This is a genomic window from Pantoea sp. X-Soil-TKNS-1207 (genome assembly GCF_059730485.1).
Genome location: NZ_AP035959.1, coordinates 629,457 through 729,323, shown reverse-complemented (window position 1 = coordinate 729,323; position 99,867 = coordinate 629,457). Strand labels below are relative to the sequence as shown.

The 99,867-nt window shown below is 58.4% G+C and carries 98 protein-coding genes (1 of these 98 cut by a window edge); 50 read left to right on the top strand and 48 right to left on the bottom strand.

Annotation, left to right across the window (positions count from 1 at the left end; genetic code table 11):
• Positions 1-433 precede the first annotated feature (433 nt).
• Positions 434-1,810, top strand: coding sequence for an aldehyde dehydrogenase family protein (locus AC6I8V_RS23525; RefSeq protein ID WP_497846236.1), 1,377 nt, complete (start codon positions 434-436; stop codon positions 1,808-1,810).
• Positions 1,811-1,912: 102 nt separating this feature from the next.
• Here the strand turns inward: AC6I8V_RS23525 and AC6I8V_RS23520 are convergent, their stop codons facing one another.
• The 5 genes from AC6I8V_RS23520 to AC6I8V_RS23500 form a co-directional block, all read right to left on the bottom strand.
• Positions 1,913-2,404 (bottom strand): GNAT family N-acetyltransferase, encoded by a 492-nt coding sequence (locus tag AC6I8V_RS23520; RefSeq protein ID WP_497846235.1) that lies wholly within the window; start codon positions 2,402-2,404, stop codon positions 1,913-1,915.
• Positions 2,405-2,514: 110 nt separating this feature from the next.
• Positions 2,515-2,700, bottom strand: coding sequence for a tautomerase family protein (locus AC6I8V_RS23515; RefSeq protein WP_497846234.1), 186 nt, complete (start codon positions 2,698-2,700; stop codon positions 2,515-2,517).
• 93 nt (positions 2,701-2,793) lie between these two features.
• Positions 2,794-4,011: a zinc metallochaperone GTPase ZigA gene (gene zigA / locus AC6I8V_RS23510; RefSeq protein WP_497846233.1), complete on the bottom strand. Its 1,218-nt coding sequence runs from the start codon at positions 4,009-4,011 to the stop codon at positions 2,794-2,796.
• Positions 4,012-4,103: 92 nt separating this feature from the next.
• Positions 4,104-4,739 carry a GntR family transcriptional regulator gene (locus AC6I8V_RS23505; protein WP_497846232.1) on the bottom strand — a complete coding sequence of 212 codons (636 nt, stop codon included), beginning with the start codon at positions 4,737-4,739 and terminating at the stop codon, positions 4,104-4,106.
• Between the two features lie 128 nt (positions 4,740-4,867).
• Positions 4,868-5,665: an SGNH/GDSL hydrolase family protein gene (locus AC6I8V_RS23500; RefSeq protein ID WP_497846231.1), complete on the bottom strand. Its 798-nt coding sequence runs from the start codon at positions 5,663-5,665 to the stop codon at positions 4,868-4,870.
• A gap of 572 nt (positions 5,666-6,237) precedes the next feature.
• Here AC6I8V_RS23500 and AC6I8V_RS23495 point away from each other — a divergent pair.
• Positions 6,238-7,365: an acyltransferase family protein gene (locus AC6I8V_RS23495; protein ID WP_497846230.1), complete on the top strand. Its 1,128-nt coding sequence runs from the start codon at positions 6,238-6,240 to the stop codon at positions 7,363-7,365.
• A 60-nt stretch (positions 7,366-7,425) separates the two neighbouring features.
• On the opposite strand, the gene AC6I8V_RS23490 is transcribed toward AC6I8V_RS23495, so the two are convergent.
• A complete protein-coding gene (locus AC6I8V_RS23490) occupies positions 7,426-7,974 on the bottom strand; it encodes a helix-turn-helix domain-containing protein (protein WP_497846229.1) in 549 nt (182 codons plus the stop codon).
• 101 nt (positions 7,975-8,075) lie between these two features.
• On the opposite strand from AC6I8V_RS23490, the gene AC6I8V_RS23485 reads away from it, so the two are divergent.
• Together AC6I8V_RS23485 and AC6I8V_RS23480 are read left to right on the top strand one after the other, a co-directional pair.
• Positions 8,076-8,741 carry an AzlC family ABC transporter permease gene (locus AC6I8V_RS23485; RefSeq protein ID WP_497846228.1) on the top strand — a complete coding sequence of 222 codons (666 nt, stop codon included), beginning with the start codon at positions 8,076-8,078 and terminating at the stop codon, positions 8,739-8,741.
• On the top strand, positions 8,741-9,061 hold the full coding sequence (locus AC6I8V_RS23480) for an AzlD domain-containing protein (protein WP_497846227.1): 321 nt from the start codon (positions 8,741-8,743) through the stop codon (positions 9,059-9,061). The genes AC6I8V_RS23485 and AC6I8V_RS23480 overlap by 1 nt, the downstream gene beginning before the upstream one ends.
• Here AC6I8V_RS23480 and AC6I8V_RS23475 read toward each other — a convergent pair.
• Positions 9,043-9,585, bottom strand: coding sequence for a GNAT family N-acetyltransferase (locus tag AC6I8V_RS23475; protein ID WP_497846226.1), 543 nt, complete (start codon positions 9,583-9,585; stop codon positions 9,043-9,045). The two genes, AC6I8V_RS23480 and AC6I8V_RS23475, sit on opposite strands and share 19 nt — an antisense overlap.
• A gap of 72 nt (positions 9,586-9,657) precedes the next feature.
• Between AC6I8V_RS23475 and AC6I8V_RS23470 the strand changes: the two genes are divergently transcribed.
• Together AC6I8V_RS23470 and corA are read left to right on the top strand one after the other, a co-directional pair.
• Positions 9,658-10,128, top strand: coding sequence for a GNAT family N-acetyltransferase (locus AC6I8V_RS23470; protein ID WP_497846225.1), 471 nt, complete (start codon positions 9,658-9,660; stop codon positions 10,126-10,128).
• Positions 10,129-10,171: 43 nt separating this feature from the next.
• Positions 10,172-11,140, top strand: coding sequence for a magnesium/cobalt transporter CorA (gene corA, locus AC6I8V_RS23465; protein ID WP_497846224.1), 969 nt, complete (start codon positions 10,172-10,174; stop codon positions 11,138-11,140).
• A 99-nt stretch (positions 11,141-11,239) separates the two neighbouring features.
• Here corA and AC6I8V_RS23460 read toward each other — a convergent pair whose 3' ends face one another.
• Together AC6I8V_RS23460 and AC6I8V_RS23455 are read right to left on the bottom strand one after the other, a co-directional pair.
• Positions 11,240-11,563 (bottom strand): helix-turn-helix domain-containing protein, encoded by a 324-nt coding sequence (locus AC6I8V_RS23460; RefSeq protein ID WP_497846223.1) that lies wholly within the window; start codon positions 11,561-11,563, stop codon positions 11,240-11,242.
• Positions 11,556-11,969, bottom strand: a complete 414-nt coding sequence (locus tag AC6I8V_RS23455; protein ID WP_497846222.1) for a type II toxin-antitoxin system RelE/ParE family toxin — start codon at positions 11,967-11,969, stop codon at positions 11,556-11,558. Before AC6I8V_RS23455 ends, AC6I8V_RS23460 begins: the two co-directional genes overlap by 8 nt.
• A 136-nt stretch (positions 11,970-12,105) precedes the next feature.
• On the opposite strand from AC6I8V_RS23455, the gene AC6I8V_RS23450 reads away from it, so the two are divergent.
• Positions 12,106-12,801: a DJ-1/PfpI family protein gene (locus AC6I8V_RS23450; RefSeq protein ID WP_497846221.1), complete on the top strand. Its 696-nt coding sequence runs from the start codon at positions 12,106-12,108 to the stop codon at positions 12,799-12,801.
• Here the strand turns inward: AC6I8V_RS23450 and AC6I8V_RS23445 are convergent.
• The 4 genes from AC6I8V_RS23445 to AC6I8V_RS23430 are packed head-to-tail and all read right to left on the bottom strand — an operon-like array spanning position 12,798 to position 19,352.
• A complete protein-coding gene (locus AC6I8V_RS23445; RefSeq protein WP_497846220.1) occupies positions 12,798-14,375 on the bottom strand; it encodes a cyclic peptide export ABC transporter in 1,578 nt (525 codons plus the stop codon). The genes AC6I8V_RS23450 and AC6I8V_RS23445 overlap by 4 nt on opposite strands.
• Positions 14,376-14,383: 8 nt before the next feature.
• Positions 14,384-16,366, bottom strand: coding sequence for a Fe(3+)-hydroxamate ABC transporter permease FhuB (gene fhuB / locus AC6I8V_RS23440; RefSeq protein WP_497846219.1), 1,983 nt, complete (start codon positions 16,364-16,366; stop codon positions 14,384-14,386).
• Complete coding sequence (locus AC6I8V_RS23435; protein ID WP_497846218.1) at positions 16,363-17,232, bottom strand: ABC transporter substrate-binding protein; 870 nt, start codon at positions 17,230-17,232, stop codon at positions 16,363-16,365. The genes fhuB and AC6I8V_RS23435 overlap by 4 nt, the downstream gene beginning before the upstream one ends.
• Positions 17,226-19,352, bottom strand: coding sequence for a TonB-dependent siderophore receptor (locus AC6I8V_RS23430; RefSeq protein ID WP_497846217.1), 2,127 nt, complete (start codon positions 19,350-19,352; stop codon positions 17,226-17,228). Before AC6I8V_RS23430 ends, AC6I8V_RS23435 begins: the two co-directional genes overlap by 7 nt.
• Before the next feature lie 155 nt (positions 19,353-19,507).
• On the opposite strand from AC6I8V_RS23430, the gene AC6I8V_RS23425 reads away from it, so the two are divergent.
• Positions 19,508-20,293: an AraC family transcriptional regulator gene (locus tag AC6I8V_RS23425; protein ID WP_497846216.1), complete on the top strand. Its 786-nt coding sequence runs from the start codon at positions 19,508-19,510 to the stop codon at positions 20,291-20,293.
• Positions 20,294-20,406: 113 nt separating this feature from the next.
• Here the strand turns inward: AC6I8V_RS23425 and AC6I8V_RS23420 are convergent, their stop codons facing one another.
• Positions 20,407-21,111, bottom strand: a complete 705-nt coding sequence (locus tag AC6I8V_RS23420; RefSeq protein ID WP_497846215.1) for an SDR family oxidoreductase — start codon at positions 21,109-21,111, stop codon at positions 20,407-20,409.
• A 106-nt stretch (positions 21,112-21,217) separates the two neighbouring features.
• Here AC6I8V_RS23420 and AC6I8V_RS23415 point away from each other — a divergent pair, with 106 nt between their 5' ends.
• From AC6I8V_RS23415 to AC6I8V_RS23385, 7 genes are all read left to right on the top strand, one after another.
• Complete coding sequence (locus AC6I8V_RS23415) at positions 21,218-22,126, top strand: LysR substrate-binding domain-containing protein (RefSeq protein ID WP_497846214.1); 909 nt, start codon at positions 21,218-21,220, stop codon at positions 22,124-22,126.
• Positions 22,127-22,393: 267 nt separating this feature from the next.
• Positions 22,394-23,590, top strand: coding sequence for a M20 metallopeptidase family protein (locus AC6I8V_RS23410; protein WP_497846213.1), 1,197 nt, complete (start codon positions 22,394-22,396; stop codon positions 23,588-23,590).
• Between the two features lie 16 nt (positions 23,591-23,606).
• Positions 23,607-24,455 carry a transporter substrate-binding domain-containing protein gene (locus AC6I8V_RS23405; protein WP_497846212.1) on the top strand — a complete coding sequence of 283 codons (849 nt, stop codon included), beginning with the start codon at positions 23,607-23,609 and terminating at the stop codon, positions 24,453-24,455.
• Between the two features lie 12 nt (positions 24,456-24,467).
• Positions 24,468-25,187 (top strand): ABC transporter permease, encoded by a 720-nt coding sequence (locus AC6I8V_RS23400; protein WP_497846210.1) that lies wholly within the window; start codon positions 24,468-24,470, stop codon positions 25,185-25,187.
• Between the two features lie 9 nt (positions 25,188-25,196).
• On the top strand, positions 25,197-25,880 hold the full coding sequence (locus AC6I8V_RS23395) for an ABC transporter permease (protein WP_497846209.1): 684 nt from the start codon (positions 25,197-25,199) through the stop codon (positions 25,878-25,880).
• The gene (locus AC6I8V_RS23390) at positions 25,880-26,665 is read left to right on the top strand and encodes an ATP-binding cassette domain-containing protein (RefSeq protein WP_497846208.1); all 786 of its coding nucleotides are present in this window, start codon (positions 25,880-25,882) and stop codon (positions 26,663-26,665) included. The genes AC6I8V_RS23395 and AC6I8V_RS23390 overlap by 1 nt, the downstream gene beginning before the upstream one ends.
• Positions 26,666-26,690: 25 nt before the next feature.
• Positions 26,691-27,290: a response regulator transcription factor gene (locus AC6I8V_RS23385; protein ID WP_497846207.1), complete on the top strand. Its 600-nt coding sequence runs from the start codon at positions 26,691-26,693 to the stop codon at positions 27,288-27,290.
• Here the strand turns inward: AC6I8V_RS23385 and AC6I8V_RS23380 are convergent, their stop codons facing one another.
• The 3 genes from AC6I8V_RS23380 to AC6I8V_RS23370 form a co-directional block, all read right to left on the bottom strand.
• Positions 27,291-28,070, bottom strand: a complete 780-nt coding sequence (locus AC6I8V_RS23380; protein WP_497846206.1) for a molybdate ABC transporter permease subunit — start codon at positions 28,068-28,070, stop codon at positions 27,291-27,293.
• Positions 28,067-28,993, bottom strand: coding sequence for an extracellular solute-binding protein (locus tag AC6I8V_RS23375; protein ID WP_497846205.1), 927 nt, complete (start codon positions 28,991-28,993; stop codon positions 28,067-28,069). The genes AC6I8V_RS23380 and AC6I8V_RS23375 overlap by 4 nt, the downstream gene beginning before the upstream one ends.
• Positions 28,994-29,109: 116 nt before the next feature.
• Entirely contained in the window at positions 29,110-29,670 is a 561-nt protein-coding gene (locus AC6I8V_RS23370) for a DsbA family protein (protein ID WP_497846204.1), read from the bottom strand.
• A gap of 291 nt (positions 29,671-29,961) precedes the next feature.
• Between AC6I8V_RS23370 and AC6I8V_RS23365 the strand changes: the two genes are divergently transcribed.
• Positions 29,962-30,231, top strand: a complete 270-nt coding sequence (locus AC6I8V_RS23365; RefSeq protein ID WP_497846203.1) for a hypothetical protein — start codon at positions 29,962-29,964, stop codon at positions 30,229-30,231.
• 121 nt (positions 30,232-30,352) lie between these two features.
• On the top strand, positions 30,353-31,369 hold the full coding sequence (gene ahr / locus AC6I8V_RS23360; protein WP_497846202.1) for an NADPH-dependent aldehyde reductase Ahr: 1,017 nt from the start codon (positions 30,353-30,355) through the stop codon (positions 31,367-31,369).
• Positions 31,370-31,408: 39 nt separating this feature from the next.
• Here ahr and AC6I8V_RS23355 read toward each other — a convergent pair whose 3' ends face one another.
• Together AC6I8V_RS23355 and AC6I8V_RS23350 are read right to left on the bottom strand one after the other, a co-directional pair.
• The gene (locus AC6I8V_RS23355) at positions 31,409-33,151 is read right to left on the bottom strand and encodes a DUF2534 family protein (protein ID WP_497846201.1); all 1,743 of its coding nucleotides are present in this window, start codon (positions 33,149-33,151) and stop codon (positions 31,409-31,411) included.
• Between the two features lie 70 nt (positions 33,152-33,221).
• Positions 33,222-33,638: a DUF2946 domain-containing protein gene (locus tag AC6I8V_RS23350; protein WP_497846200.1), complete on the bottom strand. Its 417-nt coding sequence runs from the start codon at positions 33,636-33,638 to the stop codon at positions 33,222-33,224.
• Positions 33,639-33,826: 188 nt separating this feature from the next.
• Between AC6I8V_RS23350 and AC6I8V_RS23345 the strand changes: the two genes are divergently transcribed.
• Positions 33,827-34,768, top strand: a complete 942-nt coding sequence (locus tag AC6I8V_RS23345; protein WP_497846199.1) for a D-2-hydroxyacid dehydrogenase — start codon at positions 33,827-33,829, stop codon at positions 34,766-34,768.
• On the opposite strand, the gene glsB is transcribed toward AC6I8V_RS23345, so the two are convergent.
• Positions 34,769-35,692 (bottom strand): glutaminase B, encoded by a 924-nt coding sequence (glsB, locus tag AC6I8V_RS23340; protein ID WP_497846198.1) that lies wholly within the window; start codon positions 35,690-35,692, stop codon positions 34,769-34,771.
• A 130-nt stretch (positions 35,693-35,822) separates the two neighbouring features.
• On the opposite strand from glsB, the gene AC6I8V_RS23335 reads away from it, so the two are divergent.
• Both AC6I8V_RS23335 and clcA read left to right on the top strand, forming a co-directional pair.
• The gene (locus tag AC6I8V_RS23335; protein WP_497846197.1) at positions 35,823-36,173 is read left to right on the top strand and encodes a cupin domain-containing protein; all 351 of its coding nucleotides are present in this window, start codon (positions 35,823-35,825) and stop codon (positions 36,171-36,173) included.
• 110 nt (positions 36,174-36,283) lie between these two features.
• A complete protein-coding gene (gene clcA / locus AC6I8V_RS23330; RefSeq protein WP_497846196.1) occupies positions 36,284-37,678 on the top strand; it encodes a H(+)/Cl(-) exchange transporter ClcA in 1,395 nt (464 codons plus the stop codon).
• A 120-nt stretch (positions 37,679-37,798) separates the two neighbouring features.
• Here clcA and AC6I8V_RS23325 read toward each other — a convergent pair whose 3' ends face one another.
• The gene (locus AC6I8V_RS23325; protein ID WP_497846195.1) at positions 37,799-38,992 is read right to left on the bottom strand and encodes an L-talarate/galactarate dehydratase; all 1,194 of its coding nucleotides are present in this window, start codon (positions 38,990-38,992) and stop codon (positions 37,799-37,801) included.
• A 189-nt stretch (positions 38,993-39,181) separates the two neighbouring features.
• Between AC6I8V_RS23325 and AC6I8V_RS23320 the strand changes: the two genes are divergently transcribed.
• The 4 genes from AC6I8V_RS23320 (at position 39,182) to sfnG (ending at position 42,526) form a co-directional block, all read left to right on the top strand.
• A complete protein-coding gene (locus AC6I8V_RS23320) occupies positions 39,182-40,195 on the top strand; it encodes a LacI family DNA-binding transcriptional regulator (RefSeq protein ID WP_497846194.1) in 1,014 nt (337 codons plus the stop codon).
• 100 nt (positions 40,196-40,295) lie between these two features.
• The gene (locus AC6I8V_RS23315; protein WP_497846193.1) at positions 40,296-40,760 is read left to right on the top strand and encodes a heme-degrading domain-containing protein; all 465 of its coding nucleotides are present in this window, start codon (positions 40,296-40,298) and stop codon (positions 40,758-40,760) included.
• Between the two features lie 123 nt (positions 40,761-40,883).
• Positions 40,884-41,222: an ArsR/SmtB family transcription factor gene (locus tag AC6I8V_RS23310; protein ID WP_497846192.1), complete on the top strand. Its 339-nt coding sequence runs from the start codon at positions 40,884-40,886 to the stop codon at positions 41,220-41,222.
• Between the two features lie 197 nt (positions 41,223-41,419).
• Positions 41,420-42,526, top strand: coding sequence for a dimethylsulfone monooxygenase SfnG (gene sfnG, locus AC6I8V_RS23305; protein ID WP_497846191.1), 1,107 nt, complete (start codon positions 41,420-41,422; stop codon positions 42,524-42,526).
• Between the two features lie 10 nt (positions 42,527-42,536).
• On the opposite strand, the gene AC6I8V_RS23300 is transcribed toward sfnG, so the two are convergent.
• Together AC6I8V_RS23300 and AC6I8V_RS23295 are read right to left on the bottom strand one after the other, a co-directional pair.
• Positions 42,537-43,727 carry a CynX/NimT family MFS transporter gene (locus AC6I8V_RS23300; protein WP_497846190.1) on the bottom strand — a complete coding sequence of 397 codons (1,191 nt, stop codon included), beginning with the start codon at positions 43,725-43,727 and terminating at the stop codon, positions 42,537-42,539.
• Positions 43,728-43,863: 136 nt separating this feature from the next.
• Positions 43,864-44,664, bottom strand: coding sequence for an MBL fold metallo-hydrolase (locus tag AC6I8V_RS23295; RefSeq protein WP_497846188.1), 801 nt, complete (start codon positions 44,662-44,664; stop codon positions 43,864-43,866).
• Positions 44,665-44,803: 139 nt separating this feature from the next.
• Here AC6I8V_RS23295 and AC6I8V_RS23290 point away from each other — a divergent pair, with 139 nt between their 5' ends.
• The 3 genes from AC6I8V_RS23290 to AC6I8V_RS23280 are packed head-to-tail and all read left to right on the top strand — an operon-like array spanning position 44,804 to position 48,597.
• Positions 44,804-45,502, top strand: coding sequence for an alpha/beta fold hydrolase (locus tag AC6I8V_RS23290; RefSeq protein WP_497846187.1), 699 nt, complete (start codon positions 44,804-44,806; stop codon positions 45,500-45,502).
• Between the two features lie 16 nt (positions 45,503-45,518).
• Complete coding sequence (locus tag AC6I8V_RS23285) at positions 45,519-48,071, top strand: hypothetical protein (RefSeq protein WP_497846186.1); 2,553 nt, start codon at positions 45,519-45,521, stop codon at positions 48,069-48,071.
• 34 nt (positions 48,072-48,105) lie between these two features.
• The gene (locus AC6I8V_RS23280; RefSeq protein WP_497846185.1) at positions 48,106-48,597 is read left to right on the top strand and encodes a sterol desaturase family protein; all 492 of its coding nucleotides are present in this window, start codon (positions 48,106-48,108) and stop codon (positions 48,595-48,597) included.
• 8 nt (positions 48,598-48,605) lie between these two features.
• Here AC6I8V_RS23280 and crtB read toward each other — a convergent pair whose 3' ends face one another.
• Genes crtB through AC6I8V_RS23255 form a run of 5 tightly spaced genes read right to left on the bottom strand, consistent with a single transcriptional unit; the run spans position 48,606 to position 54,379 of the window.
• Positions 48,606-49,532 carry a 15-cis-phytoene synthase CrtB gene (gene crtB, locus AC6I8V_RS23275; protein ID WP_497846184.1) on the bottom strand — a complete coding sequence of 309 codons (927 nt, stop codon included), beginning with the start codon at positions 49,530-49,532 and terminating at the stop codon, positions 48,606-48,608.
• Entirely contained in the window at positions 49,529-51,010 is a 1,482-nt protein-coding gene (locus tag AC6I8V_RS23270; protein WP_497846183.1) for a phytoene desaturase, read from the bottom strand. The genes crtB and AC6I8V_RS23270 overlap by 4 nt, the downstream gene beginning before the upstream one ends.
• Positions 51,007-52,173, bottom strand: a complete 1,167-nt coding sequence (crtY, locus tag AC6I8V_RS23265; protein WP_497846182.1) for a lycopene beta-cyclase CrtY — start codon at positions 52,171-52,173, stop codon at positions 51,007-51,009. Before crtY ends, AC6I8V_RS23270 begins: the two co-directional genes overlap by 4 nt.
• Complete coding sequence (locus AC6I8V_RS23260) at positions 52,173-53,450, bottom strand: glycosyltransferase (protein WP_497846181.1); 1,278 nt, start codon at positions 53,448-53,450, stop codon at positions 52,173-52,175. The genes crtY and AC6I8V_RS23260 overlap by 1 nt, the downstream gene beginning before the upstream one ends.
• Before the next feature lie 23 nt (positions 53,451-53,473).
• Positions 53,474-54,379: a polyprenyl synthetase family protein gene (locus AC6I8V_RS23255; protein WP_497846180.1), complete on the bottom strand. Its 906-nt coding sequence runs from the start codon at positions 54,377-54,379 to the stop codon at positions 53,474-53,476.
• Between the two features lie 209 nt (positions 54,380-54,588).
• Between AC6I8V_RS23255 and AC6I8V_RS23250 the strand changes: the two genes are divergently transcribed.
• The 3 genes from AC6I8V_RS23250 (at position 54,589) to AC6I8V_RS23240 (ending at position 57,982) form a co-directional block, all read left to right on the top strand.
• The gene (locus AC6I8V_RS23250) at positions 54,589-55,530 is read left to right on the top strand and encodes a 2-hydroxyacid dehydrogenase (RefSeq protein WP_497846179.1); all 942 of its coding nucleotides are present in this window, start codon (positions 54,589-54,591) and stop codon (positions 55,528-55,530) included.
• Between the two features lie 122 nt (positions 55,531-55,652).
• Positions 55,653-56,831, top strand: a complete 1,179-nt coding sequence (locus AC6I8V_RS23245; protein ID WP_497846178.1) for an NAD(P)/FAD-dependent oxidoreductase — start codon at positions 55,653-55,655, stop codon at positions 56,829-56,831.
• Positions 56,832-56,950: 119 nt separating this feature from the next.
• Positions 56,951-57,982: a Gfo/Idh/MocA family oxidoreductase gene (locus AC6I8V_RS23240; protein ID WP_497846177.1), complete on the top strand. Its 1,032-nt coding sequence runs from the start codon at positions 56,951-56,953 to the stop codon at positions 57,980-57,982.
• Between the two features lie 116 nt (positions 57,983-58,098).
• On the opposite strand, the gene AC6I8V_RS23235 is transcribed toward AC6I8V_RS23240, so the two are convergent.
• Genes AC6I8V_RS23235 through AC6I8V_RS23205 form a run of 7 tightly spaced genes read right to left on the bottom strand, consistent with a single transcriptional unit; the run spans position 58,099 to position 64,988 of the window.
• The gene (locus AC6I8V_RS23235) at positions 58,099-59,028 is read right to left on the bottom strand and encodes an ABC transporter ATP-binding protein (RefSeq protein WP_497846176.1); all 930 of its coding nucleotides are present in this window, start codon (positions 59,026-59,028) and stop codon (positions 58,099-58,101) included.
• On the bottom strand, positions 59,021-60,001 hold the full coding sequence (locus AC6I8V_RS23230) for an ABC transporter ATP-binding protein (RefSeq protein WP_497846175.1): 981 nt from the start codon (positions 59,999-60,001) through the stop codon (positions 59,021-59,023). Before AC6I8V_RS23230 ends, AC6I8V_RS23235 begins: the two co-directional genes overlap by 8 nt.
• On the bottom strand, positions 60,001-60,894 hold the full coding sequence (gene ddpC, locus AC6I8V_RS23225; protein WP_497846174.1) for a D,D-dipeptide ABC transporter permease: 894 nt from the start codon (positions 60,892-60,894) through the stop codon (positions 60,001-60,003). Before ddpC ends, AC6I8V_RS23230 begins: the two co-directional genes overlap by 1 nt.
• Positions 60,891-61,913: an ABC transporter permease gene (locus AC6I8V_RS23220; protein WP_497846173.1), complete on the bottom strand. Its 1,023-nt coding sequence runs from the start codon at positions 61,911-61,913 to the stop codon at positions 60,891-60,893. The genes ddpC and AC6I8V_RS23220 overlap by 4 nt, the downstream gene beginning before the upstream one ends.
• A 45-nt stretch (positions 61,914-61,958) precedes the next feature.
• A complete protein-coding gene (locus AC6I8V_RS23215) occupies positions 61,959-63,521 on the bottom strand; it encodes an ABC transporter substrate-binding protein (protein ID WP_497846172.1) in 1,563 nt (520 codons plus the stop codon).
• 13 nt (positions 63,522-63,534) lie between these two features.
• Positions 63,535-64,113, bottom strand: coding sequence for a D-alanyl-D-alanine dipeptidase (gene ddpX / locus AC6I8V_RS23210; RefSeq protein WP_497846171.1), 579 nt, complete (start codon positions 64,111-64,113; stop codon positions 63,535-63,537).
• Between the two features lie 8 nt (positions 64,114-64,121).
• On the bottom strand, positions 64,122-64,988 hold the full coding sequence (locus AC6I8V_RS23205) for a MurR/RpiR family transcriptional regulator (protein WP_497846170.1): 867 nt from the start codon (positions 64,986-64,988) through the stop codon (positions 64,122-64,124).
• Positions 64,989-65,318: 330 nt separating this feature from the next.
• On the opposite strand from AC6I8V_RS23205, the gene AC6I8V_RS23200 reads away from it, so the two are divergent.
• The 11 genes from AC6I8V_RS23200 (at position 65,319) to AC6I8V_RS23150 (ending at position 77,400) form a co-directional block, all read left to right on the top strand.
• Entirely contained in the window at positions 65,319-65,537 is a 219-nt protein-coding gene (locus tag AC6I8V_RS23200; protein WP_497846169.1) for a hypothetical protein, read from the top strand.
• Between the two features lie 266 nt (positions 65,538-65,803).
• Positions 65,804-66,520: a hypothetical protein gene (locus tag AC6I8V_RS23195; protein WP_497846168.1), complete on the top strand. Its 717-nt coding sequence runs from the start codon at positions 65,804-65,806 to the stop codon at positions 66,518-66,520.
• A 14-nt stretch (positions 66,521-66,534) separates the two neighbouring features.
• Positions 66,535-67,704 (top strand): cysteine desulfurase family protein, encoded by a 1,170-nt coding sequence (locus AC6I8V_RS23190; protein ID WP_497846167.1) that lies wholly within the window; start codon positions 66,535-66,537, stop codon positions 67,702-67,704.
• A 200-nt stretch (positions 67,705-67,904) separates the two neighbouring features.
• Positions 67,905-68,438, top strand: a complete 534-nt coding sequence (locus AC6I8V_RS23185; protein ID WP_497846166.1) for a GNAT family N-acetyltransferase — start codon at positions 67,905-67,907, stop codon at positions 68,436-68,438.
• A 43-nt stretch (positions 68,439-68,481) separates the two neighbouring features.
• A complete protein-coding gene (locus AC6I8V_RS23180) occupies positions 68,482-70,098 on the top strand; it encodes an ABC transporter substrate-binding protein (RefSeq protein WP_497846165.1) in 1,617 nt (538 codons plus the stop codon).
• A gap of 15 nt (positions 70,099-70,113) precedes the next feature.
• Positions 70,114-71,103 carry an ABC transporter permease gene (locus AC6I8V_RS23175; protein ID WP_497846164.1) on the top strand — a complete coding sequence of 330 codons (990 nt, stop codon included), beginning with the start codon at positions 70,114-70,116 and terminating at the stop codon, positions 71,101-71,103.
• Positions 71,103-71,936 carry an ABC transporter permease gene (locus AC6I8V_RS23170; protein WP_497846163.1) on the top strand — a complete coding sequence of 278 codons (834 nt, stop codon included), beginning with the start codon at positions 71,103-71,105 and terminating at the stop codon, positions 71,934-71,936. Before AC6I8V_RS23175 ends, AC6I8V_RS23170 begins: the two co-directional genes overlap by 1 nt.
• Complete coding sequence (locus AC6I8V_RS23165) at positions 71,933-73,546, top strand: dipeptide ABC transporter ATP-binding protein (protein ID WP_497846162.1); 1,614 nt, start codon at positions 71,933-71,935, stop codon at positions 73,544-73,546. The genes AC6I8V_RS23170 and AC6I8V_RS23165 overlap by 4 nt, the downstream gene beginning before the upstream one ends.
• Positions 73,547-73,556: 10 nt before the next feature.
• A complete protein-coding gene (locus AC6I8V_RS23160; protein ID WP_497846161.1) occupies positions 73,557-74,894 on the top strand; it encodes an LLM class flavin-dependent oxidoreductase in 1,338 nt (445 codons plus the stop codon).
• On the top strand, positions 74,894-76,090 hold the full coding sequence (locus tag AC6I8V_RS23155; protein WP_497846160.1) for a M20 family metallopeptidase: 1,197 nt from the start codon (positions 74,894-74,896) through the stop codon (positions 76,088-76,090). Before AC6I8V_RS23160 ends, AC6I8V_RS23155 begins: the two co-directional genes overlap by 1 nt.
• Before the next feature lie 11 nt (positions 76,091-76,101).
• Complete coding sequence (locus tag AC6I8V_RS23150) at positions 76,102-77,400, top strand: NtaA/DmoA family FMN-dependent monooxygenase (RefSeq protein WP_497846159.1); 1,299 nt, start codon at positions 76,102-76,104, stop codon at positions 77,398-77,400.
• A gap of 34 nt (positions 77,401-77,434) precedes the next feature.
• Here AC6I8V_RS23150 and AC6I8V_RS23145 read toward each other — a convergent pair whose 3' ends face one another.
• Entirely contained in the window at positions 77,435-78,439 is a 1,005-nt protein-coding gene (locus AC6I8V_RS23145) for a zinc-dependent alcohol dehydrogenase family protein (RefSeq protein WP_497846158.1), read from the bottom strand.
• Positions 78,440-78,535: 96 nt separating this feature from the next.
• On the opposite strand from AC6I8V_RS23145, the gene AC6I8V_RS23140 reads away from it, so the two are divergent.
• A complete protein-coding gene (locus tag AC6I8V_RS23140; RefSeq protein WP_497846157.1) occupies positions 78,536-79,438 on the top strand; it encodes a LysR family transcriptional regulator in 903 nt (300 codons plus the stop codon).
• On the opposite strand, the gene AC6I8V_RS23135 is transcribed toward AC6I8V_RS23140, so the two are convergent.
• Positions 79,425-80,282 (bottom strand): helix-turn-helix transcriptional regulator, encoded by an 858-nt coding sequence (locus AC6I8V_RS23135; RefSeq protein ID WP_497846156.1) that lies wholly within the window; start codon positions 80,280-80,282, stop codon positions 79,425-79,427. The two genes, AC6I8V_RS23140 and AC6I8V_RS23135, sit on opposite strands and share 14 nt — an antisense overlap.
• Positions 80,283-80,398: 116 nt before the next feature.
• Between AC6I8V_RS23135 and AC6I8V_RS23130 the strand changes: the two genes are divergently transcribed.
• A complete protein-coding gene (locus tag AC6I8V_RS23130; RefSeq protein ID WP_497846155.1) occupies positions 80,399-81,808 on the top strand; it encodes an MFS transporter in 1,410 nt (469 codons plus the stop codon).
• A gap of 230 nt (positions 81,809-82,038) precedes the next feature.
• On the top strand, positions 82,039-84,480 hold the full coding sequence (gene bamA / locus AC6I8V_RS23125) for an outer membrane protein assembly factor BamA (RefSeq protein WP_497846153.1): 2,442 nt from the start codon (positions 82,039-82,041) through the stop codon (positions 84,478-84,480).
• 184 nt (positions 84,481-84,664) lie between these two features.
• On the opposite strand, the gene AC6I8V_RS23120 is transcribed toward bamA, so the two are convergent.
• From AC6I8V_RS23120 to AC6I8V_RS23100, 5 genes are read right to left on the bottom strand one after another with little or no spacing between them, the layout of a single operon-like run.
• Positions 84,665-85,753, bottom strand: coding sequence for an ABC transporter ATP-binding protein (locus tag AC6I8V_RS23120; RefSeq protein WP_497846152.1), 1,089 nt, complete (start codon positions 85,751-85,753; stop codon positions 84,665-84,667).
• Between the two features lie 2 nt (positions 85,754-85,755).
• Positions 85,756-86,709 carry a carbohydrate kinase family protein gene (locus AC6I8V_RS23115; RefSeq protein WP_497846151.1) on the bottom strand — a complete coding sequence of 318 codons (954 nt, stop codon included), beginning with the start codon at positions 86,707-86,709 and terminating at the stop codon, positions 85,756-85,758.
• The gene (locus AC6I8V_RS23110; RefSeq protein ID WP_497846150.1) at positions 86,706-87,545 is read right to left on the bottom strand and encodes a carbohydrate ABC transporter permease; all 840 of its coding nucleotides are present in this window, start codon (positions 87,543-87,545) and stop codon (positions 86,706-86,708) included. Before AC6I8V_RS23110 ends, AC6I8V_RS23115 begins: the two co-directional genes overlap by 4 nt.
• On the bottom strand, positions 87,535-88,443 hold the full coding sequence (locus AC6I8V_RS23105; RefSeq protein ID WP_497846149.1) for a carbohydrate ABC transporter permease: 909 nt from the start codon (positions 88,441-88,443) through the stop codon (positions 87,535-87,537). Before AC6I8V_RS23105 ends, AC6I8V_RS23110 begins: the two co-directional genes overlap by 11 nt.
• A 9-nt stretch (positions 88,444-88,452) precedes the next feature.
• Positions 88,453-89,700 (bottom strand): extracellular solute-binding protein, encoded by a 1,248-nt coding sequence (locus tag AC6I8V_RS23100; RefSeq protein ID WP_497846148.1) that lies wholly within the window; start codon positions 89,698-89,700, stop codon positions 88,453-88,455.
• Between the two features lie 254 nt (positions 89,701-89,954).
• On the opposite strand from AC6I8V_RS23100, the gene AC6I8V_RS23095 reads away from it, so the two are divergent.
• Positions 89,955-91,124 carry an ROK family protein gene (locus AC6I8V_RS23095; RefSeq protein ID WP_497846147.1) on the top strand — a complete coding sequence of 390 codons (1,170 nt, stop codon included), beginning with the start codon at positions 89,955-89,957 and terminating at the stop codon, positions 91,122-91,124.
• A 16-nt stretch (positions 91,125-91,140) separates the two neighbouring features.
• Here the strand turns inward: AC6I8V_RS23095 and AC6I8V_RS23090 are convergent, their stop codons facing one another.
• The gene (locus AC6I8V_RS23090; RefSeq protein ID WP_497846145.1) at positions 91,141-91,554 is read right to left on the bottom strand and encodes an NUDIX hydrolase; all 414 of its coding nucleotides are present in this window, start codon (positions 91,552-91,554) and stop codon (positions 91,141-91,143) included.
• Between the two features lie 161 nt (positions 91,555-91,715).
• Here AC6I8V_RS23090 and AC6I8V_RS23085 point away from each other — a divergent pair, with 161 nt between their 5' ends.
• Entirely contained in the window at positions 91,716-91,931 is a 216-nt protein-coding gene (locus AC6I8V_RS23085) for a YdgH/BhsA/McbA-like domain containing protein (protein WP_497846144.1), read from the top strand.
• A 413-nt stretch (positions 91,932-92,344) separates the two neighbouring features.
• Entirely contained in the window at positions 92,345-92,554 is a 210-nt protein-coding gene (locus tag AC6I8V_RS23080; protein ID WP_497846142.1) for a YdgH/BhsA/McbA-like domain containing protein, read from the top strand.
• A 218-nt stretch (positions 92,555-92,772) separates the two neighbouring features.
• On the opposite strand, the gene AC6I8V_RS23075 is transcribed toward AC6I8V_RS23080, so the two are convergent.
• Positions 92,773-93,525, bottom strand: coding sequence for an alpha/beta fold hydrolase (locus AC6I8V_RS23075; RefSeq protein ID WP_497846141.1), 753 nt, complete (start codon positions 93,523-93,525; stop codon positions 92,773-92,775).
• Positions 93,526-93,639: 114 nt separating this feature from the next.
• On the opposite strand from AC6I8V_RS23075, the gene AC6I8V_RS23070 reads away from it, so the two are divergent.
• A complete protein-coding gene (locus tag AC6I8V_RS23070) occupies positions 93,640-94,140 on the top strand; it encodes a MarR family winged helix-turn-helix transcriptional regulator (protein WP_497846140.1) in 501 nt (166 codons plus the stop codon).
• Here the strand turns inward: AC6I8V_RS23070 and AC6I8V_RS23065 are convergent.
• Genes AC6I8V_RS23065 through AC6I8V_RS23055 form a run of 3 tightly spaced genes read right to left on the bottom strand, consistent with a single transcriptional unit; the run spans position 94,137 to position 97,071 of the window.
• Positions 94,137-95,162, bottom strand: coding sequence for a C45 family autoproteolytic acyltransferase/hydrolase (locus AC6I8V_RS23065; protein WP_497846139.1), 1,026 nt, complete (start codon positions 95,160-95,162; stop codon positions 94,137-94,139). The two genes, AC6I8V_RS23070 and AC6I8V_RS23065, sit on opposite strands and share 4 nt — an antisense overlap.
• Before the next feature lie 11 nt (positions 95,163-95,173).
• Positions 95,174-95,731, bottom strand: coding sequence for a carboxymuconolactone decarboxylase family protein (locus AC6I8V_RS23060; protein ID WP_497846138.1), 558 nt, complete (start codon positions 95,729-95,731; stop codon positions 95,174-95,176).
• On the bottom strand, positions 95,728-97,071 hold the full coding sequence (locus AC6I8V_RS23055) for an aspartate aminotransferase family protein (protein ID WP_497846137.1): 1,344 nt from the start codon (positions 97,069-97,071) through the stop codon (positions 95,728-95,730). The genes AC6I8V_RS23060 and AC6I8V_RS23055 overlap by 4 nt, the downstream gene beginning before the upstream one ends.
• A 273-nt stretch (positions 97,072-97,344) precedes the next feature.
• Here AC6I8V_RS23055 and AC6I8V_RS23050 point away from each other — a divergent pair, with 273 nt between their 5' ends.
• Positions 97,345-97,560: a YdgH/BhsA/McbA-like domain containing protein gene (locus tag AC6I8V_RS23050; protein WP_497846136.1), complete on the top strand. Its 216-nt coding sequence runs from the start codon at positions 97,345-97,347 to the stop codon at positions 97,558-97,560.
• Between the two features lie 570 nt (positions 97,561-98,130).
• Positions 98,131-98,598, top strand: coding sequence for a DUF1203 domain-containing protein (locus AC6I8V_RS23045; RefSeq protein WP_497846135.1), 468 nt, complete (start codon positions 98,131-98,133; stop codon positions 98,596-98,598).
• A 40-nt stretch (positions 98,599-98,638) separates the two neighbouring features.
• Here the strand turns inward: AC6I8V_RS23045 and mqo are convergent, their stop codons facing one another.
• Positions 98,639-99,867: the 3' portion of a malate dehydrogenase (quinone) gene (mqo, locus tag AC6I8V_RS23040; RefSeq protein ID WP_497846134.1), read on the bottom strand. Its footprint extends 424 nt past the window's final position; only the last 1,229 of its 1,653 coding nucleotides appear in the window; the start codon falls outside the window, past its right edge; the stop codon is at positions 98,639-98,641.

Sequence of the window (99,867 nt, the reverse complement as noted above, 5' to 3'; positions counted from 1 at the left end):
ATTACAGTGAACATTAACACTGTTTATAGTGAACATTCTACTGGCTATAGTGAATAAAGTGCTGATTACAGTGAATACTTTACTGATTATAGTGAACTCGATCACCTTCTCAGCCCTTGTCCTGTGCGGCCTGCGACGATCCGGGATCTCTTAGGATCTCTTTTAGATCTCTCTATGATCTTTCTTTAAGATCTAATCACTGTATAACTGAATAACTCTTGAAGAAATCCCGCTCTCAGCCCGTTTTCAGCCGCAACCGCCGATAACCCAGCGGATCATCACATTCAGGATCCTAACATTAGCCGCCTTCACGCTGCGTACCCGTCTGTTCATTCCTGGAGAAGAACTTCCTCAGTAATATTCATTTTTCATCAATGTTCCAGCGGCGTAAGGTGATCCCCATTGACACCACAAACTTACGAAGAAGGCACCTATGACTGACAACGTAATCTCACGTAACCCCACCAGCGGCGAAATTCTGGCTACCTATCCCTTACAGACACCCGCTGAGCTGGAAGCGGCACTTCACCAGAGCGCACAGGCATTCAGCGCCTGGCGCACCACGCACATCGATCAACGCGTTCTGGTTCTGCGTCAGCTGTCTGAACAGATCCGCCAGCGTCAGGATGAACTGGCGAAGATGGCAACGCTGGAGATGGGTAAACCTATTGCCCAGGCGCGTGCAGAAGTGCTGAAGTGCGCCAACCTGTGTGACTGGTACGCAGAACAAGGCCCGGCAATGCTGGCTGACAAACCCACGCTGGTGGAAAATCAGCAGGCATGGCAGGCGTTTCGCCCACTTGGCGTCATCCTGGCGGTTATGCCATGGAACTTCCCCTACTGGCAGGTTCTGCGCGGCGCAGTCAGCATGTTGCTGGCCGGGAACACTTACCTGCTGAAACACGCACCGAGCGTAATGGGTTGTGCCAACCTGATGACCAGCCTGTTTGATGCTACCGATCTGCCGAAAGGAGCATTCACGGTGATCAACGTCGATAACGACGGTGTTTCTGCGGCAATTAAAGATCCCCGCATTGCTGCGGTTGCCGTAACCGGCAGCGTTCGTGCCGGTGGGGCCATTGCCGCTCAGGCAGGTGCCGTGCTGAAGAAAACCGTACTGGAACTCGGCGGTGCCGATCCCTTTATCGTCCTTGCCGATGCGGATCTGGACGCAGCAGTGGCCTCAGCGGTCACAGGACGCTACCAGAACACCGGACAGGTATGCATGGCTGCCAAGCGCTTCATTATCGAAGAAAGCGTCGCAGAAGCGTTTGAGGCGCGTTTTAGCGCAGCGGTGCAGGCACTGAAAATCGGAGACCCGCTGGAGGAAACCACCTACATCGGACCGATGGCGCGTTATGACCTGCGTGATGAGCTGGATCGTCAGGTGCAGCAAACCCTTGCAGAAGGTGCGCGCCTGGTACTTGGCGGACATAAGATCGATGGCGTAGGTAACTACTATGCTCCAACGATCCTGGCGGATGTCACAGCAGAAATGACCGCATTCCAGCAGGAGATCTTCGGACCGGTCGCTGCGATCACCGTGGCACGCGACGCACAACATGCGCTGGAACTGGCGAATAACAGCGAATTTGGTCTCAGCGCCACCGTCTGGAGCAGCAATGAAGCGCTGGCGAATGAACTGGCTGACAAGCTGGAAACCGGCGCGGTGTTTATCAACGGTAACGGTGCGTCCGATCCGCGCGTGGCGATTGGTGGCGTGAAGAAAAGCGGTTACGGTCGTGAGCTATCCAGCTTTGGCGTTTACGAATTCTGTAATATCCAGACGGTCTGGAAAAACCGCCGCTAACTATGCCGGGGCGCGTGCTGCAACGCGCCCCAACTTCTCAACCCGCGATTGAAGTCCTGAGTCTGCTGATTACAGTGAACAAACAGTAACGTCGCAGAATCGCTACAGCGTCTTAATCATCTCATGCCACGCCATACCGCCGTGATCGGACTCAGAGGGTTTGATGTAGTCAAATCCAAACTTGCGATACAGATCGATGTGCTGGGTTTTGCACATCAGATGAATAGTTTGCTTACCCAATGCCTGCATCTCTTCGATAAACGTGTTCATCAGCAAGGCTGCATAGCCCTTACCCTGCCACGCCGGGTCTACCACCACCGACATAATCACCACATTCGGTGCCGCGGCATCATGTCCGATCAACTCCTTAAATTCTTCGTCGGACATCACCACATCCCACGCGCAACCTGAATTAATAAAGCCGATCGGCTGGTTATCCACTTCCAGCAGCAGAAAGCCCTGCGGGTAGCTGGCGATGCGCGTGGCAATTTTTTCATGCGTCGCGGCCTCATCACCTTCATAGGCACTGATTTCAATGTCAAAGCAGCGATCAACATCATCGGGGCGAGGGCGACGGAAAAGCGGTTGGGACATGGGTACTCCTGAAGAAAGGGAAAAAGCGCGGGTAGGGTAGCGGTATTTACCGGAGGGATAAAGTTAAGGATCAAAAATGCCCGTCACGACAACGGGCAGGGAAACATCAATCAGCGCTCGTCAAACGGCACGCCGCCTTTAGATTTGTTCTGCAACGGCGTTTCGACAATCGAAACCACAACCGAATGTGCATCAATTTCAAAAGAATCTGATACCGCAGTGGTAACGGCTTTCAGCAGTTTCTTTTTCTGCTCTGTAGTGCGGCCTTCCGCGGCATACACAACAACTTCTGGCATAACGTCTTCTCCTGTAAGGCTAAATTAATCAATTCTGCATGTCAGAGATACGCCGAAAGGAAAAACTTAACGTGGCCATACGTGCGGTTACGCTTATACGTCATCGTGTTCAAACCATTCCGGCAGCGGATCTGGCAGCTTTACCCAGCTGGCCGGACCCGCAGCCATCTCGGCGGGCGTCAGCAGCGCGTGATCCAGGGCATCGCGCACCTGATCTTCATCCATCTCAATGCCGATAAACACCAGTTCCTGGCGGGCATCGCCAATGCCTTCCTGCCAGTGCCGGGCGATAAATGCCAGCGACTCCTCGTCCTGTGGCCAGCGCGTCCGCGGAATGCTGGCCCACCAGTGACCGGCATAGCCCTGACGCGCGACTGCACCGGCCTGCGACCACATCGCCGCATATTCCGGGCGGCTGGCCAGCCAGAAATAGCCTTTTGAGCGGATCACGCCGTCCAGCTGGTGGTTGACGACCTGCCAGAAACGCTGCGGATGGAAAGGACGACGCGCGCGATAGACGAAACTGCGGATGCCATACTCCTCGGTTTCCGGCTGGTGCTCGCCGCGTAGCTCCTGAAGCCAGCCTGGCGCCTGTGCCGCTGCGTCGAAATCAAAGCGGCCGGTCTCCAGCACTTCGCCCAGCGGCACCTGACCGAATTGCGAGAAAACAATGTGCGCGCGCGGATTAAGCGAACGCAGCATGGCGTAAAGGGTTTGCTGATCGTCTGCGTTAATCAGATCGGTTTTGTTTACTACCAGCACATCGCAGAATTCGATCTGATCCACCAGCAAATCGACGACCGAACGTGCATCGGCTGCACCCAGCGATTCTCCTCGCGCCTGAAGGGAATCCGTGGAGCGATAATCGTGTAAAAAGTTGAAGCCATCGACCACCGTAACCATGGTATCGAGCCGGGCAAAGCGCGACAGACTCTGGCCATCTTCATCTTCAAAAGTGAAAGTTTCTGCCACCGGCAGCGGTTCGGAAATGCCGGTAGACTCGATCACCAGTTGGTCGAAACGTCCTTCCTGCGCCAGTCGTCTGACTTCCAGCAACAGGTCCTCGCGCAGGGTGCAGCAAATGCAGCCATTGCTCATTTCCACCAGCTTTTCATCGGTACGCGACAGCTCCGCGCCGCCATCGCGTACCAGCGCGGCATCGATATTCACTTCTGACATATCATTGACGATGACCGCCACGCGGCGGCCTTCGCGGTTATTGAGGATATGGTTGAGCAGGGTGGTTTTTCCGGCGCCGAGAAAACCGGAAAGCACGGTAACGGGGAGACGGGAATCTGAAACGAGCGGCATAGCATGACCTCTGGATCGCGAATTAATATTGTTACGTTATAACGTAACAATAAAAACCCAGCAATGACAAGGGTGATCTTTTGCGGCTGGCGTCAGCGCAGGCCCCACCAGGCGCCAGACGCCGGCAGGATATGAGCCTGTAAGGCTTCCAGCGCGCTGTCGTAGTCATTGTTGCGCAGGGCGCTAACGATGATGACGTGCTGATCCCAGGAGCGATGCATATGTTCATCGTTGCTGCCGAGGAAGTTACGGATGGTCGCCATGCGCGAGGAGATTAAGCTGTACGCCTGTTCCAGATAGGGGTTCTGACACCAGTTGAACAATGCCTGATGGAACAGGTTATCGAGCCGAATATACTCAACGCTGGAACCGCTCTTGATGCAGAGTTCCATGCTGTCGAGGATCGCGGAAATCTCCTGCACCAGCTGCTTCGGGTTGTTTTTAAGCGCCAGCGCCAGCGCTTTGGATTCGATATAAAAGCGAAATTCCAGCAGATCGTTGAACTCCGAATCGTTAAGACTGAACACGAAGGTGCCACTTTTCGGTTTGATCTGTACCAGTCCTTCGCTTTGCAGGCGACGTAAGGCATCACGCACCGGGGCTTTACTGGCCGCTAAGCGGGTGGTGAGGACGGCTTCTGAAAGCTTACTCCCCATTGGCAGAGAGCCATTAACGATCAGGTCCCTGATTCGCCTGTACACCACATCTTTCAGAAGAACCTGCGCCATAGTTTTGCTGTCTGCTCCACAACGTATTGGAGGAGTAGATATACCAGAAATGCAGGCATTCGGACATGGAGGAAATCCTGCTTTGGGAGTGCTGGACCCGGCGATGCGGCCTTGCGCTGTAAGGCCTGTTAACGCTTAGCCATTTGTCGGACATCGCTGTCGGGGAGTCGTCCAGCGGCGGCTAATTCGGGACCAAAATGGGCCACCAGCACCGAAAAGGTCGCTTCCGCTTTGATGCGATAAAGCTCCTCTGACGGATGTATGCAATCGGGAGACAGCAATGACTGCCAGTTTTTCATTTTGAGGATGCGTTGATACTGGTGAACCAGCGGCACCGATTCGGTACGTGCCAGATCATCAAGTTTGGTGACATAAGGGGCGATATGCCACTTCTCTGCGCCACCGCAAATAGGATGAGGCTCCTGTAAAATCACTTCTTTCCCTTCCTGACGCGCGATGTTCACTAATTGTGCCATAACAGTAGTGTATTTATCCGGGCTGACACGATAATCCGGCTCAATATCCTGAAAATGATAATGTCGTGCATCATTCGTCGCGAAATTAAGCAGGATGATTTTGGCCGGGGATTTTTTCATTTCCTCACGCCAGCTTTTATTGTTTTTATAAAAGTATTTGCCATTCAAAAGATCCATAGCCTGAGATGACGAGGCGCCTTTATTCACCACTTTGATTCCATCCCCATATTTTTCTTTGAGGAATTGGCCGATAAGACCTATCTCATTATTCTTTATGAAAATCGGGTGGATTTTGCCATTTTCCTTCACCGCCATTGCGCCCTGGGTGCTGGAGCCACCGTACGCTTCGATAATAAATTTATTACTGGTGCTGTCAGGTGCAGAAATAGCTGGGCTTATTATTGTTACTGATGAAAAAAGAATACTGGTCCGTAGCAACGTTTGTTTCATGACCGATTCCTGCCTTATGCCAATCCAGGGGGAGTGTTTTTTGCTTAGGTGCATATATCCCTTCCACATTAACAGTACGAATCTTGTGATATCAACTCAAAAGATCTTTTTTGGCACTAAAATGATCAAAAACGAATATTATTTAATTTAATTGATAATAATCATATAGATATAGATATTGTTAATTTATTAATGGGACTAAATGATCCTATTTTTGCTCTTTTTGTGATTTGTTGTCGTCAGGAAGGCATAACGTTATCTTTACATTTAATATAAAATCATGACAAATCGAAATCCTGATGGATGGCTTGTTTTAGTATTAACTGGAACAGTAAGTTAACCGCTTTTCATTGTATTTGCTTGCTTAATTATCACGTCAGCACATTTTTCTTTTGATATATGCATAAAATGATTTTTCTTTGCCATGTTAAGAGCGCTGGATAGTTTAAATATGGGGCGGATGGCTATTTTCTTAATTGTTTATAAACGGAATGTAAACAAGAAAGTGTGATGCTAGCATCCTTTTTAATCAGTCCCTCTCCATGTAATAACTCATCTCTTAAGGTGTGAAGATGAATACGCAATCATTTTTATCTGGCCGAAATGTCGGTCTCGATCTGCTGCGCGCTGGATTAATTCTTGAGGGCGTGCTGCTACATGCATCAAGGAGTCTGCCAGGGGAAAATGGCTGGTATTATGTTGCGCAACGCGATCCCTCCGAATTATTTACCGCCTTTATCAGCATGTTTCACACCTTCAGGATGGAAGTGTTTTTCTTTCTTTCGGGTATGTTTTCCGCGTTGATTGTATTACGTAAAGGGCAAAAATACTTTCTGGAAAACCGGCGCAGCCGGGTGCTGACGCCGCTTATTTCATCCTATTTATTTATTCCGCCTTTAATGTATTTGATTGCGTGGAAAATGAATGGCACACCGTTATCCCTGAATGGCTGGTTACACAGTTATTTGATGATGCATCATCTGTGGTTTCTGGTGTCGCTGGCTGTTTTGTCGATGGTGGTTCCAGGGGGATTCTATCAATGGGTAGCCCGCCAGTTCGGCAGGTTATCGCTACCCTGGCTGCTGGTAACGCTTATCGTGCTGGGTAACGTCTGCTTTTCCCTGAAGTTTCTGGTCAAAGGGCAGGGGGAATTTATCGAACTGATCCCCATCACCCTGCGTTTCCTGGTTTACTACGCCGCCGGATATGCCTTGTATGTCAACAGAGAGAAGATCGCCACCTATGCCCATTCCCGGATACTCAATAAGTGGTTGATTGCCGCCATTGCGCTCATTACGTGGCTGGGATTTTATGTTGTCGCTCATCACCATATCGCCGGGTCGATCAAGTATCTGCCGGTGATTGCCGGGAGCGTACTGTCGGTGCTGCTTTCCTACTGGCTGGTATTTACCTTCGAAGGTATGCAGATAAAAGAGAACCGTCTGCTGACGGGGATCGTGGATTCCGCACTGATCATCTACCTGCTGCATTATCCGGTCGTCATTACCTTTTCCTGGCTTATTGATGCCTGGCTGCCGATGAATCTGTCGATCATTTATGTCTTGATCAACTGCGCCATTGGTATTTCGGTCAGTACCCTGTGCTATTTACTGATTAAACGCTTCAGCTTTGCCTCAAAAATGTTTGGGCTAAAACCGAAGGCGAAAAAAGTTGTGCTGCCGCTGGAAGCGAGGATGTGATTTTAAATCAAGGCTGAATCCAGATACGGCAGATGTCGTATCTGGATAGACTTTCTGCGATCAATTTTGCTCTGAAAGCTGCACCGCGAGGGTATTGGCTTCCAGCGCTTCGAACAGATGTGGTTCATCGGCGGGATAGCAAATGTAGTCACCGGGGCCAAGTATCACCGGTGCATCGCTCGGGCCGACCAGCGCGCGACCCTGGGCGATAATCACATGCTCCACGGAACCCGGCGGATGCGGCTTCGAGGCGCGCGGTGCACCGGGTTGGCTGGTGATCAGATACAGATCGCGCCGACCACCCGGCGGGCAGCTGGCGAGCAGCGCAGCCTGATAATCGGCCAGCTCGGCAGAAACCACCATCCCTTCGCCCTTACGGATCACCTGCAACCGCTTCACTTCCGGCTCCATCAGGCGCGCAAACGGAATGTTCAATGCGACACACAGCGACCACAACGTTTCGAGACTGGGATTACCACTGCCCGCTTCCAGTTGTGAAAGGGTAGATTTGGCGATCCCGGCGCGACGCGCCACTTCCGTCAGCGAAAGCCCGGCGCGCTGGCGCTCACGCACTAATCCGGCGGCAATAATGTCAATCGGCGGGGTCACAGCTACTCCTGTTCGATATAGCGAACGAATGTTCATCTTGTAAAACAATTTCGGGGCGTTCATTATAACGTCTTTCTTGTTCGATATGAGATGAAATTGTTATGCGTCTGGGTGCAGTGCCTCTGGATAAAGGGGTGATAAAAGCGATTTTCCTCGTCTGTCTCGCCGACGGTATCGTCGGACTTTCTTATGGTTCGCTGGCGGCAGCGGACGGTTTTCCACTGTGGGTGCCAATCGCACTCTCCACGCTGGTACTGGCGGGAGCATCGGAATTTCTCTTTATCGGCATTGTTGCCGGTGGCGGTAGCCCGTTGACCGCCGCCGCGGCCGGTTTGCTGGTCAATGCACGCCATCTGCCTTTTGGTATCGCGGTGAAAGATTTGGTAGGGCAGGGTGGCCGGGCGCTGTTTGGCTGTCACATCATGAATGATGAAAGCGTGGTATTTGGCATTTCGCAGCCGAAGCTGGCGCAGCGTCGCGTGGCATACTGGATTTGTGGCCTGGGCATTTTCGCCATCTGGCCGCTAAGCGTGATCAGCGGTGCGGTGATTGGCCGTTTTATCCCGGATGTTTCCGCCATTGGTCTGGACGCGGTGTTTCCCGCGATTCTGATTGCGCTGATTTTCCCGGCGCTGCGCCAGCGCCGCACGCGCATCCCGGCGTCGCTGGGCGCGCTGCTCTCCGTGCTTGCCACGCCATTTGTGCCCGCCGGAATGCCGGTGCTGTTTTCGTTATTGGGTTTGCTCAGCTGGCGGGAGCGTAAATAATGGAAAATGGCTTACTGATTGCGGGTATCGCGCTGCTGGCCACCGGTACTTACCTGATTCGCTTTGCCGGGTTTCGTCTCGGCAGCCGGATGCAGATGTCTGAACGCGCGCGCAGCATGTTGTCCGATGCCGCCACCGTGCTGCTGCTGGCGGTGGCGGTGACTACCGCGCTGTTCGAAGGCACGCACTTTTCCGGTGTCGCGCGAGTGGCGGGCGTGCTGTTTGCGGTATTTCTTGCGTGGCGCAAAGCGCCGCTGATTGTGGTGATCATCGGGGCCGCATTGATGACGGCTATCCTGCGTTACCTCGGCGTGCCCTGATCGCGCCACTGATGCGCGCGTAACTCATAAACCAGGCTGGCGGGTGCGCCGGGAATGTCCTCAACCCGGTCATAACAGCGCAAACCCGCCTTCTCCAGCACCTGCTGTGAAGCGAGATGATCTTCACGCACCGCCGCATCAATCACCTGAAGCTGACAGTGATCAAACGCGTAAGCAATCACCGTGCGGGCAAATTCGGTGGCATAGCCTTTGCCCCATGCGTCCTTTGCCAGCCGGTAGCCGAGGTTGTTCACGGGTTTGCCGACAAACTCCCTGACGGATAAGCCACCAAAACCCAGCACCTCTTCCGGTCGCTCACGCAGACAAATTGCCCAGTTGCCAAAAGGATATGATTGCCAGTGCGCCAGCCAGCGTGTTAACACTTCTTCGGCGAATAGCAAATCGGGAAAAGGCCCGGCTGGGTTAAACATGTTAGTGCTGGCATCGCCATAGATGGCGAACAGGGTGTGCAGATCCCGTGGTTCAACCGGGCGCATAAACAGTCGCGATGAAAACAGTTGCATATGAATAACCGGGCTTTTTCCTGACAGGGGTTTTAATGATTTTTAGCACAGATGCCGCATAAAGGAGAAATCATGACACCGCGTTTAGCTCGCTCCGATGAAACCGCCGCCCTGTGGCGCATTCGCAACCTTGCCATTCGCGACGGTTGCCAGTCGGTGTATTCCGCTGAAGTGATTGCCGCCTGGACGCCGGATGCCTTGCCCTCTGGCTACTTTGAAGCGGTAAAAGGCAACCCGTTCTTTGTGGTTGACGACCCTGAACACGGCGTGGCTGCCACCGGTTTTCTTGATATTACCAGCGGCAGCGTCGAAGCCATTTTTACCCTGCCCGAGTGCACCGGCAAAGGCTACGCCAGTGCGATTATGCAGGCGATTGTCGATGAAGCACGCCAGCGGGGATTCACCCAACTGACACTGGCAGCGACGCCGAACGCCTTTAGTTTTTACCAGCGCCATGGTTTCAGCGTGGTGCGTGAAAGCCTGTATCATTCGGCGCTGGCGAATGCCGCGCTACCCTGTGTGGAAATGGTTCGCACGCTTTAAGACTATGATTATCGGAGGCCTGCGGAACAAGGACATGTACAACATGATGATTAACTGCGTGGTATATCGCCACGGTGAGCGAGAAGAAAAGGTCGAGATTGCCGACATCAGCGAAGTGCTGAAAGAGGGAGATGCGTTTGTCTGGCTGGGTCTGTATCAGCCCGATGCCAAATTTATGCAAACCCTGCAACAGGAATTCAGCCTGCACGAGTTGGCGATTGAGGATGCGCTGGTAGCGCACCAGCGACCGAAAATCGAGCAATACGGCGATTCCGTGTTTGTGGTGGTGAAAAGCGCGCATCTTGACGACAGCCAACGGATAACTTTCGGCGAAACCCATTTTTTCCTCGGTAAAAATTTCCTGATTACCGTACGCCACGGCTCAACCGACGGCTATGCGGCGATCCGTACGCGAGCCGAGAAAAATAAGGCGATGATGAGCGAAGGGCCCGCCTGGGCGATGTACTGCATTCTTGACTGTATCGTGGATAACTACAGCAAAATCACCGTCAGCCTCAGTAAGCGCATCAGCGATATGGAAGACCAGATGTTCACCACCCGTTTCCATCGCGATACGCTGGAGCAGGTTTATCATCTGCGTCGTGAGCTGTTGTCGCTGCGCAACGCGGCGATGCCGGTGACGGAGATTTGTCCGCAGCTGGTCCGCTTCCATGAGAATCTCGTGCCGAAAAACCTGCGTGCTTATCTGCGTGATGTGCAGGACCACGCACACCATGTGATGATTGATGCCGAGGATATGCGTGAAATGCTGACCAGCGCGATGCAGGTCAATCTGGCGCTGGTCTCGGTGCAGCAAAGCGAGGTGAATAAAAAGCTGGCGGGCTGGGGCGCCATCCTGATTGTGCCCACCATTATTTTCAGCATGTATGGGATGAACTTTGCCGATATGCCGGAGCTGCATACCCACTTTGGCTATCCGGTGGTGGTGCTGGTGACGCTAATCTTCTGTGGCTTGTTATGGTGGCGACTGAAAAAGTCAGGCTGGCTGTAAGCACGCGCGGAAACCCGAGAAGAAGAGAAGCCCCTGGCCCCAATCGCGCACTGGGTTAAGGGTGTCGAAGCAGGAAGATAAAGCCCCGGTATCGGGGCTTTAATTTTGAAAAATTGCCATCCCTTTTTTCTCAATCAGCTCAAGGATTGCGAGGGCTGCACCTTTCGGTTCCGCTACACCACGCTCCCATTTCTGAATGCTGTTGGCAGAAAGGTACATGTGTTTTGCCAGCTGGCTTTGACTCAGATGTTCACGAGAGCGAAGCGCACGAATACGTTCGCCAGTCATTGCAACCTGATTTGCTTCTCTGCTGGCCTCAGCAAGAATTGCGTCAGCCTCTGCCATATCCTCATCAGAAGCAGTGCCAAGTTCGTGTTGACGTTTCATTAGCGCGTGCATTTTGAGAATACGCTTATCAATCATCTTTCTTCTCCGTTTCGGATGGTGGCAACTCAATATAGACTTTATTTTTAAGATCAAGGCTGAGTTGCTTCTCTGTCTTAGCTTTAAATGTTCTGGACTGTAATCTGTAGAAGTTAAGAACGTTGGGAGGGATTTCAGGCCCGCTTTTGGGAACATCCTTTTTCTCCCATCCATCAAGGAAATAGATCTTATCTCCTTGATGATAGACGACAATCGTTCTTGCTCCTCCACGGGAGCCAGCCTGAAGTGCAATGCGCTTTTTGTACACACCACCACCAAGCGAACCCTCTTTAGGATCTGCCAGTAACTCATCAGCAATTTGACGTAACTGACCATCAGTAATGCCGGTTTTTTTCCTATCCTTGTTATAGCTCCATTCCACAAAAAGTCTTAGGTGCTTGTCCATTCGCTAATCTCATCCCTACTGTGGTAAATATTACTATAGGACCATTGGTATTTTCTCTCAAGTACATTGATTAGTCAGATGCATTTTTCCGCAAACAAGTCCATGATAAGTCTATAAATCCCAACAGGAAGCGATCATGGCACTCTCCACCCCATTCAATATTGGTCTGCTGCTTTTCCCCAACCTGACTCAGCTCGATCTCACCGGCCCCTGGGAAGTGTTTGCCCGTATGCCGGGCGTCAGTAATTACCTGATCTGGAAAGACCGGCAGCCGGTGATGTCCGACCGTGGGTTAGCCATCGTGCCAACCACCACCTTTGCCGATTGCCCGCCGCTGGATCTGATTTGCATCCCCGGCGGGCCGGGACAGATTGCGCTGATGGAGGATGATGAAACGCTGGATTTTATCCGGCGCATGGCGGAGCAGGCGCAGTGGGTCACCTCGGTATGCACGGGTTCGCTGGTGCTGGGCGCGGCGGGCTTATTGCAGGGATATCGTGCCACGTCGCACTGGGGTTCACTCGATCAGCTGAGTTTATTCGGCGCGCTGCCGCAGCAGGAGCGCGTGGTGCGCGATCGTAACCGCATCACCGGCGCGGGGGTGACCTCCGGCATCGATTTCGCGCTCACGGTGGCGGAAGAGTTGTTGGGTCGTGCCACGGCAGAGAATATCCAGTTGCAGATGGAGTACGATCCCGCGCCGCCGTTGAACAGCGGCTCACCGCGCAGCGCGTCGCCGGAGCGGCTGGCGCAGGCGCAGCAGCAGATGGCGGCGTTTGTCGCCCACCGCCGTGCGGCGAGCGAAAAGGCGGCGCAGCGCCTGAAGGATTAAACCAGCTGGCCCAGCTCCAGCTTCAGGCAGCGGTCGGCGAGATGGAAATAGCGGTCATCATGGGTGATCACCAGCACCGTTTTGCCGCGCGCTTTTAACGCGGGAAGCAGCTGGTGATAAAACAAATCGCGAAACGCCGGGTCCTGGTCAGCGGCCCATTCATCAAACAGGTAGAACGGGCGATCCTCCAGCCATGCCACCAGCAGCGCCAGCCGCTTGCGCTGCCCGGTGGAAAGCGCCAGCGTCGAGAATGCGCCGTTTTGCAGCGTGACGTTATTACTCAGCTGCAATGCCTCCAGCAACTGCTGCGCCTCTTCATCCCAGCGCGCGGCGTCAATCCCCTGCAAATCGTCAAACAGGTGAAAATCATTGAACACCGCCGAAAACAGCTGACGATAGCGTGCGCGGTTGTCATCGTTAATGATGGTGCCATCCAGCAGGATCGTGCCGTCATCCGGCTGATATAACCCGGTAATCAGCCGCGCCAGCGTGGTTTTACCGCTGCCGTTGCCGCCGGTGAGATACACCAGCTCGCCGGGAGTCAGTTGCAGCGAAACCGGCCCAAGCTGGAAGGCGTCGTGGTGATAGCGCAGGTCGCGCAGTGCCAGCGTCTGGAACGCCTGCGGCGGTGCGTCGAACCGCGTTGGCTCTGGCGGCAGCTGTTGTTGCATCGCATGAATACGCTTCAGCGCTACCTGGGTCAGGGTGATGCCGGGCAGGGAGGAGAGGGCGTTCTCAATCGGCACGATCATATAAAGAAACACCATGGCAAAACCGGAGAGCACCGCTCCGCGCAGATCCAACACTCGCGTCAGCAAAAACATCACCACACCGATAAACACGAAGAAAAACACGCTGGCCCAGATATTCGCCAGCGCATACAACACATAACCGCGCGTGCGTTCCACGCGCACCTTCTCGATGGTGGCAAACAATCTGTTATGCAGAAACGCGTGCTTGCGCGGGGCGTGCAGGCGCAGCTCTTTAGCGCCGCTGAATAATGCGCTGACGTCCCCGGTAAGGGTCTCTTCCCGCTGGCGCGACTGACGCATCAGCTGTAACGCGCGGCGATGAACCCAGCTATAGCCGAGCGAGCCGATCAGCACGGTAACGATGGCTATCCCCATCACCGCCAGCGACAGATAGCCGAGGTAGGCCAGACAGCCGACAATCACCGCCAGCGACATCACCAAACCGGGTAATGCGACAAAAAACACCACCACCTGATCGAGATCCTGCGTCAGGATACTGAGGGCGCGGGGCATACCGTGCTGTTCAAGATCGGCGTAGCGCGCATCCGCCACCTGCTGCACCAGCATCCGTCGCAACCGGGCTTTGCTGCGCTGGCCCATCGCCATAAACAGCGACTGGCTCAGGGTGCGCGTTGCGAGCATCAGCAGTGCCAGCAGGCCAAATTGCCAGGCCAGTTGCAGGCGCTGGGCGTCGCTGGCGTTCAGCCCCTGGTTAATCAGCGCCAGCAGCGCGGCATTGCTTAACCCTCCCGCCACGCTACAGCCAAGGGCGAGAAAAAATAGCGCACCGGTCGTGCGCAGCAGCATCAGGTAAATCGCCACCTCATCTCCTATGAGTTTGTACTGTTCAGCGGACGCCACAGCAACAGCGCCAGCCACGGGCCACCGATAAGCGTGGCCATCAATCCGGCCGGAATTTGTCGTGGATAAAGCAGATTGCTGCCCGCCCAGTCGGCCAGCAGCATCAACACGGCGGCGATCAGCACCGCCAGCGCCAGCTGGCCGAGCGGCCGACGGGCGCCCAGCTGCCGCGCCAGTTGCGGACCGAGCAGGCCGATAAACGAGAGCGGGCCAACGATCAGCGTGGCGACGCCGGTCATCGCTGCCGCCAGCACCATCAGCAGCAGGCGCGCCTGTGTGACGTTGAGGCCGAGCGACGGTGAGATCTGGCTGAGCGGCAGCAACAGCAATGCGCGGCGGAGCAAAGGCGTGATGGCCAGCAGCAAGAGCGCCAGCACCAGCGCCATACCCGCGGTGCGGGCGTTCACGTAATAAGTCGAACCGGTCATCAGCTGGCGCAGCATCGACGCCGCCATACCGTTGTTGCTCATCACCACTGCCGCGACCGACTGGAACAACGCGGTGATCGCCAGGCCGCTCAGCAACATGCGCTGCGGATTGAGGGCATAGTGGCGCGCCTGCCAGAGGGTAAGCCCCAGCGTCAGCAGCGCGCCAATGGCGCTGCTCGCCAGCATCAGCGGTATGCCGCCCAGCGGCCACAGCAGCAACTGCACGGTGATGCCGAGCGAAGCGCCCGCGCCAATGCCGAGCAGCTCCGGGCTGGCCATCGGGTTACGGCTGACGCGCTGGATAATCACCCCCGCCGCCGCCAGCAGCGCCCCGGCAGACAGCGCCGCCAGCAGACGCGGCAGGCGGAACGGCAGCAGCGCCCGTAGCTCAGCGGGAGAACTCCAGTGCCAGCCGTGAATACCGCGCCCGAAATCGAGCGCCACTGCCAGCATCAGCAGGAACAGCGCGATCACCGGCAACAGCGCGTAACGACGGGCAGGGAAGGGCGACTGCGGCGGTTCGCTGACATCAGGCTGGAACAGATGACGCAGACGCGGCAAAAACCACAGCAGCAGCGGGCCACCGGCCAGCGCGGTCATCATGCCGGTGGGTAGCAGCAAACCGCCGATGCCGCTCAGACGGCTGACGCCCTGATCGGTCAGCCACAGCAGTCCGGCGGCCAGCAACGGCGACCAGGTGAGTTTCTGACGCAGCGTTTTCGCGCCTGCCAGCATGGCAAGATGCGGCGCGGCGAGACCAACAAAACCAATCACGCCGACCACGCTGATCACCAGGCTACTGATCACCAGCGCCGACAGCAGCGCAATGCCGCGCACCAGCCCGGCGGGCAGACCAATCGAACGCGTGACACGTTCATCCAGCGCCAGCAGGCGCAATGGACGCAGGATCAGCAGCACCGGCAGCGCCGCGATGACCACGCGCGGCAGCAGCCACCACAGCGGCTGGTCATTTTCCTGGGTCAGCGATCCGCCGCCCCAGATAAACACCGCCGCCAGCGAGCGGTCATAGACGATCGACAACAGCAGGTTAACGGCACCGCAATAGAGGTTGACCAGCATCCCGGCCAGCGTCAGCGCCAGCGGGGTGAATCCCTGGCGGAAGCTCAGCAGAAACACCCCGGCAAATGCCAGCAGCGCACCGGCCAGCGCCACCCATTCGCGATCGGCCATCAGCCATGCCGGGCCAGCCAGTGCGGCCAGCGACAGCGACAGCGTGGCACCGGAGGCAATGCCCAGCGTCATCGGCTCGGCCAGCGGATTGCGCAGTGCCTGCTGCATCACCACGCCGGTGAACCCCAGCGCGAGTCCGCACAGTAGCGCCATGCCCTGACGCGGCAGCCACATCTGACTAAAAACCTGTTGCGCGAGACTCGGTTGTGGCGTGCCGCGCAGCGCCTGCCAGATTTCCGGCCAGGTTAAGGTGTGGCTGAGCTGCATCAGGCTGAGGATCAGCGCCAGCGCGAACAGCAGAAAACTGAGCCAGCCGGGATGGGGTGATTTCATGCCTGCGCCTCCTGCATCGCGCTGACCAGCGCTTCGGCAAACCGAACGGCGGTTAGCACGCCGCCATCATTGGATAAACCATCCGGCAGCGGCAGCAGGCGGTGACCGCCGCGTGTCAGCGTATGCCACAGCGGCGAGTTGATCACCGGGCGGAGATCCACCTCCGGCCAGGATGGCAGCAGGACCAGCCAGCCAGGCGGCATCTGCGCCAGCTGTTCCAGCGTCAGCGTCGCCATGCCCTGCGGTCCGACGGCAAACGGCGTGCGGCGATCAAGGCCCAGCAGCGCCAGCATGTCATTGAACAAACTGCCCTGGCCCAGCGCCAGCACATGCAGCGTATCCAGCGGATGCAGCAGATAAATCGGGCGTGGCTGGCAATGCACGGCCTGCTGCTGCGCGCGGGCCAGCCGTGCCAGCAGGCTTTGCATCACCCGATCGGCGCGCGCGGCATCGCCTGCCAGCTGCGCCAGCGCGTGCAGGTTCTGCTGCGCTTCCTGCCAGGGTCGCGGGCCATAAATCGGGAAGTAATGCAGGGGAGCAATGCGCGACAGCTGAGCTTCAGCCATGCGGTGTCCCGGCGTTACCAGCAACGCGCTGGGATGGAGTTCGTACAGGGTTTCATAATTGGGTTGAAACAACAGGCCGACATCGGTGACCGGTTGCGGCAGCGGCGGCTGGTGGATCAGACGGCGATACCAGTCCGGAGCTGCCACGCCAACCGGCGTGACGCCGAGCAGCAACGCCATCTCGGTCAATCCCCAGTCCAGGATCACCCAGCGTGGCGCACTGGCGGCCAGCAGCGGAGAAGAAAACAGGGCAGCGCCTGCCAGCGCGCCCTGTAACAGTTGCCGACGGCTTATTACCACTGATAACTCACCGTGGCGACCAGCTGACGACGCACACCGAAGTGGCAACCGAGATCGTTACAATTGCTGATGTACTGCTTGTCGGTCAGGTTTTGCAGGTTCAGACCCAGCATCCACTCCTGCCAGCGATAGCGCGCCATCGCGTCATACACCAGCGCCGCCGGGACTTTCAGCGCGTTGTCGGTAGTGGCATAGCTGGTGCCGACATAGCGTGCGCCACCGCCCACGGTGATACCGTCCAGCACGCCCGGCAAGGCGTATTCGGTCCACAGGCTGGCGGTGTGGCGGGCAATCGCGACCGGCTGTTTGCCTTCCGTATCGTCATTGGCCGAGATAACTTTCGGGTCGGTCAGCGCATAAGAGGCGTTCACCAGCCAGCGCGAGGTAATATTGGCTTTCGCATCCAGCTCGAGGCCCTGCGAACGGATTTCGCCGGTCTGCACCGAGTAGTTGGCGTGGTCAGGATCGGCGGTCAGAACATTTGTCTGACGCAGATCGTACAGGGCCGCGCTGAACAAGGCGTTAAAGCCATTCGGCTGATACTTGATGCCCACTTCTTTCTGTTTGCCTTTGGTCGGCGTGAACGGGTTGCCGCCGTACGAGGTGCCCGATTGCGGCTGGAACGAGGTGCCGTAGCTGATGTAAGGCGCGATGCCGTTATCAAAATGGTACATCAGTCCGGCACGCCCGGTGGTGGCGTAGTCGTTCAGTTCAGTACGGGTATCGCTGACCCAGTTCTGGGCGCGGGTTTGCGCGTTGTCATAACGACCGCCGAGATTCAGGATCCAGTTGTTCCACTTCATGCTGTCCTGCAAATAGACACCGAGCTGGGTCATGAACGAACGACTGTGATAATCAATCGACGGCGATTCAACGGGCGTACTGTAATCCGGGTTGAGATAGCTGATATCGGACGCCGTGCCGTAGCCGCTGTTCTGCCGCAGATCGTCATGGACAAAATCCACCCCGACCGTCAGCGCATGGTTTACCGGGCCGGTATCCAGATTGCCTTGCAGGTTGGTATCAACATCGAAGGCTTTGAACGATTCGATAACGCGCATACTGTCGCGACTGATGGTTGCGGAGCCGTCGTTAAGGGTGCCTGTGGGATAAACCATCTGATAATCGCTGCTGGTGTGCAGGTAGCGCAGATTCTGGTGCACGCTCCACACCTCATCGAACTTATGCATAAAGTCATAGCCGATGCTGGCCTGATCGCGGCGATAGTAATCAAAGCCGGGCTGACCGCCGTAGAAACTATCGCGGAAATTGCCCTGCTTCAGCGGGATCAGGCTGCCTTCCAGCGGTATCTGGTTGTAGAAACCGGCATAGGGATCTTTGCGGAACTGGCCGAGCAGCGTCAGACGCGTATTGTCGTCAGGTTGCCAGGTCAGGGCAGGGGCGATGTCGTAATGTTTGTATTTGGTGTAATCGACCTGCGTATCGCTGCGTGACCAGGTGCCGGTAATGCGGCCCAGCCAATGCTCGTCGTTATCCAGTGCGCCAGAGAGATCCAGCCCGGCTTCAAACAGATTATGATTGCCGGTGCTGACAAAAATCTGATGGATCGGTTCGGCAGTCGGACGTTTGCTTACCAGGTTAACCACGCCGCCAGGGCTGGCCTGACCGAACACCACCGAGTCCGGGCCTTTAACCACTTCCAGACGATCGAGCAGGAAAGTATCGAAATTCGGACGCGACCAGTAGGTCACGGTCGGCAGGCGCAGGCCATCGAGGAATTCATCGGCAGCAAAACCGCGAATATAGATATCGTCAAAACGGTAATCCACGCCGCCGCCTTCTGCCGCCACACCGCTGTTGTAGCGCAACGCCTGGCTGACATTCAGTGCTGCCTGAGACGCCATTTGTGCCTGGGTGATCACCGCGATGCTTTGTGGCGTTTCGATCAGCGGACGGCTGCTTTTGGTGGCAGAATCAGCTTTTTTCGCCACCTGGTTCCAGCTGTCAGCATCCCCGTCATCACTATCGACGTTATTGGCGGTGACCGTCAGCGTGCTGTTGTGCGTATTATTATCGGCGGCCCAGCCTGACGCGCTGCTGAGCAGGATCAGCAGCATTGCGCTTAAGGGTTTGCGCCGGAAAGTGCGATGACAAAACATTTATTTCCCCGATGTAGTCCAATACCATCAAATAGTGATACAAATGATAATCATTACTATTTTATTTCATAGCGCCTCGCTGGCCGTTTTGCGTGATGGGGAAACTGAATGACGCTAAGCGGACAGCAATCGGCAATCTGACAGGATCGGAAGAGATGGTATTGAATAAACCACCTTTAACAGATGCCACCCCGACGTTACCGTTGCTGGCTACGCGGGAAATGCATTATCCCGCCGGGCGCGAGGAGCGCTGGCACGCGCATGAAGTGGCGCAGCTGGTGTTGTGCCTGCAAGGCGTGATGCGGGTGCAGACATCCAGCGCCTCCTGGACGCTGACGCCGGGCAGGGCGCTGTGGTTGCCGGGCACTTTACCACACGCATTAACCGCGCTGAGCGATATCCGCAGCCAGAGCTTATATCTGGAGCCGGTGCTGGCGCGCGCCTTCTGGCCGGACGCACATGCCATGATGATCTCGCCGTTATTGCAGGCATTGATGCAGACGCTGGTGGAGATTGAGCAACAGCAACCGGTGGATACGGCGCGTGTTGCGCTGGTCACGCCGCTGCTGCTGGATGAAATTCGCCGCGCCCCCGATGGGACGGTATGCGTATTGCCGCTGCCGGGCGATCGCCGTCTGATGAACATCTGTCAGCAACTGCTGAAAAGTCCGGCCAGCAGCGACACGCTGGAGGAGTGGGGCAGCCGCGTCGGGGCCAGTTCCCGCACCCTGGCACGGCTGTTCCGCGATCAAACCGGTATCACCTTTACCCAGTGGCGGCAGCAGCTGCGGTTATCGGAAGCGCTGGTGCAGCTGGCGCAGGGTCAGCCGGTGCTGCGCATTGCCAGCCAGCTCGGCTATCAAAGCCCCAGCGCTTTTATCTCAATGTTTCGCCGTCTGCTGGGCGATACGCCGCAGCGGTTTTTACGAATTTCAGGCTGAAATCGCCAGCCTGGGAACCATCAGTGCCCGCTGGCGCTGGGGCGTTCGCTGGTTTCGTTGCTATCCGCTTCGCCAGGCGGAACAGCTGGCGCGGCGGCGGCAAATGCACTGAATCACACGCTATGCGTTACGCCGCCATCAACGCGAATATTCTGTGCGGTGATATAGGCGGCACCCGGCGAGGCGAGAAAAGCGATGGTCGCTGCCACTTCTGCTGCTGTGCCGTAGCGTTTGAGCGGCACGCTGGCGCGGCGCTCGTCAGTGCCCGGCAGGCTATCGATCCAGCCCGGCAGCACGTTATTGATGCGGATGTTATCGGCGGCGTAGGTATCGGCGAAAATTTTGCAGAAAGAGGCCAGACCTGCACGGAACACCGCCGACGTCGGGAACATATCGGTGGGTTCAAAGGTCCAGGCGGAGGAGATGTTGATAATGCTGCCACCCCCTTGCTGCTGCATAATCGGCGTCACCAGGCGGGCGGCGCGGATCACGTTCAGTAAATAGGTTTCCATGCCACGCTGCCAGTCGTCATCGCTCAGTTGCAGAATCTGCGCCCGCGGACCGTGGCCCGCACTGTTTACCAGCACGTCAATACGTCCCCAGCGCGCCAGAGTGCGATCCACCAGGGTTTGCAGATCGGCCACCGACTGATTCGAGCCGGTCACCCCCAATCCACCCAGGCGTTCGGCCAGGGCTTCACCTTTGCCCGATGAGGAGAGGATCGCCACCCTGAAACCGTCGGCAGCCAGCTTTTCCGCTGCCGCTGCACCCATACCGCTGCCACCGGCGACAACGACTGCCACTTTTTCTACTGCCATAATCCTGTTTCCTTATGCAACTTAACACGACAGATGCCAGTATAATGCGCAAATCCGCAGGCAGAGAGTCAGTCTGCTTCGCATCTGACGATAGGAAAACTACTGGATGAGCAATGGATTTCACGATTTGCCGCCGCTCAATGCCCTGCGGGTGTTTGAAGCGGTGACGCGCCATCTGAATTTTCGTCTTGCCGCGGAAGAACTTGGCGTGACCCAGGGCGCGGTGGCGCAACAGATACGCGGGCTGGAGACGAGTCTCGGACTGAAGCTGTTTGAACGTCATCCCCGCACCCTGGCGCTGAGCGGTGCCGGACGCGGCTATGCGGCCAGCATCCGCCAGGCCTTTGAATTGATCGATCAGGCAACGCGCACGCTGCGTCCGGAGCCGGATCATCTGACGCTCAGCGTCACTCCGACGTTCGCCAGCCGCTGGATGTTACCGCGCCTGCCGGCATTCACCCGCGCCTGGCCCGATATTGATTTACGGGTGCTGGCGTCGGAACGGCTGGTACAGTTTCATCAGGAAGGGGTCGATCTGGCGGTGCGTTATGGTCGGCCGCCGTTTGGCGCCGGGCTGGACGCCACGCTGCTGTTTAATCAGTCGGCCATCGCGGTGGTCAGCCCGTCGTTGCTGGCGCAGCTCGGCGATCCGATCCGCGCTGAACATTGCCTGCGCTACGCGTTGTTGCATGATGGGCACCATCTGTGGCCCGCGTTCCTGGCGCAGCAGTTTCCCGGCCAGACGCTTCATCATCCGCACCATTTGCGTTTTAACCAGACCGCGCTGGCGCTGGAGGCGGCGATTAGCGGGCAGGGGATTGCGCTCACCAGCCCGCATTTTATAGTGAATGATATGGCCAGCGGCAGGCTGGTGCCGGCGTTTGCGCAATCGCTGGAGGTGGACGCTGGCTGGTATCTGGTGGCGCCAAAACGTCCGCGCCAGAACGCGCCGGTTAATGCGGTCCGCGACTGGCTGCTGGCGCAAATCCAGCCAAATCCCCAGAGCCAGCGGTAGCAAAAAAACGCGGGATTTTTTGTTCAGTAACAAAATCAGAAACACTGATAATTTCGATCGGATCATGAATGTTATGACTGGTTCATTCCCGGCATACGGTCATTTATCCTGTTTTCGCAGGGGATTAGCAAAATATCACGAAAATTCAGCAAGTAACCGCAGGGATTGCGCGTTGCATTCTGCCAGGGGCTGTGAATAAATACAGAGACTTTCTTCATAAAAATGCCATAAAGGCCGGGCGTCAGCCTGAAAAAGATCACCGCAAACATGACAGACCATAAAGCCATTTTGGCCAGGGAAATCAGTGCCAAAAGCGAAAGCCTTGAAGCTCACCTCATCGCCATCCGCCGTGACATCCACGCTCACCCTGAACTGGGTTTCGACACTCTCCGCACCGCCAGCCTTGTTGAACAGGAACTGCTGTCGCTGGGCCTGACGCCTAAAACGGGCGTAGGGAAAACCGGGGTGATGGTTGATATCGTTGGCGCGCATCCGGGAAAAACCGTGCTGCTGCGCGCCGATATGGATGCGTTGCCGATTCATGAACAAACCGGATTGCCGTTCAGCAGCCAGTATCCCGGCAAGATGCACGCCTGCGGCCACGATATCCATACCGCAACGATGCTCGGCGTAGCGGCGATCCTGCCGCAATACCGTGACCAGCTGCATGGCACCGTACGCCTGATTTTCCAGCCTGCCGAAGAGACGCCGGAAAGCGGGGCGGAAGCGATGATTGCCGATGGGGCCGCCGATGGCGTTGACCTGGCCATCACCCTGCACAACAAACCGGAACTGGCGGCCGGAGAAATCGGTCTGACGCGCGGCGCCAGCACCGCCTCCAGCGATGAGTTCGATCTGGTGGTGCACGGCACCTCGACCCACGCGGCGCGCCCGCATATGGGTACTGATCCGATCATCGCCGCGGTGCATCTGATCACTCAGCTGCAAACCATTATTTCCCGGGAACTGGACCCAGCCAACTCGGCGGTGCTGACCATTGGTCACATTCAGGGCGGCACGACGCACAACATCATTCCCGACAGCTGTCTGATTCAGGGCACGGTACGCGCCAAATCACCGGCGACGCGCGCGCATATCGAGACGGCGTTTAAACGTATCTGCGCGGGAGTGGCGCTGGCGCTGAACACGCGCATTGAGGTCAATTATCAGCGCGGCGTACCGCCGTTGATGAATGATGATGCGTTGATTGATGATCTGGAGGCCATCCTCTCGCATCAGTTTGGCAAGGCGATTGTGGCTAAACCGAGTTCCAGTTTCGGCGCCGAGGATTTCTCGCTGTTTACCGAACGCGCACCAGGTTGCCAGATTCATATCGGCTCCGGCGCCCCCGGACGCGACGACCATTTGCACAACTCGGATTATCAGCCCGATGAGCGCAGTATTCAGGCCGGCACTCAGGCGTTAGCCCGTTTAGCCATCGATTTACTCTCCAACAAACAATAACGAACACTGAGGTTTTATGATGATGCGTAAAGGGCTTTTCACCGCTTCTGTTGGCATGCTGCTGCTTGCCTCTTCTGCTCTGGTACAGGCTAAAGATTTCGGCACCCTGAAGTTCGCCACCGAGGCGGCTTATCCTCCGTTCAACCAGTCCACGCCGAGCGGCAAAATTGTGGGTTACGAGCCGGATATGGTGGCGGAGCTGGCAAAACGCGTCGGTTTCAAATACGAGCTGGTGGCGCAGAAATGGTCAGGCATGATCCCAGGCCTGGTGGATGGCAAATATGATGCGGTGGTGGATGCCGTTACCGTTACGCCGAAGCGTGAAGAAGTGGTGGATTTCACCCATCAGTACACCGTCAGCGTTTCTGGCTTTGTTACCCTGAAGGGCAGTGCGCTGGATACCCTGCCGGGCAACAACGAAGTGGTGCAGTCCAGCGATGACGCGGGTATGACCAAAGCCATTGACGCGCTGAAAGCGAAGTTCAAGGGCAAAACCATTGCTGTGCAGGTTGCCACTATTCAGGCTGACTTCCTGAACAAATATCTGGCTGATGTGGCGACCATCCGTACCTATCAGGGCGGCCCGGAAACCTTCGCTGACCTGCTGAACGGTCGCGTGGATGCGGTTATGGCGTCACGTACCAACCTGAATGCTTACGTGAAGAAACACACCGACACCGTGAACAGCACCGGTTACGGCTTTGTCGGCGGCGTGCTGGGCCAGGGTTCAGCGATTGCGCTGCGCAAAAACAATCCTGAGCTGAAAGCGGCGCTGGATGCGGCTCTGGTTTCGATGATCAAAGACGGCACCCTGAAGCAGCTTTCCATCAAATGGTTCGGCGAGAACGTCGCTCCTGCGGAGTAACGCCTGACACTTATGACTATCGACTGGCAACTGTTAGGTTTTGGTGACGAAGGCTGGGGCGGCGTATTACTTAACGCCGCCACGGTCACGGTAACCGTTTCTTTATGCGCCTGGCTGCTGGGCGCTTTGCTCGGCAGCCTGCTGTGCTGGATGCAGATCGGCGGTTCGCGCTGGCAGCAACGGCTGGCGGGCGGCTACATCACGCTGTTTCGCGGCATCCCGGAACTGCTGGTGATCTACCTGTTTTACTTCGGCGGCCGCCAGGTGGTGGGCTTCGTGGGTGAAATGCTGGATTTGCCAGGGCCGTTCGATGTGAACGGCTTTGTCGCCGGAGCCATCGCCATCGGCCTGATCTCCGGCGCTTACCAAAGCGGCGTATTCCGCGGGGCCTACTACGCCATCCCGAAAGGTACGCTGGAGGCCGCGACCGTTACCGGTATGGGGCGTCTGATGTTGTTCCGCCGCATGATTGTGCCGCAGGCGCTGAAAACCGCGCTGCCCGGCATGGGCAACCAGTGGCAATCGGTGATTAAGGAGTCGGCGCTGGTGTCCGTGACCGGACTGGTGGAAACCATGAACCAGATTTCCACCGCCTCCAACTCGACGCAAATGCCGTTCTTCTTCTACAGCGTGGGTGCGGTGATTTACCTGATCATTACCACCTGTTCCGATTTTATCTTCCGCTATGTGGAAAAAGTGGCCATGCGCGGGCAACAACGCGCCCGGTTGTAAGGAGGCCTGATGGACTTTTCCTTTTTGCAGCACACGCTGGTGGCGTTGCTGCGCGGATTGCCGCTCACGCTCAATCTTGCCGTCCTGTCGCTGCTTGGCGGCGGGATACTGGCGCTGCTGCTTAACCTGCTGCGCCAGCAGCGTTACGGCAGTTATGTGGCGCGTTTTTACGTCTGGCTGTTTCGTGGTACGCCGCTGCTGATCCAGATCTTTATGATTTATTACGGACTCGGCAGTTTACCGGCAGTGCGCGAAAGCCTCTTCTGGCCGCTGCTGCGCGATCCGTACTGGTGCGGCCTGATTGCGTTGATCCTTAACGATGCGGCCTACACCTCAGAGATTCTGCGTGGCGGCCTCAACGCGGTCAGCGTGCAGTCGCTGGAGGCGGCGAAGGTGTGCGGCATGTCGCGCTTCACTACGCTGCGCCGTATTACGCTGCCGCTTGCGGTGCGTCAGGCGTTACCGGCCTACAGCAATGAAATCATCTCGATGATCAAATCCACCTCGCTGGTGAGCACCATCAGCCTGATGGAGATGACCGGCATTGCCGATTCAATCGTGTCCGAGACCTTCCGCGCGCTGGAGGTGTTTATCAGCGCGGCGATTATTTACCTGCTGCTGACCGTGCTGGTGAGCAAAGGTGTGGCGCTGCTGGAGCGCCGTTTGTCCCCTTACTATGCTGGAGCACGTTAATGAGCAAACCGACTATCGCCCTGAGCCATCTCAGAAAAATTTACGGTGGCCATGAGGTGCTGCATGACATCAGCCTGACGGCGCAGGACGGCGATGTGATTTCGCTGATTGGCGCCAGCGGCTCGGGTAAAAGTACGCTGCTGCGCTGTATCCCGTTCCTGGAAGTGCCGCAGGGCGGCGAAATTGCGGTGGGTGATGAGGTGGTGACCATCGATAACCCGCACGAAAAACTCAACCGCGAGCAGCGTCAGCGCATCAAGCTGATGCGTATGCAGCTCGGCTTTGTGTTCCAGAGCTTTAACCTGTGGCCGCATAAAACCGTGTTGCAGAACATCATCGAAGCGCCGGTGCATGTGCAGAAGCGCAGCCACAAAGAGGCGCTGGAAGAGGCGGAAGCCCTGCTGCACAAGGTGGGGCTTTATGAAAAACGCAACGCCTGGCCGTCGCAGCTTTCCGGTGGTCAGCAGCAGCGCGTCGCGATTGCCCGTGCGCTGGCGCAGCAGCCAAAAGCGATTCTGTTCGATGAACCCACGTCGGCGCTCGATCCGGAGCTGGTGGGTGAAGTGCTGCGTGTGATCCGCGGTCTGGCAGAAGAGGGACGGACCATGATCATCGTGACCCACGAGATGGGCTTTGCCCGCGATGTCTCCAATAAAGCGGTGTTTTTGCATCAGGGCAAAATCGAGGAATCCGGCTCGCCGCAGCAGGTTTTCAGCGATCCGATCTCGCCACGCTGCAAAGCGTTCGTCAGCAGCCATCTGCAACGTAATAGCACGATGTCTTAAAAGTGCCTGACCCGGCGCTGGCGGAGTGGGGAAAAGCAAGACCACGCCAGTGCTGGAGTCAGATGCATCCCTTCCCGCAGCGCCTCTATCCGTACTTTATCTGCTGACATTTATCCTGGTGCTATTCTCGCCGACGCCCGATGTGGCGCGGCCTGGCGACGATTATTCACCGGTGGAGATGCGGCTGATCCCAGACTATTATCAGCGCTCGCGTGATATTTCATCTGCGGGGTTATTGATGATCGCAACGATTTGGTTGGTGGAAGATGATGTGTCGGTGGTGGAGTCGCTCGGATTTTTATTAAAGGCCATGGATTATCAGGTGGTGGATTTTTGCGATCTTGCTGCTTTTGACGTCGCGACGGCAGCGGCGGATGCGCTGCCGCTGAGTGGATGTCTGCTGGTGGATGTTCCCTTGCCGGAGATCAACGGGCTGAACTGGCTGGAGCAGCACAACCTGCGTCACCCGATGTTGCCGGTGATTATCATGGCGGATGCCGACACCGCAGAGGCCTATCGGCAGGATGCCTTTGCGTTTTTTGTTAAGCCGCTGGATGTTGAGCCGCTGCTGGACAGTATCCGGCAGGCCATGCAGGAGAGCGCCCGACGTGTGGCGGGCGGGTAGTCAGGCCAGCACACTTTTGCCATGGCGCAGGCGGCGCGAGGCGACAAAGCACAGCAGCGGTACGGGGAGGGTAAACAGCAACAGCAGCCACAGCAGCACGTAAACCGCGTCCACGCCATCATTTTGCAGGTTGTTGTACAGCTGCACCGGCATCCCCTGCGGGAAGTAGGCGAAGATCATCACGATGCCGAATTCCCCCATGGCGCGGACCCAGGCGAGAGCGGTGGCGGAGGCCAGACCCGGCGCGGCCAGCGGGACGGAGAGCCGCCAGAAGCGCTGCCAGGGAGGCGCACCGAGGGTGCGGCCCGCTTCAAGAATCTCCTTCGGCACCCCGGCGAACGCCGAACGGGCAGCGGTGACAAAGTAGGGCAGCGCGCCATACCATTGCGCCAGCACAAAGGCGGCCGGGTTATTCACCAGCGTCATGCCGAAACGTCCCAGCACTTCACCGGGCAGGCTATAAGGTCCGTACGCGCTTACCAACAGGATCCCCATTGCCAGCGGAGGCGTCAGCAAGGGGATCATCACCAGCAATTCCACGATCAGACGCGCCTTACCGCGCGCCTGCGACAGCCACCAGGCCACCGGCAAACCACTGACGAAAATCAGCAGCAGCGCCACGCCACCGAGGCCGAGCGAGGTAGCGATGGCATGGCTATCCCCCCACGCCAGCCGCAGATGCTGCCAGTGCGTCACACCGATCAGCGTGACGAACGGCACCGCCAGCAGCACTAAGGCGGGCAGGGAGAGCCACAGGGCGGTGGGCTGGCGTTTACTCATGGCTGATACAGGGCGCCGCCTTTAGGAGCGGCATAACCGTTCTGTTTAAACAGCGCCTGGCCCGGCTGGCTCAGCATAAAGTCAACAAACGCTTTCCCGGCAGCGGTGCCGTTCGGGGCATTTTTCAGCACGGCAGCGTAGAACACCATCGGCTGCGTGTGCAGCATTTTGTCGTTACCCTGGCTGTCTTTCACCTTGAAGCTGACGGTGTCGTACCACTGTTTGGCCTGGGCCGGATTGCTGAGGTTGATCTCGTCCGGCAGCGCCACATACGGCAGATGGGCGGAGATCACTTCACTTTCGTAACCGGCGGCAGCATCCACCTGGCCGCTTTCGAGACGCGCCAGCAGGCCGCCTTCCAGATGGGTCTGCGCCGGGTTCTGTACGCCGCCCATGATTTTTTCGGCGATGCCGGGCTGGTGGTAATACTTCTCAGCCAGCAGCAGGGTAAAGACGATGTTCTGACCTTTCGGATCGTTAATCGGATCGGTGCGGCCGAACTTCAGCCCCGGCGTTGCCAGCACGTTCAGCCAGCTGGCATCGCGACCGCTCGCCTGGGCGAACTGCTGTGCGTATTTACCTTTCGGGCTATAGGCGATCACCATGCTGGTGCTGGCGACCGGCACGGCGGTATCAATCAGCCCGGCATCTTTCAGGATTTGCATCGGTCCCGGCGTGATGGAAACAAACACATCCGCGGTGATTTTTTTGCTCGCCAGCAGACGCGCCATGCCGTAAGCGCCCTGACCTTGTCCCTGGTAGCTGCCGTTCTGTTCTTTAGCAAAGGCTGGACCTAAAGCTTGATCCATCACCTTGCCCATCGAACCGGCGTAAGTGACGCGAATATCCGTGTTTGCCAGAGCATTGAGGCTGAGACTTGCGCCTGCGGTGAGCAGTAACGCGCTAAGCAGTTTATGTTGCATTCCATTTCTCGCTATATAATTAGGTAAATAACGATTAACAGGATCAGCAACGCAGGGCAAGGGATAATCTATTGCGAAATATAGCAAAAGGCCCGGCGACGCGGGCCGTGGAGGGATCAGGCAAGAATACGTTTTGCCCAGGATTCGATCTCATCGCCGCTGCCGATATCCGGCTGCGCCAGACCATTGACGATAAAGGTTGGCGAAACATGGATGCCGTTCTGGCGCGAATATTTACTGTGCCATTTGATCTCGTTCTGCAATTCGGCGCGGTCGAACGGCTCGCGCGCATTCACGCCGCTGTACTGCTCCAGACGGTCGATAATCTGGTTCGGCGTGGTGTCCATGTTCGGGCCACGGCAGTGATCGGTAAATTCGAACTCTTCACGGTGATCGGCCACCGCTTTCAGCACCGCTTTGGCGGCCGCTTTGCCTTCCGGCAGGGTAGAGGCGGCCAGGATATAGCGCACAATCACGCCGGAATACATATGCCACGGCTGGGATTGCAGACGAATTTTCAGCGTCATGTTCTCTTCGCCGACCAGACTTAACAACGCATCGAACTTATTAAATGCGCGTACCGAAAACGGGCAGGTAGGTTCGAGAAACGCTTCAAACACCTTCGGACCGTGGCCCCAGACCAGTGGATCGGCATGCAACGCGGTTGACTGACTCATCGTGATTCCCTGTAGTGAGATAAAAAGTTTTCCTACTTTGGCAAAGCGTTGCGCCGACAGCCAGCACTGGCGTCGGCTTTTTTGTTACAAAGCCATTCCCACAGACGAAAATCCGTGCCAGAGAAAAATCAGTTTATAGATCCGAGAGCTACGAAATAGTCAGACTTTGCGGCCTTTGCCGACCCAATAACCAACTATAGTTATCGTGTTTTTGCATGTTTCAGGCGCCGCCTTCGCCGCGTCTTTTTATTCACTTGCCCGGAGCCAAGAGCGAAAAAAACGAGGTTCACTGTGCTTGCCGAACTTTCCTGGAAAATCATCCATCAGATAATCAATCAGATGATCGCGGAGATGGTGGATGAGCAGCAAACGCTGGATGTGTTAACCCTGCGTGGGCGGTTAAGGGAAATGGCCGAAAACGAAACCAATGAAGAGATGGTGCTGTGCTACTGGCAGGCGATGAAAGTGCTGATGCGCCTGCCGCCAACGGTCACTGCCAGCCAGTTGGTTGAAGCGGCGCGTCTCGCTTTTCGCAGCCCCATCAATCACGATCCGCTTTAACCCTGAATGCTTTTCGGCTGTTTCGCAGCAGGTGCTGACGTAATTGCATGATTATTCGGCATAATAATGGGTCATGGTCTGATAGACTCCTGTCATCAGAGACCAACAACTGAGGGCAGCAATGAAAATTACGAGCTATGCCGCCATGCAGGCGGGTGAGGCGCTGGTGCCTTACGAATACGATGCCGGTCCGCTGGCTGCCGAAGATGTGCAGGTAGAGGTGGATTACTGTGGCGTGTGCCACTCCGATCTGTCGATGATCGATAATGAGTGGGGCGGTTCAACCTATCCGCTGATTGCCGGTCACGAAGTGATTGGTCGTGTGGTGGCGCTGGGTGACGCGGCGCAGAACAAAGGCCTGAGCCTGGGTCAGCGTGTCGGCATTGGCTGGACGGCGAAAAGCTGCCAGCACTGCGACGCCTGCATCAACGGTGACCAGGTCAACTGTGAAAACGGCAAAGTGTCCACCATCAATAACCACGGTGGGTTCGCCAGCCATCTGCGCGCTAACTGGCAATGGGTGATCCCGCTGCCGGCATCGCTGGATATCGCCACTGCGGGTCCGCTGCTGTGTGGCGGCATCACGGTATTTAAGCCGTTGCTGATGCACAACATCACCGCCACCAGCCGCGTAGGGGTAATTGGTATCGGTGGCCTGGGCCATATGGCGATCAAACTGCTGCGTGCCATGGGCGCGGAAGTGACGGCGTTCAGCTCGTCAGCGGCGAAAACGGAATCCATTCTGGCGATGGGTGCCGATCGGGTGGTGAACAGCCGCGATCCCCAGGCGCTGAATGCGCTGGCAGGACAGTTTGATCTGATTATCAGCACCGTTGCGGTCGATCTCGACTGGAAACCTTATTTCCAGGCACTGGCGCGTCAGGGCCAGTTCCACACCGTGGGTGCGGTGATGAAGCCGTTTGAAGTTCCGGCGTTCAGCCTGATTGTTGGCGATCGCGCGGTGACCGGGTCATCCACCGGTTCGCCGGGTCAGCTGCGTGCGCTGCTGAAACTGGCCTCACGCGCAGATATCGCGCCGACGGTGGAAGAGTTCCCGATGTCAAAGGTGAACGACGCGCTCGATCACGTACGCGCCGGGAAAGCGAATTATCGCGTCGTACTGAAAGCGGATTTCTAATCCTTTAAACAGGTCGGCATCCATGCCGACCTTGCTGGCTTACCCCTGCGAATCATCCTTCTCGCCAAGGAACCAGTACCACAGCGGAATCGACATCAGCCCGGTAAACACCAGGGTGTAAAGCGCAATCATAAAGCCCTGCGTCAGATACATGGTCAGTGACCAGCTGCCGAACGGGATGCCATATTGATCAATCACCCCGCCAATAATCGCTTTGCTCATCACCGTGCCGACAATCAGCGCCAGAATTACCAGCCCGCGCAGGTAATTACGCATCTCTTTACGCTTCACGGCAAAACGGGCGCGAATAATACCCAGCGGCGATTGCTGCGCCGCCAGCAGCGCCTGCTCGTCCAGCGGAGCGCGTTGCTGCTTACGCCAGCGCAGGATATCCACCAGCAAAAACGCCAGCAGGCTGATGCCCATCACCGGCAGCGCATAGCCGAGCGCCAGCGCCAGCAGCAGACAGGTGCCCTTCACGTAATGTGGCAACACCAGCCAGGCGGCGGTGAGGGTTTGTGCCGGGCTGGCGTCTGCCTGCTGCGGACGACGCAGCCACCACATGCGATAACCCAGTACGATCATCGTGCATAAACCCAAGCCGAAGAGCGCCAGCAGCAGCTGATTCGCCACGCCAAACAGCACGCCCATATGCGCGTCCACGCCCCAGCGCGTCAGCTTAGCCACCAGCGGGAAGCGGTCAAAATAGACGTGATCGACAATGGCAAAGGTCTGCGGATTAACCGATACCGCATCCACCTGCGTTGGCCAGCTGCGGTCGATTTCGCTGACCGTCCACGCCTGATCGGCGGTTTTCGGCTGGCGTAGTTCGACTTTTGCCGCCGCGATACCGCTGGCACGAGCCGCGCTCAGCACGCGATCCCAGTCCGCATCCGCAGGATTGACCGGCCCCGGTTTGGCCGGCATCGCCATCCCGGACATATCCATCCCGGACATATCCATCCCGGACATATCCATGCCTGCCATGCTGTGATGATCGGCGTGCGGATCGGCCGGGGCGACGGGCGCATCGTTATTCAGCGCGGTGCTGACCTGCGGCGTCAGCCAGTTCAGTTCGGTGCGCCAGCGGTCGATATTGCCTCCCGCCCATTGCGACCAGGTCAGCCCGGTTACTGAAAAGAACAACAAACCGAGCAGCAGCGTCAGACCGAGGGTAATGTGCCAGTGGCGACTGAAGGCAAAGCGTCCGCGGGGCGTTTTCGTTTTACGGCGCGGACGTGTCCCCAGCCACAGCAGCACGCCGCCAAGCGCCGCCACCCACAGCCAGGAGGCGGCCAGCTCGCTATAGTTGCGGCCCGCATCGCCCAAAAGCAGGCTGCTGTGCAGCAGATCAATGGTCATGCGCAGCGGCAGCACGCCGCTGGTGCCATACACCGTCATATCGCCTTTCACCTGTAAGGTATAAGGATCGATAAATATCGCGCGCGACTGTGAGGCCCCGAGCGTGGGATCGCTAAATTGTACGCGGGTGGTATCGGTGGCACCGGGGGCCGGGCGTACCGCATAAATACGTTTTTTCTCGCCAGCCCAGGCGCGGGCGGCATGGATTTGCGCCGACAACGGCTGGGCGTTGCCATCCGGCTGGACGCTGAGCGCCTCCCGATAAATCACGTTCTCCAGCTGAGGCGTCAGCACATACAGCGTGCCGCTTAGCGCGGCAACAAAGATAAACGGCGCCACAAACAGGCCGATGTAGAAATGTAAGCGGCGTAGCAGATTAAGCACCGCGCCGCGCGGTGCTACAGAGTGAACAGCAGACAAAGCCGTCTTCCTTCCGATAAAAGAAATAGCAAAGCGTCATCCCGACGGATGCGCTGCGAATCAAATCAGGTCAGCAGAAAACAGGGCAGGGGGGCGCACGCGGCCGGTGGATGCCGGTCTGACGCCGCATTACCGGTGCGACAATGCAGGGCAGCGGCGGCGCGCGAGAGATAACCAGCATCAGCCAGATGAAGGGGACAAACACCCACATCATCAGCGGCACATGGACCAGCAGGTCACAGTAGCCGCAGGCGAATTCGCCGTCGTCCATCTGATGATGGTCCATGCCGGGCATCGCCATCTCAGGCATCGCGGCATGATCATGCATCGACATACCGGCCATCATGCTGTGGTGCGGCATACTCTGCATACGACTCTGACGTTCCATCAGCGTTTTCGACACCACCGGCGCGACAAACAGCAGCAGCACCGCCACAATGGCGAGGCAGGCGGTCAGGCGTTGGCGAAATGCAGGTGAAAACGTCATGGCTGAAACAAAGGTTACTGATTAAATTGGGCGGAAGTGTAACGCGATTGACGGAGAAGGGTTAAAAAAACTGGGGTCGTTAATAAGAAAATTCGCACCTTTTGAAAATAATCACGTAACACGCAGCTTTTGTTAACCTTAATGCAACCTTATCAGATCACTACGGAAACAACAGAAACGGAGAAGCGATGAAGATTGTCACCCTCGACGGCGATACCCTGCCGCGCGCCCCGCAGCGTCCTCAATGGTGTACCGACTGGCAGTATCGCGCCACCACCTCGCTGGCGGAGATCGTGCCCGCGCTGCATGATGCGGAGATTGTGATCACCAATAAGGTGCCGTTGCGTGAGGATACGCTGCGTCAGCTACCGGCGTTACGTTACGTCTGCGTGGCGGCCACCGGTTATGACTGCATCGATCTGGCGGCCTGCCGCGAGCGCGGCATTGTGGTCAGCAACGTGCCGGGTTACTCAACGCGCAGCGTGGCAGAAGGGGTGATTGCCGCTTTATTCGCGCTGCGTCGTCATCTGATGGATTACGTCAACAACACGCGCAGCGCCTGGCCTGCTTCCGCGCATTTTTGTCTGCATCGCCAGCCGATTCAGGATATTTACGGCGCGACGCTGGGGATTATCGGCAAAGGCGATATCGGCAGCGCGGTGGGCGAGATGGCCCAGGCGCTGGGGATGCGGGTGTTGTATGCCGAGCGTAAAGGCAGCAGCAGCGTGCGTGCCGGGTATCACCCGTTTGAGCAGGTGCTGGCGCAAAGCGATGTGCTGACGCTGCACTGCCCGCTGACGCCGGAGACGCAGCAGTTGATCAACCTGTCAGCGCTGGCGCAGATGAAGCCTTCCGCGCTGCTGATCAATACCGCGCGCGGCGGCCTGATTAACGAGATCGAACTGGCCCATGCTCTGCGTCAGGGTGTGATTGCCGGTGCCGCGCTGGATGTGCTTAGCAGCGAGCCGCCAGCCGCCAGCCATCCTTTGTTGCAGGCGGATGTTCCCCATCTGCTGCTGACGCCGCATATCGCCTGGGCCAGCCAGCAGGGCGTGGCGAACCTGCTGCGCGGCATCGAAGACAACCTTGCCGGGTTCCGGCAGGGCGCGGCGAGGAATGTGGTGAGTTAATTAAAAAATCGATCGCCCCAACCGTTCCGTCAGTTTCTCCAGCATCACGGTGCCCGCCAGCGAGTTGCCTGAGCTATCCAGCGCAGGCGACCACACCGCGATGCTCATTTCGCCGGGGATTACCGCCACAATACCGCCGCCGACGCCGGATTTCGCCGGCATCCCGACGCGCCAGGCAAACTCCCCGGCGCCATCGTACATGCCGCTGGTCATCATCAGCGCGTTTACCTGACGGGCATGGCGCGGCGAGATCACCGTCCACTCATCGCCGAGGCTGCGCCCATGATTGGCAAGATAAAAGAAGGCGCGCGCCAGCTCGATGCAGTTCATTGACAGCGAGCAGTAGTGGAAATAGGTTTCCATCACTTTGCTGACGTCGTTGTGGAAGTTGCCGAAGGATTTCATCAGCCAGGCAATGGCGGCGTTACGCGCTGAATGTTCGTATTCGGAGCGTGCCACCACCCGGTCATAGTGGATGTCATGTTGCTGCGCCAGACGACGCACAATCTCCAGCATACGCTGACGCGGCGCGGTGAGACGGCTTTCCAGCAAATCACACATCACCAGCGCACCGGCATTGATAAAGGGGTTACGCGGTTTGCCGCCCTCCAGCTCCAGCTGCACCAGCGAGTTAAATGCCTGACCCGAAGGCTCTTTGCCGACGCGCTGCCAGATTTCAGGCTCGTCATAGAGCGTCAGCGCCACGGTCAGCGACAGCACCTTGGAGATCGACTGAATCGAAAAACGCGTACCGGCATCCCCGGCCTGATAACAGCCACCGTCGGCGCTGCAAATGGCCATCCCAAGCTGGTCGGGCGACACATCGGCCAGCGCCGGGATGTAGTCCGCCACCTTGCCCTGGCGGGTAAGGGGACGAACCTCGGCAATAATCTCTGCCAGCAAGGCGTTACTGAGTTCTGACACTTGTATGCTCCGTGCATAGCCATTTTGGCCGGGGATGATCGGGAGTTGGCGGCGGCGCGTCAATCGGGACAGCAAAAATCTGTGAGTACGCTACAGTGCAGGCTGTTCGCTCCGATAAAGAGAGGCCGTCATGCTGACCAATATGTTAAAGGATTTTCCTGCCGCCGCGCAGTCCGGTCGTGAAGAGACATTCGAAGAACTGCTCGCGCGCCCCAATCTGCGCATTGAACGCATCGTCTCCACCGGCCAGGCCAGTCCGCCGGATTTCTGGTATTGCCAGACCCAGGGGGAGTGGGTGTTGCTGATGCAGGGAGAAGCAGGGTTGCAGCTGGAAGGGGAGCAGCGGGAGCGGCACCTGCGCGCGGGCGACGTTGTCGATATTCCGCCAGGCTGCCGTCACCGGGTCAACTGGACGGCAGAGGGCGAACAAACCGTCTGGCTGGCGGTGCATTACGGCGAGCTGCCCGACGCCGCCGGGTAAAATTCTGTTGCCAATGATTAAGTTACCTCCGCTGCCGCTTGCGTTATGCTGAGCGCACTTTCCTGTCGGCGGGTGGTGAACGCCCCGCGTGGTTGTGATTGAGGATCTGCATGTCTGTTACGCAAAATTCCCCTGAGCCAGTCGCCAACGTGCGCGAAGGGCGCTTTCTTATGCTGCAACGGTTAATGCGCCGCGATAAAACGCCAGTTGCGCTGCTGTTGCTTGCCGCCCTCGTCGGCGTATTGACCGGCCTGGTGGCGGTGGCATTCGATAAAGCGGTGAACACCATTTTTTCTTCCCGTGTGCACTGGCTGGCCGATCAGGCCGATAACCCGATCCTTAACCTGCTCTGTGCGTTTTTCGCGGCGGCGTTGCTCGGCGCGGTGGGCTATTGGCTGGTACGACGTTTTGCCCCGGAAGCGGGCGGTTCGGGCATCCCGGAAATCGAAGGCGCGCTGGAGGAGTTACGTCCTGTACGCTGGTGGCGCGTGTTGCCGGTGAAGTTTATCGGCGGTATGGGGGCGCTGGGTTCCGGCATGGTGCTGGGGCGGGAAGGACCGACGGTGCAGCTGGGCGGCAATATTGGCGGCATGTGCCTGGATCTCTTTCGGGTGCGATCCTCGGAGTCACGTCATACGCTGCTGGCAACCGGCGCTGCCGCCGGGCTTTCGGCTGCCTTCAATGCGCCGCTGGCGGGCATTCTGTTTATCATCGAAGAGATGCGTCCGCAGTTTCGCTACAGCCTGATTTCCATCAAAGCGGTGTTTGTCGGCGTGATTATGTCGAGCATCGTGTTTCGCGTGTTTAATGGCAACGAAGCGATCATCAATATCGGCCAGCTGAAAGACGCGCCGACCCCGACGCTGTGGCTCTATCTGTTGCTGGGCATTCTGTTTGGCGGCTGCGGGGTGGCGTTCAATCGCCTGATTTTGTGGACCCAGGATCAGTTCCAGCGATTGCATCAGGGACGCACTTCCCGCTGGGTGTTGTGGGGCAGCGTACTGGCGGGGCTGTGCGGCGTGCTGGGTATGGTGCTGCCGGAGGCGAACAGCGGCGGCACGACCCTGATCCCGGATTTCACCGGCGGACACTTTACCGCGCTGGGATTATTTGCCCTGTTCGCGCTGCGCGTGGTGATCACCATTTGCTGTTTTGCCTCAGGCGCACCCGGCGGCATCTTCGCCCCGATGCTGACGCTCGGCACTCTGCTGGGCACCTGCTTTGGTCAGCTGTGCGCTCACTGGTTTCCCGGCTACCAGCTGGAAGCGGCAACCTTTGCCGTGGCCGGAATGGGCGCGTTGTTTGCGGCGTCGGTACGCGCACCGCTCACTGGCATTGTGCTGGTGCTGGAAATGACCAACAACTATCAGCTGATTTTGCCGATGATCATCACCTGTCTCGGCGCGACGCTGGCGGCGCAGTTCTTCGGCGGTAAACCGCTCTACTCCTCGCTGCTGGCGCGCACGCTGGCGAAAGCACAGCACAGCGAAAATGCTGCCGGGTAATCTTACGCTGTAGTCGGTATCCCTACCGACGCAGCGTTTTTCACAGGGTGCGAATCTCTTCGCCCCGTCCTTTGGCATTTGAGCAGAGAATCGTAGCGGCGCGAGTTATCGCGCAACCTGTCAGGGCCGCTGACCCACGCTGTGCGTCAGCGTGGTCCAGCGGCGCGCCTGTTCGCTCAGACTAAAACCGAGGCCGTGACGATCGGAGATCCACATCCGCCCGTCACGCAGCGCCAGCTGCTCATTGAATAACGGGTTGAGCCACTCAAAATGCTCCAGCCAGGGTTCAATCGGGTACGCTGCCGCCAGATGGATATGAATTTCCATGGCAAAATGCGGCGCCAGTTTGCGCCCGTGGCGTGCGGCCAGATCCATAATCTTCAGGAAGGGGGTAATCCCGCCTACGCGCGGCGCATCCGGCTGCACAAAATCGCTGGCGTTGCCGAGGATCAGTTGTTCATGTTCGCGGAAGCTGGTGAGCATCTCGCCGGTGGCAATCGGCGTGTCCAGCGCGGCGGTGAGCGCAGCGTGCCCCTCCACGTCATAGGCGTCCAGCGGCTCCTCTATCCATACCAGATTGAACTGTTCCATTTTCCGGCCCATACGGATGGCGGTTTCACGGTCCCATTGCTGATTGGCATCGACCATCAGCGGGAAATCATCGCCCAGCGTCTGCCGCACTGCGGTGAGACGACGCAGATCTTCCGCCGTATTCGGCTGGCCGACTTTCAGCTTGATGCCGCCAATGCCGTTCTCACGCGAAATCGCCACGTTCTTCAGCACCTGATCGAGCGGGGTATGCAGGAAGCCGCCGGAGGTGTTGTAGCACGGCACCGAATCGCGATGCGCGCCGAGCAGCTTCGCCAGCGGGAGTCGCGCGCGCCGCGCTTTCATGTCCCAGAGCGCAATATCAAACGGTGAAATCGCCTGCACCGCCATGCCGCTGCGGCCAACCGACGCCCCGGCCCACAGCAGTTTGGTATAGATTTTGTCGATATCATTGGGATCTTCGCCGAGCAGGTTATCGGCAATCTCGCAGGCGTGGGCGTAAATGCCCTGGCCCCCGGCGCGTTTCGAGTAGCTGAAGCCAATCCCTTCAAACCCATCGCGCGTGGCGATTTCGGCCACAATGATCGCCACTTCGGTCAGCGGTTTCTGACGTCCGGTCAGCACTTTGGCATCGCTTACCGGGGTCGCCAGCGGCAGAAACGCCAGCGATAAATTGACCCACACAATCCGATCGCCCCCGTCGGCCGCCGTGGCGGAACCCGGCGCGTTGGCATAGCTGACGGCAGCGGAATTAACACCTGACATACGATTCTCCTGTTTGATGATTGCGCTAACATTTTTGTCACGGAAAGAAATATGCGCCAGTGACGCTATCCGTTAATGTTTAACCGATCACATTTTCGTCAATCCGCCATCGATAATGATTGCCCTAACATTTTTCCGATTTTACCCGCCTGCTATGCTACAACTCTCTTTTCTGGATGCTGAGCCGCAATGAAACAACGCAACCCGACGCGCAAAGCCGCGCCCACGCTGGAAGATGTCGCGCGCATCGCCGGTATCTCGCCGATGACCGTCAGCCGCGCGCTTAACTCCCCGCAGCAGGTGCGGCCAGCCACGGTGGAAAAAGTGATGGCGGCAGTGAGCGCCACCGGTTACATCCCCAATGCGCAGGCGGGGAGTCTCGCCAGCAATCGCAGCCGGTTGATTGCCGTGGTGGTGCCGCAAATCAACAACAACATGTTTGTCGATACCATTCAGAGCCTGAACGACAGCCTCAGCGCGCGCGGTTATCACATGCTGCTGTGCGTCACCGGCTATGAAGCGGAAACCGAGGCGGAAACGGTTGCCACGCTGCTGTCGCGACGACCGGACGGCATCGTGCTGACCGGTATCCACCATAGCAGCCAGCTGAAGCGCGTGCTGATGCAGGCGGACGTGCCGGTGGTGGAGATCTGGGATATGACGCCGACGCCCATTGATATGCTGGTGGGCTTTTCTCATGAAAAAGTGGGGGCGCGCGTGGCGGCCTATCTTGCCGAACGCGGCTACCAGCGTCCGGGGCTGATCTGGACTGATGACCGTCGGGCGCTGCAACGTAAGCAGGGGCTGATTGCGGCGTTGCAGGTGCAGAACATCACGCCGCTGGCGGATTGGCCGGTTGCGCTGCCCGCCTTGATGGCGCGTGGCCGCGAAGCCTGCGCCCAGCTGCTGGCGGCGCAGCCGACGGTGGATGTGCTGGTTTGCAGTTCCGATACCCTGGCGCAGGGCGCGCTGATGGAAGCGCAGGCGCGCGGTTACGCCATTCCGCAGCAGCTGGCGGTGGTGGGTTTCGGCGATCTCGATTTCGCCGCGGATAACTTCCCGTCCATCTCCACGGTGCGTATTGATCGCCAGGCGATGGGCAAACAGGCGGCGGAACTTTTGCTGGCGCGTTTGCACGGCGAGCCGGTTGCCACACCGATTATCGATATGGGTTTTACCCTGATCCCGCGCGCTTCAGGGTGAGCCACACCTCACCTGCAAACTGCGATCCTCATCACGCGTGAAAAATATTTTCCATGTTATAAAATGTGGAAAATTTATTTCATATGGAGAGGAAACCGTTATGTCATCATCGCTTAGCCTGGAAACCCTGTTGCAGCAGGAAGCCGAAAACCGCCTGCCGCAGTTTGATTTTGACCTCGCCTGGCAAATCGGCCAGAGCATCCAGCAGCAGGGGCGTGAAACGCAGGCGCCGATTGCGATTGAAGTCTATGCCTTTGGTCAGGTGTTGTTTGTGGCGGCGTTGCCGGGTTCCTGTCCGGATAACCTGGAGTGGATGCGACGCAAAAGAAATACCGTGCTGCGCCACGGCCACTCTTCTCTGTATGTCGGGCTGGTTAACGAGCAGAAGGGCGAGCGCATGGATATGCAGCGCTTTATCAGCCAGGCGGATTACACCGACCACGGCGGCTCGTTCCCGCTGCTCAATCCTCAGGGCGCGGTGCTGGGCGCCGTCAGCGTCAGCGGGCTGCCGTCCGCAGAGGATCACGCCTTAGCGCTGTGGGGCATCGCCCAGCTGCTGCGCTGATCGCCTACCCACCCTCAGCCAGTAAATCAATTAGCACGGCGGGCTATCTGCTCGCCGTATCCTGTACATCCCGCCATGCCTGCCCGATAATTCGTATTTATTCGTACTATTAAGAGACTGCCTATGACCGGACATCCACAGCGCAAAGACATTCGGCTGGAGAACGTGCTGGCGGCGTTGGGCAACCCGCTGCGCATGACGGTGGTCAGCGTGCTGGCCGATGGCGGCGAGCATACCTGCGGCTCGCTGCTGAAAGGGGTGTCGAAATCGACCCTGACCCACCACTGGCGCGTGCTGCGTGACAGCGGGGTGATCTGGCAACGTCCATCCGGACGGGAAAACCTGCTGTCGCTGCGCCGCGACGATCTCAATGCGCGTTTTCCCGGACTGGTGGATGCATTGCTCGCCGCCGCCGCGCAGGATGCCCTGACCCGCGCCACCCTCAATGATTTTCACCCGTAGCATATGCAACAGCCTGGCAACAGCGTTTGCCGCAAATGCAACTGACCTGGCGCGTCTGCTTACGGCTGCACCGTTAAAAATCAACAGATTATCCTGAGCCTGAACCTGGCACAGCCGCTGCATACAGACATATAGCCAAAAGATTTAAAGATTATTAAATCTTTTGATTTTCGATATAAGTCGTCTGAGGATTCGCTATGTCTGACTCACAACCTGTCCGCAAACCCCTGCAATTTGCCTACTGGGTACCGAACGTATCCGGTGGCCTGGTGATTAGCCAGATCGAACAGCGCACCCACTGGGATGCGGAATATAACCGTAAGCTGGCAAAAATCGCCGAGAACGCCGGTTTTGATTACGCGCTGACGCAGATTCGCTTTACCGCCGGGTATGGCGCGGAAAACCAGCACGAATCGGTGACTTTTTCTCAGGATTTACTCAGCCAGACCTCACGGCTGAAGGTGATTGCCGCGCTGCTGCCCGGCCCGTGGAACCCGGTGCTGGCCGCCAAACAAATTGCCACCATCAGCCATCTGTACGGGCCACGCATTGCGGTGAATATCGTCAGCGGCTGGTTCCGGGGGGAGTTTAAAGCGATTGGCGAACCCTGGCTGGATCATGAAGAACGCTATCTGCGTTCAGAGGAGTTTATCCGCTGTCTGCGCGGTATCTGGGGAGAGGAGCGCTTCACCTTCGCCGGGGATTTCTATCGTTTTCGTGAATATTCCCTGAAACCGAAACCGTTGTCGCCGCAGCCGGAAATTTTCCAGGGCGGCAGCTCGCGTGCGGCGCGCGATATGGCGGCACGGGTGTCGGACTGGTATTTCACCAACGGCAATACGCCGGAAGGCGTGCGTAGCCAGGTTGAAGATATCCAGGCTAAAGCGCAGGCGAATCATCATCAGGTGAAAATCGGCCTGAACGGCTTTGTTATCGCGCGCGAAACAGAGCAGGAAGCGCAGGCGGTGCTGGCGGAGATCATCGCTCAGGCCAATCCGGACGCCGTGAAGGGCTTCCAGCATGAAGTGAAAAATGCGGGCAGCGCGTCGCCGGAAGGGGAAGGCAACTGGGCTAAATCGTCGTTTGACGATCTGGTGCAGTATAACGACGGCTTCAAAACCAACCTGATCGGTACGCCGCAGCAGATTGCCGAACGCATTATCACCCTGAAACAGGCTGGCGTGGATCTGCTGTTGCTGGCGTTTCTGCATTTCCACGAAGAGGTGGAATTCTTTGGTCGTGAAGTGATCCCTCTGGTGCGCGAGCTGGAGCGTCAGGAGAGTGCCGCCACGGCGCTGGCCTGACGCGCCGCCGTCAGATATGGCGGGCGCGGCCCGCCAGTGTCGCCATCACCATCTGCACCACGGCAACCCCCAGCAACATCGCCAGCGGCAGCTGCCAGTTGCCGCTGGCATCGTGCAACATACCGAAGCTCAGCGGCCCGAGCGCGGCCAGGCCATAGCCCACGCACTGCGCCATGCCCGACAGCTTCGATGCCTGGCGATGGTCTTCGCTACGCAGATTAAACAGCGCCAGGCAGGTCACCATCGACGCTCCGGCACCCAGACCCGCCAGCACCAGCCACCACAGCGCCAGCGCTGGAGTCAGCAGTAACCCCATCACCCCAATAAAAATGGCCAGCGAGGAGAGAAAGCCAATCGCACGTTGATCACGGAATTTTTTCAGCGCGCTCATGCAGGCGAGATTAGCCACAATCGCCACGATTTGATAGACGAACAACATGCCACCGGCTTCCAGCTGGCTGATGCCATTGTCCTGCGCGAACGGCGTAAACCAGCCAATCAGGGTATAAAACGCCAGCGACTGACAGGCCATAAACAGCGACACCTGCCAGCCGATCGCGGAACGCCACGGCGAACGCACCCGGTGATGGCGGGTTGCGGCAGGGACCGGTGCGGGCGCGGTTTTCAGCTGCGGCAGCCACGCCAGCAGCGCCACGATCCCCGGAATCAGCCAGATACCCAGCGACAGATGCCAGCCGGCCGACGTCAGTTGCGCCAGCGGCACCGCCACGCCCGAGGCGATGCTGGCGGTGATGGCCATGGTGGTGGCATACAGGCCGATATAACGTGCGGTGTGTGCGGTGAAATCACGCTTGATCAGCGGAGGCAGCAATACGTTGGCGGCGGCGATGCCTGCGCTAAGCAGCAACGTACCGGCCCATAAGGCATTTTCACTACCGGCGATGCGCAGCAGCGAGCCGAGGGTAATGACCAGCAGCGCGCTCCACAGACTGCGTTCCAGACCAAAGCGATTGCCCAGCCAGGCGGCTGGCGGCGCGAGGACGGCAAACATCAGCAGCGGCAGGAAATTCAGCACACCGGCCGCACTGGCGCTCAGGCCAAACGTCAGGCGGATATTCTCCAGCACCGGCCCGGTGGCGGTGACAGGCGTGCGCAGGTTGGCCGCCGTCAGCAGCAGCAAAAACAGGAAAAAGCCGGAACGGCGCAGGGCTGGAGAGTCTGATAAAACGGTGTGGGTCATCTTTTCGCACCATAAAAAATAAAGCAGATCGATTCTGCGTATGGTGCGTTGGTTGACGTTAACGCTTACGCAGCGGTTCACTCCCGCTGAAGGTCGGTCATACTAGCGAGGGGATTGTGAGATGTAAACCCGTCAGTCAGGATTTTCCCTCCAGGCAGGAGAGGTACTTTTTCCCGCAACGCAGCACAATATCCTGGGCATCGCGGGTGATGTCGCGGCCTTCAAACGCGCCGTACAGCCTGTCAAAGCTGACGTCGGCAAGCCGCTGGAGAACCTGCTCCACAGCCTTCGCCGACAGAGGCAGCATATTCGGGTAGCTCCACATAAAAGAGACCGCATTGGCGCCTGGCGTAACCTGAAGAATATCGCCTGAGAGGATAACGCCATCTCCCGTGCGCCAGTGAAGCACGGTGCCGCCCGCGAAGTGGCCGCCCAGACGCAGCAGGTCAACCGATGGCGTCAGCGCCAGCCTGTCGCCTTCCCACAGCTGGATAGCGCGGCTGTCACGCATGATCCATTCCCGGTCATCGGCGTGAAGGTAAACCGGCGCGTTAAACGCCGCCGCCCAGTCCTGCATGGTGGTGTAGTAATGAGGATGGGAGATAGCGATGGCGGTGATCCCGCCCAGCGCGGCAACCAGCGCCTGGGTGGCGGCATCAAGATTGGCGATGCAGTCCCACAGGATATTTCCTGCGGCTGTTCTCAGCAGAAATGCCCGCTGGTTGATCGCAAAATTCGGCACCGTTTGAAGGCTAAAAAGATCCGCCTCATGCAGCTGCCATTTATTGGCATGATGCTGACTCAGCGCGTCCGGCGTCAGCCACTTCTGGCCGCCCACCGGAATATACTGACGTTCATCCTGACAAATTTTGCACGGCAAAAGCTCCTCATCCCTGGCTTCATATGATGTGCCACATGCCTGACATAACCTGATCATGGTGACCTCCTCCGGGTGTCGCTGAAACTAATTATAGGATTCAGCCGGTGTTATCAGGGAACGCGCTGCGCGCGCCGGGTTGACGCCCCCTTTTTCTCGCCGCAGGATTAACGCATATTGACTTGCGAGGGATCGACCGATGTCTGAAGCAACATTACCCGTCGTGCTTATTCCTGGATTTATGCTTGATGAGACGTTATGGGACGATTTTGTCCGTCTTTTTCCGGATGATCGCGCGTTTATTCGTGCCAGCCTTACCGACGGGGATAGCGTCAGCGACCTGGCCCGTAACATTGTTGCGCACCTGCCGGAACGCTTTATCCTGGCCGGATTCTCTCTGGGCGGCTATGTCGCCCGCGCCATTACGGAACTCTTCCCGCAACGTACCTGCGGATTGATCCTGATTGCCACCTCACTTCAGGAAGACTCGCCCGAACAGCGAGAAATGCGCCGGGCGGGCGTCCGCGCCGCGATGGCTGGCGATTTCAATGGACTCAGCAGCGGGGCGGTAAAAAAGGCGCTTCATCGCACGCGTCGTGATGACAAGCCGTTGATTGCAAAAATCCAGCAGATGGGAAAACGCCTCGGTGTTGAGGTGTTGAAAAATCAGTCCGGGCTGGGCCGGGACCACATTACCCTGCATCCGATTACCTGCCCGGTTAGCGTTATCGCGGCACAACAGGACCCGCTGCGTTCATATCAGGAAGCCAGCGAGCTGGCGGCGCTGACCGGAAGTCGTGTCGAGGTGATTGAGGAGTGCGGGCATATGATCCCGCTGGAACAGCCGCAGGAGCTGGCGCGTCGGGTGTCTGACTGGCTGCGGCGCGTGGGTTTATAACCAGGATATTGAAATCATGTCGGATGATAAACTGATCTCAGTTCAGCCTGGGAACAGGGGCGTGGCCTCTTTCCCACCGCAACGAACCGTTACCCGCCCCCTGTCCACAACGGCTATCAAAAGCGTCACCCTCTCACCGTTGCAAATGCATTCCCTTCAGCCGCCGTCTGGCACCGCGCGTGCTTCCTGGTCCGCCTTGCTGGCAAGCCACAATGCCGCGAAAGTTCATAGCAGGGGGGCATTGCCGCAATGGCCTGGCGCAGAGAAACCCATGCAGACAGGCAGTTTGCGCCTGGCAGGCCGACCACCGGCCAGCGATTTATTCGCTCAGACGATACGTCCGGCCAAAACAATCCGGTATGTCGGGCTGAAAGAATTACATGCGCCGCCGACGCCGGAAAAAAGGGTGGACCGGCGGCCAGCCGCTGATAGTTCGCTGATGCAATTTTCGCAGTTAGCCATTAGCAGAGAGGAAAAAAAATACCCCCTCGATCTGAATCAATCCCTTCTCCCTGAGCCTGCCAAAATAGTAAAAAAATCGCCGTGGCGATTAGCCAAACCGCTGAGAAAATTATTTTCTGCTAATAAAATCCAGAGTCCTGTCTCTCCTGATCAGCCAATCACTCTGCGTCACATGCACTCTGGTATCAATAGCGCGCCATCGACTTCTGGAACAGCCAGTACGCGCCATCGGGTGAGTCAGTTTCGTTATCGCGGAGAGGGCGATCATATTGAACGTTATATGCAAAAATATTTTGTTATTCAGACGCGCGGAGAGGAAGTCCACGAGCAGCTGCCCAATCTGGCGCCTGCGATTCAGTTATTAAATCAGGTTGTCACTGCCGTTTACCGGAAAATAATCACCCCCGCCGACGTTCCCGAAGTGGTTCGTGCTATTTCCTATTGCACGGGCATTGCAGGGGGTGGGGTGACTTTCGACATCTATCATGATTTGCTCAGGCAGGTTCTCACTTTCCTGCGTCAAATACGCACCTTTATGCCGGGGAAGTTTAACGAAAATCAATTTGTTATTATTGGCGTTCCACCGGATAGCAGTACCACCGCAGCGACAGTACCTGAAGATGATGATTGCCGAATATGGCTGGCGCGGCGTCTGGAAGATGTCTCTCTCACTGAGTTGGTTAAGAATATTATGCATGAGGGCTGGCATATGAAAGCCATCCAGCATCCGGCAGAAGATTTTATTTATTTCGTTCCCGAAGGGCTGAATGAATCAGAGATCTGCGACCTTGATGAATTACAGAAAGCGCAGCTTGAAGAAGTGGCTAATATGGCCGGGAGTACTGAGCGACGGCAGGCTTATTTTCAAAATACCATGGAAGGGCTGGGAAGCACTTACCCGTTTGCTCAGTTAAATGATCTGTTTGGCGCATCCACTTCTCATGAGGCGTCGGTCGCAGTGGAACAGGATAACTGGCATCGCTATGCGTTAATCAGCAGAACGCCTGATCTACTGGGCAACCTTATTTTAAGACTGGGACATACCGAATTATTAAACGGTTTACCGCCGCAGGAACGTTGCCGTGCCGATCCGGTTTCGTTTATGGCGGAAGTCGAAGCTATTGATGATAAGCGTGCGATGAGACTTATGCTGAACAATTTCTGCAAGGTTATCAATAATCCTCAGACGGATTACCGGGCGGCGATGGATGCGATGAGTGATCTGGTCAGCATGGCACTCTCTTATCCTATCGAAACCGCACGCTTGCTACAGCTACGCGGCAGCGGGCTACCAATTATGATGGATCGCTTTTATTCCCACGGTCCGAAAAGCGCGGCAATGGTGCTGGGTTTAGCCAATTGTGTTTTAACCTACTTAATGGAGTTGGGAAATTTATCCGTAGACTATGTGCAGCAATGCATTCTGCCGGTACCTTATACCCATCAGTTTTATAATATTGAGACGAGTGAAAATATATGGCGGGATAATCTTATCCGTTGCTGGGTTGATTTTTTATGCAGCTATGTCAGGAAGTTGTCATCGCAGCCGCAGCAGGAAGCCATAGATGATTTGATAAGAATTTTAGTACGGCAGGAAATGAAACGTACCGGCAGTCCTGGTCCAGTAAAATTTTATGCGAAGCTGATAACAGAACTGAAGCGGCGTATGCATTGTGTTGCGAAAGCGGAAAGTAAAGTGCTTGCCGAAAATGCACCTGCCAGCAAGAAAAGAAAAGTTTCAGCGAAAAAACCGCATACGATAATGTTGTCTGATTTATCCCGAAGCCAGCGTTGGTATATTGCTATTGAAGACGTTAATGGCGATTTTCTGGCGGCGTTCAATCCGGCAGGAGAAGCTATACTTACCCGGGATGTTTTTGATGAGCAACGCCGGGCATCAAATCCGATAATAAATCCCGTCTGTATCATCAGAGAGCGTCATGAAAATGGCCGGGTTTATTTTGACGGTGTCTCAACCAATGGTACGGTTATTGATTGTGAAAATGATGGAAGAAACGTCATTCGCGCAGCGTGGTCCTCAGTGCATGGGCACCATCCCTCTGAAGAGACGATAATCATGCTGGAAATATCATCAGGAGCCGGGTAAGTCACGCCTGCCCGCTCACGCAAAAAGGACGGACATGATCTGGTTAGCGAATATCCTGATTCTGCTTTTCACCGTGGTGCTGATGGAAGTCGTTGCCGCGCTGGCGCACAAGTACATTATGCACGGCTGGGGATGGGGCTGGCATCTGTCTCATCATGAACCGCATGACAGCAAATTCGAACTGAACGATCTCTACGCCGTGGTCTTTGCCGTGCTGGCGATTGTGCTTATCTACGTTGGCGTACAGGGGATGTGGCCGTTGCAGTGGATAGGCGCGGGGATGACGCTCTACGGCGCACTCTATTTTATCGTCCACGATGGTCTGGTGCATGAGCGCTGGCCGTTTCGCTATATTCCACGCCGTGGCTACCTCAAACGCCTGTATATGGCGCACCGTATGCATCACGCGGTGCGCGGGCGCGAAGGCTGCGTTTCGTTTGGCTTTTTGTATGCGCCGCCGCTGGCAAAATTGCAGGCGACACTGCGCCAGCGGCAGGGACGCAAGGTTCCCCCGGAACGCAGATAACCCCCAACCTAACGCGGGCGTTGCCACAACCCCGCAGGACGTGCCGCCGGGCGCGTCATTCTGGCGGCGATGGCCTGTCCGCCCCCTTTGATTAATAAGCCCAGTTTTTCTCCGTTGCTGGTGCGCTGGCGGGTATCCCATGCCTGCGCGCCCGCCTGGCGCACCTTCACCCCGATGGCGCGATAGACGCCGTGCGCGGTGGCGATAGCCCAGGCGGAACGCAGCGGCAGACCCGCCAGCCCGGCGTGTGCCGACTGGTAATAAGGCTCGGCTTCGTCCACCAGCCGTGATGCCAGCGTGGCGATCGCGGCGCGATGCGGTCTGTCGGCGAGGTTGTCGGCGCGCAAACCTAACGGATGCAGCCACTCCTCGGGCAGATAGCACCGGCCATTGTGCGCATCTTCCACAATATCGCGTGCGATATTCGTCAGCTGAAATGCCAGCCCTAAATCGCAGGCGTGATCCAGCACGGTTTCATCACGCACCCCCATTACCCGCGCCATCATCAGGCCCACCACACCGGCGACGTGATAGCAGTAGCGCAGCGTATCGTCGAAGCTGAGATAACGCTGATGACGCGCATCCATGGCAAAACCTTCCAGGTGTTCAAACGCCAGCCGGGGCGGTATCTGATGCATCAGCGCCACTTCCTGGAAGGCGGCGAACGCCGGTTCTTCCATCGATGCGCCGCTGTAGGCACGCCGTGTTTCCATTTGCAGATGCGCCATACGCGCCTGCGCATCATCGACGGCATGTTGCGAACCGGGCGCTCCCAGCGTCTGGCCGTCGATCACATCATCGCAATGGCGGCACCAGGCATACAGCATCAGGGTGCTGCGCCGCGTTGAGGCATCAAACAACTTTGCGGCGGTGGCAAAACTTTTGGAGCCGACCGCCATGGTTTGGGTGGCGTGCTCCATTAATGGCATTGTCATCCTGCAAGATCCTCCAGCATCAGTTGCGCCGTGGCTTTGGCGGAGCCAATCACCCCCGGCACGCCAGCGCCAGGATGCGTCCCCGCGCCGACCAGATAGAGATTATGAATCGCGTCATCGCGATTGTGCGGCCGAAACCAGGCGCTTTGCGTCAGAATCGGCTCCAGCGAAAACGCTGAGCCATGATGGGCGTGCAGCGTGTCGCGAAAATCAAACGGCGTGAACATATGATGGGTCACCAGCTGAGAACGCAGGCCCGGCATGTAATGCGCCTCCAGATAAGCAAAAATTCGGTCGCGCAGACGCGGGCCTTCCTGCCGCCAGTCAAGGTCCGCGGTGCCAAGATTTGGCACCGGGGCCAGCACATAAAAGCTGCCACAACCCGCTGGCGCGAGGCTGGGATCGCTGCTGCACGGCGCGTGCAGGTAGAGCGAAAAATCGTCCGACAGCTGGCTGCTGTTAAAAATTTCATCGATCAATTCACGATAGCGCGGGCCGAAACAGACCGTATGATGCGCCAGCTGCGGATGCGGCTGATTGAGTCCGAAATACAACACAAACAGCGAGTTGCTCATCCGTTTACGTTTCAGCGCCGCCGCACGTTTCACCCCCACCGGATGATGCGCCAGCAGGCGATCATAGGTGTGGATCACATCCGCGTTTGAGGCCACGGCCGCAGCGTCAAAGCGCCGCCCATCCCGCAGCTGGACCCCGCAGATGCGGTTGCCCTGGGTCTCCAGCTGACGCACCTCGGCATTCAGCAGCAGCTCGCCACCGAGATCCGCAAACAACCGGGCCATTGCGTTGATCAGCGCCCCGGTACCGCCGCGCGGAAACCACACGCCCCATTCCCGCTCCAGCGCATGAATTAAGGTATAGATCGACGATGTGGCAAAGGGATTACCGCCGACCAGCAGCGAGTGAAAGGAGAAGGCCTGACGCAGATGATCGTCGTGAATAAACTTCGCCACCATGCTATAGACGCTGCGCCACGCTTGCAGGCGGCCCAGCTGCGGCCCGGCGCGCAGCATATCGCGCAGCGAGAGAAAGGGAACGGTGCCGAGTTTCAGATAACCCTCATTAAACACTTCGCGCGAGTAGGCGAGAAACTGACGGTAGCCAGCCACATCCTGCGGGTTAAACGCCGCAATCTGCTGCTCCAACTGCGTCTGATTGTTGTCGTAATCCAGCACCCGGCCATCTTCCCAGCACAGGCGATAAAAGGGGGTGACTGGCAGCAGTTCAACATAATCGCGCAACTGTTTACCGGCCAGGGTAAACAACGCCTCGATGGCGGTGGGATCGGTGATCACCGTTGGTCCGGCATCGAAGGTGAATCCCTGATCCTGCCAGGCGTAAGCGCGCCCGCCGGGTTTATCGCGTTGCTCCAGCAGCGTGGTGTGGATGCCTGCCGCTTGCAGGCGGATCGCCAGCGCCAGGCCGCCAAAGCCCGCGCCAATCACAAAAGTGCGTTTCATTCTTTCTTCCCTGTAGGTTGCGTCATCAACAGCGCGCGCAGCGCGGCACCGACAGGCACCGGCGGTTTGCCGCACAGAATGCGCGCTTTGTCCGTCCGGCTAAGCTGTGCGGCATAGAAACGGGCGATCAGGCCCGCATCAAGCTGGTAAAAACGTTGCATCACCCGCCAGCGCTGATCGGGTAGGCCAGCGAGAAACAGCATACGATTCAGCAGGCGGAAAAAGCGTTGTTCGCGCCAGTGCTGGCGGGCAAAGGCCTCGATATGCTGGCTGAGCGTGGCGGCGTCGGTGGGCAGGATTGCCGCGATGCGTTCCGCCAGCGCCACTGCGGTCGGCAGTGAATAGCCGGTGGTGGCGTGAAACAGCCCGGCGCGCAGGCCGCTGCACGGCTGGCCCCGTTGCTGTTGCCAGAATGCATCGATATCGCCGCTCAGGGTGATGGGTAACGCGCCACGCTCTTCGCGCAACAGCAGGCTTAAACGCCAGCGCTGTTGCTGCGCATACTCGGCGATATGCTGCCGCGCCACGGCTGCCGCCAGCGTGGGGTGATCGATGTAATGGGTGTCTTCAATCAGCAGACGATCGCTGCTGAGGGGCAGGGTATAGACAAAACGATAGCCCTCCTGCTGCGGCACGGTGGCATCCATCAGGATCGGCTGCGTCAGGCCGTGCGGCTGCGCCAGCTGCCACTCCTGGCCGACAAACACCTGATAACCGAGGCGCAGATGCGGCGAATATTGCACCCCGCGTCCATCAATCACCACCTTTGCCTGCAACACACGGCCATCGGCCAGCGTTACGCCGGTGGGCGTCACCTGCTGCACCGCCAGGCTGGTACGCAGGCTGTCGCCAAGCGTGGCGCGCAACTGCCGGGCGAAGGCCGTCGAGGAAATGGAACAATAGCCGCCGGGCAGGCTGCGGTGAAATGCCGGAAACCGCACCTGATAGCCTGACCAGCGCGACGTCACCAGCGGCGCGATCCAGCGATGCTGTTCTTCGCGCAGATCATCCTGATGAAACGACCAGGTATGGTTGCCGCCACCCTGCGGCTGGCTTTCCAGCACCAGGCATTTCAGGCGCGGATGCTGCTGATGCAGCCGCAGCGCGATCAGCCCATTGGCCAGCCCGGCACCGACGAGGATCACATCATAGTCGTCCGACATCAGGTGGCCTCCGCCAGAACGACCTGCTGCTGGCAAAGGGCTTGTTCCACAATATCTGCCGCCCGCTGCGTGCCACCGGCGCGCTGCAACTGCGCCTGGATCGGCGACATACGTAGCCGGTAACGTTCGTCGCTCAGCAACGGGGGCAGATGCTGCGCCAGTTCGCTGGCGCGACTGAAACGCGAGGCGCGCCGTCCGATGCCGTGCCACGCCACACGCTGGGCGACGCCGGGTTGATCGAATGCGATGGGTAGCGCCAGCATCGGCGTGCCGCTGGCGGCGGCTTCCAGCACGCTATTCAGCCCGGCATGGGTGACGAACAGCGATGCATGACGCAGTGCGGCGCGCTGATCGAGAAAATCCGTCACCCAGGCCGCTCCCGCCAGCGCCAGCTGACGGCTCTGGCTGGCATTTAACGCGCCGCAATGGGCAATCACCAGCGACAGCTGCTGCGAGCGACACGCCCGCGCCAGACGCGAGAACAAACCAAAGCGATGTCCCTGCAAGGTGCCGAGCGAGGCGTAAACCACTGGCTGACGCAGCGCGGGCCAGGGAGCCTCACTGGCGTGGATCTCCTGCGGCGGCCGCAGCGGGCCAACGGCATGAAAGCAGGGCGGCAGCTGCTGGCGCGGAAAATCCAGCGCCGGGACCATCTGGCTGATTTGTGCCAGCGGCGACAGACATTGATGCAGCCCGCGTCGGGGAGGCAAACCAAAGACGCTGGCGTAGCGGGCGATCACATCACCATGACGGCGCATCAGCCAGTCGTAAATATCGCTGCTGGCCTGATAACGCTTCAGCGCTTTTTCATCCACGCCATAACCAAACGCCATCACCGCCAGCGGAATGCCCGGTTCACGATTCACCGGCAGGGCGCAGGCGACGGAGACAAACGGCAGCTGGAGCGCCTCCGCCACCAGCCCGCCTGCGGCTTCCATCTGATCGGCAATCACGCCGTCAATCTGCAACGCCCTGAGCGTGCGGGGCAGTTCGCGGCACAGCATCTCGCTGCTGGCCGCCAGATCGTCAATCACGCGAAATAGCGACAGGCCGCCAGGGGCGGCAAGGCGGCGCAATGCCGGGGCCAGGGAACCTGGCGGATGGCTATGGTGGCCGACGGCGGTGAAGCCAATGCGGGGATCGCTGAGCAGCGTGCGGGCGTCGGCTTGCTGTATAAACGTCAGCTGATGACCGCGTGCGATTAAGGCGGCGGCGAGTGCCTGCAAGGCGTGGAAATGGCTGTACAGCGGTGGCGCAATCACAGCAAAGTGGCTCATGGCGCGCATCCGTCGCGAGGCAATCAGTTGAACTTCGCCAGCTGTTGATTAAACAGGGCATGCATATACTGACGCGTGGCGACGCCGCGATGGCAGGCACAGGCCAGATGGGCGTCGGCGCTGCGCAGATGGTCGCGCAGGCGGCGCTCGGCCCCTTCCGCGCCCAGCATGGCAACCAGCGTCGATTTACCCTGATCCTGATGGCGGTCTTTGCCGGTATGTTTGCCGCCATCGGCGAGATCGTCGAGCAGCTGGAACGCCTGGCCCAGGTCCTGCGCAAAGAAGCTGAGTTTTTGTCGCACCGCCGGTGAGGCATCGGCGACGATGGCGGCCATTTGCAGCGTGGCGCGGAACAGCACGCTGGTTTTGAGTTCGTTGGTCAGCTCGATGGCTTCCGCGCTGCGCGCCTGGGCGCCATCATGCAAATCCTGAAACTGGCCCTGCACCAGTCCCTGCAAACCCACAGCGGAAGAGAGCTCAGCGATGGCCTCTGATTTACGCTGCGCGGCCAGCCCCGGCGCCAGCGCGATCACTTCAAAGGCGCGGCTGAGCAGCGCCACCGCTGCGAGGATCGCCACATTTTCACCGAATTCACGGTGCACGCTGGGGCGGCCACGTCGCATCTGCGCGTTATCCATCGACGGAATATCGTCCAGTATCAGCGACGCGGCGTGCACCATCTCCACGGCACAGGCCAGATCGAGCAGCCCCGGCTGCCGGGCGTCACAGCCCAGATCGTGCGCGGCCAGCAACAGCAGCAACGGGCGAATACGTTTGCCCGGCGCCAGCGTACCCGCTCGCATCGCGGCCCGCACCCGATCCGCCTGATGCCCGCAGGGCAGCAGTTGCTCAAGATGGCTTTGCAGCGTCTGATGTAGCAGGTGTAATTCGCTGTGCTGATTTGTCACGGTATCGGCATGGGCGGTCATAGCGGCTTTCCATGTGGGTTAATTCTTTGTGGTTTTTTTAACCGTAGACTGCGCAGGGGGACTTCGCCAGATAAGCGAAGCGATTTGTATCAGGGGATGATTTTCCGGAATACAGCGTGATCGCTGCGACGAAAAAAGTAACCTCTCGCCGTAACATCGAAAATATCCGTTAGTCTGACGGCGAATTCATTTTTACATTGGAAGAGAAAATGCAAATCCTGAAACCCGAGATTCTGATTATTCAGCCGGTGATGCCGCTGCTGGATAAAAAACTCACGCAACATTTTCACTGCCACCGGTTATATGATTATGCCGATCCGGCATTATTTTTGCAGCGACAGGGTAAAGATATTCAGGCGATTGTGACGCGTGGCGATGTCGGGGTGGAAAATAGCCTGCTGGATCAGCTTCCCGCCTGTAAAGCCATTGCGGTATTTGGCGTCGGCACCGATCGCATCGATCTGCCAGTCGTCGCGGCGCGTCAGATTCAGGTCAGTATTACCAAAGATATTCTGACGGAAGACGTCGCCGATCTGGCGCTGGCGATGACGCTGGCTGTGTCACGTAACCTGCTGGGTTATGACCGCTTTGCCCGCTCCGGTCAGTGGGAAACCAATCCGCCGGTGCTCTCCACCAAAGTCAGTGGCAAAAAGCTGGGCATTGCCGGTTTAGGGGCGATTGGCCTGGCCATTGCGCGTCGCGCCGAAGCCTTTGGCATGGAAGTGGCCTACACCGCGCGCAGCGACAAAGCGGTGTCGTATCGTCGCTGTGAAGACATAACGCAGCTGGCGGCCTTCAGTGATTTTCTGGTGCTGGCGCTGCCGGGCAGCCCGGAGAATCAGCATATCGTCGATAAAAACGTGCTGGCGGCGCTGGGTGCGGAAGGGGTGCTGATCAATGTGGCGCGCGGCAATGTGGTTAATGAAGCGGATCTGATTGCGGCGCTCCAGCAGGGTGTGATTAAAGGCGCGGCGCTGGATGTGTATCCGCACGAGCCGGTAATTAATCCGGCACTCTGTGCGCTGGAAAACGTGTTATTAGCGCCGCATATTGCCAGCGCGACGCACGAAACCCGCGAACTGATGGCAAATAATGTGCTGGAAAATCTGCTGGCTTATTTTTCCACCGGGAAAATTGTCACCGCAGTATAATTTTATTTTCTGGCCTCAGACGAAAAACTTATATCCTGCCGATCGATTCAGATAGCGGACATTTCCGGTCCGCTGCCTGGGGTTGATTATGTTAAGGTGAATTTTTTTTCAGGGGCCTTATTATGACAGCACAGAAAATCGCAATTATTGGCGGCGGCGTTATCGGTATGGCGGTGGCGCGGGCGCTGGCGTTACAGGGCGCGCAGGTCACCCTGTTCGAACAACAGCATATCGGCGCAGGCACCAGCAGCACCTCCTTTGCCTGGGTCAATTCTAACGGCAAGCAGCCCGCCAGCTATCATCAGCTCAACGCGCTGGCGATGGAAGAACACGTCAAACTGCAACTGTCGCAACCTTCGGCGTTGCGCTGGCTGGAAACCTGCGGCACCTGGGAGTGGGCGTCAGACGCCGGTCAGGCAGAACTTAAGCAGCGGGCGGAAAGGTTGCAATCCATTGGCTATGCGGCGCGCGAAGCCACCCTGGCTGAATTGCAGCGTGAAATCCCCGAACTGCGCCGCGGCGCCGTCAGCGGCAGCCTGTGGCATTTCCCCTCGGAGTCCATTCTCTATCCGGCGTTGTATCTCGCCCGGCTGTGTGCCGATGCGCGTGCATCCGGCGCGGTGTTACATCAGCAGCGGCGGGTCACCGGGGTGCAGGAGAGCGCCAGCCAGGTCAGCGTGCAGCTTGATAACGGCGAACAATGGCAGGGCGATCGGCTGGTGGTGGCGACCGGGCGCTGGGCAGGGGAGGTGCTGGCGCACCTGGGCCTGCAACTGGCGCTGACCGACGCGAATAAGCCAAACAAAGTCGGATGCAGTTTTCTGGCTCGCACCGCGCCACAACCCCTGTCGCTCAGCATCAACCTGATCTCACCGCAGCTGAATATCCGTCCCGACGGCGGTGGGCGTTTGCTGTTGCAGGCGCTGGATCTTGACGACCAGGCCGATCCCGCGGCGCCGCCCGCCGCCGACGGTGTCATCGCGCAGCAGATGCAGGCGCGCTACCGCGAGTTGTTTGATGATGCCGGATCGCTGCGCATTGAGCGCATCGTGGTGGGACAACGCGCGCGCCCGGCCGATGGCCTGCCCGCACTGGGCTTTATCACGCCGCATCAGCGGGTCTACCTTGCGGTGATGCACAGCGGCATCACGCTGTCGCCGTTGATTGGCAGGCTGGTGGCCGAAGAGTTAACCCGCGAGACGCCCAGCGCGCTGCTGACTGATTTTCGTCCGCAGCGGCTGCTGGGAAAGAGCGCGGAAGATTTCCCGACGCCAACCCATTATTTCCCGGCAGCGCAGTAGCATTGCTCCTAAAAATCGCGTGGCATTGCGTTTGTGTTGCGTGTTTGTTAATTTTTGCTACCGTTGGCAAAGGCGAGCAATCACATCATCAACATCATAATCAGTGACACGGAGGAAGTATGAGAGTCGGATTAGTCGGCTATGGCACCGGTGGGCAGAACTTCCACGCCCCGTTTATCAGCGCGGCTGAAGGACTGGAGCTGGCGGGGATTGTGGCGCGCGCACCGGCCACCATAGCAAAGGTGAAAGCGGATTTCCCGGATGTCCCGATTTACGCCAGCCTGACCGAACTGCTGGCGGCGGGCGTCGACATTGTGACCATCACCACGCCCCCGCAGACCCGGCGGGAGCTGGTGCTGGAAGCCATTGCCGCAGGCGTTGCGGTAATTGCCGACAAACCCTTTGCCCCGGATGCCAAAACTGCCCGTGAACTGGCGGCAGCGGCGCAGGCGAAGGGCGTGGTGCTCGGCGCCTATCACAACCGCCGCTTCGATGCGGATATGCAGACGCTGAAGCTGCTGATCGAACATCAGCGCATTGGCAAGTTGTGGCGTTTGCATAACCGCATGGATCTCGACGAACCGCACACGCTGGAAGGCGGTGCCAGCGGCGGCCTGCTGCGCGATATGGGCAGCCATCTGGTGGATCAGGCGATGTGGCTGATGGGGCCGGTCACCGCAGTGCTGGCGCATCTGGATATTGTGGAACGCCCTGAAGGCCCGACGGATGCCAGTTTCGTGCTGACGCTGACCCACAGCAGCGGCGCCCATTCCTATATTTCCTCCAGCAAAATCAACCATCTGGCGTTTCGCGAACTGCGTTTATATGGCGAAGCGGGCAGCTACGTTTCCCAGGGTTCGGATGTGCAGGCGCGTGAGATTTACGCCGGTAAACGTCCGGCAGAGGATTTAGCCGGGTGGGGATATGAGCCGCCAGCCCATTGGGGCACGCTGCATACCGCGGCGGGGGATGAACAGATCCCGTCGGCGCAGGGCGCCTATCATCAGTATTACGAGGCGTTTGCCGCCGCAGTGAAAACCGGTAGCGCACCGCCGGTGACCAGCGAGCAGGCGATCAGCGTGCTGGCGGTGCTGGATGCCGCGTTTGTCAGTGCGCGCGAAGGACGGATAGTGAGCCTCGCTGAGGTGTAATCCGGCAAAACCGCGCGATAAATCGCGCCGCTACGATTGGGTACGTTTGATAAATCGCGCTGCTACGATTGAGTACATTTTTGTAGCGGCACGATTTATCGCGCAAAGGGCACTCCTCAACCCGCCTGCCAGCAGCGCACCGCCTGCCCGCTCTCCAGCACACGCAACGTCTGCGCTGCTCCACACGCCTCTTTTGCCAGCGGACAACGATCGCGGAAATAACAACCGGTCGGCAGCACGCGATTGCCCGGCAGATCGGTTTTGCGCAACGCGATATTTTCCGGCAGCGGCTGATGGATATCCGGCACCGAGGCCAGCAGCAGCTGAGTATAAGGATGTTGCGGCTGCGTCAGGACCTGGCTGGCGTCGCCCAGCTCGACAATCTGGCCGAGATACATCACCGCCACGCGATCGCTCAGATGGCGTACCACCGAGACGTTGTGCGAAATCAGGACATAAGTCAGATTGCGCTGCTGTTGCAGCGTGACCAGCAGATTGAGGATTTGCGCCTGCACCGAAATATCCAGCGCCGAGGTCGGTTCATCCAGCACCATGATCGCCGGGCTGGAGGAGAGCGCTCGGGCGATGGCGATGCGCTGGCGCTGGCCGCCGGAAAAGGCGTGCGGCAGACGGTCGAGATATTCGCTGCGAATCCCCACCTGCTGCGCCAGTTCCACCGCCAGCTGACGGCGCGCCGCTTCTTTCATGCGCTGCTGAATCCACACCGGTTCGGTGATGATGCGCCACACCGGCAGGCGCGGATCGAGCGACGACAACGGGTCCTGAAATACCATCTGCATATTACCCGGCTGCTGCGCGGCGCGCTGGCACTGACCCTGTTGCGGCTGCAACATGCCCATCAGCAACTGGGCGAGGGTACTTTTTCCGCAGCCGGACTCGCCGACAATACCTAAGGTTTCGCCGCGTTTTAACTGTAAATCGAGGCCGTTCAGCGCATGTGCCTGCTCGATAATGCGTCCGCGCCAGTTGCGTCGCAGCGGGAAATTAACGTGCACATCGCGCAGTTCCAGCAGCATGTCAGACATAGGCGTTCTCCTGTTGCGGATACCAGCAGGCGGTGAACTGATTCGCGTTGCCGCACGGTTCCAGCGCGGGCTTTTCGCTGCAACGCGGTCCGGCGGCAAAACAGCGATCGCGGAAGGCGCAGCCGGTAGGCAACTGCGCCAGATTGGGTACGGTGCCGGGAATGGCGGGCAGCGTCGATCGCGGAGCGCGCTGCTCTGGCGCGCACTGCAATAACCCCTGGGTGTAGGGATGCACCGGATGGCGGATTAAATCCTGGGTGGCTCCGCGTTCGATCACGCTGCCGGCGTACATCACATACAGCCGGTCGCACAGCTGCGAGACCACCGCCATATCGTGGCTGATAAACAGCACCGAGGTGCCGCTGGTGCGCGCCTTATGTTTCAGCAGACGCAGCACCTGAAGCTGCACCGTCACGTCCAGCGCGGTGGTGGGTTCATCCGCGATAATCAGCGTGGGATCGCAGGAGAAGGCCAGCGCAATCATTACGCGCTGACGCATACCGCCGGAGAGTTCAAAGGGATAACGTTTCATCACCTGGGCAGCGTCGGGAATTTGCATCTCCTCCAGCAGGCTGATGGCCTTCTGCTGCGCGGCTTTGCGCGTCAGCGCCTGGTGATGGCGGATCACTTCAACGATTTGACGGCCGATACGGCGCGTCGGATTGAGCGCGGTCATCGGCTCCTGGAAAATCATCGCCACGCGCGAGCCGCGCCACTGGCGCAGCTGCTTTTCGCTGGCGTGCAGCACATCTTCCCCCAGCAGCGTCACCTCACCGCGCGGCACGCGATAACGCCCCTCCGGCAGCAGACGCATCGCCAGCATCGCCGTTACCGATTTACCGGAACCCGATTCGCCCACCACGCCGACAATTTCGCCGCGTCCGACGTTAAGCGATACCTGATTCAGCGCGTGCACCTCGCCCTGATAGATCGGAAAACTTAACTCCACATCGCGCATTTCCAGTACCTGCATCAGCTTTGCCCTCCGGTTTTCGGGTCGAGCAGATCGCGCAGCCCGTCGCCAAACAGATTGAAGCCAACCGCGGTGATCAGGATCGCCGCGCCGGGGAAGGTGCAGTACCACCATTGGTCGAGCACGTAATTGCGTCCGACCGCCACCATCGCGCCCCATTCGGCGGTGGGCTGCTGCGCGCCGAGGCCGATAAAGCCGAGGGTGGCGGCCATCAGAATAGCGCTGCCGATATCCAGCGAAGCCTGCACAATCAGCGGCGGCAGCGCATTGCGCAGGATATGCCAGCTGATCAGATGCCAGCGTGATGCGCCAAAGGTGCGCGCCGCCTGCACATAGGTAAACTGACGCACGATCAGCGTTTGGCCGCGCGCCAGCCGCACGTAAAACGGAATGCGCACGATGGCAATCGCCAGCATGGCATTGGTCAGGCTGGGGCCGAGAGCCGCCGCCAGCGCCATGGTCAGCACCAGTGAGGGAATCGACAGCATGATATCCATCAGCCGCATAATCAGCGCGTCGCCACGTCCACCGAGCACGCCGGAGAAACAGCCGAGCAGCGAACCAAGACCACCGGCAATCACCACCACCATCAATCCGGCGACCATCGATTGCTGGCTGCCCACCAGCACGCGGCTGAACAGGTCACGGCCCACTTCGTCGGTGCCGAACCAGTGCAGCGCCGAAGGCGGCTGCAAGCGCGCGGTGAGGTCGAGCGCGTTAGGATCGTGGGGCGTTAACCACGGCGACAGCACCAGCAGCAGCAACATCAGCAGCATAATCAGCCCGCCAATTAAGGTGAGCGGACTTTGCCGCAGCAGCCAGAAGGTCCGTTTCAGGCTGGCCTGCCAGCGTCGGGTACTGCGCGCACGCGGCTGCACTTCCGTCATCATCATTCGTCACCTCCGCGACCGATGCGCGGGTCGATCCACAGGTAGATCAGATCCACCGCCAGATTGACCAGCACGTAAACAAAGGACACCACCACGGCGAAGCCCATCACCGCCGGGAAATCGAGCGCCTGGATGGAACTCACCACCCACGCGCCCATACCCGGCCAGGCAAACACCGTTTCCGTCAGTACCGCGCCATACAGCAGGTCGCCAAGCGCCAGCCCCAGCACCGTGACCGAGGGGATCAGCGCATTGGGCAAGGCGTAACGCAGGATAATCACCCGGTTGGGCAAGCCACTGGCGCGGGCGGTACGAATATAATCTTCGCTCAGCTGCTCCAGCATCGCGCCGCGAATCTGCCGCGCCACAATGCCCAGATGCACAAATGCCAGCGTCAGCGACGGCAGAATCAGATGTTGCAGCGCGTTGAAAAACACCTCGCTGTCACCGGCCAGCAGCGCATCAATGGTGTAAAAACCGGTGATGCGCGCCGGCGGATCGAGCCAGTCATCCAGCCGTCCGCCGCCTGGCAGCAGTTGCAGATGGCCGTAGAACAGCACAATCACCCCCAGACCGAGCCAGAACGCCGGAGTGGAAATACCGGTGATCGCCAGCAGCCGCACCAGATGATCCAGCCAGCGGTTGCGATAAACAGCCGACAGTACGCCGAGCGGGATGCCAATCAGCAACGCCAGCAGCAGGGCGCAGCACGCCAGTTCCAGCGTGGCAGGGAAGAAGGTGCGCATCTCCTCCAGCACCGGACGACCGGTGCGGATGGAGGTGCCGAGATCGCCATGCAGCAGGGCAACCACATAGCGGCCGAACTGCACCCACAGCGGCTGATCCAGCCCCAGCTGCTGCCGGATATGTTGCACAATCGCCTCACTGGCGCGGTCGCCCGCCAGCATCCGCGCCGGATCGCCCGGTATCAGGTGCGAAATAATAAAGGTGATCACGCAGACGCCCGCGACCACGAGGAGAAGTCCCCAGCAGCGCTGGCGCAAAATTTGCCAGAGTGTCATCGGCGCTCCCTGACGGCGTCGGAGCCGACGCCGTTCATTAGTGACTTATTTACTCATGGTGCCGATGTTGAACACCTGCTCAAGCATCGGGTTAAACACAAAGCCTTTAACCTGTTTGTTCATCGCCAGCTGGTAGTTTTTCTGGAACAGATAGACGTAGGCGGCCTGGTCGATCACCATTTTTTGCGCCTGCTGATAATCCTGGGTGCGCGTCTGCTGATCGGTGGTCGCCAGCGCGCTTTTCAGCAGCTTGTCGACCTCGGCGTTTTCATAGAAGGAGCGGTTGCCCGGCAGCCCTTTTTTATCCGACTCAAACCAGTAGTTCATAAACATGTAGGGATCGGCGAAGTCCGGACTCCAGTTGCCAATGGCGATGTCGTAATCCCCTTTGCCAACGCGCTCGCGCATCGTGGCGTTCGCCAGCTTCTCCAGCTTCACATTGATGCCCAGCTTGCTGAGACTTGCCTGGGTTGACAGCGCAATCGGCTCCCAGTTGGGATCGTTATCCGAGTAGAGGAACGTCAGGCTGGCGGGTTTCTGCGGCACTTTTGCCAGCGCTGCTTTGGCTTTCGCTTCATCCATGCTGTATTGCATCGCGCTGGCATCGTAACCCCACATCCCTTCAGGGATCGGGCCGCGCATCTGCTTGCCGTAGCCGCTGAGGATACCCTGCACCATCCCCTGATAATCGGTCGCCCAGGAGACGGCGCGCCGCAGATCCACCTGATTCATCGGCGCTTTGCTGTTGTTGAGATACAGATAGGTGACGCGCAGGGACGGGAACTCCGCGACGGCAACTTTGTCTTCCTGCTTCAGCGCGGTGAGCTGGTCCACCGGCAGCGAATCGGCAATATCGATATCGCCACGCGACAGCTGCAAACGGCGTGATGCGCTTTCCCCAATGATTTTTACCGACACGCGTTTAAAGGCGGGTTTGTCGCCCGCGTAATGCGGGTTTGGCACCAGCACCAGCTGCTGGCCTTTCTGCCAGCTTTTCAGCATAAACGGCCCCGATCCGGCGGTGTGCTCAGCCAGATACGCGCGCGCATCGTCATCGGCGTGCGCTTTCAGTACCGCCGGATTGATGATCGATGCGCCATCGTTCGCCAGCGTATACAGGAACGGGGCGAACGGCTGGCTGAGGGTGAACTTCACCGTGTGGGGATCGACAACGTCGATTTTTAAATCTGCCGGGTAGGCTTCAGCCGGACCCTGTTTGATTTTCAGCAGACGCTCAAACGAGGCTTTCACCGCGTCGGCCGTGACCGGGCTGCCATCATCAAAGCGGGCATTGTCTTTCAGCGTAAAGGTCCAGGTTTTCTGGTCTGGAGACGCCTGCCAGCCGGAGGCTAAATCACCTTCCACTTCGGTGGAGCCTTTCCCTTCTACCGTTTTGTAGCGCACCAGACGCTGATAAGCCGGGTAGGTGACGGTCCAGTCGTTGTTATCAATGGTGACCGCCGGGTCGAGGGTCTGCGGATCGGCGGCTTTGCCGATCACCAGCATATCTTTCGGTACTGCCGCCTGCACGGCAGGTAACGCGAGCGCCAGCGCGCTGGTCAAAAGGGCCGGGCGTAACAGCGAGCGGAACAGGTGTGTCGTCTTCATCGCAAAGCTCCAGTTAACAGGAAAGGTTATTGTTGTAGTCATAACAGCTAAAACGATCGTCCAGCAGCGAATAGCGCAGCGCGTCAGGCAGTTCGAAGTGCCACCATTCGCTGCTCATGCCAACAAAACCGCCGCCAAACATGATGGCGTTGAGCAGCAGCCGATTGCGCTGCGCGGCCATCGGTACGGAAGGGTGATACTGATGAGATCGTTCATGCATCTCATCAAAACCCGCCCCCATATCGAGGATTTCGCCCTGTGCATCCAGCAGCGTGACGTCAATCGCCACGCCACGGCTGTGGTTGGAACCGAGGGTTAAATCGGCGACATATTGCGGATCGGGGCAGGCCTGCCACAGCAGCGCCTGCGCCTGGCGCGGGCGGTAAGCGTCATAGACGCGCAGCTGAAAACCGGCCAGCGCGGCAATGGCGATACTTTTTTCCAGCGCGGGCACGGCATCGGGATGCAGCAGGCAGCGCGCTTCACGGTAAATCGGTCGCCCGGTGAGGTTATCCGCCGTGGCGTACTTCAGATCGATCGGTAACTGCGGAAAATGCTGCGCGAGATCGACCAGTTCACAATTGTCAGACATAGCAACCCTTAACGTTCAAATTGACCAAATTCCTGTTGCAGGCGGCGGTTGGCCGCCAGACGGGTGGCAAGGTCGTCACCCAACTGATCGACCACGCCGGAAAGCAGCAAATTACACAGGCAGGTGATGGGGGCCAGAGAATCCCAGAAGTGGCCGGTATCGGTTTTCACCTGCAATAAATCGAGCGGATAGTCGCGCGCCCACGGGCACCAGATATCAGTGATTAACGCCAGGCCCACCTGCTGCTCGCAGGCGACGCGGCAATACTGGCGCGCAATGGCGGAATAGGCGCGGGTATCGGTAATCACCACGTAGGGGCGTTCGAAGCCGGAGTTCAGCGACTCCACCCAGCTACCGGACAACCCCTCGGCATAGCTGACGCGCGGGCGCAGATATTCCAGGTGGCTGAAAAAGGCGTTGGCGATACCGCGCGTGGACTGAATGCCCAGCACAAACACCGCCTCGGCGGTGGTGAGCTGATGGACGACGCGCCGGAACACCTCGCTCTGCGCCAGTTGGTAAACGTGCTGGATGGCGTCCAGCTCCAGCGCCAGCGACTGCTGCGAGCGATGCGGCAGCCGGTGCTGCTGTTGCCAGGCATCAAGGCGTTCATTCATCCCCCAGGCCTGATAAGGGTTGGCCGGGAGGTCGCGCAGGCTGTTTTTTACATCATCAAGATTGCGATAGCCGAGTTTGCGCAGGTAGCGACCCACGGTGATGCCGGTGGTGCCCGTGGCGCGCGCGATGCTGTCGGCCGTTTCAAACGGGACCTGCGCAAGATGCGCCAGCAGCCAGCTGGCGATGCGCCTGGCGCTGGGCGTCTGCTGGTTAAAACTGGCTTCAATGCGGGCGATCAGTTCGGGTTTAGCGGTCATCGCGGCCTCAATGTTAGCGGGCTGTCATTGGCTGACATCCTGTTAGTTGAATAACAATGCAGAACGCGTGCCAACGACGCAGGGCGCATTAAACCTGCGGTGTGACGACTGGCGGGATTAACAACAGATCAACATTTGTGCAGCGTAGTTCACTTTTGGTGCAGGGCAGCAGCGTCGGATGACGGTTTTGTGGCGCGGCGCAGACATTTTTTTTCACCCTACGATCTGGTTATTTTTTGTCCCAAATTAAATTCTATTCTGACGCAAATCAATAAAACTTATATCTGACGGCTCAACTATGAAGACTGAATAACAGGAGAAGAGGAGGCTATGATGCGCACTTCAGTCATGACGTTGCCGGAAATGGCACGCTATCTTGGTGTTTCGCCTGCGACATTAGCGCGGGCAATTTGTAATCGCGGTACCCTGGAAAAAGTGCCACTGCCTGAAGCGGTGGATGACGATGTTCCGTTGTCGCGCCGTCGCTGGTTCCCGCAGGACGTGGTGCAGTTCCGCCACTCGCTGCAACGGGCAAGGCATGGGGGCTAGTTTGCCTTCTGCTGACCCTCTCCCGCTGACGGGAGAGGGAACCGCCCGCCCTGATATTTTGCTCAGACCCATTCCTCATTCACTTCTGATAAATGCCTGATGATTTTCTAAAAAAACGCAGACTTCACGTTCCTTAGCGCCACTATCGGAAAATATACCCCCACTTGCCGACAACCTGTCCGCTTAACAATTCCCTTGTCTGCCCGACATAGAAGCCCTGGGCCGCCGTATGTCCGCCATCATCGACTAAGGAAGAAGAGGTCATCATGGATCTGAAAGAACCCGAGTTTTGCATACTGGCGGGAAATTCCCGCGTTCAACGCCACAAGAGTGGCAGGATTGTGATTGATGCACAGCTCCGCGCCTTTGACGCCGCGCTCCGTCTGGCCAGGGCGTATCTGGAGAGCGGAAAACCGCTGCCGAGGCTGTCTGTCGCCTTTGATCACAAAGGGGTTTTTCGCCTGCAATTCCTTGCGAAAAACCTGGCGAACCGGCAAAAACGCAACCCGCGTCTCAGCCACCTGCATCCCTCCATTCAGCACATCTTTCTGCCGATTGCGGAAAAATATCGCATCGCGCTCAGTGATATCCATGCGCTGCATGAAGATTCCGCCCGCCAGAAGGTGGGACAAATCCTGATGCGGGGCGACCTGCCGGAAAACCTCACGCGCAGAATATTGAGTGCGCCTGAGGGCGATGATGGCGGGAAACAAACGCTCACCCGTGCCGCCATCACCAGGGAGTACTTTTCCCGCGCGGCCAATGCTGGGCAAATCCCGGACACCCGTCTGGACGTGTTCTTCGAAGAGTGCGCCTGGTCGAAAAAACAGGCCTATGTGCATGGTCTTCAGCTCAGCCAGCTGCTGGGTGTTGAAGTCACCATCCGTCTGAATCTGGTCGATGCCGCAGGCGAGATAAGCCAGGGTGAGTGGACTGCGCCGCATTCGGTGGTGCAGGTCACGCCCGCGTTCCCCTTTGCCTGAACAAGGAAATCATCATGCCCAGCCTGCCTCGTCCGATCTATTTAGATAACAACGCGACCACCGCGCTCGATCCCGCGGTGCTTCAGGCGATGATGCCCTGGCTGACCAGCAATTATGGCAACGCCGCCAGCAACAGCCATTGCTTTGGCTGGGAAGCCTGGCGGGCGGTGGAACAGGCGCGCGCAACCATTGCCGACGCCATCAATGCCGCCAGTCCGCTGGATATCATCTTCACCTCAGGCGCAACCGAAGCCATTAACCTGGCGCTGGCGGGTTGCCAGTTTCAGCAGGGGAAAGGGCATATTATCAGCGCCCTGATTGAACATCGGGCGGTACTGGATTGCTGCGCGCGGCTTACCGACGGTGGGTTGTCAGTCACTTACCTCGCCCCACAGGCCGACGGCACTATTGCCCTGGAAAACCTGCGGCGCGCCATTCGACCCGATACCGCGCTGGTGGCCATTATGGCGGCGAACAATGAAACCGGGACGTTGCAAAAAATCGAGGAAATGGGAGCGATTTGCCGCGAAAAAGGGATTCTTTTCCATACGGACGCCAGCCAGGCGTTTGGCAAAATCCCGCTGGATGTACAACGGATGAACATCAGTCTGGCCGCCTTATCCGCGCATAAAATTTATGGTCCCAAGGGCGTCGGAGTGCTGTACGCCAATTCGGCCGATCCACGCCTGCAACTCTCCCCGCTGATTGTCGGAGGCGGGCAGGAGCAGGGGCTGCGCTCCGGCACCCTGAATGTGCCGGGTATCGTCGGTTTTGGTCGGGCGGCAGAGCTGGCGATGGAGAACCAGCCTGGGGAGTCGATCAGAATCCGTGGCTTACGCGACCGGCTAAAAAAATCCCTGTTCGATGCGCTGACGCAAATCCGTCTCAATGGCAACCCGCAGGCTTGCCTGCCTGGCGTGCTGAATGTCGCCTTCAGCGGCGTAGACGCCAGCGCGCTAATGCTGACACTGCCGGATCTGGCGCTTTCGGCAGGCTCAGCCTGCACCGCCATACGCCATGCGCCGTCGCATGTGCTGCGGGCGATGGGCGTAAGTGACGCCGTTATTCAGTCCAGCATCCGCATCAGTCTGGGACGATTTACCACGGAGGATGACATTGTCACTGCCGGCCAGCGACTGACAGAAGCGGTAAGAAGCCTGAGGCTTATGATGCCGGAAGGCTGACCATGCCATTTATTTTTCTGTGCAGAGAAATAGCTACAAAATCTTATTTCTACAAAAAGTGATTTCGTTATGCGCCTGCCGGGTTTATTCCTTTTTTTATTAATTCCCATATTTAAGAAAACCATAGTCATTATTTTCAGTTTACTTTGATTCGTCGTATTTTGATAATTTCTTCCTGATTAATTAAGGAAGCGGATACCATGAGTCAGTCCATTCAGGTGGCAAAATCTGACGACGCGGAAGAAGTTTTTGCTTTATTGCAACGCGCATATGCCTCACTGGTGGCGCTGGATGTGCACTTCACCATTTCTCAGGGCACGGTTGAACAGGTTCGTCATACCATCGAACGTGAAACCGTGCTGGTGCTGCGCCAGTGGCAGCGCGCTATTGCCACGGTCACGGTGCGGTTTCCGTGGCAGCAGGATGCTAGCGCGCCCTCATCGTTGCCGTTTATTCACTGGTTTGCCGTCGATCCCGATTTTAAAGGTCAGGGTTTTGGCCGTGCCATTATCAGCTGGGCAGAAGAAACCCTGTTGCAGGAAACCTTAAAAGCGCCTGGCGTTTATTTAGCCACGGCGACCAAACATCCGTGGCTGAGCGATCTCTATCTGAGTCGTGGCTATCAACCTTTTTATCATCGCACCAATCAATTAGGCGAAGCGCTGGTTTTTATGAAAAAGGAATTTAATACCGGCAGCGACGCACCTCGCGAAAAAATGTTACGCAAGGCCTGATGCTGGCCATTAAAAAATAACACCTGCAACCACCAAGGATAATATGAAAGCGAATTCAATCACTCTCGCGCTGGGTTTAACCTGCCTGCTGGGAAGCGCATTCCATGCCACCGCCGCCGAACAACCGCGCCGCGGCGGTAGCCTGACGTACGGTGTCGAAACCGAACCGGTTCCTTTTAACCCACAGCTTAATGGCCAGTCAAAGGCTGAGGTGGTGCTGCGCAACGTGTGGGAATCCCTGCTGGCGCGTCGCGATGATGGCAGCTTTGTGCCCTGGCTGGCGGAAAGCTACGAAGCCAGCCCGGATGGGAAAACCTATCGCTTCAGCCTGCGTCGTGACGTCACTTTCTCCAACGGCGAAAAGCTGGACGCCAACGCGGTGGCGGAGAATTTTCGCCATATCCAGGACGCCCAATATTGCGCCGGTAGCAGCCTGTGCCCGATGGGGGTGCGCATTGCCAGTATCACCACCCCGGACGATCACACGGTGGCGATCACCCTGAAACAGGGCTACTCCCCGTTCCTGGCGTTCGCCGCCAAATTACAGATCCTCGCCCCCGCCAGCTGGCACTCCGCGCAGCTGAAATCGGGTGGCAAAGAGATCGCCGGAACCGGCCCGTTCATTCTGGAGAGCTACGAAAAGGGGCAGCAGGTCACGTTCGTAAGAAATCCGCATTACAACTGGGCGCCTGCCACCACCCACCATCAGGGGCCAGCCTGGCTCGATCGCGTCACCTACCGCTTCCTGCCGGAATCCTCGGTGCGTACCGGTGCGTTGCTCTCCGGACAGGTGGATGCGATTGAAGGCATCTCCGGCAATGACGCGGGTGAGTTTAAGGACAACAGCGACTTCACCTATCAGCACGCGCTCAATACCGGCACCCCGTATTCGCTGTTCCTTAACGTGGAATATGGCCCGACGCAGGACGTGAAAGTGCGTCAGGCGCTGTTGCAGGGGCTGGATATCGGCCCGATCCTCACATCGGTGTATCGCGGCGAACGTACCCGCGCCTGGGGCATCACCTCGCCGCTTGATCCGCTCTACAACAATGATCTCGAAGGCAAATACGGCAATAACCCGGCCGCCGCCAATACGTTGCTGGACCAGGCGGGCTGGACCACGCGGGATGCAGAGGGCTTCCGCAGCAAAGGGGGCCAGCGTCTCAGCATTGAGGTGATTCAGGCACAGGCGACGGTGCGCGATCAGCGTGACGTGCTGTTGCAGGCCATTCAGGCTCAGGCGCGCCAGCGTCTCGGCGTGGAGCTGAAACTGCGTTATGTCGATGCCGGGACTTACACCGAAGTCCGCAACACTGGCAAATTTGGTTCGATCGCCAACTCGAACACCGAGACGGATGGCGTGGATATCGAAAACCACTATCGCCCGGTGAAAGCGGGCGGCGCGATTAACTACAGCCGCGTGAACAGCCCGGAAATTAATGGCTGGCTCGATCAGGCGGCGGCCACCCTTGACCTGAATCAGCGCCGTAAATTCTATAGCGAACTGCAACAGTATGCCCTGCCGCAGCAGGCGCTGGCCGTGCCGCTGTATGAACCCGAAGACCAGATTGCCGCAGCCAGCTACGTGCACGGCATAGGTTTCCGTAGCTTCAAGCAGATGCCGGAAAACGTCTATGACGTGTGGCTGAGCGCACACTAAGGATCGGAGGCGAAGATGAGTCTGGAGAGCATCGTAACCCGTAGCCCGCGTACACCACGGCCATCAATGTGGCGCAGTGAACTGACCCGCCGCATTGGCGCACGTCTGCTTGGCGGCGTGCTGGTGTTGTGGGCGGCCGTCACGCTGGCGTTTCTGGGGGTACATCTGGCTCCCGGCGATATCGTCAGCCTGTTGATCGGTGAGCAGGAGCGTACCCCGGCAATTGAGGCGGCCATCCGCGCCGAGTGGGGGCTGAACGAACCGCTGTGGTGGCAATATCTGCACTACCTGTGGCGCCTGCTGCACGGTGACTTCGGTCGTTCTTATATCCTCAACACCGACGTCAGTCAGCTACTGGCAACCCAGCTGTGGCCAACGCTCAAACTCACTCTGGCGGCGCTGCTGGTCAGCGCCCTGTTCGCGGTGGTGATGGCCGTTGCTACGGCCCATCGCCGCTGGGGACGTCGGCTGGCAAACGGTCTGGAACTGTTGCTGGCGTCCACCCCCTCCTTCTGGATGGGGATTGTGCTGCTGTTTATCTTTAGCTTCACGCTGCGCTGGTTCCCGGTGGCGGGGGATCGCCATCTCTCGTCGCTGGTACTACCGGCGCTCTCTCTTGGGCTGGCGCAGGGAGCGGTGATTGCGCAGGTGCTGCGGCGCGAGCTGGAGCGGGCGCTGGAATCGCCTTTTACCCTGACGCTGCGCGCCTGGGGGGTGGGGGAAACCACGATCCGTTTGCGTCATGCCCTGCGCCATGCGGCTCTGCCCGCCGTCACCCTAACCGGCTGGCTGGTAGGCGGGCTGCTGAGCGGAGCGGTGATCACCGAGCAGGTGTTTGGCCGTCCCGGCCTCGGCAAATTAACGGTGGACGCGGTGCTGGCGAAGGATTTGCCGGTGGTGCTGGCGGTTGCCGTGCTCTCGGCGTTGATTTATGTGGTGATGAGTACGCTGGTGGACATCCTGGCGTTGTGGATCGATCCGCGCCTGCGTGGGGAGAACAAATAATGTATGCCATCCTGCAACGTTTTCCCGGCGCGCTGCCCGCCGCCGTGTGGAGCGCGCTGGCGTTCCTGTTGCTGATCCTGCTGGCGGTGCTGGCGCCGCAGTGGCTGACGCACAGCGATCCGCTGCTGGCCGATCCGGTCAATGCGCAGCTGCCGCCATCGGCGCAGCACTGGCTCGGCACCGATCAGCTGGGCCGCGATTTACTTACCCGCGTGATTTACGGCAGTCGCTATTCGCTGCTGATCAGCGTGGCGGCTATGGCGGTCGCGGTGATTTTCGGCACGCTGCTCGGTCTGACGGCGGCGCTGGCGCGCGGTGTGGTGGATGAAGTGCTGAGCCGCGCGGTTGACGTGATCTCGGCCTTTCCCGATCTGCTGCTGGCGCTGATGCTGATCGCCTTCACCGGCCCCGGCACGAATAACCTGATCATTGCGCTTGGGGTGGCCTCGGTGCCCCGTTTCGCCAGGGTGGTTCGCGCGCAAACCTACAGCGTGATGACCTCCGGTTACGTCGAGCAGGCGCGCACCTTTGGTCTGTCGCGTTTTACGTTGATCGGGCGTCATATTCTGCCGCACGCCATGGCTCAGGTTCCCGCGCTGGCGACCCTTGGCCTTGGCACGGCGATCATCGGCACCGCCGGTCTCAGCTTCCTTGGGATGGGGCCGCAGCCGCCAACCGCCGAATGGGGACTGATGCTGGCGGAAGGCCGCAATTATCTGCGTAACGCCTGGTGGATTGCCGTGTGGCCGGGGGTGTTTATCACGCTGACGGTGATTGCGGTGAATACCCTGGGGCGTTACTGGCAGTCGCGTTTTGAAGGACGATCGCTATGACCCAGCCGGTTATTGATATTCAGAACCTCTCCATCCGCTTTGGTCCGCAGCAGGTGGTGAAAAACGTAAACTTACAGGTATGGCCGGGCGAATCGGTGGCGCTGGTGGGGGAATCCGGCTCCGGCAAAACCCTCACCGCGCGCAGCCTGCTGGGATTGTTGCCGGAAGGGGCCGCGCTCAGCGCTGAGCGTTTCGCTATTGATGGCAAAGATATGCGTCACGCCAGCCGTCGCGACTGGCGGGCGCTGCGCGGTCGTCGCATAGGTTATGTGCTCCAGGATGCGCTGGTGTCACTCGATCCGCTGCGCCGCATTGGTCAGCAGCTGGCCGATGCGCTCAGCGCCGCCGGTTATCGTGGCGCGGCCACCCTGCAACAGAAAAGCATCGAACTGCTTCAGGCGGCGGGCATTCATGATGCCGAAAGCCGCCTGGCGCGCTATCCGCACCAGCTGTCTGGCGGTCAGCGTCAGCGCGCCCTGATTGCCAGCGCGCTGGCGGGCAGTCCGGCGCTGTTAATCGCCGATGAACCGACCACGGCGCTGGATATGACGGTGCAGCGCCAGATCCTGCAACTGCTGGCCCAGCGCAGGCGCGACGGTCATGGTTTGCTGCTGATCAGCCACGATCTGGCGGTGGTTGCCGAGCTGGCCGATCGCGTGCTGGTGATGCGCGATGGCGAGGTGGTGGAGCAGGGGCAGAGCGCCTCTTTGCTCCACCGTCCGCAACATGCCTGGACGCAGCGCCTGCTGCGCGCCGCGCCGACCCCGGCCACACGGGGCTTACGCCTCAGCGCCGCCGAACCCACCCCTCTGCCGCCGCGCCCGCAGCCGGGCGACGTCCCCTTGCTGGAGGCCATCGGTCTTAACAAGGCATACGGTGACCGTCAGGTGCTGGACGATATCCATTTCAGGCTGCACGCCGGAGAAACCCTCGGCGTGGTGGGCGAATCCGGCTCCGGCAAAACCTCGCTGGTCAAGGTCGTGATGGGGCTGACCGAACCCGACAGCGGCACCCTGCTGCTGGAAGGCAGCCGCTGGCAGGGTCTGAACGAGAAGGCGCGCCGCGCCCGCCGTGCGCGCCTACAGCTGATTGCTCAGGACCCCTTCAGCTCCTTCGACCCGCGCTACACGGTGGAAAAAATCATCGGCGAAAGCCTCGACAGCGTTGGCATCTACGGTGATGCGCGCCGCCAGCGGGTGCGCCAGCTGCTGGATGAAGTGCAGCTCGGCGACCGTTTTTTACAACGTTATCCCCGACAGCTCTCCGGCGGCCAGCGTCAGCGCGTGGCGATTGCCCGCGCCTTCGCCCCGAACCCGGCCTTGCTGGTGGCGGATGAGCCGGTCAGTGCGCTCGATGTTTCCGTTCAGGCGCAGGTGCTGGATCTGCTGGCGGACATGCAGGCCGAGCATGGCACCGCGCTGCTATTTATTTCTCACGATCTTGGGGTGATCCAGCATCTGGCCGATCGCGTGCTGGTGATGCAGAACGGCCAGGTGGTGGAGAGCGGCGAGCTGCGGCAGGTGTTTGCCGCGCCGCAACATCCGTGGACGCAAAAACTTTTACAGGCGCTGCCGGTCCTTCCTGACTGGCAGCCAGCTAACGCATATTGAGGAGCACAACATGAGTCAGACACAACGGCAGCTGCGACTGGGCGCAATTATTCAGGGGGTCTCCGGCAATATGTCGGCCTGGCGTCACCCGGATGCGGTGGCCGATGCCAGCATCAACGTGGATTACGTGCTGGATCTGGCACGGAAAGCCGAGCAGGCGAAAATCGATTTTCTGTTTGTCGCCGACGGTTTATACATCACGCCGCAGTCGATACCGCATTTTCTCAACCGCTTTGAACCCATCACCCTGCTGTCGGCGCTGGCGCTGGTCACGAAGAACATCGGTCTGGTGGCGACCCTCTCCACCTCCTATAGCGAACCCTTCACCGTGGCGCGTCAGTTCGCCAGCCTCGATCATCTGAGCGCGGGCCGGGTGGGCTGGAACGTGGTGACGTCGCCGCTGGAGGGTTCGGCGAAGAACTTTTCGCGCAGCAGCCACCCCGAGCACGACGAACGTTATCGCGTCGCCAGCGAATATTTGCAGGTGGTGAAAGGGTTGTGGGACTCGTGGGAAGGGGACGCGTTTGTGCGCGACAAGGCCAGCGGCCAGTTCTTCGATGCTGACAAGCTGCACACGCTCAATCATCAGGGCAAATACTTCTCCGTGCAGGGGCCGCTCAACGTCGGACGTTCACCGCAGGGCCGCCCGGTGGTGTTCCAGGCCGGGGCGTCAGACGCCGGTAAAGCCTTTGCCGCCGAAGCCGCCGATGCCATCTACACGCGTCAGGAGACGCTGGAGCAGGCGCGTGAGTTCCGCGAAGATGTGCGCCGTCGGCTGGTGGCGAGCGGACGCGACGCCGATGATATCCGGGTTTTCCAGGGCATCAGCGTGATTATCGGCGAGAGCGAAGAGGACGCCGAACGCCGTTATCAGCAAACCGCCGCGCTGGTTACCATCGACAAAGCGCTGGAGTATCTCGGGCGCTACTTCGAACATCATGATTTCAGCCAGTACGCGCTGGATGAACCTTTCCCGGACCTCGGCGACCTCGGCGAAAACAGTTTCCGCAGCACCACCGATACCATTAAACGTAATGCCCACGCGCGTGGACTGACGCTGCGCCAGGCGGCGCTGGAAGAAGCCACGCCGCGCCCGAGTTTCCTCGGCACGGCACAGCAGGTGGCCGACGGTTTAGCGCAGTGGTTCCTCGCAGGGGCGACGGATGGCTTTATCGTGCGCGGTGGCACGCCCACGGCCTTCGATGATTTCGTCACGCAGGTGATCCCGTTGTTGCAGCAACGCGGGATTTATCGCCGCGAATACGCAGGCGAGACGTTGCGCGAAAACCTGGGACTGGCGCAGCCGGAAAATCAATTCGCGCAACGCGCCCGACAGCAGGTGGCCTGATGACCCGGCAATCACATCGACTGACGCTGGATGCCAGCCTTGAACAGCATGGCGCTCGCTATATTGAAGTTTCTCAGGCCATCTTCCAGCGCCCGGAAACCGGCAACAACGAATACTTCGCCAGCGCGCAGCTGACCCAGCTGCTGGAGGCGCAGGGGTTCACGGTCACACGCAACGTTGCCGGGCATGAAACCGCGTTCTATGCGGTGAAAGACAGCGCGCAGCCGGGGCCAACGGTGGCTTTTCTGGCGGAATATGATGCGCTGATCGGTATCGGCCACGCCTGCGGTCACAATCTGATTGGCGTGACCAGCGTAGCGGCCGCGATAACCCTGTCGCAGGTGCTGCCGGAAACCGGCGGGCGCGTGGTGGTGTTGGGCACGCCAGCCGAGGAAGGGGGGCTGGCCGGGCCGGGCGGACCAAAAGGCAATGTCAAAAAACGCTTTGTCGAAGCCGGGCTGTTAACGGATGTGGATGTGGCCCTGATGGTACATCCCGCCGGGAAAACGCGCCTGACGGAAGCGACGCTGGCGAACAATCACCTGTTTTTCCACTTCTATGGCAAGCCGTCGCACGCCGCCAGCGCGCCGCATGAGGGGATTAACGCCCTCGACGCGCTGGTGTTGCTTTACAACGGCATTAGCGTGCTGCGTCAGCAGTTGCCGGACGGGGTACGCGTGCACGGCATCATTACCAACGGCGGTCAGGCGCCGAATGTGATCCCGGAGTACGCCGCGGCGCATTACTACATTCGTGCCGACAGCCGCGAGGTTGTTGAGTCGCTCGAACCGCGCCTGCGTGCCATCGCGCAGGGCGTGGCGCTGGCAACCGGTACGCGCGTTGAAATCGACCACCAAATCGGCCCGCGCGATTTTCGCCTGAATCCGGTGCTGGATGCGCTGCTGCTGGAGGAACTGACCGCCGCCGGTGAGCAGGTCGATCTCTCGCCGCAGAAAAACAAGGTGTCAACCGATGCCGGGGATATCAGCCACGCGGTGCCAACCGCCCATCCGTGGCTGAAGATGGGTCCCGACGATCTGATTTTCCATACCGTGCCGTTCCGTGAAGCCGCCAATTCTGAACGTGGCTATCAGGCGCTGATCATCGGCGCGCGCGTGCTGGCCCGCACCGGATTGCGTCTGCTGACCGACGCTGAGCTGTTACAAAAAATCAAAGCAGATTTTGCGCGGCCATAAAGGAGAAAACCGTGTCGCAACCTTATCGCAGAAAACTGAAGACGCTGGTGGGTGCCAGCAGCGTGATCTCCGCAGGCAATGACAGCCAGCCAGGGATCGGCATCGCCCGCGCAATAGCGCTGGCGAAAATCGCCGAACACGAAAAAATTACCGCGCTGTTCACCGCCGATCTGTTGCAGGCCGATGCGGCCGGACTGGCGGGCAACACCGGCAGCCAGGACCCGCTGATTGCGCTGGCGGCGCTCAGCCAGGCAACCTCGCAGATTGGCCTGATCGCCACCGTCAGCACCAGCTGGCTGCATCCCTACCATCTGGCGCGCCAGGTCGGCACCCTCGACCATATCAGCGGTGGTCGCGCTGGCTGGAATGCGGTGACCTCATCCGTCGGCGAAGAGAATTTTGGCGGCGGCGAGCTGCCGCCACCGGCGGAACGCTATGCGCGCGCCACCGAGTTTATCGAGGTGATGAACGCGCTGTACGATGCCAACGCGCCTGACGCGGTGCAACGCAACGGCAGCGGCGGAATCCGTATCGATCCCGGTAAGCTGCATCCGATTCACTATCGGGGCGATTTTTTCCAGGTGGCCGGGCCGCTCAACGTGCCGCCGTCGCCGCAGCGCCGTCCGGTGCAGTTCCAGGCCGGGCAATCGGAAGCCGGCGTGACGCTGGGCGCGCGCTATGCCGAGGTGATTTACACCTCGCAGCCAACCTTGGCTGCCGCACAGACCTTTGTCGCGGATGTCCGGCAGCGGGCCGCGCGCTTCGGTCGCGCCGATCATCCTCCGCTGATCATGAACTCCTTTCACGCGATTATCGGCGACAGTGAGGCGGATGTGGCGCGGCGCCTGCGGGAGAAACATGATCGCATCGACTATCAGCAGGGCAGATTGCGTCTGGCGGATATGCTGGGCGGGGTGGTGGATCTCGGCGAGCTGCCGCTGGATCAGCCACTGCCTGCGCGGCTGATTCCGGAGCTGGCGCAGGTACATCGTCGTCAGGGCCGAGCGGCGATTTTCCGCCAGTACGCGCTGGAGGGGCTGACGCTGCGCGAGCTGATTATTAAAGCGGAAGAAACCGGCCACTGGTTTGTGGCAGGCACGCCGGAAACGCTGGCCGACGCGATTGAACAACGCTATCAGGCCGGGGTGCTGGACGTTATTTCGCTGCACGGGCTGGGCAATCCGGACCAGCAGGATCGGCTGCTTAACGGCCTGCTGCCGGAACTGCGTCGTCGCAAGCTGCTGGATACGGAGTATCAGGGAAGCGATTTCCGTAGCAGTCTGGAGCTGGCGCCGCTGCCGCAACGGTGAAAAACCCCCGGCCAGCAACACGCTGGCCGGTCGGTCAGGCAATGCGAATCACCACTTTCCCGACATGCTGCGCCGCTTGCAGGTAGCGGTAAGCCGCCGCGGTAGCCTGCAATGCAAACGTCTTATCGATGACCGGCTGGATAGCCTGTGCAGCGATGGCCCGCACCGCATCGCGCAGATCGGCGGTGGAACCGGTGTTATTGCCGACAATGTGCAACATTTTCTGCATAATCGGCAAAACCGGCACCGTTAGCTCAGCACCGCCAACAAAACCAATAACAAACAGCGTGGCGTTAAAGGCTGCGGCGTTAATTGATTTCGCGAAAGTCGCGCCGCCCACCGCTTCCAGCACCAAATCGGCGCCCTGACCGTGCGTCAGTTCCAGAACCGCCCGATCCCACTCCGGCGTGGTGCGATAATTAATTCCCTCATCCGCCCCCAGCGCTTTCACCCGCGCCAGCTTGTCATCCGATGAAGAAAGGATGATCACGCGCGCGCCAGCCGCTTTGGCGTATTGCAACGCAAACAGGCTGACGCCGCCGGTACCCAGCAGCAGTACCGTGCTGCCGGGGCGCACTTTGCCTGTGACGATGGCGTTCCAGGCGGTGGTGGCGGCAATCGGCAGCGTGGCGGCCTGTTCCCAGCTGAGAAAATCCGGGATGCGTACCAGCGCATCCGCCGCGACCACCGCATATTGCGCCAGGCCGCCATCGCTGGAGACGCCGCGATGCGCCTGGAGATGCCGGGCCTGGAGGGGGCCAGAATGCCAGCTGAACATCATCCCCGGCACCACACGATCGCCGGGTTGCCAGCCGCTGACGCCGTCTCCCAGCGCCACGATTGCGCCTGCGCTGTCGGCGCCCGGAATGATTGGGCGCGCGATGCGGCCAAATTGCCCGGTGGCCAGCGCTAAATCGAGGTAGTTCAGGCTGACGGCGTGCTGACGAATCAATACTTCGCCATATCCTGGTTGTGGGCGCGGAAGTTCGGTCAATTGCAGGGCGTCCAGTGATGGCGCGGTTAACTGAATAGCTTGCATAGTTTTCTCCGGTTGTGGCATCAGGCTTTATCCTGCCGCAGAAAGGAGCGCTATAATCGCTACGATTCGCAAATGATCATTGCATGGGGTGCAATAATGCAGGACGACGATTTTCGCCAGCGCGAAGCCTTTCTGGCCGTGGTGCGCGCCGGGAGTTTCAGCGCCGGGGCGCGGGAGCTGGGGCGTGATGTTTCGGTGATCTCGCGCCGCATTGCCGCGCTGGAAAAACGGCTGGGGATTCGGCTGATTGAACGCACCACGCGGCGCATCCGTCCGACGGAAGAGGGGCAGCGCTACCGGCAAAAAATCGAACTGGCGGATGAGCTGCTGCGCGAAGCTGAAGAGGAGGCACGGCAGCTTGCGGCGCGTCCGGCCGGGACCATCCGGCTAAGCGCGCCAGCCGCTTTTGGTCGCCGCTGGGTGGCACAGGCGCTGCCGGGCTTTTTACAACATTATCCCGACATCCGCCTGCTGCTGAGCTGCAATGACCGCTACGTTGACCTGATTGGCGATAATTATGATCTCGCGGTTCGTATCGGCGTGCTGGCCGATAACCGTCTGACCGCGCGCAGGCTGGCACCGACGCGTCGCCTGCTATGCGTTGCGCCGGATTATCTGCAACGGCATCCGGCGCTGGACGTGCCGGAGGATCTGCGTCAGCACGACTGCCTGGGGTTTACGCCGATGGCGACCTGGCCGGAGTGGAAACTGGCGCGGGCCGGACAAACGGTGTCCGTCACGGTGCAAACCCGCTTTGCCAGCGATGATATCGATACGCTGATCGCGGCGGGACTGGCTGGCCATGGCGTGCTGATGGTGGCCGACTGGCTGGTACAGCGCGAGCTGGCTGAGGGGACGCTGGTGCCGGTGCTGACGGAGTGGCAGCCTGGCGGCGAAGATGGCGTCTGGCTGGTAAAACCCTCCAGCCAGTTGCAGTCAGCTAAGGTTACGGCGCTGACCGACTGGCTGACGGCGTGGTTCGCGGTTAAGCGCTGGTGATCAGCTGCTGCAACGCCGCCGCGCTGGCGTCATCGTCCGGGACATACACCAGCAAACGGTCGCCATTGCGTGAGGCGGACCACCAGTTGTTCTGCCGCAGTGCCATTTCGCCCACGCTGGCGCGCTGAAAGCGCTTTACGCGGTTCTCCACTTTGCCCAATTCATAACGCTGCCAGGTGCGACCAAATTCGTCGGAACTGGCCAGCAGGCGGGCGAGAAAACTTTCCCAGTGCGGGTCGCCGAGATGCTCCCCCATCTGACCACGAAACATCGCCACCATCTGCGGCATCACCTCATCCCAATCTGCCATCGCCGCGCGCCAGCCGGGATGGTTGAACGCCAGCCAGATGCAGTTGCGATCCTCCTGTGGGATCTCCGCCAAAGCCACGCCCATCAGCGCGCACCAGGCGGCGTTGTAACCGAGGATATCGAAGCGCGGCGTTTCGATAATCGCCGGTAACTGGATCGCATCCAGCATCTGCTGATTATGGGCGGCGATTTTGCAGCAGGCGGCCACCTCCCGCACCGACGGCAGACTATGCCCGGCGAGGGAAAACAGATGCTGAGTTTCCACATCATTGCACTGCAACGCGCTGGCGATGGCGGTGAGGGTTTTCGGCGAGGCTTTGATATCACGCCCCTGTTCCAGCCAGGTGTACCAGGTCACGCCAACGTCCGCCAGCTGCGCCACTTCTTCGCGCCGCAGGCCCGGCGTGCGGCGATGACGCATACGCGGCAAGCCAAGGCGATTCGGGTCGAGACTCTCGCGCCGCGTACGCAAAAAAGTACCCAATAGTTTTCGGCTGTCGCTGGCGGCTCGGGTGGCCGGTTGCGCTGTGGTCATCGGCGGATCTCCTGACAAGACGGGTAGTATTTATACCATGATAAACAAGAACTGGTACCCGTTTAATGATTAGGTGATGCTATGCCGCAGTGAAGACAAAAACAAGGGCAAAACCGATGCAAACATCGCAACTTCAACGGGCAGGATTGCTGGTTCTGCTGGCCGGGCAGCTGCTGCCGATGATCGACTTTTCAATCGTAAACGTGGCGCTCGATGCAATGGCGCATACGCTGCGCGCGACGCCGATTGAACTGGCGCTGATCGTGGCGGTTTACGGCATTGCTTTCGCCATCTGTCTGGCGATGGCTGGACGACTGGGGGATAACTATGGCCGTCGCAAGGTGTTCCTGGCGGGGGTAGGGATTTTTGGTCTGGCGTCGCTGCTGTGCGGTATCGCCAATAGCGTCGGGCTGCTGATGTTCGCCCGTGCGTTGCAGGGGGTCGGGGCGGCGTTTATCGTGCCGCAAATCCTTGCCACGCTGCACGTCACCCTGAAGGGGCGGGAACATGCGCGGGCTATCGGCCTGTACGGCGGGATCGGCGGGCTGGCGTTTATTATCGGCCAGGTGCTGGGCGGTTTTCTGATTAAGGCGGATATCGGCGGCTATGGCTGGCGCAGCGTGTTTCTTATCAACCTGCCGATTTGCCTGTTTGTGCTGGTGACCGCGCGCCGTTTTGTGCCGGAAACGCGCAATAGCCAGCGTGTGGCGATTGACGTCAGCGGCACGCTGCTGCTGGCCGGTGCGGTCGGCAGCCTGATGCTGGCGCTGGCGCTTGGTCCGGTGCTGCACTGGTCGTGGCCGTGCGTGCTGCTGCTGGCGCTGTTCCCGCTGTGTCTGCTGCGTCTGCGTCAGAGTTCCTTGCGGCTGGAAGCGGCGCAGGGCGCACCGCTGCTGCCGCCGTCGCTGCTGCGCCTGCCGGGGGTTCGTTTTGGCCTGACCATGGCGGTGCTGTTCTTCTCCTGCTGGAGCGGCTTTATGTTCGCCGTGGCGCTGACGCTGCAATCCGGGCTGGGGCTGAGCGCTTTCCAGTCGGGCAACGCTTTCATTGCGCTGGGTGCGGCCTATTTTATCGGATCGCTGCAAACCACCCGCATGGTGGAACGGCGCGGCAAACGCACCACGCTGCTGACCGGCTGTGCCATTCAGATGGTGGGTCTGCTTTGGCTTATCGCCACGCTACACCTCGCCTGGCCGAATGTCGGCGTGGTGACGCTGATCCCATCAACGGCGCTGATTGGCTTTGGTCAGTCGTTTATCGTCAGCACCTTTTACCGTATCGGTATGACCGGGGTGCCGCATCATCAGGCGGGCGCGGGCAGCGCGATGCTGTCAACCGTGCAGCAATCGGCGCTGGGTTTAGGGCCAATGTTGCTCGGCAGCGTGTTTACCCAGCTGTATCTGCATGGCAATCATCTGTCGGCGATTTCCGGCACTCTGGTGGTGGAATGGTGCCTGATGGCGGTGCTGGTGGTGTTAACCAGTCTCAACCGTCGCCCCTTCCAGACCCCCGTCGCGGAAAGCTAAATGTATGTCTGGCGTAATCCTTGTGGGGTGATTTCAGCAGGAGAGTTTCACCTTATTGTAAAATAACCGAAAATCCGTCTGTCGCGATGAATTTACCTTTGGCTCAGCGGTCTTTTTTCCGGAACATAACGCCACAACTGACGGGCTGAACCACGCGTTCAGCCCGTTTTATGTGGTGCGGGATGAAGGCATTCGAACCAGGCACAGGAATAGCGGCAGGCTCATAGCAGATGAAAAAGATGTTAACCGGGTTACTTTTCATAGTAACCACCACTGCCTTCGGTGCAGATGATTTTACCCTCAGGGATATTCATTTCGATGGATTGCAGCGTGTCGCACCGGGTGCGGCTATGCTGAGCATGCCGCTGCGTGTCGGCGATCGTGTCAATGATGACGACATCAAAAATACCATTCGTGCCTTGTTTGCCACCGGCAACTTCGAAGATGTGCAGGTGTTGCGTGACGGCGATACGCTGCTGATTAAAGTGAGGGAACGTCCGGCGATTGCCAGCATCTCCTTCTCCGGCAACAAAGCCATCAAAGAAGATCAGCTGAAACAGAATCTGGATGCCTCCGGCGTGCGCGTCGGTGAAGCGCTCGACCGCACCATGCTGTCGTCGATTGAAAAGGGGCTGGAGGATTTCTACTACAGCGTCGGGAAATATACCGCCAGCGTAAAAGCGGTGGTGACGCCGCTGCCACGTAACCGCGTCGATCTGAAATTTATCTTTACCGAAGGCGTATCGGCGAAAATTCAGCAGATCAATATCGTGGGCAACCATGCCTTTTCCGATGATGAACTGGTCTCGCAATTCCAGCTGCGTGACGATGTGCCCTGGTGGAATTTCATTGCCGATCAGAAATACCAGAAACAAAAACTTTCCGGCGATCTGGAAACGCTGCGCAGTTATTATCTCGACCGCGGTTATGCGCGCTTCAATATTGATTCTACCCAGGTCAGTTTAACCCCGGACCGTAAAGGCATTTACATCACCGTCAATATTCACGAAGGGGATGTTTATCACGTCAGCGGCGTAACCGTGACCGGCGATCTGGCGGGACACTCGGCCGAAATCGAAAAACTGGCTCAGCAACCGAAAGGCGGCCTCTACAGCGGCGCGAAGATTACCCAGAACGAAGAAGCGATCAAAAGCCTGCTGGGTCGTTACGGCTATGCCTTCCCGCAGGTGAGTACTCAGCCGGAAATTAACGACAGCGACAAATCGGTAAAACTGCACGTCAATGTCGATGCCGGACACCGTTTCTATGTGCGCCAGGTGCGTTTCGAAGGTAACGACACGTCGAAAGATTCGGTGCTGCGTCGCGAAATGCGTCAGATGGAAGGCTCCTGGCTGGCAAGCAATGAAGTTGACCAGGGTAAACAACGTCTGAATCGTACCGGCTACTTTGAAAACGTCGATGTGGATACGCAGCGCGTACCGGGCAGCCCGGACCAGGTCGATGTGGTTTATAAAGTGAAGGAGCGCAACACCGGCACCTTCAACGTCGGCGTCGGCTACGGCACCGACAGCGGCGTGAGCTTCCAGCTCGGGGTCAGCCAGGATAACTGGATGGGCACCGGTAACACCGTTGGCTTTAGCGGCACCAAAAACGATTATCAGACTTACGTGGAGTTGTCCGCCACCAACCCGTACTTCACGGTGGACGGCGTCAGCCTTGGCGGCAAACTGTTCTACAACGACTACAAAGCGGACGATGACGACCTCTCCGAATATACGCTGAAGAGTCTGGGGGCCGGCACCAGCTTAAGTTTCCCGATCAGCGAAAATAACAGCATTAATACCGGGTTGGATTACGTCTACAACCGCGTCAGCAATATGGCTCCGCAGGTTGCGATGTGGCGTTATCTGGACTCCGTGGGCGTCCATCCCAACGTTATCGAAACCGATGATGATGAAGCGGATGATGATTATGAAACCACCTCCAATACCTTTAGCGCCAATGACGTCTTCTGGAGTGTCGGCTGGGGATATAACTCTCTGGACCGTGGTTTCTTCCCGACATCCGGCGTGTCAGCGGGCTTTAACACCAAAGTCACCATTCCGGGTTCAACCAACAGCTACTACAAAAGTACGCTTAACGCGAACGCCTATCTCCCGCTCAGCAGCGATCATCGCTGGGTGTTGATGGGGCGCACCAAGGCGGGTTATGCCGATGGACTCGGCGGGAAAGAAGTGCCGTTCTACGACAACTTCTATGCCGGTGGTTCCAGCTCGGTACGTGGTTTCTCCTCCAACACCATTGGTCCGAAAGCCGCCTATTACAGCTGTGCCGGTAGCGAAAGCAGCTACGGCAACTGTGCAGTGGCGAAATCGGATGATGCGGTGGGCGGTAACGCCATGGCAGTCGCCAGCGCCGAGCTGATCGTGCCGACGCCGTTTGTCAGCGAACGTTATGAAAGCTCGCTGCGTACCTCAATGTTTGTCGATGCCGGTACGGTGTGGGATACCAAATGGGAAAATACTGCGGCAACGCGTGCGGCGGGTATCCCGGATTACGGTGATCCGAGTGAAATCCGTGTTTCCAGCGGTCTGGCATTGCAATGGCAGTCGCCGCTGGGTCCGCTGGTGTTCTCCTATGCGGTGCCGATCAAGAAATATGAAGGCGATAAGGCTGAACAGTTCCAGTTTAATATCGGGAAAACCTGGTAAATGTTAAATTCTGAATCAGACTTTACATTATCTTTAAACGGATAAGACAGACTGGAATATTCAGACGAGTAAAATAGTCATCGTGCAATGCTTAAGGAATGAGTGTTCGCGAACATCGTTGTTATGCGTTACAGATTAACTGAATTTAATTTCGCCACCCTTTTTAAGGGTGGCTTTTTTATATTCAGCCCGCGGATTCGTTTAAGCGATAACCGGTTTCCGTATCAAACAGATGTATTTTCTCGCTATTAAAGCCCAGCATCAGTGCATCGCCGCTGCTGGCGGCGTGACGCCCGGCAAGCTGCATATGTAGCGCATGGCCGTGCCAGTCGAGATGCAGCAGGGTGGACTCACCGGTGATCTCCACCACTTTCACGGCGGCAGGCGCGCCGTTGCTGACTTCACGCAAATCATGCGGACGCAAACCAATGGTCACTTTATCGCCATCCCGCTCGCGCGCCACACCATGCCAGCGCGCCGGCAACGGTTGCCACAGATCCTGACACTGCACACCCGGAATCCCATCATGGGCGATTAACTGCGCGGGCAGCAGGTTCATCGGCGGCGAACCGATAAATCGCGCCACAAAGGTATTCGCCGGACGATCGTAAATCGCCAGCGGCGCGCCCTGTTGCACGATGCGCCCTGCCTGCATCACCACAATCTGATCGGCCAGCGTCATCGCCTCCACCTGATCGTGGGTGACGTACACCATGGTGGTTTTGAAGCGCTGATGCAGCGCTTTGATCTCCGCACGCAGCTCCATACGCAGCTGCGCATCAAGGTTTGACAGCGGTTCATCGAACAGGAACACCTGCGGATTGCGCACCATGGCGCGGCCCATCGCCACGCGCTGACGCTGCCCGCCTGACAGGGCGCGCGGGTAGCGCTGTAACAGTTGATCGATACCCAGAATCGCCGCGATACGCTGGATTTTGCTCTGCTGCTCCTCGCGTTTCACCTTCTTGACCTGCATATGGAACGCCAGGTTTTCTGCCACCGTCAGGTGCGGGTAAAGCGCGTAGCTCTGAAACACCATCGCCATATCGCGGTCAGCGGGATCGCGATCGTTAATCTGTACCTTGTCCATCAGGATGGCGCCGTCGGAGAGACTCTCCAGCCCGGCCAGCAGGCGCAGCAGCGTCGATTTGCCGCAGCCAGACGGCCCGACCAGCACGGTAAAGCTGCCATCGGGAATGGTCAGATCGAGCGGATGCAGCACCGATTGTTTGCCGTAGCGCTTGGCGACTTTGATCAGTTCAACACTGGCCATGATTAAGATTCCTTTGCCGAAAATTGGAGTTGTTGCCAGTCGGGATAGCGGCGCGGCGTGGTGCTGATTGCCAGCGCGGCCACGGCGATGCCCCATTGCAGCGCGCGGGCGGCATCCTGCTGATGCAGCAGCGCGGTGAGAAACCCGGCGTTAAAGCTGTCGCCCGCGCCAATGGTATCGATCACCGTCACCGGACGCGCAGGCTGGCTGAGCTGCTGGTCGCGCTGCCAGCAGCGGGCGCCCTGTTCGCCGCATTTCACCACGCAACCGCCGCGCCCGCTGAGCTGCTGCGTCAGCCATTGCGCGCTGGCGCTTAAGGTAGCCGCCGCGGCCAGACCGAGGGTTTCCACTTCATTCAGTAGCAGCCAGTCGCACAGCGGCAGCCAGCGGGCGATAGCCTGCCTGACCTCATCCGTCCAGCCCTGCGGCGGCCAGCCGGTATCCACGGCAATCAGGTAGCCGCGCTGGCGCAGTTCGCTCAGCAGCGCGGGATATTCGTCATACAGATGCAGGCAGAGAAAAGTGCCGCACAGCAGCACGATATCGCCCGGCTCGGCCTGCTGCGGCAGCTGTGCCAGCACCTGCTGCGCCGTCAGCTGTACGATATGGCCGTAGTTGCTGAGAAACGAACGTTCGTGATCGGAGTGGGTGACGCCCACCGTCAGCGAGGTTTCGCAGGTCGTGCGCGGCCAGTGTGCGGCGCTGTGGGGAAAATGGCTCGCCAGCCACTGGCTCAGTCCATCATCGCCCTGATTGGCGATGGCGCGATGACGCACCTGCATCGCCTCCAGCGCCAGCGCGCAGTTGCCCGCTGAACCGCCCGGACGCAGCTCGCTGTGTTTCACCATCACCTCGGTGCCGCGCTGCGGCCACTGGTCCAGCGTGCCCATGATTAAATCGACGTTAATATTGCCCACCACATATAAGGTGGCGGTGGCAGCCGTTGTGCTGATCATTCTTTACTCCCGCCGCTGGCAAGGCCGCTTACCAGCGTCTTCTGTAGCCAGATAGCAATAAACAGTGGAGGCACCGAGGCCAGAATACCGACCGCCGCAATCAGGCCGTCATCGGTAGCGCGTCCGGCGGTAAACCCGGCAATGGTGACCGGCAGGGTTTGCGCGGCGATATTGCTGGTGAACAACAGGGCGTAGAAGAATTCGTCCCACGCCAGCAGCCAGCCGAACAGCGCTGCCGCTCCCAATACCGGCTTCGCCAGCGGCAGAGTGATGCGCAGCAACACCTGCCAGACGCGTAACCCATCCAGGCGCGCCGCCTGCTCGATATCCTGCGGCAGGGCATCGAACTGGTTTTTCAGCATCCAGGTGAGGAAGGGCAAAATCAGCGAACAATAAACGATGATCAGGCCTGGGCGGGTATTGAGCAGGTCGAACTGCTGCAACAAAAAGTACAGCGGCAGCACAAAAGCCACCGGCGGCACCATGTAGATAGCCAGCGAGGCAAACAGCCAGCCATCGCGACCCCGATAGCGCGAGAAGCTGAACGCAGCCGGGATCGCCAGCAGCAGACAAATTACCGTGGCGCCGGTTGCCACCAGTAGGCTGTTGCCGAGGGCGTGCAGAAACAGCGTGCCGGGCTGGTCGGGCGCCAGCGACAGCAGCCTGCCATAGCGGGTGAAATCCCACTGACGCGGTATCCACTCCAGCGGCACACGCGTCAGATCGCTGGTGGCGCTGACGCTCATCAGAAACAGCCAGCCCATCGGTGCCAGCACCGAAACGGCGACCAGCAGGGCAGCGAAATATTTCGCGCCGGTGCGCAGCTTAGCCTTCATAAGCGCTCCCGCGACGGCGTTGCCGCCACAATAACAACATGTAAATCGTGATTAACACCGCGCACAGCAGGGTCATCAGCATGGCATAAGCCGCGCCGCTTCCGGCCCGCAGGTAGCTAAAGGATTCCTGATAAACATAAAAGCTCAGGGTTTTGGTGCTGTCGACCGGGCCACCGCGCGTCATGACGTAGATAATGTCGAAGATCTTGAACGCATCGATGGTACGTAACACCAGGGCCACGCTGAGAGGGCCGACAATCGCCGGGAAGGTGATGGCGCGAAAACGCCGCCAGGCGGAGGCGCCATCCAGCCGTGCCGCTTCGAAGAGGTCATCCGGGATTGATTGCAGCGCCGCCAGTACCAGCAGCGTCACCAGCGGGTAGTTTTTCCAGATATCTGCGAACATCACGGCGTTCAGCGCTGAATCCGGCGATCCCAGCCAGCTGCGATAGCCATCGATAATGCCCAACTGGGTCAGCAGCGCGTTGATGCTGCCGTAGTCCGGGTTGAAATTCAGTCGCCACATCATGGCGTTGACGATGGTCGGCAGCGCCCAGGGCAGGATCACCAGCACGCGCAAGACGTTGCGACCTGCAAATTTCTGATTCAGCAACAGCGCAACCAGCACGCCAATCACCCCTTCAAACGCCACCGACACCACCGTGAAGTAGAGCGTGCGCCAGAGCGAGGTCTGAAAATCGGCATCGGTGATGGCAAACAGATAGTTTTCCAGCCCGACCCAACCGGGCGCTTCTCCGCTGCCAATCAGGGCGGCATCGGTGAAACTGAGCCAGATAGTGCGCAGCAGAGGCCAGGCGGTGAGCAGCAGCATCACCAGTAACATGGGTGCCAGCAGCACCCATGCCTGCCGCTGTTCGCGTTGACGCAAACTCAGCATACTGGCTCCTTAATGCAGATGTGCCGCGCTCTTATCTACCGTCTGCATGGCTGCTTCCGGCGTCACCTTACCCAGCAGCACCTGTTGTAGCTGCTGTTGCAGGCTGTTGGAAAGGCGGGAGTAGTCGGCGGTTTCCGGGCGCGACAACATCACGTTAAGCGATTTGTCGGCGGCGGCAATCAGGCTTTCCTGGTTTTTCAGCACCGCCGGGTCCTGATAGGAGCTTTTCCAGATGGGCAGACTCAGGGTGGCGTATTTGTTCTGCACCGGCTGCGAGGTCATATAGTTGATGTACTGCCACGCCTGGTCCGGATGGCTGCTGCCTTTGGCAATACCAAGGCCCATCGAACCGTTGACGGCGCCAACTTTACCCGGTGCGTCGCCCGGCGCAGGCATGATGCCTACCTGGCCCGCCACCTTGCTCTGCTTGGGATCGTTCGCCATGTTGTACATGTAGGTCCAGTTCAGGGCGAACGCCGCATCGCCGTTGGAGAAGGATTTACGCACGTCCTCTTCCAGATATTCGCGTGATGCCGGGTTGGTCAGGCCTTCATCCAGCGAACTTTTCATCAGTTTTACCGCCTGCAATGACGCCGGGCTGGAGAAATCAAGCTTGCCGTCCTGGTAGAACTTGCCGCCAAAACCGGAGACCAGCGTGGTGTAATCGCACACCAGCGCTTCGGCCTGCGACCAGCTCCACACCAGCGGATACTTCACGATATTTTTCTGTTTGATGATGCGCGCGTCATCCATCACCTGTTGCCAGGTTTGCGGCAGGGCAGTGATACCGGCTTTGTCCAGCATCGCTTTGTTGTAGTACAGGTATTTGGTATCGAGGATCCACGGCATACCGAGGGTTTTACCTTTGAACACCACGGTGTTCATCGCGCCAGGGAAAATCTGGGATTTCTCTTCCGGCGTGATGCGGCTGCTCACGTCCTGCAACAGATCGAAACGGGTAAACTCGGCGGGCCAGATGGCATCAAACAGCACCACATCATAGCCGTTCCCCCCGGCGCCGCGCGCGGCAACGATTTTGTCGTGCAGCGCTTCGTAGGGGACAAACTCCAGATTGACCTGCACGTCCGGGTGCGCTTTTTCAAATTCCTGTGTCATGGCACGAATGTCGTTCTCGCTATAAGCAGCCTGGGTCATAAACAGCGCATTGATCGAGGTGGCCGCTGTTGCGCTTCCCGCGCTCACTAACAGCATGGCTGCAAAACATCCTTTCAGCGTGGGGGTGAATCGGGTTTTCATGGTTTTCTCCGCCTTGATGCAAAAAGAGGGTGTTTAATTAAATCAATTTGATTGATTTAATAACGCGCACAGGTTGTCAGATTGCTGGGGCTGACATCGATTAGCTTAAGCAAGTGACGTGCCAGGGCAGAAATCTCGCTTGCCACTGTGCATTACTCTGCACAGATTTTTTCGTCTGTCAGGTGATCAGCATGGAAAATGTGTAGGCGATCATAGATATTGATGCGGTTGCGGTTAAGGGCTAAAGGAACAGGATGAAAACGTCGGGAACCAATCTGGAACACGCGCGTGCGCACAACCGCCGCGTGATCATCGAAGCCATTCGGCTGCACGGCGAACTGACGCGTGCCGAGCTGGCGCGCCTGACCGCCTTAACTCCGCAGACGGTATCGAACATTGTGGCGGAACTGGAAGAAGCGGAGCTGCTTGCCAGCCGTCAGCCACGCAAGCAGGGACGTGGGCAACCGGCGATTCCGGTGACGTTAAATCCGGCCAGCGCCTGGTCGATTGGTATCCATCTGGATCATCAGACGTTGTTGATCGTGCTGGTGGATCTGACCGGCGAAATCCATTTCCGTCGCCTTATTCTGGTGCAGAAACCCCAGCCGGTTGCCACCTTAGCGCGCATCGCCGAGGTGCTGGCGGAGATCAAAACCCAGCTGGGCGCACGCTGGCAGAAGGTGCTGGGTATCGGCGTGGTGATGCCGGGGCCGTTTGGCGTTGAGGGGATCTCCTCGGTGGGTCCAACCACGCTTAATGGCTGGGAGAAGGTGGATATCGAGGCGGAGCTGGCGGGCATGAGCGGATTGCCGGTGACGCTGGAAAACGATGCCACGGTAGCGGCGATTGGCGAGCGTTTTCACGGCGTGGCGCGTCAGCTTAACTCCTTTATTTATCTCTATATCGGCACCGGCCTGGGCGCCGGGATCTTCACCGATGGTCATATCTATACCGGCCATGCGCACAACGCCGGGGAAGTGGGGCATATCGTTATCGAACCCGGCGGACGCGCCTGTTATTGCGGCAACCAGGGTTGTCTCGAACGTTATGTGTCGTTGCAGGCGGCCTATGAATTTTGCGGGCTGGACCCGATGACCGCGCTGCCGGACGATTTACTTGAGGTTGACCCGGCCTTATTTGATCGCTGGATCGACAGCGTGCTGGCACCGCTGCGTCAGGCCATTAATATGCTGGAATGTGTGTTCGATGCGGAAAGCGTGATTATCGGCGGCATGATGCCTGCCGCGCTGCTGGATAAGATCGTTCAGCGCCTGCCGCCGTTGTATCAATCGGTGCGCGGCCGTTATCTCACCGGGTCGCGGCTGAAAACCGGGATGACCGGCAGCGATACTGCCGCGCTCGGCGCCGCAGCCTTGCCGATCTTCGACGAATTTAACCCGCAGTTTCAGGTTTTAATGAAATAACGGCGCGCCCGCTGCTTCAGGCCAGTAAGGCTGGCAGCAGCGGAAGAAGATGATTTTGCGTCAGCGGGGCCAGTTTCAGTTGTTGCTCGCCCTCCGGCTGATACCAGACCGCTTCTTCAATTTCCGCGGTTGGCACGAAATCCGTCTGCTCGGTGATCAGATGAAAGATTTCCGCGACCACTTCCTGTCCCGGCTCGTTAGCCGCAACGTCGGTGAAGCGTCCGACATAGATGCATTGCTCCGGCACCGTGGTTAAACCCAGTTCTTCCTGCAACTCGCGCGCCAGGGCCGTCTTCGCTGGCTCGTTCGCCTCGATCTTGCCGCCTGGCTGCATAAAAAACGGGGTGCCACGCTTTCTGACCAACAGGCAGCGTCCTGCTGCGTCGGTAATGATGGCCGAAGCGATATAAATCTTTTTCTTTTCACTCATGTTTTCTGTTCCTTAACCGTTCTCGTCACTCGCTGACTGTTATAGTTAGCTCGATCACAGTTATCGCACTAATTATCAATCATGAAACGATAACTATAGTTATTATTACTTCCATCGAAGGCGCACAGTCTTCTGCCAAAACAAACCAAAGGAATAAGACCATGAAAACTATCAAAGCTATGTCCATCGCCGCTGTTGCCGCTCTTTCACTGATGTCATTTGGCAGCTTCGCTCAGAGCATCTCCGTCACCTCTTCAACTCTCGACGGTGCGGAAGCGAAAATCGCCGCTCAGGCACAGCAGCAGGGTGCACAGTACAAAATTACCGAAGCGAACACCAACAATCGTGTTCATATGACCGCCGAGCTGTATAAATAACGCTCAGAGGTTGAAGGTGTATCGGAAAGGTCGCCGTAAGGCGGCCTTTTTTGCGTCTGAATCCGTTGCGCGATAAATCGCGCCGCTACGGTGCGGTGCGGATTTCGGGCCGGTCGCCATTAATGGCGACCCTACGGAGCAAATCATCCGCGCGGAAATAACGTTGATAACAAATCCGTAGGGCGCGCATTAATGCGCACCAGGCAAATCATCCGCGCGGAAATAACGTTGATAACAAATCTGTAGGGTGCGCATTAATGCGCACCAGGCAAACCACCGGCATTTAATGACGTTCAGATTTTTTGATGCACTTCAGCAAAATGCTCAGCTTTTACTCAACGAACGACAGGTCTATTCTTTCTCGCATCGGGGCAGAACGCCCCACCACTTAAAAAATCTCTGAGGAAATGACCATGAAATCTATCAAAACTTTCGTTGTAGTTGCGGCTCTGAGTCTGGTTTCTTTCGGCAGCTTCGCACAAAGCATCACCGCTTCCGCCTCAACGCTGGACGGTGCCGAAGCCAAAATCGCTGCGCAGGCGGCACAGCAGGGCGCGCAGTATAAAATTACCGAAGCGAACACCAATAACCGTGTTCATATGACCGCCGAGCTGTATAAATAACGGTTAGTGGTTGAGGAAGTAGCGGAAAAGGTCGCCGTAAGGCGGCCTTTTTTGCGTCTGGAATCGTTGCGCGATAAATCGCGCCGCTACGGTGCGATGCGATTTTCAGGCTGGTCGCCATCAATGGCGACCCGGCAACAATCTGCAAACAACAAAGGCCGCACTGGGCGACCTTTTTGCATCTGTATCCATTGCGCGTTCGATCGCGCCTGGCTGGCTTAAAGCGAACGGGCCGCTTCCTCGATGACTTTCGCCACGGCTTTAGGCTGTGAAACATACACCGCGTGGCTGCCTTTCACCTCGGTCACCTGCGCATGGGCGCGTTGATACATGGCGCGTTCGGAATCCGGGTTGATCATCCGGTCTTCGGTGGCGACCACCGCATAAACCGGTTTGTTTTTCCATGCCGGGTTGGCGATTTTGGTTCCGCCGATACTGGCTGCCATCGGCACCTGTGAAATCGCCATGTAGTTTGCCTGCGCAACCGGGACGTCGGCAGCAAAATCCTGCGCGAAGTGGGCCGGATTAACCGCCAGGAAACCGCCGGGAAGCAGGCCGATACTGGTCGCCTTGCCGGGTTTGCTCTGAATCAGCTGCCCCAGCGACTCGCCCTCATCCGGTGCGAAGGCGGCGATGTAAACCAGACCGGCTACCTTCGCATCATTCCCGGCCTCGGTGATCACCGCGCCGCCATAGCTATGCCCCACCAGAATGGCTGGGCCAGTTTGCTGCGCCAGTACATTTTTCGTTGCTGTTACGTCATCGGCCAGTGAGGTCAGCGGCTCCTGCACTACGCTGACGTGATAACCGTCTTTCTGCAGGATTTGTGCGACAGCTTTCCAGCCGGAGCCATCAGCATAGGCACCGTGGACCAGTACAACGTTTTTCACGGGCTGAGCGGGTGCAGCAAAAACCGGGGCGGACAGGGTGAATACGCAGGCGGCGGCAAGGAGAGTGCGGGTAAATTTCATGATCTTGTGCTCCGAAGTTGTGATGGAAGTTTAATTTGTCTCGATAACATTTATCGCGATAAATGACATCATAGGCGCAAAAAGAGTAAAGTAAAGAAAATTATTTATCGCGATATGTTTTATCGTTGTAATCATCGGTATGCGCTAAGGAGAATCACCGTGAGCCTGCCTGCACCTTTACCGCTCAGCGAACAGCTGTGCTTTACGATTTATTCGGCTGGACTGACCATCGCCCGGCTTTACAAGCCGATTCTCGACGAGTTCGGCATTACCTATCCTCAGCATCTGGTACTGGATGTGCTGGCTGAAGGCGGCGATCAGACGGTGGGTGAGATCGCCGAACGCCTGATGCTGGAACCGAGCACCATTACGCCACTGCTGAAACGGCTGGAAGTGGGGGGATTTGTCAGTCGTCGCCGCAATCCGCACAACGAGCGGCAGGTGATCGTGGCATTGCTGGAGAAGGGCAAAACATTACAGTTCCAGACGAAATGCCTCAGCGAGACGTTATTGAAATCATCCGGCCTGATGCCTGCGGATCTGATTCGCATGAATGCGGATATCAGCGCCCTTAACGCGGCGCTGGTGGGGAACGTGGCGGCGCCGGAGAGTTAACTGACGCTGATGCTGCCCGTAAGGTCGGCTTCATAACGGTTGAGGCCGAAAATCTGCCAGTCAACCCGCTGCGCGCCAAGGGTAAATACCACGGTTGCCAGCGTGTTTTCATCATCGGGATCCTGGGCGGAGAGGCGATAGATGGGCAGTTGCGCATCATGCTGGTCGGACAAAATGGCTTTGGCGGTTGCCGTGGTGAGCTGCGGCTGGTCTGCCAGCCAGCGCGTCAGTCGGTCCTGACGCGCTGCGGAACTTTCCGTCACCAGTTGCCCGACATCCGCCATCTGCGGGTCAATCAGATGATTGGCGTGCCCGAACGCACCGGATAACGGCCGCACCGCGCTGCCCGAACCGGTCGCTTCTACGCTGAAAATCCGCGCGTCGCCCAGCTGGCCGAGCGTATGGTGGAAGGCACCGGCGCGGGGTTGAGACGTTAACAGGGCGACAGCCTCGTCCAGCGTGCTGGCGTTCAGCGCCGCACGCGCCAGCACCTGGCGTGGTAAACCTGCTGGCCGGTGTAAGGCGCGAATGTTATTGACGGTATTCACCACGCCTTTTTCGTTGACGGCAAAGGTATGGCCGCAGATCGAGCCGGGATAGGCAAAACTGGTAAACGCCAGCCCTTCATCCGGTGTGATCTGCACCAGCGCACAATCGGCACGCAGCTGCGGAAAGCCATCTTCGTTATGCGCGATGATCCGCTCACCGCGGCTGTTGCAACCGGCCACCGTGGTACAGCCATCCGAGGTTGAGCGCACCAGATCGCCCCGGCAGTTCCAGGCAAATACGTGGTCAATACTCGCCTCAAGCCCCTGCGCCAGTCCCTCCAGCTCCTGCCAGATCAGCGGATATTCGGCCATCACGCGCTCGCGCATCGCCAGCGTCGGCGCGGAGGTACGCATGGCGATCACCGTCTGCCACAGCGCGGTTTGGGTCAGTTTCTGGTGCCAGGCGTCGCGGCCAGACTCGCCGAGACGCTTGCCGATGGCGAAAGGAGAACCGCTGATGGAGATTGTTTTCATGGTGTTTTTATTCACTTCTCGGTGCAGATAATAAAATCCTGGGTGTCCGGGACAGGCGTCTGTGCCCCGTTCATGATCATCGAAAGGAAGCTGTAATAGCCATTGATGCCTATCAGGTCAACCACGCCTTTTTCGCCCCATAACGCGATGGCCTGTTGCCAGATATCGTCGCTCACTGATTTCTGCTGTTGCAGCTGCTGACAGAAGTGATACACCACCCATTCATCCGCCTGTAAATCTTCCGGCTGGCGTTGTTCATTAATCGCTTGCACCGCGCTGGCGGCAATGCCTTTGTCGCGGGCGATAGGGGCGTGAATGGCCCACTCAACCGGCTGTGACCAGTGGCGGGCGGTAAGCAGAATCGCCAGTTCCGACAGACGCTGACCCAGCGCGCTGCGATAACGCAGGTATTCACCCATGCGTTGGGCGTGTGCCATCAGTTCCGGGCTGCGCAGCAGCGGCTCAAACGGCGGCAACAGCGCGCCGCGTGGTCCATTGATGATCTCTTCTGCCAGCTGGCGCTGCTCGTCGCTCCACTGTGTGGCAGCGAGGGCGGGTAAACGGTTCATAACGGGCGTCCTCTCAGCTTACGCGTCTCTTCGCGAATCACCTGATGCAGCGTATCCACCACAAAATCCAGCTGCGGGCGGGTTACGATAAAGGGCGGGGCGATAAGGATGTGATCGCCATATTGTCCGTCGACGGTGCCGCCCATCGGATAGACCATTAACCCACGCGCCATACATTGCGCCTTAATGGCGGCATGTAGCTTCAGCGAGGGGTCGAATGGGGTTTTGCTCGCTTTATCCTGCACCAGTTCCACACCAGCGAACAGGCCGCGGCCGCGCGTGTCGCCGACGTGCGGCAGTTCACCCAGCACCTCATGCAGCGCCTGATGCAAATACGCGCCCAGCTGCTGCACCTGTTCAGGCAGGTTATCGCGTTCGATGATCTGTTGCACCGCCAGCGCCGCCGCTGCCGCCGTCGGGTGGCAGATATAGGTATGGCCATGCTGGAACAGGCCGCTGCCTGCCTGCAACGCGGCGACGATCTTTTCGCTCGCCAGCACGGCGCCAATCGGCTGATAGCCGCCGCCCAGGCCTTTCGCGATGGTGACGATGTCCGGCACCACGCCATCCTGCTCAAAGGCGTGCAGGGTGCCGGTGCGACCCATGCCGCACATCACTTCATCGGCGATATACAGGATGCCGTACTTGTCACATAAACGCCGCACGCCCTGGAAGTAACCAGGGGTGGGCGGTGTGGCGCCGGTGGTGGCGCCGACTACCGTTTCGGCGCAAAAACCGATGATAGTTTCCGGGCCAGCCGTGATGATGGCCTCTTCCAGCTCGTTCAGCAGACGCTGCGTGTATTGCTGCTGGCTCTCATCAGCGCGGCGATCGCGGTATTCATTGCAGGCTGACACGCGCACCACATCCATTAATAGCGGAGCGAACTGACGACGACGCCATTCGTTTCCCCCCACCGCCAGCGCGCCGAGGGTGTTGCCGTGATAGCTCTGCTTACGGGCAATAAAGGTTGTGCGCTGAGGCTGGCCGGTTTCAACGCAATACTGGCGTGCCAGTTTCAGCGCAGTTTCCACCGCTTCTGAACCGCCTGAGACGAAGTAGGCATAGTTCAGGTCGCTAGGAGCGGTGCGGGTGAGCTGCGTCGCCAGTTGTTCAACGGTTTCACTGGTGAAAAAGCTGGTGTGGGCATAAGCCAGCTGATCAATCTGGCGATGCATGGCAGCCAGCACCTCGGGATGACCATGACCCAGGCAGGACACCGCGGCACCGCCGCAGGCATCAAGATAACGCTTACCACTGGCATCGGTGATGTACGCCCCTTGCGCGCTGACAGCCACGGCTGGCGTGGCGCGAAGGCTGCGGTGAATGATGTGACTCATGCTTTTTTCCTGCTCGTGAAACGCGTGCGCGATAGAGGGAAAACATCTTGCAGGATTCATTTGAATCACGTCAATGCAATATTGATTCAAATGAATTTATTTTTTTCGCCATAGCGTCAAATGAATCGCGCTTCAGCGCGTGTCGGGGAAGTTATGATTAGCACGATCACAGTTATCGCACTAATTATCAATCTAGAAACGATAACTATGGTTATTATTACTTCCATCGAAGGCGCACAACCTTCTAACCATACAAACCAAAGGATTAAGACCATGAAAACTATCAAAGCTATGTCTATCGCCGCTGTTGCCGCTCTTTCACTGATGTCATTCGGTAGCTTCGCTCAGAGCATTTCCGTGACCTCTTCAACTCTCGACGGTGCGGAAGCGAAAATCGCCGCTCAGGCAGCACAGCAGGGCGATCAGTACAAAATTACCGAAGCGAACACCAACAACCGTGTTCACATGACCGCAGAACTGTATAAATAACGGATGGTCGTACAGGGATGTGCCGGAAGAGGTCGCCGCAAGGCGGCCTTTTTCGCATCTGAACCTGTTGCGCGATAAATCGCGCCGCTACGGTGGAGTGCGGTTTTCGGGCTGGTTGCCATCATTGGCGGGCCTGGGGTGCGGTTTCGGTCAGGTCGCCATTAATGGCGACCCTACGGGGCAAACCACTCGCACGCAAATAACGTTGATAACAAATCCGTAGGGTGCGCATTAATGCGCACCAGCAAACCACCCGCACGCAGATAACGTTGATAACAAATCTGTAGGGTGCGCATTTATGCGCACCAGGCAAATCATCCGCACGCAAATAACGTTGATAACAAATCCGTAGGGTGCGCATTTATGCGCACCAGCAAACCAAACCATCCGCGCGGAAATCACGCTCACAACAAATCCGCAGGCTGCGCATTGATGCGCACCAGGCAAATCGTCCGGCCTTTGTACCTCGCCTGCTACCGCGTTAAAACCCATCTCCGTGACCGTTAACGGCGAGTAATCTCTCGCTGACGGGGGTTAAATACCGCAAAGCTTAACCATTGCGGAGGGGTTATGACATACAGCATCCGCGGTCTGAACAGCCGCGATTTCACGCATTTATATGGCAAAGACGATCGCTACCTGGCGGCCCATCGTGCCGTTCGGGTGCGGGTAGAAAAAGCGTCGGGCTATCCGGATCGCATTACGTTGCGGGATGTTCCTGAGGGCGAAAATGCCATTCTTATCAATCACGTTTATCAGCCTGCCGACACACCTTACGCTGGCACTCATGCCATTTTTATCCATGAGGGGGCGACGGTGCAGGGAATATATGTCGATGAAATGCCGCCGTATCTCACCAGCCGACTCCTGTCGCTGCGCGCCTTTAATGCCGCGCATATGATTATTGCCGCGGAAGTTGTTGCCGGAAGAGAGGCGGAATCGATGGTTCTGCAACTGCTGAACGCTGAGGACACCGCCTATATCCACGCGCATAGCGCCCGATTCGGCTGCTATCTGTGCGTAATTGAGCGGAGCTAATAAAAGAAAACCCCGCACCACAAGGGCGCGGGGTTAAGGCTTACAGCGCCATATCGTGTTGTGGCGAGGAGCTAGCTTTGGCTGGTGCGGCTGCCTGCGGCTGCGCGTCGGCGGCGGGCATAGCGATCACCGGAGGTTTGGTCAGTTGCAGCGTGGCCGCGGTGTCATCCCACACCTGCTGCGCCAGCGCCGCGTTGTCGTTCAGCTTCTGACCATAGGCAGGAACGATCTGATGGATCTTCTGCTGCCATTCGGCGCTGGCGAACTCGGTCGGGAACAGCTGCTTGATCACGTTGATGGCGATCGGTGCCGCGGTCGACGCGCCCGGCGATGCACCCAGCAGGGCGGCCACGGTTTTCTGCTGATCGGTCACGATTTCAGTCCCCAGCTTCAGCACGCCACCTTTTTCCGCATCTTTTTTGATGATCTGAACACGCTGACCCGCCTGAATCAGTTTCCAGTCTTCTTTCTTCGCTTGCGGGAAGTACTCTTTCAGCGAGGCGAAACGGTCATCATCATTCAGCATCACCTGACCAACCAGATATTTCACCAGGTCAAAGTTATCGATGCCTACATGGGTCATCGGCATAAAGTTGCGGGTGGTCGTGGTGCCCAGCAGATCAAACAGCGAGCCGTTTTTCAGGAACTTGGTCGAGAAGGTGGCGAACGGTCCAAACAGCACCACACGCTTGCCGTCAAGGAAACGGGCATCGAGGTGCGGAACGGACATCGGCGGTGCGCCAACGGAAGCCTGGCCATACACTTTTTCCAGATGACGGCTGGTGATCGCCGGGTTTTCGGTCACGAGGAACGAGCCACCCACCGGGAATCCGGCATAGTTGTCGCCTTCCGGGATACCGGTTTTTTGCAGCAATTTCAGTGCGCCGCCGCCAGCGCCGATAAACACGTAACGGGCATCGATGGTGCGATCCGCGCCGCTTTTCACATCTTTAATAGTGACGTGCCAGCTGTTGTCGCTGTTACGTTTGAAATCGGTGACTTCAGAGGAGGTTTCCAGCGTGAAGTTGTCATTCTTTTTCAGGCTGCCAATCAGCTGACGGGTGATTTCACCGTAGTTCACATCGGTGCCGACCGGCGTCCAGGTGGCAGCAACTTTCTGCTGCGGATCGCGACCTTCCATAATCAGCGGCGCCCACTGCTGAATTTGCGCGTGATCGGTGGAGAATTTCATCCCCTGGAACAGCACGGTTTTCTGCAACGCTTCATAACGTTTCGTCAGATACTCAACGTTTTTATCGCCCCAGACAA

What these genes read in the sequence shown, in the direction of transcription:
- AC6I8V_RS23080 (WP_497846142.1), top strand. Translation starts at nt 92,345, where the DNA reads ATGAAATCTATCAAAACTTTCGTTGTAGTTGCGGCTCTGAGTCTGGTT.
- AC6I8V_RS23165 (WP_497846162.1), top strand. Translation starts at nt 71,933, where the DNA reads ATGACCCAGCCGGTTATTGATATTCAGAACCTCTCCATCCGCTTTGGT.
- AC6I8V_RS23235 (WP_497846176.1), bottom strand. Translation starts at nt 59,028, where the DNA reads ATGTCTGACATGCTGCTGGAACTGCGCGATGTGCACGTTAATTTCCCG.
- ahr (WP_497846202.1), top strand. Translation starts at nt 30,353, where the DNA reads ATGAAAATTACGAGCTATGCCGCCATGCAGGCGGGTGAGGCGCTGGTG.
- ddpC (WP_497846174.1), bottom strand. Translation starts at nt 60,894, where the DNA reads ATGATGATGACGGAAGTGCAGCCGCGTGCGCGCAGTACCCGACGCTGG.
- AC6I8V_RS23315 (WP_497846193.1), top strand. Translation starts at nt 40,296, where the DNA reads ATGTCATCATCGCTTAGCCTGGAAACCCTGTTGCAGCAGGAAGCCGAA.
- crtY (WP_497846182.1), bottom strand. Translation starts at nt 52,173, where the DNA reads ATGTCGGACGACTATGATGTGATCCTCGTCGGTGCCGGGCTGGCCAAT.
- AC6I8V_RS23290 (WP_497846187.1), top strand. Translation starts at nt 44,804, where the DNA reads ATGTCTGAAGCAACATTACCCGTCGTGCTTATTCCTGGATTTATGCTT.
- AC6I8V_RS23280 (WP_497846185.1), top strand. Translation starts at nt 48,106, where the DNA reads ATGATCTGGTTAGCGAATATCCTGATTCTGCTTTTCACCGTGGTGCTG.
- AC6I8V_RS23240 (WP_497846177.1), top strand. Translation starts at nt 56,951, where the DNA reads ATGAGAGTCGGATTAGTCGGCTATGGCACCGGTGGGCAGAACTTCCAC.
- AC6I8V_RS23065 (WP_497846139.1), bottom strand. Translation starts at nt 95,162, where the DNA reads ATGAAAACAATCTCCATCAGCGGTTCTCCTTTCGCCATCGGCAAGCGT.
- ddpX (WP_497846171.1), bottom strand. Translation starts at nt 64,113, where the DNA reads ATGTCTGACAATTGTGAACTGGTCGATCTCGCGCAGCATTTTCCGCAG.
- fhuB (WP_497846219.1), bottom strand. Translation starts at nt 16,366, where the DNA reads ATGAAATCACCCCATCCCGGCTGGCTCAGTTTTCTGCTGTTCGCGCTG.
- AC6I8V_RS23525 (WP_497846236.1), top strand. Translation starts at nt 434, where the DNA reads ATGACTGACAACGTAATCTCACGTAACCCCACCAGCGGCGAAATTCTG.
- AC6I8V_RS23105 (WP_497846149.1), bottom strand. Translation starts at nt 88,443, where the DNA reads ATGCTGAGTTTGCGTCAACGCGAACAGCGGCAGGCATGGGTGCTGCTG.
- AC6I8V_RS23470 (WP_497846225.1), top strand. Translation starts at nt 9,658, where the DNA reads ATGACACCGCGTTTAGCTCGCTCCGATGAAACCGCCGCCCTGTGGCGC.
- AC6I8V_RS23095 (WP_497846147.1), top strand. Translation starts at nt 89,955, where the DNA reads ATGAAAACGTCGGGAACCAATCTGGAACACGCGCGTGCGCACAACCGC.
- AC6I8V_RS23175 (WP_497846164.1), top strand. Translation starts at nt 70,114, where the DNA reads ATGAGTCTGGAGAGCATCGTAACCCGTAGCCCGCGTACACCACGGCCA.
- AC6I8V_RS23400 (WP_497846210.1), top strand. Translation starts at nt 24,468, where the DNA reads ATGACTATCGACTGGCAACTGTTAGGTTTTGGTGACGAAGGCTGGGGC.
- AC6I8V_RS23255 (WP_497846180.1), bottom strand. Translation starts at nt 54,379, where the DNA reads ATGACCGCCCATGCCGATACCGTGACAAATCAGCACAGCGAATTACAC.
- AC6I8V_RS23325 (WP_497846195.1), bottom strand. Translation starts at nt 38,992, where the DNA reads ATGTCAGGTGTTAATTCCGCTGCCGTCAGCTATGCCAACGCGCCGGGT.
- AC6I8V_RS23180 (WP_497846165.1), top strand. Translation starts at nt 68,482, where the DNA reads ATGAAAGCGAATTCAATCACTCTCGCGCTGGGTTTAACCTGCCTGCTG.
- AC6I8V_RS23220 (WP_497846173.1), bottom strand. Translation starts at nt 61,913, where the DNA reads ATGACACTCTGGCAAATTTTGCGCCAGCGCTGCTGGGGACTTCTCCTC.
- AC6I8V_RS23335 (WP_497846197.1), top strand. Translation starts at nt 35,823, where the DNA reads ATGCTGACCAATATGTTAAAGGATTTTCCTGCCGCCGCGCAGTCCGGT.
- AC6I8V_RS23200 (WP_497846169.1), top strand. Translation starts at nt 65,319, where the DNA reads ATGATGCGCACTTCAGTCATGACGTTGCCGGAAATGGCACGCTATCTT.
- crtB (WP_497846184.1), bottom strand. Translation starts at nt 49,532, where the DNA reads ATGACAATGCCATTAATGGAGCACGCCACCCAAACCATGGCGGTCGGC.
- AC6I8V_RS23295 (WP_497846188.1), bottom strand. Translation starts at nt 44,664, where the DNA reads ATGATCAGGTTATGTCAGGCATGTGGCACATCATATGAAGCCAGGGAT.
- zigA (WP_497846233.1), bottom strand. Translation starts at nt 4,011, where the DNA reads ATGCCGCTCGTTTCAGATTCCCGTCTCCCCGTTACCGTGCTTTCCGGT.
- AC6I8V_RS23410 (WP_497846213.1), top strand. Translation starts at nt 22,394, where the DNA reads ATGACAGACCATAAAGCCATTTTGGCCAGGGAAATCAGTGCCAAAAGC.
- AC6I8V_RS23500 (WP_497846231.1), bottom strand. Translation starts at nt 5,665, where the DNA reads ATGAAACAAACGTTGCTACGGACCAGTATTCTTTTTTCATCAGTAACA.
- AC6I8V_RS23515 (WP_497846234.1), bottom strand. Translation starts at nt 2,700, where the DNA reads ATGCCAGAAGTTGTTGTGTATGCCGCGGAAGGCCGCACTACAGAGCAG.
- AC6I8V_RS23520 (WP_497846235.1), bottom strand. Translation starts at nt 2,404, where the DNA reads ATGTCCCAACCGCTTTTCCGTCGCCCTCGCCCCGATGATGTTGATCGC.
- AC6I8V_RS23075 (WP_497846141.1), bottom strand. Translation starts at nt 93,525, where the DNA reads ATGAAATTTACCCGCACTCTCCTTGCCGCCGCCTGCGTATTCACCCTG.
- AC6I8V_RS23160 (WP_497846161.1), top strand. Translation starts at nt 73,557, where the DNA reads ATGAGTCAGACACAACGGCAGCTGCGACTGGGCGCAATTATTCAGGGG.
- AC6I8V_RS23120 (WP_497846152.1), bottom strand. Translation starts at nt 85,753, where the DNA reads ATGGCCAGTGTTGAACTGATCAAAGTCGCCAAGCGCTACGGCAAACAA.
- bamA (WP_497846153.1), top strand. Translation starts at nt 82,039, where the DNA reads ATGAAAAAGATGTTAACCGGGTTACTTTTCATAGTAACCACCACTGCC.
- AC6I8V_RS23450 (WP_497846221.1), top strand. Translation starts at nt 12,106, where the DNA reads ATGGCACTCTCCACCCCATTCAATATTGGTCTGCTGCTTTTCCCCAAC.
- AC6I8V_RS23085 (WP_497846144.1), top strand. Translation starts at nt 91,716, where the DNA reads ATGAAAACTATCAAAGCTATGTCCATCGCCGCTGTTGCCGCTCTTTCA.
- AC6I8V_RS23055 (WP_497846137.1), bottom strand. Translation starts at nt 97,071, where the DNA reads ATGAGTCACATCATTCACCGCAGCCTTCGCGCCACGCCAGCCGTGGCT.
- AC6I8V_RS23475 (WP_497846226.1), bottom strand. Translation starts at nt 9,585, where the DNA reads ATGCAACTGTTTTCATCGCGACTGTTTATGCGCCCGGTTGAACCACGG.
- AC6I8V_RS23045 (WP_497846135.1), top strand. Translation starts at nt 98,131, where the DNA reads ATGACATACAGCATCCGCGGTCTGAACAGCCGCGATTTCACGCATTTA.
- AC6I8V_RS23285 (WP_497846186.1), top strand. Translation starts at nt 45,519, where the DNA reads ATGTCGGATGATAAACTGATCTCAGTTCAGCCTGGGAACAGGGGCGTG.
- AC6I8V_RS23370 (WP_497846204.1), bottom strand. Translation starts at nt 29,670, where the DNA reads ATGAGTCAGTCAACCGCGTTGCATGCCGATCCACTGGTCTGGGGCCAC.
- sfnG (WP_497846191.1), top strand. Translation starts at nt 41,420, where the DNA reads ATGTCTGACTCACAACCTGTCCGCAAACCCCTGCAATTTGCCTACTGG.
- AC6I8V_RS23115 (WP_497846151.1), bottom strand. Translation starts at nt 86,709, where the DNA reads ATGATCAGCACAACGGCTGCCACCGCCACCTTATATGTGGTGGGCAAT.
- AC6I8V_RS23480 (WP_497846227.1), top strand. Translation starts at nt 8,741, where the DNA reads ATGGAAAATGGCTTACTGATTGCGGGTATCGCGCTGCTGGCCACCGGT.
- AC6I8V_RS23145 (WP_497846158.1), bottom strand. Translation starts at nt 78,439, where the DNA reads ATGCAAGCTATTCAGTTAACCGCGCCATCACTGGACGCCCTGCAATTG.
- clcA (WP_497846196.1), top strand. Translation starts at nt 36,284, where the DNA reads ATGTCTGTTACGCAAAATTCCCCTGAGCCAGTCGCCAACGTGCGCGAA.
- AC6I8V_RS23060 (WP_497846138.1), bottom strand. Translation starts at nt 95,731, where the DNA reads ATGAACCGTTTACCCGCCCTCGCTGCCACACAGTGGAGCGACGAGCAG.
- AC6I8V_RS23270 (WP_497846183.1), bottom strand. Translation starts at nt 51,010, where the DNA reads ATGAAACGCACTTTTGTGATTGGCGCGGGCTTTGGCGGCCTGGCGCTG.
- AC6I8V_RS23070 (WP_497846140.1), top strand. Translation starts at nt 93,640, where the DNA reads ATGTTTTATCGTTGTAATCATCGGTATGCGCTAAGGAGAATCACCGTG.
- AC6I8V_RS23460 (WP_497846223.1), bottom strand. Translation starts at nt 11,563, where the DNA reads ATGATTGATAAGCGTATTCTCAAAATGCACGCGCTAATGAAACGTCAA.
- AC6I8V_RS23455 (WP_497846222.1), bottom strand. Translation starts at nt 11,969, where the DNA reads ATGGACAAGCACCTAAGACTTTTTGTGGAATGGAGCTATAACAAGGAT.
- AC6I8V_RS23485 (WP_497846228.1), top strand. Translation starts at nt 8,076, where the DNA reads ATGCGTCTGGGTGCAGTGCCTCTGGATAAAGGGGTGATAAAAGCGATT.
- AC6I8V_RS23205 (WP_497846170.1), bottom strand. Translation starts at nt 64,988, where the DNA reads ATGACCGCTAAACCCGAACTGATCGCCCGCATTGAAGCCAGTTTTAAC.
- AC6I8V_RS23375 (WP_497846205.1), bottom strand. Translation starts at nt 28,993, where the DNA reads ATGCAACATAAACTGCTTAGCGCGTTACTGCTCACCGCAGGCGCAAGT.
- AC6I8V_RS23405 (WP_497846212.1), top strand. Translation starts at nt 23,607, where the DNA reads ATGATGATGCGTAAAGGGCTTTTCACCGCTTCTGTTGGCATGCTGCTG.
- AC6I8V_RS23320 (WP_497846194.1), top strand. Translation starts at nt 39,182, where the DNA reads ATGAAACAACGCAACCCGACGCGCAAAGCCGCGCCCACGCTGGAAGAT.
- AC6I8V_RS23155 (WP_497846160.1), top strand. Translation starts at nt 74,894, where the DNA reads ATGACCCGGCAATCACATCGACTGACGCTGGATGCCAGCCTTGAACAG.
- AC6I8V_RS23140 (WP_497846157.1), top strand. Translation starts at nt 78,536, where the DNA reads ATGCAGGACGACGATTTTCGCCAGCGCGAAGCCTTTCTGGCCGTGGTG.
- AC6I8V_RS23505 (WP_497846232.1), bottom strand. Translation starts at nt 4,739, where the DNA reads ATGGCGCAGGTTCTTCTGAAAGATGTGGTGTACAGGCGAATCAGGGAC.
- AC6I8V_RS23345 (WP_497846199.1), top strand. Translation starts at nt 33,827, where the DNA reads ATGAAGATTGTCACCCTCGACGGCGATACCCTGCCGCGCGCCCCGCAG.
- AC6I8V_RS23425 (WP_497846216.1), top strand. Translation starts at nt 19,508, where the DNA reads ATGGTATTGAATAAACCACCTTTAACAGATGCCACCCCGACGTTACCG.
- AC6I8V_RS23090 (WP_497846145.1), bottom strand. Translation starts at nt 91,554, where the DNA reads ATGAGTGAAAAGAAAAAGATTTATATCGCTTCGGCCATCATTACCGAC.
- AC6I8V_RS23130 (WP_497846155.1), top strand. Translation starts at nt 80,399, where the DNA reads ATGCAAACATCGCAACTTCAACGGGCAGGATTGCTGGTTCTGCTGGCC.
- AC6I8V_RS23390 (WP_497846208.1), top strand. Translation starts at nt 25,880, where the DNA reads ATGAGCAAACCGACTATCGCCCTGAGCCATCTCAGAAAAATTTACGGT.
- AC6I8V_RS23245 (WP_497846178.1), top strand. Translation starts at nt 55,653, where the DNA reads ATGACAGCACAGAAAATCGCAATTATTGGCGGCGGCGTTATCGGTATG.
- AC6I8V_RS23495 (WP_497846230.1), top strand. Translation starts at nt 6,238, where the DNA reads ATGAATACGCAATCATTTTTATCTGGCCGAAATGTCGGTCTCGATCTG.
- AC6I8V_RS23215 (WP_497846172.1), bottom strand. Translation starts at nt 63,521, where the DNA reads ATGAAGACGACACACCTGTTCCGCTCGCTGTTACGCCCGGCCCTTTTG.
- AC6I8V_RS23170 (WP_497846163.1), top strand. Translation starts at nt 71,103, where the DNA reads ATGTATGCCATCCTGCAACGTTTTCCCGGCGCGCTGCCCGCCGCCGTG.
- AC6I8V_RS23100 (WP_497846148.1), bottom strand. Translation starts at nt 89,700, where the DNA reads ATGAAAACCCGATTCACCCCCACGCTGAAAGGATGTTTTGCAGCCATG.
- AC6I8V_RS23185 (WP_497846166.1), top strand. Translation starts at nt 67,905, where the DNA reads ATGAGTCAGTCCATTCAGGTGGCAAAATCTGACGACGCGGAAGAAGTT.
- AC6I8V_RS23310 (WP_497846192.1), top strand. Translation starts at nt 40,884, where the DNA reads ATGACCGGACATCCACAGCGCAAAGACATTCGGCTGGAGAACGTGCTG.
- AC6I8V_RS23350 (WP_497846200.1), bottom strand. Translation starts at nt 33,638, where the DNA reads ATGACGTTTTCACCTGCATTTCGCCAACGCCTGACCGCCTGCCTCGCC.
- corA (WP_497846224.1), top strand. Translation starts at nt 10,172, where the DNA reads ATGATGATTAACTGCGTGGTATATCGCCACGGTGAGCGAGAAGAAAAG.
- AC6I8V_RS23135 (WP_497846156.1), bottom strand. Translation starts at nt 80,282, where the DNA reads ATGACCACAGCGCAACCGGCCACCCGAGCCGCCAGCGACAGCCGAAAA.
- AC6I8V_RS23430 (WP_497846217.1), bottom strand. Translation starts at nt 19,352, where the DNA reads ATGTTTTGTCATCGCACTTTCCGGCGCAAACCCTTAAGCGCAATGCTG.
- AC6I8V_RS23380 (WP_497846206.1), bottom strand. Translation starts at nt 28,070, where the DNA reads ATGAGTAAACGCCAGCCCACCGCCCTGTGGCTCTCCCTGCCCGCCTTA.
- AC6I8V_RS23250 (WP_497846179.1), top strand. Translation starts at nt 54,589, where the DNA reads ATGCAAATCCTGAAACCCGAGATTCTGATTATTCAGCCGGTGATGCCG.
- AC6I8V_RS23050 (WP_497846136.1), top strand. Translation starts at nt 97,345, where the DNA reads ATGAAAACTATCAAAGCTATGTCTATCGCCGCTGTTGCCGCTCTTTCA.
- AC6I8V_RS23395 (WP_497846209.1), top strand. Translation starts at nt 25,197, where the DNA reads ATGGACTTTTCCTTTTTGCAGCACACGCTGGTGGCGTTGCTGCGCGGA.
- AC6I8V_RS23300 (WP_497846190.1), bottom strand. Translation starts at nt 43,727, where the DNA reads ATGACCCACACCGTTTTATCAGACTCTCCAGCCCTGCGCCGTTCCGGC.
- AC6I8V_RS23420 (WP_497846215.1), bottom strand. Translation starts at nt 21,111, where the DNA reads ATGGCAGTAGAAAAAGTGGCAGTCGTTGTCGCCGGTGGCAGCGGTATG.
- AC6I8V_RS23260 (WP_497846181.1), bottom strand. Translation starts at nt 53,450, where the DNA reads ATGAGCCACTTTGCTGTGATTGCGCCACCGCTGTACAGCCATTTCCAC.
- AC6I8V_RS23415 (WP_497846214.1), top strand. Translation starts at nt 21,218, where the DNA reads ATGAGCAATGGATTTCACGATTTGCCGCCGCTCAATGCCCTGCGGGTG.
- AC6I8V_RS23110 (WP_497846150.1), bottom strand. Translation starts at nt 87,545, where the DNA reads ATGAAGGCTAAGCTGCGCACCGGCGCGAAATATTTCGCTGCCCTGCTG.
- AC6I8V_RS23190 (WP_497846167.1), top strand. Translation starts at nt 66,535, where the DNA reads ATGCCCAGCCTGCCTCGTCCGATCTATTTAGATAACAACGCGACCACC.
- AC6I8V_RS23230 (WP_497846175.1), bottom strand. Translation starts at nt 60,001, where the DNA reads ATGCAGGTACTGGAAATGCGCGATGTGGAGTTAAGTTTTCCGATCTAT.
- AC6I8V_RS23195 (WP_497846168.1), top strand. Translation starts at nt 65,804, where the DNA reads ATGGATCTGAAAGAACCCGAGTTTTGCATACTGGCGGGAAATTCCCGC.